General features: G+C 65.2%; 97 protein-coding genes, 3 tRNA genes, 1 other RNA gene and 4 pseudogenes (2 of these 105 only partly in view). 69 read left to right on the forward strand and 36 right to left on the reverse strand.

Annotation, left to right across the window (positions count from 1 at the left end):
- The 4 genes and pseudogenes from OKW29_RS24430 to trxA all read right to left on the reverse strand — a co-directional run.
- Positions 1–687, reverse strand: the 5' portion of a protein-coding gene (locus tag OKW29_RS24430; RefSeq protein ID WP_429292925.1) for a zinc-dependent peptidase. 147 nt of this gene lie to the left of the window's left edge; the window shows 687 of its 834 coding nt (coding positions 1–687); its start codon is at positions 685–687; its stop codon lies off the left edge, out of view.
- A gap of 33 nt (positions 688–720) precedes the next feature.
- Positions 721–1,338, reverse strand: a pseudogene (locus OKW29_RS24435) (MFS transporter); the annotation flags it as partial.
- Positions 1,339–1,487: 149 nt separating this feature from the next.
- The gene (rho, locus tag OKW29_RS24440; protein WP_184028958.1) at positions 1,488–2,756 is read right to left on the reverse strand and encodes a transcription termination factor Rho; all 1,269 of its coding nucleotides are present in this window, start codon (positions 2,754–2,756) and stop codon (positions 1,488–1,490) included.
- Between the two features lie 281 nt (positions 2,757–3,037).
- On the reverse strand, positions 3,038–3,364 hold the full coding sequence (trxA, locus tag OKW29_RS24445) for a thioredoxin TrxA (protein ID WP_013089343.1): 327 nt from the start codon (positions 3,362–3,364) through the stop codon (positions 3,038–3,040).
- A gap of 509 nt (positions 3,365–3,873) precedes the next feature.
- Between trxA and ffs the strand changes: the two genes are divergently transcribed.
- From ffs to OKW29_RS24485, 8 genes are all read left to right on the forward strand, one after another.
- Positions 3,874–3,972: signal recognition particle sRNA small type (gene ffs / locus OKW29_RS24450), an RNA gene on the forward strand.
- Positions 3,973–4,154: 182 nt separating this feature from the next.
- The gene (locus OKW29_RS24455; RefSeq protein ID WP_429292926.1) at positions 4,155–6,713 is read left to right on the forward strand and encodes a DNA polymerase III subunit gamma/tau; all 2,559 of its coding nucleotides are present in this window, start codon (positions 4,155–4,157) and stop codon (positions 6,711–6,713) included.
- Positions 6,714–6,786: 73 nt separating this feature from the next.
- The gene (locus OKW29_RS24460; protein ID WP_008923976.1) at positions 6,787–7,113 is read left to right on the forward strand and encodes a YbaB/EbfC family nucleoid-associated protein; all 327 of its coding nucleotides are present in this window, start codon (positions 6,787–6,789) and stop codon (positions 7,111–7,113) included.
- 227 nt (positions 7,114–7,340) lie between these two features.
- Positions 7,341–7,937: a recombination mediator RecR gene (gene recR / locus OKW29_RS24465; protein ID WP_018418135.1), complete on the forward strand. Its 597-nt coding sequence runs from the start codon at positions 7,341–7,343 to the stop codon at positions 7,935–7,937.
- A 108-nt stretch (positions 7,938–8,045) separates the two neighbouring features.
- Positions 8,046–9,287: a CaiB/BaiF CoA transferase family protein gene (locus OKW29_RS24470; protein ID WP_429292927.1), complete on the forward strand. Its 1,242-nt coding sequence runs from the start codon at positions 8,046–8,048 to the stop codon at positions 9,285–9,287.
- 160 nt (positions 9,288–9,447) lie between these two features.
- Positions 9,448–10,485 (forward strand): ABC transporter substrate-binding protein, encoded by a 1,038-nt coding sequence (locus tag OKW29_RS24475; RefSeq protein ID WP_429292928.1) that lies wholly within the window; start codon positions 9,448–9,450, stop codon positions 10,483–10,485.
- Positions 10,486–10,612: 127 nt separating this feature from the next.
- Positions 10,613–11,425, forward strand: a complete 813-nt coding sequence (locus tag OKW29_RS24480; protein WP_184003433.1) for an ABC transporter ATP-binding protein — start codon at positions 10,613–10,615, stop codon at positions 11,423–11,425.
- A gap of 71 nt (positions 11,426–11,496) precedes the next feature.
- Positions 11,497–12,321, forward strand: coding sequence for an ABC transporter permease (locus OKW29_RS24485; protein ID WP_090804632.1), 825 nt, complete (start codon positions 11,497–11,499; stop codon positions 12,319–12,321).
- A 78-nt stretch (positions 12,322–12,399) separates the two neighbouring features.
- On the opposite strand, the gene OKW29_RS24490 is transcribed toward OKW29_RS24485, so the two are convergent.
- Positions 12,400–13,374, reverse strand: coding sequence for an NADPH:quinone oxidoreductase family protein (locus OKW29_RS24490; protein WP_429292929.1), 975 nt, complete (start codon positions 13,372–13,374; stop codon positions 12,400–12,402).
- 344 nt (positions 13,375–13,718) lie between these two features.
- On the opposite strand from OKW29_RS24490, the gene surE reads away from it, so the two are divergent.
- The 6 genes from surE (at position 13,719) to rlmD (ending at position 20,078) form a co-directional block, all read left to right on the forward strand.
- Complete coding sequence (gene surE, locus OKW29_RS24495; RefSeq protein ID WP_184063695.1) at positions 13,719–14,477, forward strand: 5'/3'-nucleotidase SurE; 759 nt, start codon at positions 13,719–13,721, stop codon at positions 14,475–14,477.
- Positions 14,474–15,661, forward strand: a complete 1,188-nt coding sequence (locus OKW29_RS24500; RefSeq protein ID WP_184063692.1) for a protein-L-isoaspartate(D-aspartate) O-methyltransferase — start codon at positions 14,474–14,476, stop codon at positions 15,659–15,661. Before surE ends, OKW29_RS24500 begins: the two co-directional genes overlap by 4 nt.
- A gap of 5 nt (positions 15,662–15,666) precedes the next feature.
- On the forward strand, positions 15,667–16,617 hold the full coding sequence (locus tag OKW29_RS24505; RefSeq protein ID WP_184028933.1) for a peptidoglycan DD-metalloendopeptidase family protein: 951 nt from the start codon (positions 15,667–15,669) through the stop codon (positions 16,615–16,617).
- A gap of 11 nt (positions 16,618–16,628) precedes the next feature.
- Positions 16,629–17,717 (forward strand): RNA polymerase sigma factor RpoS, encoded by a 1,089-nt coding sequence (rpoS, locus tag OKW29_RS24510; RefSeq protein ID WP_018418126.1) that lies wholly within the window; start codon positions 16,629–16,631, stop codon positions 17,715–17,717.
- A gap of 4 nt (positions 17,718–17,721) precedes the next feature.
- On the forward strand, positions 17,722–18,498 hold the full coding sequence (locus OKW29_RS24515) for a 3'-5' exonuclease (RefSeq protein WP_184028919.1): 777 nt from the start codon (positions 17,722–17,724) through the stop codon (positions 18,496–18,498).
- A 149-nt stretch (positions 18,499–18,647) separates the two neighbouring features.
- Positions 18,648–20,078 carry a 23S rRNA (uracil(1939)-C(5))-methyltransferase RlmD gene (gene rlmD / locus OKW29_RS24520; RefSeq protein WP_429292930.1) on the forward strand — a complete coding sequence of 477 codons (1,431 nt, stop codon included), beginning with the start codon at positions 18,648–18,650 and terminating at the stop codon, positions 20,076–20,078.
- A 93-nt stretch (positions 20,079–20,171) separates the two neighbouring features.
- Here the strand turns inward: rlmD and OKW29_RS24525 are convergent, their stop codons facing one another.
- Entirely contained in the window at positions 20,172–21,032 is an 861-nt protein-coding gene (locus OKW29_RS24525) for an outer membrane protein assembly factor BamD (protein ID WP_090804648.1), read from the reverse strand.
- A 38-nt stretch (positions 21,033–21,070) separates the two neighbouring features.
- On the opposite strand from OKW29_RS24525, the gene OKW29_RS24530 reads away from it, so the two are divergent.
- The 15 genes from OKW29_RS24530 (at position 21,071) to OKW29_RS24600 (ending at position 36,548) form a co-directional block, all read left to right on the forward strand.
- On the forward strand, positions 21,071–22,321 hold the full coding sequence (locus tag OKW29_RS24530) for an RluA family pseudouridine synthase (protein WP_429292931.1): 1,251 nt from the start codon (positions 21,071–21,073) through the stop codon (positions 22,319–22,321).
- A complete protein-coding gene (gene pgeF / locus OKW29_RS24535; RefSeq protein WP_429292932.1) occupies positions 22,318–23,181 on the forward strand; it encodes a peptidoglycan editing factor PgeF in 864 nt (287 codons plus the stop codon). Before OKW29_RS24530 ends, pgeF begins: the two co-directional genes overlap by 4 nt.
- Before the next feature lie 606 nt (positions 23,182–23,787).
- A complete protein-coding gene (gene phaC, locus OKW29_RS24540; protein ID WP_429294926.1) occupies positions 23,788–25,602 on the forward strand; it encodes a class I poly(R)-hydroxyalkanoic acid synthase in 1,815 nt (604 codons plus the stop codon).
- A 196-nt stretch (positions 25,603–25,798) separates the two neighbouring features.
- Entirely contained in the window at positions 25,799–26,980 is a 1,182-nt protein-coding gene (locus OKW29_RS24545) for an acetyl-CoA C-acetyltransferase (protein WP_429292933.1), read from the forward strand.
- 227 nt (positions 26,981–27,207) lie between these two features.
- The gene (locus OKW29_RS24550) at positions 27,208–27,948 is read left to right on the forward strand and encodes a 3-ketoacyl-ACP reductase (protein WP_090805746.1); all 741 of its coding nucleotides are present in this window, start codon (positions 27,208–27,210) and stop codon (positions 27,946–27,948) included.
- A gap of 137 nt (positions 27,949–28,085) precedes the next feature.
- Positions 28,086–28,712: a polyhydroxyalkanoate synthesis repressor PhaR gene (gene phaR / locus OKW29_RS24555; protein WP_429292934.1), complete on the forward strand. Its 627-nt coding sequence runs from the start codon at positions 28,086–28,088 to the stop codon at positions 28,710–28,712.
- Positions 28,713–28,985: 273 nt separating this feature from the next.
- A complete protein-coding gene (locus OKW29_RS24560; RefSeq protein ID WP_429292935.1) occupies positions 28,986–30,029 on the forward strand; it encodes a tRNA dihydrouridine synthase in 1,044 nt (347 codons plus the stop codon).
- Positions 30,030–30,110: 81 nt separating this feature from the next.
- Positions 30,111–31,505: a 30S ribosomal protein S12 methylthiotransferase RimO gene (rimO, locus tag OKW29_RS24565; protein WP_187618771.1), complete on the forward strand. Its 1,395-nt coding sequence runs from the start codon at positions 30,111–30,113 to the stop codon at positions 31,503–31,505.
- Positions 31,506–31,508: 3 nt separating this feature from the next.
- Positions 31,509–32,459: a sugar kinase gene (locus OKW29_RS24570; RefSeq protein WP_090804664.1), complete on the forward strand. Its 951-nt coding sequence runs from the start codon at positions 31,509–31,511 to the stop codon at positions 32,457–32,459.
- 87 nt (positions 32,460–32,546) lie between these two features.
- Positions 32,547–33,731 carry a beta-ketothiolase BktB gene (gene bktB, locus OKW29_RS24575; protein ID WP_184003465.1) on the forward strand — a complete coding sequence of 395 codons (1,185 nt, stop codon included), beginning with the start codon at positions 32,547–32,549 and terminating at the stop codon, positions 33,729–33,731.
- A gap of 63 nt (positions 33,732–33,794) precedes the next feature.
- Positions 33,795–34,463: a hypothetical protein gene (locus tag OKW29_RS24580; RefSeq protein WP_429292936.1), complete on the forward strand. Its 669-nt coding sequence runs from the start codon at positions 33,795–33,797 to the stop codon at positions 34,461–34,463.
- Between the two features lie 84 nt (positions 34,464–34,547).
- A complete protein-coding gene (locus OKW29_RS24585; protein WP_429292937.1) occupies positions 34,548–35,732 on the forward strand; it encodes a cystathionine beta-lyase in 1,185 nt (394 codons plus the stop codon).
- A 114-nt stretch (positions 35,733–35,846) separates the two neighbouring features.
- Positions 35,847–36,002, forward strand: a complete 156-nt coding sequence (locus OKW29_RS24590) for a hypothetical protein (RefSeq protein ID WP_429292938.1) — start codon at positions 35,847–35,849, stop codon at positions 36,000–36,002.
- A gap of 21 nt (positions 36,003–36,023) precedes the next feature.
- Complete coding sequence (locus tag OKW29_RS24595; RefSeq protein WP_429292939.1) at positions 36,024–36,365, forward strand: hypothetical protein; 342 nt, start codon at positions 36,024–36,026, stop codon at positions 36,363–36,365.
- Between the two features lie 51 nt (positions 36,366–36,416).
- Positions 36,417–36,548 carry a hypothetical protein gene (locus OKW29_RS24600; protein WP_260321381.1) on the forward strand — a complete coding sequence of 44 codons (132 nt, stop codon included), beginning with the start codon at positions 36,417–36,419 and terminating at the stop codon, positions 36,546–36,548.
- A gap of 78 nt (positions 36,549–36,626) precedes the next feature.
- Here OKW29_RS24600 and serB read toward each other — a convergent pair whose 3' ends face one another.
- Positions 36,627–37,466, reverse strand: coding sequence for a phosphoserine phosphatase SerB (gene serB / locus OKW29_RS24605; RefSeq protein WP_429292940.1), 840 nt, complete (start codon positions 37,464–37,466; stop codon positions 36,627–36,629).
- A gap of 281 nt (positions 37,467–37,747) precedes the next feature.
- Here serB and OKW29_RS24610 point away from each other — a divergent pair, with 281 nt between their 5' ends.
- The 4 genes from OKW29_RS24610 (at position 37,748) to OKW29_RS24625 (ending at position 43,450) form a co-directional block, all read left to right on the forward strand.
- Positions 37,748–38,983 carry a cytochrome P450 gene (locus OKW29_RS24610; RefSeq protein WP_429292941.1) on the forward strand — a complete coding sequence of 412 codons (1,236 nt, stop codon included), beginning with the start codon at positions 37,748–37,750 and terminating at the stop codon, positions 38,981–38,983.
- Positions 38,984–39,184: 201 nt separating this feature from the next.
- A complete protein-coding gene (locus OKW29_RS24615) occupies positions 39,185–40,195 on the forward strand; it encodes a Ku protein (RefSeq protein ID WP_429292942.1) in 1,011 nt (336 codons plus the stop codon).
- Positions 40,196–40,243: 48 nt separating this feature from the next.
- The gene (gene ligD / locus OKW29_RS24620) at positions 40,244–43,060 is read left to right on the forward strand and encodes a DNA ligase D (RefSeq protein ID WP_429292943.1); all 2,817 of its coding nucleotides are present in this window, start codon (positions 40,244–40,246) and stop codon (positions 43,058–43,060) included.
- An 87-nt stretch (positions 43,061–43,147) separates the two neighbouring features.
- Positions 43,148–43,450 (forward strand): hypothetical protein, encoded by a 303-nt coding sequence (locus OKW29_RS24625; RefSeq protein WP_184063655.1) that lies wholly within the window; start codon positions 43,148–43,150, stop codon positions 43,448–43,450.
- A 22-nt stretch (positions 43,451–43,472) separates the two neighbouring features.
- Here OKW29_RS24625 and OKW29_RS24630 read toward each other — a convergent pair whose 3' ends face one another.
- Positions 43,473–44,441 carry a LysR substrate-binding domain-containing protein gene (locus OKW29_RS24630; protein WP_429292944.1) on the reverse strand — a complete coding sequence of 323 codons (969 nt, stop codon included), beginning with the start codon at positions 44,439–44,441 and terminating at the stop codon, positions 43,473–43,475.
- A gap of 112 nt (positions 44,442–44,553) precedes the next feature.
- On the opposite strand from OKW29_RS24630, the gene OKW29_RS24635 reads away from it, so the two are divergent.
- Together OKW29_RS24635 and OKW29_RS24640 are read left to right on the forward strand one after the other, a co-directional pair.
- Complete coding sequence (locus OKW29_RS24635) at positions 44,554–45,570, forward strand: zinc-binding alcohol dehydrogenase family protein (protein WP_429292945.1); 1,017 nt, start codon at positions 44,554–44,556, stop codon at positions 45,568–45,570.
- A gap of 233 nt (positions 45,571–45,803) precedes the next feature.
- Entirely contained in the window at positions 45,804–46,352 is a 549-nt protein-coding gene (locus OKW29_RS24640) for a DUF6013 family protein (protein WP_429292946.1), read from the forward strand.
- 69 nt (positions 46,353–46,421) lie between these two features.
- On the opposite strand, the gene OKW29_RS24645 is transcribed toward OKW29_RS24640, so the two are convergent.
- The gene (locus tag OKW29_RS24645) at positions 46,422–47,228 is read right to left on the reverse strand and encodes an ABC transporter permease (RefSeq protein WP_429292947.1); all 807 of its coding nucleotides are present in this window, start codon (positions 47,226–47,228) and stop codon (positions 46,422–46,424) included.
- Complete coding sequence (locus tag OKW29_RS24650) at positions 47,225–47,965, reverse strand: ABC transporter ATP-binding protein (RefSeq protein WP_429292948.1); 741 nt, start codon at positions 47,963–47,965, stop codon at positions 47,225–47,227. The genes OKW29_RS24645 and OKW29_RS24650 overlap by 4 nt, the downstream gene beginning before the upstream one ends.
- Positions 47,966–48,135: 170 nt before the next feature.
- Between OKW29_RS24650 and OKW29_RS24655 the strand changes: the two genes are divergently transcribed.
- Complete coding sequence (locus tag OKW29_RS24655; protein WP_429292949.1) at positions 48,136–50,619, forward strand: AsmA family protein; 2,484 nt, start codon at positions 48,136–48,138, stop codon at positions 50,617–50,619.
- 149 nt (positions 50,620–50,768) lie between these two features.
- Here OKW29_RS24655 and OKW29_RS24660 read toward each other — a convergent pair whose 3' ends face one another.
- Positions 50,769–51,260, reverse strand: coding sequence for a hypothetical protein (locus OKW29_RS24660; RefSeq protein WP_184063633.1), 492 nt, complete (start codon positions 51,258–51,260; stop codon positions 50,769–50,771).
- 68 nt (positions 51,261–51,328) lie between these two features.
- On the opposite strand from OKW29_RS24660, the gene OKW29_RS24665 reads away from it, so the two are divergent.
- The 4 genes from OKW29_RS24665 to OKW29_RS24680 all read left to right on the forward strand — a co-directional run bounded on the left by OKW29_RS24665 (position 51,329) and on the right by OKW29_RS24680 (position 55,863).
- Entirely contained in the window at positions 51,329–51,619 is a 291-nt protein-coding gene (locus OKW29_RS24665; RefSeq protein WP_187628285.1) for a hypothetical protein, read from the forward strand.
- A gap of 28 nt (positions 51,620–51,647) precedes the next feature.
- Positions 51,648–53,258, forward strand: coding sequence for a sensor histidine kinase (locus OKW29_RS24670; protein WP_429292950.1), 1,611 nt, complete (start codon positions 51,648–51,650; stop codon positions 53,256–53,258).
- A gap of 80 nt (positions 53,259–53,338) precedes the next feature.
- Positions 53,339–53,830 (forward strand): response regulator, encoded by a 492-nt coding sequence (locus OKW29_RS24675; protein WP_184065000.1) that lies wholly within the window; start codon positions 53,339–53,341, stop codon positions 53,828–53,830.
- A 59-nt stretch (positions 53,831–53,889) separates the two neighbouring features.
- A complete protein-coding gene (locus OKW29_RS24680) occupies positions 53,890–55,863 on the forward strand; it encodes a response regulator (protein ID WP_429292951.1) in 1,974 nt (657 codons plus the stop codon).
- 123 nt (positions 55,864–55,986) lie between these two features.
- On the opposite strand, the gene mscL is transcribed toward OKW29_RS24680, so the two are convergent.
- The 4 genes from mscL to mfd form a co-directional block, all read right to left on the reverse strand.
- On the reverse strand, positions 55,987–56,433 hold the full coding sequence (mscL, locus tag OKW29_RS24685) for a large conductance mechanosensitive channel protein MscL (protein ID WP_429292952.1): 447 nt from the start codon (positions 56,431–56,433) through the stop codon (positions 55,987–55,989).
- 99 nt (positions 56,434–56,532) lie between these two features.
- A complete protein-coding gene (locus OKW29_RS24690) occupies positions 56,533–57,567 on the reverse strand; it encodes a threonine ammonia-lyase (RefSeq protein WP_429292953.1) in 1,035 nt (344 codons plus the stop codon).
- Positions 57,568–57,656: 89 nt separating this feature from the next.
- Complete coding sequence (gene argE / locus OKW29_RS24695) at positions 57,657–58,889, reverse strand: acetylornithine deacetylase (protein ID WP_429292954.1); 1,233 nt, start codon at positions 58,887–58,889, stop codon at positions 57,657–57,659.
- Positions 58,890–59,058: 169 nt separating this feature from the next.
- A complete protein-coding gene (mfd, locus tag OKW29_RS24700) occupies positions 59,059–62,538 on the reverse strand; it encodes a transcription-repair coupling factor (RefSeq protein ID WP_429292955.1) in 3,480 nt (1,159 codons plus the stop codon).
- 122 nt (positions 62,539–62,660) lie between these two features.
- Here mfd and ispD point away from each other — a divergent pair, with 122 nt between their 5' ends.
- Positions 62,661–63,374 carry a 2-C-methyl-D-erythritol 4-phosphate cytidylyltransferase gene (ispD, locus tag OKW29_RS24705; RefSeq protein WP_429292956.1) on the forward strand — a complete coding sequence of 238 codons (714 nt, stop codon included), beginning with the start codon at positions 62,661–62,663 and terminating at the stop codon, positions 63,372–63,374.
- Positions 63,375–63,456: 82 nt separating this feature from the next.
- On the forward strand, positions 63,457–63,936 hold the full coding sequence (gene ispF, locus OKW29_RS24710) for a 2-C-methyl-D-erythritol 2,4-cyclodiphosphate synthase (RefSeq protein WP_018432029.1): 480 nt from the start codon (positions 63,457–63,459) through the stop codon (positions 63,934–63,936).
- 34 nt (positions 63,937–63,970) lie between these two features.
- Here ispF and OKW29_RS24715 read toward each other — a convergent pair whose 3' ends face one another.
- From OKW29_RS24715 to ompR, 3 genes are all read right to left on the reverse strand, one after another.
- Positions 63,971–64,519, reverse strand: a complete 549-nt coding sequence (locus tag OKW29_RS24715) for a peroxiredoxin (protein ID WP_429292957.1) — start codon at positions 64,517–64,519, stop codon at positions 63,971–63,973.
- A gap of 76 nt (positions 64,520–64,595) precedes the next feature.
- Positions 64,596–65,945, reverse strand: coding sequence for an ATP-binding protein (locus OKW29_RS24720; RefSeq protein WP_184033441.1), 1,350 nt, complete (start codon positions 65,943–65,945; stop codon positions 64,596–64,598).
- Between the two features lie 43 nt (positions 65,946–65,988).
- Complete coding sequence (ompR, locus tag OKW29_RS24725) at positions 65,989–66,723, reverse strand: two-component system response regulator OmpR (protein ID WP_006048917.1); 735 nt, start codon at positions 66,721–66,723, stop codon at positions 65,989–65,991.
- Between the two features lie 227 nt (positions 66,724–66,950).
- Between ompR and OKW29_RS24730 the strand changes: the two genes are divergently transcribed.
- From OKW29_RS24730 to OKW29_RS24740, 3 genes and pseudogenes are all read left to right on the forward strand, one after another.
- Entirely contained in the window at positions 66,951–67,277 is a 327-nt protein-coding gene (locus tag OKW29_RS24730) for a hypothetical protein (protein ID WP_429292958.1), read from the forward strand.
- A gap of 142 nt (positions 67,278–67,419) precedes the next feature.
- Positions 67,420–67,735, forward strand: a pseudogene (locus tag OKW29_RS24735) (DUF1800 family protein); the annotation flags it as partial.
- A pseudogene (locus OKW29_RS24740) lies at positions 67,723–68,657 on the forward strand (DUF1501 domain-containing protein); the annotation flags it as partial. The pseudogenes OKW29_RS24735 and OKW29_RS24740, both read left to right, overlap by 13 nt.
- Before the next feature lie 42 nt (positions 68,658–68,699).
- Here the strand turns inward: OKW29_RS24740 and OKW29_RS24745 are convergent.
- A complete protein-coding gene (locus OKW29_RS24745; protein ID WP_429292959.1) occupies positions 68,700–69,536 on the reverse strand; it encodes a squalene/phytoene synthase family protein in 837 nt (278 codons plus the stop codon).
- Between the two features lie 230 nt (positions 69,537–69,766).
- On the opposite strand from OKW29_RS24745, the gene OKW29_RS24750 reads away from it, so the two are divergent.
- Positions 69,767–69,853: transfer RNA gene (locus OKW29_RS24750), tRNA-Leu, on the forward strand.
- Between the two features lie 120 nt (positions 69,854–69,973).
- Here OKW29_RS24750 and OKW29_RS24755 read toward each other — a convergent pair.
- The 3 genes from OKW29_RS24755 to OKW29_RS24765 form a co-directional block, all read right to left on the reverse strand.
- A complete protein-coding gene (locus OKW29_RS24755) occupies positions 69,974–70,270 on the reverse strand; it encodes a hypothetical protein (protein WP_429292960.1) in 297 nt (98 codons plus the stop codon).
- A gap of 119 nt (positions 70,271–70,389) precedes the next feature.
- Complete coding sequence (locus tag OKW29_RS24760; protein WP_184043817.1) at positions 70,390–70,839, reverse strand: MarR family winged helix-turn-helix transcriptional regulator; 450 nt, start codon at positions 70,837–70,839, stop codon at positions 70,390–70,392.
- Between the two features lie 63 nt (positions 70,840–70,902).
- Positions 70,903–72,048, reverse strand: coding sequence for a glycerate kinase (locus OKW29_RS24765; protein WP_429292961.1), 1,146 nt, complete (start codon positions 72,046–72,048; stop codon positions 70,903–70,905).
- A 542-nt stretch (positions 72,049–72,590) separates the two neighbouring features.
- Between OKW29_RS24765 and tig the strand changes: the two genes are divergently transcribed.
- From tig to OKW29_RS24805, 8 genes are all read left to right on the forward strand, one after another.
- Positions 72,591–73,937 (forward strand): trigger factor, encoded by a 1,347-nt coding sequence (gene tig, locus OKW29_RS24770; protein ID WP_184063592.1) that lies wholly within the window; start codon positions 72,591–72,593, stop codon positions 73,935–73,937.
- A gap of 194 nt (positions 73,938–74,131) precedes the next feature.
- On the forward strand, positions 74,132–74,785 hold the full coding sequence (gene clpP, locus OKW29_RS24775) for an ATP-dependent Clp endopeptidase proteolytic subunit ClpP (protein WP_013089401.1): 654 nt from the start codon (positions 74,132–74,134) through the stop codon (positions 74,783–74,785).
- A gap of 196 nt (positions 74,786–74,981) precedes the next feature.
- The gene (clpX, locus tag OKW29_RS24780) at positions 74,982–76,253 is read left to right on the forward strand and encodes an ATP-dependent Clp protease ATP-binding subunit ClpX (protein ID WP_013089402.1); all 1,272 of its coding nucleotides are present in this window, start codon (positions 74,982–74,984) and stop codon (positions 76,251–76,253) included.
- A gap of 201 nt (positions 76,254–76,454) precedes the next feature.
- On the forward strand, positions 76,455–78,875 hold the full coding sequence (gene lon / locus OKW29_RS24785) for an endopeptidase La (protein ID WP_018418078.1): 2,421 nt from the start codon (positions 76,455–76,457) through the stop codon (positions 78,873–78,875).
- Between the two features lie 319 nt (positions 78,876–79,194).
- A complete protein-coding gene (locus tag OKW29_RS24790) occupies positions 79,195–79,467 on the forward strand; it encodes an HU family DNA-binding protein (protein WP_018418077.1) in 273 nt (90 codons plus the stop codon).
- A gap of 101 nt (positions 79,468–79,568) precedes the next feature.
- A tRNA-Val gene (locus OKW29_RS24795) sits at positions 79,569–79,644 on the forward strand.
- A gap of 47 nt (positions 79,645–79,691) precedes the next feature.
- Positions 79,692–79,768 (forward strand) — tRNA-Asp (locus tag OKW29_RS24800).
- An 86-nt stretch (positions 79,769–79,854) separates the two neighbouring features.
- On the forward strand, positions 79,855–81,786 hold the full coding sequence (locus OKW29_RS24805) for a SurA N-terminal domain-containing protein (RefSeq protein ID WP_429292962.1): 1,932 nt from the start codon (positions 79,855–79,857) through the stop codon (positions 81,784–81,786).
- A gap of 84 nt (positions 81,787–81,870) precedes the next feature.
- Here the strand turns inward: OKW29_RS24805 and OKW29_RS24810 are convergent, their stop codons facing one another.
- Positions 81,871–82,212 carry a hypothetical protein gene (locus OKW29_RS24810; RefSeq protein WP_184063586.1) on the reverse strand — a complete coding sequence of 114 codons (342 nt, stop codon included), beginning with the start codon at positions 82,210–82,212 and terminating at the stop codon, positions 81,871–81,873.
- Between the two features lie 116 nt (positions 82,213–82,328).
- Complete coding sequence (locus OKW29_RS24815) at positions 82,329–83,033, reverse strand: arylesterase (protein WP_429292963.1); 705 nt, start codon at positions 83,031–83,033, stop codon at positions 82,329–82,331.
- On the opposite strand from OKW29_RS24815, the gene OKW29_RS24820 reads away from it, so the two are divergent.
- The gene (locus tag OKW29_RS24820) at positions 83,032–83,718 is read left to right on the forward strand and encodes an ABC transporter ATP-binding protein (protein WP_026225394.1); all 687 of its coding nucleotides are present in this window, start codon (positions 83,032–83,034) and stop codon (positions 83,716–83,718) included. The two genes, OKW29_RS24815 and OKW29_RS24820, sit on opposite strands and share 2 nt — an antisense overlap.
- A gap of 136 nt (positions 83,719–83,854) precedes the next feature.
- Here OKW29_RS24820 and pgi read toward each other — a convergent pair whose 3' ends face one another.
- The 3 genes from pgi to OKW29_RS24835 form a co-directional block, all read right to left on the reverse strand.
- Positions 83,855–85,477, reverse strand: a complete 1,623-nt coding sequence (gene pgi / locus OKW29_RS24825; RefSeq protein WP_429292964.1) for a glucose-6-phosphate isomerase — start codon at positions 85,475–85,477, stop codon at positions 83,855–83,857.
- A gap of 347 nt (positions 85,478–85,824) precedes the next feature.
- Positions 85,825–87,465 carry an NAD(P)H-hydrate dehydratase gene (locus OKW29_RS24830; protein WP_429292965.1) on the reverse strand — a complete coding sequence of 547 codons (1,641 nt, stop codon included), beginning with the start codon at positions 87,463–87,465 and terminating at the stop codon, positions 85,825–85,827.
- 178 nt (positions 87,466–87,643) lie between these two features.
- Positions 87,644–88,939 carry an FAD-dependent oxidoreductase gene (locus OKW29_RS24835; protein ID WP_429292966.1) on the reverse strand — a complete coding sequence of 432 codons (1,296 nt, stop codon included), beginning with the start codon at positions 88,937–88,939 and terminating at the stop codon, positions 87,644–87,646.
- 313 nt (positions 88,940–89,252) lie between these two features.
- On the opposite strand from OKW29_RS24835, the gene purL reads away from it, so the two are divergent.
- Entirely contained in the window at positions 89,253–93,389 is a 4,137-nt protein-coding gene (gene purL, locus OKW29_RS24840; protein WP_429292967.1) for a phosphoribosylformylglycinamidine synthase, read from the forward strand.
- A gap of 165 nt (positions 93,390–93,554) precedes the next feature.
- Here the strand turns inward: purL and OKW29_RS24845 are convergent, their stop codons facing one another.
- The 5 genes from OKW29_RS24845 to OKW29_RS24865 form a co-directional block, all read right to left on the reverse strand.
- The gene (locus OKW29_RS24845; protein ID WP_429292968.1) at positions 93,555–94,334 is read right to left on the reverse strand and encodes a peptidylprolyl isomerase; all 780 of its coding nucleotides are present in this window, start codon (positions 94,332–94,334) and stop codon (positions 93,555–93,557) included.
- A 10-nt stretch (positions 94,335–94,344) separates the two neighbouring features.
- Positions 94,345–94,656: a BolA family protein gene (locus OKW29_RS24850; RefSeq protein ID WP_429292969.1), complete on the reverse strand. Its 312-nt coding sequence runs from the start codon at positions 94,654–94,656 to the stop codon at positions 94,345–94,347.
- A gap of 1 nt (position 94,657) precedes the next feature.
- A complete protein-coding gene (locus tag OKW29_RS24855) occupies positions 94,658–95,188 on the reverse strand; it encodes a septation protein A (protein WP_085481354.1) in 531 nt (176 codons plus the stop codon).
- Positions 95,189–95,350: 162 nt separating this feature from the next.
- Entirely contained in the window at positions 95,351–95,773 is a 423-nt protein-coding gene (msrB, locus tag OKW29_RS24860; RefSeq protein ID WP_184033490.1) for a peptide-methionine (R)-S-oxide reductase MsrB, read from the reverse strand.
- Between the two features lie 75 nt (positions 95,774–95,848).
- Entirely contained in the window at positions 95,849–97,405 is a 1,557-nt protein-coding gene (locus OKW29_RS24865) for a protein adenylyltransferase SelO (protein ID WP_429292970.1), read from the reverse strand.
- A 155-nt stretch (positions 97,406–97,560) separates the two neighbouring features.
- On the opposite strand from OKW29_RS24865, the gene OKW29_RS24870 reads away from it, so the two are divergent.
- From OKW29_RS24870 to OKW29_RS24880, 3 genes are all read left to right on the forward strand, one after another.
- Positions 97,561–99,258, forward strand: coding sequence for a 3-(methylthio)propionyl-CoA ligase (locus OKW29_RS24870; RefSeq protein WP_429292971.1), 1,698 nt, complete (start codon positions 97,561–97,563; stop codon positions 99,256–99,258).
- 142 nt (positions 99,259–99,400) lie between these two features.
- A complete protein-coding gene (locus tag OKW29_RS24875; RefSeq protein ID WP_429292972.1) occupies positions 99,401–101,491 on the forward strand; it encodes a 3-hydroxyacyl-CoA dehydrogenase NAD-binding domain-containing protein in 2,091 nt (696 codons plus the stop codon).
- A gap of 147 nt (positions 101,492–101,638) precedes the next feature.
- Positions 101,639–102,817 (forward strand): acetyl-CoA C-acyltransferase, encoded by a 1,179-nt coding sequence (locus OKW29_RS24880; protein WP_429292973.1) that lies wholly within the window; start codon positions 101,639–101,641, stop codon positions 102,815–102,817.
- A 20-nt stretch (positions 102,818–102,837) separates the two neighbouring features.
- Here the strand turns inward: OKW29_RS24880 and OKW29_RS24885 are convergent, their stop codons facing one another.
- On the reverse strand, positions 102,838–103,347 hold the full coding sequence (locus tag OKW29_RS24885; RefSeq protein WP_429292974.1) for an LEA type 2 family protein: 510 nt from the start codon (positions 103,345–103,347) through the stop codon (positions 102,838–102,840).
- Between the two features lie 69 nt (positions 103,348–103,416).
- On the reverse strand, positions 103,417–103,809 hold the full coding sequence (locus tag OKW29_RS24890) for a hypothetical protein (RefSeq protein ID WP_429292975.1): 393 nt from the start codon (positions 103,807–103,809) through the stop codon (positions 103,417–103,419).
- A 178-nt stretch (positions 103,810–103,987) separates the two neighbouring features.
- On the opposite strand from OKW29_RS24890, the gene OKW29_RS24895 reads away from it, so the two are divergent.
- The 5 genes and pseudogenes from OKW29_RS24895 to OKW29_RS24915 all read left to right on the forward strand — a co-directional run bounded on the left by OKW29_RS24895 (position 103,988) and on the right by OKW29_RS24915 (position 109,057).
- Positions 103,988–105,493, forward strand: a complete 1,506-nt coding sequence (locus OKW29_RS24895; RefSeq protein ID WP_429292976.1) for a PLP-dependent aminotransferase family protein — start codon at positions 103,988–103,990, stop codon at positions 105,491–105,493.
- A 64-nt stretch (positions 105,494–105,557) separates the two neighbouring features.
- On the forward strand, positions 105,558–106,043 hold the full coding sequence (locus tag OKW29_RS24900) for a PaaI family thioesterase (RefSeq protein WP_026225390.1): 486 nt from the start codon (positions 105,558–105,560) through the stop codon (positions 106,041–106,043).
- A 28-nt stretch (positions 106,044–106,071) separates the two neighbouring features.
- Complete coding sequence (locus OKW29_RS24905; RefSeq protein WP_429292977.1) at positions 106,072–107,070, forward strand: NADP-dependent oxidoreductase; 999 nt, start codon at positions 106,072–106,074, stop codon at positions 107,068–107,070.
- A 52-nt stretch (positions 107,071–107,122) separates the two neighbouring features.
- Complete coding sequence (locus OKW29_RS24910; protein WP_429292978.1) at positions 107,123–108,004, forward strand: SDR family oxidoreductase; 882 nt, start codon at positions 107,123–107,125, stop codon at positions 108,002–108,004.
- Positions 108,005–108,096: 92 nt separating this feature from the next.
- Positions 108,097–109,057, forward strand: a pseudogene (locus OKW29_RS24915) (alpha/beta hydrolase).
- A gap of 17 nt (positions 109,058–109,074) precedes the next feature.
- Here the strand turns inward: OKW29_RS24915 and OKW29_RS24920 are convergent.
- Together OKW29_RS24920 and OKW29_RS24925 are read right to left on the reverse strand one after the other, a co-directional pair.
- Positions 109,075–109,941: an NRDE family protein gene (locus OKW29_RS24920; protein WP_184033520.1), complete on the reverse strand. Its 867-nt coding sequence runs from the start codon at positions 109,939–109,941 to the stop codon at positions 109,075–109,077.
- Positions 109,942–110,086: 145 nt separating this feature from the next.
- The gene (locus tag OKW29_RS24925; RefSeq protein WP_429292979.1) at positions 110,087–111,154 is read right to left on the reverse strand and encodes a YgfZ/GcvT domain-containing protein; all 1,068 of its coding nucleotides are present in this window, start codon (positions 111,152–111,154) and stop codon (positions 110,087–110,089) included.
- Between the two features lie 567 nt (positions 111,155–111,721).
- Between OKW29_RS24925 and mltG the strand changes: the two genes are divergently transcribed.
- The 5 genes from mltG to OKW29_RS24950 all read left to right on the forward strand — a co-directional run.
- Positions 111,722–112,732, forward strand: coding sequence for an endolytic transglycosylase MltG (mltG, locus tag OKW29_RS24930; protein WP_184063529.1), 1,011 nt, complete (start codon positions 111,722–111,724; stop codon positions 112,730–112,732).
- Entirely contained in the window at positions 112,732–113,352 is a 621-nt protein-coding gene (tmk, locus tag OKW29_RS24935) for a dTMP kinase (protein ID WP_184063526.1), read from the forward strand. Before mltG ends, tmk begins: the two co-directional genes overlap by 1 nt.
- A 95-nt stretch (positions 113,353–113,447) precedes the next feature.
- Positions 113,448–114,491, forward strand: coding sequence for a DNA polymerase III subunit delta' (locus OKW29_RS24940; protein WP_429292980.1), 1,044 nt, complete (start codon positions 113,448–113,450; stop codon positions 114,489–114,491).
- A 48-nt stretch (positions 114,492–114,539) separates the two neighbouring features.
- The gene (locus OKW29_RS24945; RefSeq protein WP_429292981.1) at positions 114,540–115,055 is read left to right on the forward strand and encodes an N-acetyltransferase family protein; all 516 of its coding nucleotides are present in this window, start codon (positions 114,540–114,542) and stop codon (positions 115,053–115,055) included.
- 93 nt (positions 115,056–115,148) lie between these two features.
- On the forward strand, positions 115,149–115,343 hold the 5' end (the start) of the coding sequence (locus tag OKW29_RS24950) for a TatD family hydrolase (RefSeq protein WP_429292982.1). 597 nt of this gene lie beyond the right edge of the window; the window shows 195 of its 792 coding nt (coding positions 1–195); it begins with the start codon at positions 115,149–115,151; the stop codon falls past the right edge of the window.

Raw genomic sequence — 115,343 nt, forward strand, 5'->3', positions numbered from 1 at the left:
ATGGTCCGCCGCATACGGATCGATCAGCGACTCGCGTTCGAAACGCGTCCAGCGTCGCTCGGGCACCGCGTCGACTTTCGCACAGAAGTGATCGTATGCATGGTCGAACACATCGGCCCATGCCTGCGCATCGAGCGGCGCGTGCCAGCGGCGCATCAGCGGCGGGTGGCCATCCGCTTCGCCGTTGAGCATGTCGATCTTGTGCGCGAACTCGTGGATCACGACGTTGTATGCGTCGCTGCCATCGGTCATCTGCGCGTCTTCCCACGACAGCACCACCGGGCCGCCTTCCCACGCCTCGCCGCTGGCGTCGTGTTCGATCTCGTGCACGACGCCATCTTCGTCCTCAACGGTCTTGCGGATCACGAACTCGCCCGGATAGACGATCACGCCGACCCAGCCGCGATACAGATCGAGGCTCAGATTCAGCACCGGCAGGCACGCCTGCGCGGCGATGCCGACCGTCATCGCATCGGTCAGCTCGAGCTCGTGCGCGGTCGAGAACTCCTTCTGCGCGAGGAAGAGACTCGTCATCTCGCGCAGTCGCGCGAGATCGGGCGCTTCCAGATGCGTGAGAAAGGGTAGGCCGGCGAGTGTCGCCTGCCACAAGGAATCGTCGATCGCGTAGTCGCGCAGCGCGCGCTCGCGACGCCGTGCGCCCAGCCAGTTCGTGAGTTTCGACAGCATGCTTGGAGCCCACCTTCAGTCGATCTGTTTTTGCTACGCGGCGAACGGGCCGCCGCATATCGCGACGCCGATCAGAAAATAGAAACCGTCGAGCGACGCGAGCAAACTGGCCTGCTGCCCAATCGACCGGCTGATCGACGCGATCGCGTGCGCTTCGCTCGCCGCATGACCGGCGGCGGAGCCGCGCGCCGGCGTCGCGAGCGTGTTCTGGTAGACCGGATTGTACGGATTCACGGACTCCGCGAGGCGACTTTGATGCAGCGCGAGCCGGTGCTGCTCGACGATGATCACCGAGGCGGTCGCGAAGGAGATGGTCAACTGCCGGACGATGTTTTTCAGCCGGTAGCCGTGCGTGAACCCCTCCTCGATCAAGAAGATGCGGCACGTCAGATTCGCGACCGGCGGCACGATGAACAGCAACAGCAGGCCGCGCAGCAGCAGCGGCAGGGCGAGCGCCGCCTCGCCGACGTCCGGTGACATGCGTGTCGTCCACCCGGCGGCGAACGCGGCCACCCCGAAGCCCGGCACGATGATCCACTTCTTGCGCGGCAGCAGCTTCGCAAAACGCAGATAGACGAACAGCGCGCTCGCCGAAATCAGCGACGTGGCGCCGACGAGCCGCCCGGTGTTCTCGACGGGATAGCCGAGGCCCCTCCGAGAAACCGCGTGTACGTTCACGCTGATGTTGAGGCGGCGCATTGTCTCTGCGGACGATGGACGAAAAAAACCGCTCGCAGCTTGCGAGCGGTTTTTCATGCGTTGCAGTTGCCGACTAATACGGCCAGCACGAACGTCGCACGTTAGCTGCCGCCGCCACGACGCATCATGTCGAAGAACTCGGAATTGCTCTTCGTCTGGCGGATCTTGTCGAGCAGGAATTCCATCGACTCGACTTCGTCCATGTCGTGAATGAACTTGCGCAGTACCCAGATCTTCTGCAGCGCTTCGGGCTTGATCAGCAGCTCTTCGCGGCGCGTGCCCGACTTGTTCAGGTTGATTGACGGGTACACGCGCTTCTCGGCGAGACGGCGCTCGAGGTGCACTTCCATGTTGCCGGTGCCCTTGAACTCTTCGTAGATCACATCATCCATGCGGCTGCCGGTTTCGATCAGCGCCGTGCCGATGATGGTCAGCGATCCGCCTTCCTCGATGTTGCGCGCCGCGCCGAAGAACCGCTTCGGGCGCTGCAGCGCGTTCGCGTCGACACCGCCCGTCAGCACCTTGCCCGAGGCCGGGACCACCGTGTTGTAAGCGCGCGCGAGACGCGTGATCGAGTCGAGCAGAATCACGACGTCGTTCTTCATTTCGACGAGGCGCTTGGCCTTCTCGATCACCATTTCGGCGACCTGCACGTGACGCGCGGCGGGTTCGTCGAACGTTGAGGCGATCACTTCGCCGGCCACCGAACGCTGCATTTCCGTCACTTCCTCCGGACGCTCGTCGATCAGCAGCACGAACAGCACGACGTCGGGATGGTTCTGCTTGATCGCGTGCGCGATGTGCTGAAGCATCACGGTCTTGCCCGACTTCGGCGACGCGACGAGCAGGCCGCGCTGGCCCTTGCCGATCGGCGCGATCATGTCGATGATGCGGCCGGTCACGTTCTCTTCGCCACGCATTTCACGTTCGAGCAGCAGCACCTTGTTCGGGTGCAGCGGCGTCAGGTTTTCGAACATGATCTTGTGCTTCGAGGCCTCCGGCGGCTGGCCGTTGACCTTGTCCACCTTCACCAGCGCGAAATAGCGCTCGCCGTCTTTCGGCGTGCGCACTTCGCCTTCGATCGTGTCGCCCGTATGCAGGTTGAAGCGGCGGATTTGCGACGGGCTGATGTAGATGTCATCCGTGCTGGCGAGGTAGGAGGTTTCCGGCGAACGCAGGAAGCCGAAACCGTCCGGCAGCACTTCGAGGGTGCCGTCGCCGAAGATCGTGTCGCCCGCTCTGGCTCGTTTTTTTAGAATGGCGAACATCAATTCCTGCTTGCGCAGGCGGTTCGCGCTTTCGATCTCGAGGCCATTGGCCATCTCGATCAATTGGGACACGTGTAGAGTCTTAAGCTCGGATAAATGCATACGGAGAACCCGCAGGAGAAGGTGCGACGAAATGAAATCTGGGAGGAGGGTGAGCGGAACCGCTCAAAGACTTACACGTCTTTTCGACGTTTTGTGGATTCTAGCATAGCACACGCCAATTTAAGCCAGTGCGGCAGCGTGGCATCTTTGTTGCAAAGCGTGTTGCCGGCTGACAACACGCTTGACCGGCGGGCGCGGCGGTTTGCTCACCCGATGCGCCCGTTTCTCCAACTGCCTGCGGCGCGCGATGGACCCGCGAGCGCCGCGGCGTACTGCTTGCTTTACAGGTTGCCGTCGAGGAACGCGGTGAGTTGCGACTTCGACAAAGCTCCGACCTTCTGAGCGGCAACGGCACCGTTCTTGAACAGGATCAATGTGGGGATGCCGCGCACGCCAAACTTGACCGGCGTGGACTGATGCTCGTCGACATTGATCTTCGCGACTTGCAGGCGATCGGCGTAATCCTTCGCGACTTCATCGAGGATCGGCGCGATCATCTTGCACGGACCGCACCATTCGGCCCAGAAATCGAGCAGCACGGGTTTATCGGATTTCACGACGTCCTGTTCGAACGATGCGTCGCTAATATGCTTGATTTGTTCGCTCATTTATGAATACCTCTGTCGGTTCGAGGCCCGCCTGAATTGCTCGCCACGATACGTCAAAAACTGGGAATACTTCCGTTCGCTTTGCCGCATCCAGAGCCTCGCCGCGCATGCCTGTGAAAATCAGAAGAACCGTCTGAAAAAACGCCGGATTTTCATGGAATGCGCGGAAAGAGTCGCGTATGCGGGTCTTTCAATTGGCAGTGTAGCTTAATTCGCTATGCGTTGCCGATGGCGATAGTACTCATCAACGCAGTGGGGCTAATAGGCCGCCGCCGCAGCGTCGGCCGGTTTCTGCGGCTCACGGCGACCGCGTTGCAATCTAAATGGTGTCGCGCGCGGCGAACTCAAGTGCCGCGCATGGCGGGCGTCGCCGCGGTGGCCGGGAGGGTGCCTGGCGGCGTGCAGAAAGCGGCCGCAAACCGCGCGAAGCCGTTCGAAGCGGAGCGTCGTTGGCGTTTTGCTCGTGTCAACAGTCGCACAATGCGCGCGGCAATGATAGAATCCTTCGTGACGGGCCTCCTCGCATGGAGGGATGGTCAACCTGGTCAGGTCGGGAACGAAGCAGCCACAGCCGTTTTCCACCAGTGCCGAGGGTCGGGCTCGTCACCTTTCCTTGCTTTTTTCTCCGCGGCCGTTTTCACGGCTTCTGCGCAGTTTCTCCTCAGTCATTCCGAGCTTTTGTATTGATCGTTCGCCGTCTTCGGATGGAGCGTCGTCGTGGCCGTTTCGCGCATTTCACGCGTCTTCCCGAATCGGTTTTGCGCGCCATTGTTACTGATACAATTTCCGGATGACCTATCAAGTTCTCGCACGCAAATGGCGGCCGAAGGATTTCGCTTCGCTCGTCGGACAGGAGCACGTGGTGCGCGCGCTCACCCATGCGCTCGACGGCGGCCGTCTGCACCATGCCTATTTGTTTACAGGTACGCGCGGCGTCGGCAAGACCACGCTGTCGCGCATCTTCGCGAAGGCGCTCAATTGCGAGACCGGCGTGACGTCGACGCCGTGCGGCGTATGCCGTGCATGTCGCGAGATCGACGAAGGGCGCTTTGTCGATTACGTCGAAATGGACGCGGCGAGTAATCGGGGCGTCGATGAAATGGCCGCGCTGCTCGAGCGCGCGGTGTACGCGCCCGTCGATGCGCGCTTCAAGGTCTACATGATCGACGAAGTGCACATGCTGACGAACCACGCGTTCAACGCGATGCTGAAGACGCTCGAAGAGCCGCCGCCGCACGTCAAGTTCATCCTCGCGACCACCGATCCGCAGAAGATTCCGGTCACCGTGCTGTCGCGCTGTCTGCAGTTCAATCTGAAGCAGATGCCGGCCGGCCATATCGTGTCGCATCTCGAACGCATTCTCGGCGAAGAGAACGTGCCTCACGAGGCGCAGGCGTTGCGCCTGCTCGCGCGCGCGGCCGACGGTTCGATGCGCGACGCGCTATCGCTGACCGATCAGGCGATCGCCTATTCGGCGAACCAGGTCAGTGAAGACGCGGTGCGCGGCATGCTCGGCGCGCTCGACCAAAGCTATCTGATCCGCCTGCTCGACGCGCTCGCGCAGGGCGACGGCGCGGCGGTGCTGGCGGTCGCCGACGAGATGGCCTTGCGCAGCCTGTCGTTCTCGACGGCGCTGCAAGACCTGGCGAGCCTGCTGCATCGGATCGCGTGGGCGCAGTTCGCGCCTTCGTCGGTGCTCGACGAATGGCCGGAGGCGGCCGACTTGCGCCGTTTCGCCGACGCGTTGAGCGCCGAGCAGGTGCAACTGTTCTATCAGATCGCGACGATCGGCCGAAGCGAACTGGGCCTCGCGCCCGACGAATACGCGGGCTTCACGATGACGCTGCTGCGCATGCTCGCGTTCGAGCCGGCGCCGACAGGCGGCGGTGGCGGAGCGGCGGGAGCCGCTGGCACGCAGAGCGGTGCGGGCGGAGCCGGCGCCGGTGCGCAGCGCTCGGGTGCACCGACGGTTGCCGCGCTGCGCGCGCTGTCACCGTCGTCCGCGACGGCCATGGCAACTGCTGCGCCCGTTCGCGGACCTCAGGTAGGCGTTGCCGGCGAGGAGCAGGGCGACGCGATGAAATCGACCGCGCCGACTGCAAAGCCGATCGCGAAGCCCGCAGCCGACTTCGCGCAATCTGAAGAAGCACCGCAATCGCCCAACGCCGAAGTCGCCCGCGTGACAGAAGCGCCTGCCATTACGGCACCCCCGCTGGCGCCGTGGGAAGACGCGCCCGCGAATGCCGTCGCCACGATCGCCAGCTCGAGCGCGCCGGTCTCGAATGAAGTTTCCGACATCGCAACTTCGTCCGCACCGAGCGCGCTTGCAACTGCCGCGCCTGGTCGCGCGGAAGAGGCCACGTCACCGGAACCGGAAGCGCGGCCGGAATTGGCGGCGCCCGCTTCAACGGCGGCACCGGCGGCCGCAGCCGACTCCGTGCCGCGCCGCGCGGGCGGCGCCAGCGCCGCGCTCGACGTGCTGCGCAGCGCCGGCATGAAAGTATCGTCCGACCGTGGCCGTGCTAACACGGACGTGTCCGGGAAGCCGGCCGCACTCGCCACACCGAAGCCGGCCGCACCGAAACCCGCCGCGCCGCGTGTGGTCGTGCCGGTGCCGACGCCCGGTGCGTCACGCCGCGTGTCGCAGGACACCGCCTCGCAGGCTGCGCCCGCTCGCGACGCAAACAGCGGCGCGAGCAGCAATGCGCAGCAGAACAGCCCGTCGATCCCACCATGCGACGACATGCCGCCCGACGACTACCTGCCGTTGTCGGCCGCGGACGACGCGTACTTCATTCCGCCAGAAGACAACTTCGTGCCGGTGTTCGACCGCGGCCCCGACGACGTCCGCATGGACGGCGCGGCCGCGCAGGCCGCCGCGCCGGCGCCGGTCGCCGATACGCGCCCGCTGCCGCCTGCCGTGCCGCTCGATCCGCTAGGTTTCACCGGCGACTGGCCGGCGCTCGCCGTCGATCTGCCGCTGAAGGGCATCTCGTATCAGCTTGCGTTCAACAGCGAACTGATGGCGCTCGACGGCAGCACGCTGAAGCTCAACGTGCCGGTGCCACAATACGCAGAAGCGTCGCAGGTCGCTAAACTGAAGGCAGCGCTCGTCGAGCGGCTCGGCCAGAACGTCGACGTGCAGGTCGAAGTCGGCCCGGCGCGCCGTACCGCCGCCGCGCACGACGCGAAGCTGCGCGCGCAGCGCCAGCAGGAAGCCGAGCGCGAGATCAGCGCCGATCCGTTTGTGCAGTCGCTGATTCGCGAGTTCGGCGCGAGCATCGTGCCGGGCTCGATCCGCCCGATTACCCCGGACGCCGCCCCGAACGGCGCGTCGCCGGCCCACTGATCCATCGTTCGCGGCGTCGTCGCGGCGCGGCGCCGGAATGCCAGATTCCACGCTATCTAGAAGGAGCACGTCCATGATGAAAGGCCAACTCGCCGGGCTGATGAAGCAAGCCCAGCAGATGCAGGAAAACATGAAGAAGATGCAGGAGCAACTCGCGCAGATCGAAGTCGAGGGGCAGTCGGGTGCCGGTCTCGTCAAGGTGACGATGACCTGCAAGAACGACGTGCGCCGCGTGTCGATCGACCCGAGCCTGCTCGCCGACGACAAGGACATGCTGGAAGATCTCGTCGCCGCCGCTTTCAACGACGCCGTGCGCAAGGCCGAGGCGACCGCGCAGGAAAAGATGGGCGGCATGACCGCCGGCCTGCCGCTGCCGCCGGGTTTCAAGCTGCCGTTCTGAACCTGCTCTGATTGAGAACGGGCTGAAGCGGGTGAGCGCCGCGGCGGTTCATTGCCGCGGTGCGAACGCAGACGCTCGCCGCCGCGCGCCGCGTGCAGGCTGGAAACATCGAACCTACAGCCGTGCGTGAAAGCGTCGTCGCGGCGTGAAAGCGCGGCCCGGTTCGAGCAACACCCCCGCATCCCAATTCGCCCACCCGAGCACCTCCCACGTCGACGCCGATCCGCATGAAACAACCTTCCGCCCTGTCGGCGCTCGTCGAAGCGCTGCGCGCGCTGCCCGGTGTCGGGCCGAAGTCCGCGCAGCGCATGGCGTATCACCTGATGCAGCACGATCGCGAAGGCGCCGAAAAGCTCGGGCGCTCGCTGTTGTTCGCGACCGAGCATCTGCGTCACTGCGAAAAGTGCAACACATTTACCGAAGCGCAGATCTGCGAGGTCTGCCTCGATGAGGAGCGCGATCCGTCGCTGCTGTGCGTCGTCGAAACGCCGGCCGACCAGATCATGCTCGAACAGACGATGACCTATCGCGGCCTCTATTTCGTGCTGATGGGGCGGTTGAGTCCGCTCGACGGCATCGGCCCGAAGGAAATCCATTTCGACCGGCTCGTGAAGCGCGCGTCGGATGGCGTCGTCAAGGAAGTCGTGCTGGCCACCAATTTCACCAACGAGGGTGAGGCCACCGCGCATTACCTCGGACAGACGCTGAAGGCGCGCGGCCTTGCCGTGACGCGTCTCGCGCGCGGCGTGCCGGTGGGCGGCGAGCTCGAGTATGTCGACGCGGGCACGATCGCGCGCGCGATGCTCGACCGTCGTTCGATGTAGCCACGCGGCTTTCGTTGGCCGCCGCCATATCCGTCCAGGCACGCATCGTCGCAAGTCGTTGCAAACCAGACAGACCGGGTACACAACGATGCAGAACCAAGGAGACTCATGAGCGCCACCCCCGAATCAGGCGCGAGCGCCGCACCGCATGACGCGTGCGGTCCGCTCGCCGGCGTCAAGGTGCTGGAACTCGGCACGCTGATTGCCGGGCCGTTCGCCGCGCGTTTTCTCGGCGAATTCGGCGCCGACGTCGTCAAGATCGAAGACCCCAAAGGCGGCGACCCGCTGCGCAAATGGCGCAAGCTGTACCCGGAAGTCGGCGGTACGTCACTGTGGTGGGCCGTGCAGGCGCGCAACAAGAAGTCCGTCACGATCAACCTGAAAGCCGAAGAGGGCAAGGAGATCGTGCGGCGCCTCGCGAAAGAGGCCGATATCGTCGTCGAGAATTTCCGGCCCGGTCTGCTCGAAAAGCTCGGGCTCGGCTACGACGTGCTGTCCGCCGAGAACCCCGGCCTCGTGATGGTGCGACTGTCGGGCTACGGCCAGACGGGCCCGTATCGCGACCGGCCCGGCTTCGGCGCGATCGCCGAGTCGATGGGCGGTCTGCGCCATATCACCGGCTATCCGGATCTGCCGCCGCCGCGCATCGGCATTTCGATCGGCGATTCGATCGCCGCGCTGCACGGTGTGATCGGCGCGCTGATGGCGCTGCATCACAAGCAGATGAACGGCGGCAAGGGGCAGGTCGTCGACGTCGCGCTGTACGAGGCCGTCTTCAACATGATGGAAAGCGTGGTGCCCGAATACGGCGTCTACGGCATGGTGCGCGAGCGTACCGGCGCGTCGCTGCCGGGCATCGTGCCGTCGAATACGTATCCGTGCCGCGACGGCAGCATCGTGATCGGCGGCAATAGCGATCCGATCTTCAGGCGCCTGATGATCGCGATCGAACGCGACGATCTCGCCAACGATCCGGCGCTCGCGCATAACGATGGCCGCGTGCTGCGCACGCAGGAAATCGACGCCGCGATCGGCGCGTGGCTGTCCACGCGCACGATCGACGAAGCGCTCGCGGTGCTGAACGCGGCCGACGTGCCGGTGGGCCGCATCTACAGCGTCGCCGATATGTTCACCGATCCGCAGTTCATGGCGCGGCAGATGATCCAGCGGTTCAAGTGGCAGGACGGCAAGGAAATCACGCTGCCCACGGTTACGCCGAAGCTGTCGGCGACGCCCGGTGAGACGCGCTGGCTGGGGCCAGAACTGGGTGAACATACCGATGAAGTCCTGCAATCGCTAGGTTATGATGCTGACGGCATCGCGCGGTTGCGGGCGCAACAGATCGTCTGATGCGCACAGCGCAACGCATAGAGAAAGGCGCGCAAAGCGCGGCGCTGACGCACGATTCGCGCCTTGCGACTGGCAGCCCCACACCGTGGCCAAGCGCTTGCGCAACGCGCACACGGGCGGTCAAAAAGCCGGACGACAAAAAATCTGGAGACAACGGACCATGCAACGCAGAACCTTCCTCGCCGGCGGTGCGGCGCTCGCGGGCGCCTCGCTCGCGGCCACGCCGTTCGCTTTCGCGCAGGGCAAGCCCGAGACCACCAAGGTCGCCATCGCGGTCGGCGGCAAGAACCTGTTCTACTACCTGCCGCTGACGATCGCCGAGCGCCGCAACTACTTCAAGGACGAGGGGCTCGAAGTCGAGATTTCCGACTTCGCGGGCGGCTCGCAGGCGTTGAAGGCGGCAGTCGGCGGAAGCGCCGACGTGGTCTCCGGCGCGTTCGAACACACGCTGCTGTTGCAGGCGCAAAAGCAGATGTTCCGCGAATTCGTGCTGCAGGGCCGCGCGCCGCAGATCGTGCTCGCGGTGTCGAAGAAGACGATGTCGAACTACAAGTCGATCGCCGATCTGAAGGGCAAGAAGATTGGCGTGACCGCACCGGGTTCGTCGACGGCGATCATGGCGAGCTTCGTCCTCGCGAAAGCGGGGCTCAGTCCGAAGGACGTCGCGTTCATCGGCGTGGGCGCCGGTGCCGGCGCGATCGCCGCGCTGCAGTCCGGGCAGATCGACGCGATCGCCAATCTCGATCCGGTCGTCACGCGCCTCGAGCGCGCCGGCGACGTGCGCGTCGTGTCGGATACCCGCACGCTCACCGATACGCACATCGTGTTCGGCGGCGACATGCCGGCGGGCTGCCTGTACGCATCGCAGTCGTTCATCACGAAGAACCCGAACACCACGCAGGCGCTGACCAATGCGATGGTGCGCGCGCTCAAGTGGCTGCAGAACGCGAGCGGCAGCGAACTGATCAACACGGTGCCGGAGAGCTATCTGCTCGGCGACCGCGCGCTCTATCTCGACGCGTGGCAGCACGTGCGCGAAGCGATGTCGCCCGACGGCCTGATGCCCGCCGACGGTCCCGCGACGTCGCTGAAGACGCTGAAAGCGTTCGATCCGGTGATCCAGAACGCGCAGATCGATCTGTCGAAGACGTGGACCAACGACTTCGTGAAGAAGGCGCTCGCGACCGTCAAGGCATAAACGACGCGGCGCGCGCACAGGCGCATCGAATGGGACGTGGACAGGGCGATTCGCCGCGTCCACAGCCGTCGCCCCAGCGTCGCCGCGACAACTCCCCGCTAACCCGATTCCCGAAGCGAGCCGTACGATGACCGTTGCTGCCCTGGCGCTCGAAAACATCACCTGCACGTTCGCCGCGCGTGACAACCGCGCACAGCGCTACACAGCAGTTAAGGACACGACGCTGCGTATCGAGCCCGGCGAGTTCGTGTCGGTCGTCGGGCCGACTGGCTGCGGCAAGTCCACGCTGCTGAACATCGGCGCGGGGCTGCTCCAGCCGTCGACGGGCGGCGTCAGCGTGTTCGGCGAAAAGCTCAGCGGCCTGAATCGCCGAGCGGGCTATATGTTCCAGGCAGATGCGCTGATGCCGTGGCGCTCGGCGCTCGACAACGTGATGGCCGGCCTGTCGTTTCACCGCGTGCCGGCCTCGGAAGCGCGCGCGAAGGCCGAAGAGTGGTTGAAGCGTGTCGGTCTCGGCGGCTTCGGCGACCGCTATCCGCATCAGCTGTCGGGCGGCATGCGCAAGCGCGTCGCGATGGCGCAGACGCTAATCCTCGACCCCGACATCATCCTCATGGACGAGCCGTTTTCCGCGCTGGATATTCAAACGCGGCAGCTGATGGAAAACGAGTTGCTCGATCTCTGGGCCGCGAAGCGCAAGGCCGTGCTGTTCATTACGCACGATCTCGACGAAGCGATCGCGATGTCGGACCGCGTGGTGGTACTGTCGGCCGGGCCTGCGACGCATCCGATCGGCGAGTTCCGGATCGATCTGCCGCGGCCGCGCGATGTCGCCGAAATCCGTTCGCATCCGCGCTTCGTCGAGTTGCATGCGCAGCTCTGGGGTGTGCTGCGCGATGAGGTGCTCAAGGGTTATCAACAGCAACTGACCGCTGTTTAAATGTGCCGCGCATCCCCGCCTGCGCATCGAAAAGAAGACGTGTCCAATAATCGTCCAAGGCAAACCAAGTCATGTGGAAGACGTTGCGCCCGAGCCGGGCGAATCTGGTGATCTGGCAGTGGCTGCTGCTCGTGCTGTGCTTCGTGCTGTGGTACGTGCTGACGAGCCCGACGCTGATACCGCCGTTCTATTTCGACGATCCGAACAAGGCGGCGTTTTTCTTTGGCGAGCCGCAGAAAGTACTGCAGCGGATCTGGGAATGGTTCACGGGCGGCGAGATCTATCTGCATCTGTGGATCACGCTCGTCGAGACCGTGCTCGCGTTCGTCTTTGGCACCACGATCGGGCTCGGCGTCGGCCTGTGGCTCGCGCTCGCGCCGACCGCGAGCGCGCTGTTCGATCCGTACGTGAAGGCCGCGAACTCGATGCCGCGCGTGATTCTCGCGCCGATCTTCGGCGTGTGGTTCGGCCTCGGCATCTGGTCGAAGGTCGCACTCGGCGTCACGCTGGTGTTCTTCATCGTGTTCTTCAACGTCTACCAGGGCGTGAAGGAAGTGAGCCCGGTCGTGCTCGCGAACGCGCGCATGCTCGGCGCGAACCGCAAACAGCTGCTGCGTTTCGTCTATCTGCCGAGCGCGATGAGCTGGGTGTTTTCGAGCCTGCATACGTCGGTGGGGCTTGCGTTCGTCGGCTCGGTGGTGGGCGAGTATCTGGGCTCGGCGCGCGGCGTCGGCTATCTGATCCTGCAGGCCGAGGGCACCTTCGATATCAACACGGTGTTCGCGGGGATTCTGGTGTTGACCGCGTTCGCGCTGATTCTCGATGCGATCGTCGGGACCGCGGAGCGGCGTTTGATGAAGTGGCAGCCGCGCACCGGGGATACCGAGAAGTTGTGAACGTGGATCGCAAGCGGCGCGGCGGCCGAAATCGCAGTCGGCCGCCGCGCCGTTTTTGATGCTGCTTTATTGGTTGTGCTACGGCGTGATGACCACCTTGCCGATCACGCGGCGCTCGGCCATGTCGCGCAACGCGCGGCCGGTGTCGTCGAGCGAGTAGCGGGCCGACACGTAGGGCTTGAGCTTGCCTTCACGAATCCAGCCGGTCATCTGCTCGAATGCCGCGCGATTGCGCTGCGGCTCACGCTTTGCGAAGTCGCCCCAGAACACGCCGACCACGCTTGCGCCCTTCAGCAACATCAGGTTCAGCGGCAGCCTTGGAATCTCGCCATTCGCAAAGCCGACCACCAGATAACGCCCCCTCCAGCCGATGCTGCGAAACGCCGGCTCCGCAAACACGCCGCCGACCGGGTCGTAGATCACGTCCGGACCTTTGCCGTCGGTGAGCGCCTTGATGCGCTCGCGCAGATCCTCGGTGTTGTAGTTGATCGTCGCGTCCGCGCCGTGCTTCACGCAGGTCGCGAGCTTTTCGTCGCTCGATGCCGCCGCGATCACGCGCGCGCCGAGCGCCTTGCCGATTTCGACCGCCGCCAGCCCGACGCCGCCGGCCGCGCCGAGCACGAGCATCGTCTCGCCCGGCTGCAGCGCGCCGCGATCGACCACCGCGTGATGCGAGGTGCCATACGCGAGCGTGAACGCGGCCGCGAGTTCGAACGACACGTCGTCGTCGAGCGGCACGCAGGCCGCGGCGGGCGCAAGCGCCTGCTCGGCAAAACCGCCGGAGCCGGTGAACGCGGCCACGCGCGAACCAGGCTTGAACTGCGTGACGCCTTCGCCCACCGCGCGCACGATGCCCGCGGCTTCCGAACCGGGCGTGAACGGCAGCGGCGGCTTGAACTGGTATTTGTTCTCGATGATCAGCACGTCGGGAAAATTGACGGCCGCGGCCTTCACGTCGATCACGACGTGGCCAGGCGGCGCTTCGAGATCCGCCAGGTTGTCGACGACCAGGCTCTCGGGCGGCCCGTACTGCTTGCAGCGAATCGCGCGCATCGTGTCTCCGTATCGTTCAGGGTTGGCACTGTTTTCGAGTGTAAAGCAAAGCGCACGACCGTGCGATTTATTGCGCTGTGGGTTACAACGCGCAGCGCGCTTTTGATGCGTCGCGCGCGCTTCTCGCGCAAGCCGTATTGCATTGCACAGCGCGAAGTACGCACAGGATGCCGATTCATCGACGTGCGCGCACGGCCGCGCCTTCAGTGCGAAGCAGCATCTTTGCGTTCGATACAAGCATCCGCGCACCTGGAAAATACTGGCTCGCACGACGCTTGTGCACGCCACGCGGACACGCCGTCCATGTCGTTCGCGTGCCATCTTTCCTCGGTTACAATCGGCGCATGCGAATCCTACTCAGCAACGACGACGGTTATCTGGCGCCGGGCCTCGCCGCGCTTTACGAAGCGCTGAAGCCGATCGCCAACGTCACCGTGATGGCTCCCGAACAGAACTGCAGCGCCGCGTCGAATTCCCTGACGCTGTGGCGGCCGCTGTCGGTTCTGCGTTCGGCGAACGGTTTCTACTACGTGAACGGCACGCCGACCGACTCGGTGCACATCGCACTGACCGGCATGCTCGACCATACACCGGACCTCGTCGTGTCGGGTATCAACAACGGCCAGAACATGGGCGACGACACGCTGTATTCCGGCACCGTCGCAGCCGCCACCGAAGGCATCATGTTCGGGGTGCCGGCCATCGCGTTCTCGCTCGTCGACAAGGACTGGGCGCATCTCGAAGACGCGGCCCGCGTTGCCGCCGAAATCGTCGCGCATTATCTCGCGCGGCCGTTGCCGGGACATCCGCTGCTGAACGTCAATATTCCTAACCTGCCGTATGACGAACTGCGCGGCTGGCAGATCACGCGACTCGGCAAACGTCATCCGTCGCAGCCGGTGATCCGCCAGACCAATCCGCGCGGCGAACCGATCTATTGGATCGGCGCCTCGGGCCAGGCGCGCGACGCGAGCGAAGGCACGGACTTCCATGCGGTGGCCAACGGCGCCGTGTCGATCACGCCGCTGCAGCTCGATCTGACCTACACGCAAATGCTGCCTGCGGCGCGCGACTGGCTGCGCGCCGGGAGCGGCAGTTCATGACCGGCGAGCGCGCGAAGCGCTTTCCGTTAGGTCTCGAGGACCTGGTGCGCGAACCGCGCCGGCCCGAGGGACGTCCGGGTGAGATGCGCGCGGCGGCGCTCGCGGCGAGCGCGGCGTTGAACGCACGGCAGCAGTCGGCGAAACCGACGCAGGGCGGCGCGGCCGCACGGGCGCAAGCGAGGACCTCAGCTGCTGCGCAATCTACGCCGGCGACGCGACCCCAGGTGATTCCCCAGGCGAAGACGCAAAGCGCTTCGTTCGGTACGTCAACGGCGGCGACCGGTGCAATGCCGCCAAAGCCGCAGGCCGCGCCAGTCGCAAAGACAACGGCGAACTCGTTGGCCGGTGCATTGGCGGGGCAGCCTGTCAAGCAAGCACCAAAGTCGTCGGTCAAGCCAGGCAAAAACTCGACGCATGCGTCTGGCCACAGCGCACGCGCGACGCCATCGCCACTCCAGTCGCAACTGCAGCAAAGCGCGAAACCCGCGCCGAACGCCGCGTTGGCCGGTGCAATGAGCGGCGCGATGAACAACGCCTTGGCGCTGACCTCGGAACGGGTTCGCGAACGCATGGTCGAACGCGTGCGAGCCAATGGCGTCAGCGATCAGCGTGTGCTGAACGCGATGGCGGCGGTGCCGCGCCACATGTTCGTCGATCCGGGTCTTGCGGCCCAGGCGTACGAAGATGCCGCGCTGCCGATCGGTCATCACCAGACTATCTCGAAGCCGTCGGTGGTTGCGCGAATGATCGAACTCGCGGCGGCCGGGCGCGCGCTGAACACGGTGCTCGAAATCGGCACCGGTTGCGGCTATCAGGCGGCGGTGCTGAGCCAGGTCGCGCGCGAGGTTTATTCGATCGAACGCATCAAGCCGCTGTCCGAGCGCGCGAAGACGAATCTGCGTCCGCTGCGCATTCCGAATATCCGGCTGCATTACGGCGACGGGCGGCTCGGTTTGCCGTCGGCGGCCCCGTTCGACGCGATCGTGATCGCGGCGGCCGGGCTCGACGTGCCGCAGGCGTTGCTCGAGCAGCTTGCGATCGGCGGACGTCTGGTTGCGCCGGTCGGCTCGCAGGAAGGACAGAGCCAGGTGCTGACGCTGATCGAGCGCCTCGGCCCCGCGCAATGGCGCGAGTCGCGGCTTGATCGCGTTTTCTTTGTACCCTTAAAATCCGGAGTGATTTGACACCGATGAGTATGTTGCGCGCGATGCAGAGAACCACCCCGAATACCCCCCTGACCGTAACCCAGCGCAGCGTGTGCGTGCTCGCCTTGTCCCTGTTGATGACGGCCTGTGCATCCCGGCTCGACCAGGCGCCCGTCGTCGACCGCTCCGGCGGCGGCACGCTCGCCACCGCGCAGGGCGCGGCGCAACCGGCGGTGCCGCTCGGCCCGCCGCCGCCCGGCTACTATCGCGTGAAGCCGGGCGATACGCTGTACCGCATTGCGCTCGAAAACGGCCAGAATTACCGCGACATCTCGACGTGGAACAACCTGACCAACCCGAATCAGATCGAAGTCGACCAGCTGCTGCGCGTCGTGCCGCCGGGCGCGAATACCGCGGCCATGACGCCGGGCGTGTCGACCGCGCCGATCGGCAGCACGGGCGCGGTGCAAAGCGCACCGCTGAACAACAACGCGCCGGCCGTGGTCGGCGCCGCGATGCCGCCGCTCTACGGCGGCGCGACGAACGGTACGCCCGCGAATGGTGCGGTAGCTGCGCCTCCGGCCAATCCCTCTGCGGCGAGCGCCGACATCGGCAGCGCCGCGGCAGGCAACGTAGCATTTGCATGGCCGGTGCGCGGTCCGCTGCTCAACACGTTCAACGACTCGACCAACAAGGGCGTCAATATCGGCGGCTCCGCGGGCGAGCCGGTTAAAGCGTCAGCCGATGGTCGCGTCGTCTATGCCGGAAATGGGCTGCGTGGTTACGGCAATCTCATTATCATCAAGCATGATGCAACTTATCTCACTGCGTATGCACACAACCGCGCTTTGATGGTAAAAGAGGGGGACGCGGTTACGAAGGGGCAGAAGATCGCAGAGATGGGCAATAGCGATTCCGACCGTGTGATGTTGCATTTCGAAGTTCGCCGACAGGGTAAACCAGTCGACCCACTGAAGTATTTGCCGCCGCAATAAGCGATACGACCATGCCGAAATCGAAGCGCCGCCCGCCCCAAGCCGAGTCTGAGACGATCAGCGAAGTCACGTCTGCCGCAGTGGACGAAAGCGGCGCTTCGGAAGTGGAAGAAGAGGTCGCGGAGGAGCGCGATCTCGACGAACGCCAGAGCGGCCTCGACGACAGCGAGAGCGCTGACGCGCGCGAAACCACCGGCGAGGCGCCGCCCGACGCCGACGATTTCCGCGCACTGCTGCAGGCCGAGCTCACGGCCGACACGATCCAGCATTATCTGAATCGCATCAGCGTGAAGCCGTTGCTCACCGTCGAGGAAGAGCAGAAATATTCGCGCCTTGCCAAGGCCGGCGAGTTCGAAGCGCGGCAGGTGATGATCGAGCGCAATCTGCGGCTGGTCGTCAGCATTGCCAAGGGTTATCTGAATCGCGGCGTGCCGCTGCTCGATCTGATCGAGGAGGGCAACCTCGGCCTCATGCACGCAATCGAAAAATTCGATCCGACGCGCGGCTTCCGTTTCTCGACCTACGCGACGTGGTGGATCCGCCAGAGCATCGAGCGCGCGATCATGAACCAGGCGCGTACGGTGCGATTGCCCGTCCATGTGATTCGTGAGCTCAACCAGGTGTTGCGCGCGAAGCGCCATCTGGAAAAGAACTCGATGAATTCGGGGGAGGCGGCCGAGCGCCGCGACGCGAGCATCGACGACATCGCTTATCTGACCGGCAAGACCACGGACGAAGTCACCGACATCCTCGCGCTGAACGAGCACACCGCCTCGCTCGATGCGCCGCTCGATCTCGATCCGGCGAGCAGCCTGCTCGATCTGCTGTCGGACGACCAGAGCCAGTCGCCAGACGCCGAAGTGCAGCATCGCGAGCTCGAAACACTGACACGCGCATGGCTCGCGCGTTTGTCGGACAAGCACCGCCATGTGATCGAGCGGCGCTTCGGTCTGAATCACATCGAGCCCGCCACGCTCGAGGAGCTGGCCGACGAAATGGGCCTCACGCGCGAGCGTGTGCGCCAGATCCAACAGGAAGCGCTGGTGCGACTGAAGCGCTTCTTTGCCTCAAACGGTGTCCGCAAAGACGCCGTTCTCTGACCTGATGACACCGATTCTTGTTTTCGACATCGAGACGATTCCCGATGTCGCCGGCATCCGCCGGCTTGAAGATTTGCCCGCGTCGATGAGCGACGCCGACGTCGCCGAGCACGCGTTCGCCGCACGCCGCGAAAAAACGGGCAGCGATTTTCTGCCGCATCACCTCCAGCGGGTCGCGGCGATTTCCTGCGTGTTCCGTGACAACAACGGTTTTCGCGTGCGCTCGCTCGGTACGCCCGAGGACGGCGAGGCGACGCTCGTGCAGTCGTTCTATCGCGTGATCGAAAAGTACACGCCGCAACTCGTGTCGTGGAACGGCGGCGGTTTCGATCTGCCGGTGCTCAACTACCGCGCGCTCGTCAACGGCATCCCCGCCTACCGGTTCTGGGATCTCGGCGAGGACGACCGCGACTTCAAGTGGAACAACTACATCAGCCGCTACCACGCGCGACACACCGATCTGATGGACGTGCTCGCGATGTACCAGGCGCGCGCGAACGCGCCGCTCGACGCGCTCGCGAAGATGTGCGGCTTTCCGGGCAAGATGGGCATGGACGGCAGTCAGGTGTGGCAGGCGTTCCAGCAAGGGCGTATCGAGGAAATCCGCAATTACTGCGAGACCGACGTCGTCAATACGTACCTGCTGTATTGCCGCTTCCAACTGATGCGCGGTGGCTTTTCGCCGTCGGAGTATGCTGACGAGATCAACCTCGTGAAGAACGCGCTCGCGCTGGAAAGCGCGCCGCAGTGGGCCGAGTATCTGGCGGCGTTCGTGCAGTAAGCGCGCGCGAGCAGAGCCTCCGCCGGGGAGCCGCAATCCGGGCCGCGATCCGCACTCGCTCCGCGTGTGGTCCGCACCGCATCGCAGGCAAGCCCGGCGCTTCGTCTACAATCTCGCCTTTCCCCCATAGTTTGTCAGGAAGTCCGCAGGTGTCCCGAACTGCCCCCCCACGTCGCTCGCCGCGGCGCTCATCGAAGCATGCCAGGGCGCACGCCCCGGCGCCGGCGCCCGTCATTACCGGCAACGAACCGCTCATCGAAATCGTTTCGCTCGATATGGAAGCGCGCGGCGTGGGCCGCACCACGAGCGAAGACGGCACGCCAGGCAAGGTCGTGTTCGTCGAAGGCGCGCTGCCGGGTGAACTCGTCAGTTATTCGACGCATCGCAGCAAGCCGAAATTCGAGCAGGCCGAAGTCGTTCAGGTGTTCCGCGAAAGCGTGATCCGCACGACGCCGAAATGCACGTACTTCAACATCTGCGGCGGCTGCTCGATGCAGCATCTCGACATGCGCGCGCAGGTGGCGGTCAAGCAGCGCGTGCTCGAGGACAGCCTGCAGCATCTGGCGAAGCTGCGCCCCGAAACGGTGTTCCGGCCGATTCACGGGCCGTCCTGGGGTTATCGCTATCGCGCGCGGCTCGCGGTGCGCTACCTGCCGGAGCGCGGCGGTATGCGCATCGGCTTTCACGAGAAGAAGAGCAGCTATATCGCCGACATGAAGACCTGCGAGGTGCTGCCGCCGCATGTGTCGGCGATGCTGATGCCGCTGCGTTTCATGGTCCGCAAGCTGTCTATCTACGACCGCATGCCGCAGCTCGAGCTCGCGGTCGGCTCGTCGGTCACGGCGCTCGTCGTGCGCAACCTCGAACCGCTGACGGCCGCGGACGAGCAGGTGCTGCGCGAGTTCGCGGACGAGCACAAGGTGCAGTTCTGGATCCAGCCGGGCGGTCCCGACACGGTCACGCCGCTTTATCCTCTCGACGTGCAGCTCGACTACACGCTGCCCGAATACGGCATCCGTATGCCATTCAAGCCAACTGATTTCACCCAGGTCAATCAAGCGATCAACCGCGTGCTGGTGAGCCGCGCGCTGCGCCTGCTGGCGCCGGCACGCACCGACCGCGTGCTCGACCTGTTCTGCGGGATCGGCAACTTCACGCTGCCGCTCGCGCGAATCTCGCGGGAAGTGGTCGGCATCGAGGGTAGCGAAGTGCTGACCCAGCGCGCGCTCGCGAATGCGGAGCTGAATGGCGTCGCCGGGCATACGTCGTTCGCGTGCCGCAACCTGTTCGAAGTCACCGCCGACGACTTGCGCGCGCTCGGCCACTTCGACAAGTTCCTCGTCGATCCGCCGCGCGAAGGCGCGCTCGCGATCGCGAAGGCGCTCGCGGAGATCGCGCAGAGCGGCAACGGGCCGCTGCCGACGCGCATCGTCTATGTGTCGTGCGCGCCGGCCACGCTCGCGCGCGATGCCGGGCTGCTCGTGCATGAGGCCGGCTATCGGCTGGTGGGCGCGGGCGTCGTCAATATGTTCCCGCATACGTCGCACGTGGAATCGATTGCGCTGTTCGAGCGCGATTGAGTCTCGCGGCGCGCATAAACGAAAACGCCACGACCGAGGTCGTGGCGTTTTCGTTTTCAGACGAAGGTCAGTGTGCCGTCGGCGCGTGAGGGCTCAGAACTGCCACCACGACTTCGCCGTGCCGGGCCGTGCGTGGCCGGTCACGTACGGGCTGTCGGGGAAGGTGCCGGCCAGCACGCGACGAGTGTCGTCGGCGAGTTGCTGGTTGTTGAGCTTCTCGTACGACAGGATCATGATGTGCAGCGCGTCTTCGATGGCCGGCGCGTTCTTGTACTCGCGCAATGCGAGCTGCGCACGGTTGATGGCGGCGACATAGGCGCCGCGGCGATAGTAGTAGTCCGCGGCGTGGACTTCGTGCGATGCAAGCGCATTCACGATGTAGCGCATGCGCTGCGCGGCGTCCGCCGCGTACTTGCTGTTCGGGAAGCGGTCCACCACGACCTTGAACGCGTCATACGACTCGCGCAGCGACTTCGGATCGCGCTCGCTCATATCCTGGCCCGAGAAGCGGCCGAACAGACCGAGGTCGTCGTTGAAGTGGATCATGCCCTTCAGGTAATACGCGTAGGCGATGTCCGGATGATCCGGGTGCAGCTGGATGAAGCGGTCGATGGCCTGGTCGGCGGCGGCGTTTTCGTTGTCTTTCCAGTTGCAGTACGCGACGTTGATCTGCGCCTGCTGGGCGAAGTGGCCGAACGGGTCGCGGCCCTCGAGCAGCTCGAAATACTTCGCGCACTTGCCCCAGTCACCACCGGTCAGGGCGTCGTTCGCCTCCGTATATAATTTGTTGTTGTTCCACGCTGCCGTTTCGTCGGTCTTCTCCGGCAGGCCGTGGCAAGCCGCAACAGCGACGACGGCCGCGGCGCACGCAATGTATCCGGCCACTTTCCGGGCCGCCTTCTTGATGGCCGCCAAATTGATCGCCGCTTCAGTGATGGTGTTCAAGGCTCGCATTTTCCAGTCTAGCTTTACGTCCAGGTGACCCAGATTCAATGACCCGCTCAAATACTCCAGGCGCCGCAGGCGCCGGGAATAGCAACGAAGATTATAGCGTAAGCGCCGACCCGGCCGACGCGTTGGGCGTCGATTCCCTCGACGACGATTTCTCCAGCGACGCGCTCGCCGCAAGCAGCCCGCAAGGCTCTGCGGCCGCGGCGGCACCCGTGCCCGTGCGCGCGGCCGCCGAAGCGCCGCGCAGCGTCGTGGTACCCGACGAACTGGCCGGCGAGCGCCTCGACAAGGTGCTCGCCAAAGTATTCCCGGAGTTCTCGCGCAGCCGTCTGCAAAGCTGGATCGAGGCGCAACGGGTGCGCGTCGACGGCAAGGCGGCGAAGATCCGCCAGCCGGTGCCGCTTGGCGCGACGATCGAGCTCGAGCCCGATCTGCTGCCCGAGCAGCTCGCCTTCACGCCCGAGCCGGTGCCGCTCGACATCGTCTACGAGGACGACACGCTCGTCGTCATCAACAAGCCGGCCGGCATGGTCGTGCATCCGGCGGCTGGCAACTGGAGCGGCACCGTGCTGAACGGGCTGCTCTACCGCTATGGCGAGTCCGCGGCGGGTCTGCCGCGCGCGGGCATCGTGCATCGGCTCGACAAGGAGACCTCGGGGCTGATGGTGGTCGCGCGCACGCTCGAGGCGCAGACCGACCTCGTGCGCCAGTTGCAGGCGCGCACGGTCAAGCGCCGCTACCTCGCGCTCGTGTGGGGCAACCTGCCCGAAGAAGGCACGATCGACGCGCCGATCGGCCGCGATCCGCGCGAGCGCACGCGCATGGCCGTGGTGACGGGCGCGGCCGGCAAGCCGGCGCGCACGCATTTCCGGCGCGTGGCCTCGGCGATCTGGCAGCGTCAGCCGGTCACGGCGATTCACTGCGATCTGGAGACGGGGCGCACGCATCAGATTCGCGTGCATTGCGCGCACATCGGTCATCCGTTGCTCGGCGATCCCGTGTACGGACGCGCGCGCGGCAAGCGCTCGGTCACGCCGCTGCCAGACGGCTTCGCGCGCCAGGCGCTGCACGCGTGGCGGCTCGGCCTGATTCATCCGAAGACCGGCCGCTCGATGCAATGGCGCGCCGAGGTGCCGGCCGACATCGAGGCGTTGTCGGCCGCGCTCGGTCTGGGTCGCGACGACGCGGGCGAGTTCGACGATGCGTATGGCGAGGATGAGGACTACGATGCATCGGTCGACGACGGCGCGTACGATGAAGACAGCGACCACGACGAGGACGATCACGCATGAGCACCAATCTCCCGGAGCTGGGTTTTGCCGATGTCGTGCAACCCGCATGGAACGTGTCGCCGCGCGTGCGCGCGCTCGTGACCACCCGCGACGGCGGCGTCAGCGACGCGCCGTTCGGCCGCTGGCGCGACGGCGCCGACCAGCCCGGCGGGCTGAATCTGGGCATGAAGACCGGCGACGATCCCGCCGCGGTCGCGAGCAATCGCGCACGGCTCGTCGCGCTTGCCGGTGTTCGCGAGGCCGCGTGGCTCGAACAGATCCATGGCGCCGGCATCGTCCGCGCCGAGGATGCGATCGCGCACGCGCGCGAGCATGGTGCGCCGGCGCGCGCCGACGCGAGCGTCACCGATGGCGCGGGCATCGCGTGCGTCGTCATGGTCGCCGATTGCATGCCGGTGCTGTTGTGCGACGAAGCGGGGCGCGCGGTCGGCGCCGCGCATGCCGGGTGGCGCGGACTCGCGGCGGGCATCGTCGAGCAGACCGCCGCGCGGGTCGCGGCGCTGGCGGGTGTGCGGGCGAGCGAGCTGCATGCGTACCTCGGGCCGTCGATCGGGCCCACCGCATTCGAAGTCGGCGCAGACGTGCGTGACGCCTTCATGACCGGTGCCGACGATGCACAACGCGACGCGACCGCGCAGGCGTTCGTCGCGCATCCCGCGAATGCCGGCAAATATCTCGCCGATCTGCCGGCGCTGGCGCGCCTGCGCCTGCAGCGGCTCGGCCTTACACGCATCAGCGGCGGCGATCTGTGCACGGTCACGTTGCGCGAGCGTTTTTATTCGTATCGCCGTGATCGCGAGACCGGTCGCATGGCCGCGTTGATCTGGATCGACGAACAGGCGCAATCAATTGCCGATTAATTCGGGATGGCGCGCGGGCGCATCTTGTCATACTTTTAAAATCGAGCCGTGGTTTTATTTCGCGTGAATGCGCACCGGGTCGTTATTCGCGAATCCCACTGCCGACCCCTCGCTGACGGCCCGTTCCCCGGGCTTCACACGCATTTTTTGTTGCGCTGCCGGAAGGCCCGCCGATAGCGCGAATCGCCCGCCGGCTGTGTGGGCGACCGAACGAATAAATATGCTTAAGTGCCATGCGCCCTAGGAGTTTTTCGGATTTACCCGCGGCAGGCCTCATTTGATTCGTTAAAGCGCGATTTGCCATACAGGGAAAACGATAATTAAAAAACTATCGCACTGCGGCAAAATCGGGAGCAAGCATTGACATGCCTTGTGATGGGGAGCAAGAATGTTCCTTCTAAGCTCCTCGTCGTTCATGGGACAGGGCGTGACGAAGTCGCGAGCAATCGCCACGTGCGCACGGACCTGCCTCTCAACCCGTCCGCAAGGACTTACCGGTCAAAAGCAGGTATGGCAGCATCTCATTCCTCAGCTTCCCCCAGCACCGACTCCTCGAAGGAGCAGACGCAGCAGGCCGGTACGAGCGGTGCATCGTCAGCCGCAGGCATGCAGCAATTTCTCGACGCCTGGATGAACGCCTGGCGTTCGTTCGGCGCGCAGCCCAGTGGCACGGCATTTCAGATGCCCTCAATGCCGCAGATGCCGGACCTTGCACAGATAACGGCGGGCTTCCCGCAAATACCGGCGTTTCCCGGCATGCCCGACTTCAGCAAGCTGGCCGCCGGTGCGTTGCCGTCGTTGCCGGGGCTGAGCATTCCCACCGCCGCGATTCCGCCCGAGCGTTTGCAGAAGCTGCAGACCGACTATTCGCGCGAGGCGATGGAGCTGATCCAGCAGGCCACCACGTCGGCGATCAAGGCGCCCGAGCTCAAGGACCGGCGCTTTAGCGCAGACGCCTGGAGCGCGGCGCCCGCCTACGCGTTCACCGCCGCGTGGTATCTGCTGAACGCGCGCTATCTGCAGCAGCTGGTCGACGCGCTCGACACCCAGCCGAAAACCCGCGAGCGCATTCGCTTCGCGGTCCAGCAGTGGACCGCGGCGGCCTCGCCGAGCAACTTCTTCGCGCTGAATCCCGAAGCGCAGAAAACGCTGCTCGACAGCAAAGGCGAGAGCTTGCGCCAGGGCGTGATGAACCTGCTCGCCGACATGCAGCGCGGCAAGATTTCCCAAACCGACGAATCGCGTTTCGCGGTCGGCGAGAACCTCGCGAACACCGAAGGCTCGGTCGTGTTCGAGAACGATCTGCTGCAGCTGATCCAGTACAAGCCGCGCACGGCGACCGTGCGCGAGCGGCCGCTCCTGATCGTGCCGCCGTGCATCAACAAGTACTACATTCTCGACCTGCAGCCCGAAAACTCGCTCGTCGCGCACGGGCTTGATTCGGGCCATCAGGTGTTCCTGATTTCGTGGCGCAACGCGGATCAGTCCATCGCGCACAAGACGTGGGACGACTACATCGGCGAGGGTGTGCTCACCTCGATCGACACCGTGCGCAAGATCAGCGGCCGCGAGCAGATCAATACGCTCGGCTTTTGCGTCGGCGGCACGATGCTCGCCACCGCGCTCGCGGTGGCTGCGGCGCGCGGCGAACATCCGGCCGCGTCGATGACGCTGCTCACCGCAATGCTCGACTTCTCCGACACGGGCGTGCTCGACGTGTTTGTCGACGAGGCGCACGTGCAGATGCGCGAGCAGAGCATCGGCGGCAAGAACGGCGCGCCGCCGGGACTGATGCGCGGCGTCGAGTTCGCGAACACGTTCTCGTTCCTGCGCCCGAACGACCTCGTATGGAACTACGTCGTCGACAGTTACCTGAAGGGCCGCACGCCGGTACCGTTCGACCTGCTGTACTGGAACAGCGACTCGACCAGTCTGCCTGGGCCGATGTACGTCTGGTATCTGCGCAACACGTATCTCGAGAACAAGCTGCGCGAGCCCGGTGCGCTGACCACCTGCGGCGAGCCGATCGATCTGTCGAAGATCGACGTGCCGACCTTCATCTACGGTTCGCGCGAAGACCATATCGTGCCGTGGCAAACCGCATATGCGTCGGCGCGGCTGCTCACCGGGCCGCTAAAGTTCGTGCTCGGCGCGTCGGGCCATATCGCCGGCGTGATCAATCCGCCCGCGAAGAAAAAGCGCAGCTTCTGGAAGCTCGATACCGACGCGAACACGCTGCCCGAAAGCGCGGACGAATGGTTCGACGCGGCGACCGAAGTGCCCGGCAGCTGGTGGCCGGAATGGACCGACTGGCTCGATCAGTACGGCGGTAAGAAAGTGAAGCCGCGCGCCAATTTGGGCTCCGAGGAATTCCCGGTCATCGAGCCGGCGCCGGGCCGCTACGTGCGGCAACGGGAGTAGGTTCACGCACAGGCTCGACGCGCGCGGACGGCATTGCTGTTGACGTCGGCATAGTGCGCAGTCGGCCGGTGCATAGGTGTTTGGCAGGTGAATGAGCGTCTGGTTGATGAAGGCGTGAGAGCAACGCAAGTTGCAACGCAATTTTTAACGTAACGGGCTGTGGCGCAGTTGGCCGGGATGCCCGGAGGATATGGAAATGACTGATGTTGTGATCGTATCGGCCGCTCGTACTGCAGTGGGCAAATTTGGTGGGTCGCTGGCGAAGATTGCCGCACCTGAACTCGGCGCGGTCGCGGTGCGCGCCGTGCTCGAACGGGCAGGCGTGAAGCCGGAACAGGTGAGCGAAGTTATTCTGGGCCAGGTGCTGACGGCGGGCTCCGGTCAGAACCCCGCGCGCCAGGCGCTGATCAAGGCGGGTTTGCCGGCGGCCGTGCCGGGCATGACGATCAACAAGGTCTGCGGCTCAGGTCTGAAGGCCGTGATGCTCGCGGCCAACGCGATCATCGCCGGTGACGCGGACATCGTCGTGGCAGGCGGCCAGGAAAACATGAGCGCCGCGCCGCACGTGCTGCCGGGTTCGCGCGACGGTTTCCGCATGGGCGACGCGAAGCTGATCGACTCGATGATCGTCGACGGCCTGTGGGACGTCTACAACCAGTACCACATGGGCGTGACGGCCGAGAACGTCGCGAAGGAGCACGGCATCACGCGCGAACAGCAGGACGCGTTCGCGGCGCTGTCGCAGAACAAGGCGGAAGCCGCGCAGAAGGCGGGGCGCTTCAACGACGAAATCGTGCCGGTCGAGATTCCGCAACGCAAGGGCGAGCCGCTGCGCTTCACCACCGACGAATTCGTGCGTCATGGCGTGACGGCCGAATCGCTCGCGAGCCTGAAGCCGGCGTTCTCGAAGGAAGGCACGGTCACGGCGGCCAACGCATCGGGTCTGAACGACGGCGCAGCCGCGGTGCTCGTGATGTCGCTGAAAAAAGCGGAAGCGCTCGGCCTCACACCGCTCGCGCGCATCAAGGCATACGCGAACGCGGGTGTCGATCCGAAGGTGATGGGCATGGGCCCGGTACCGGCTTCGCGCCGTTGCCTCGAGCGCGCGGGTTGGACGCCGGCCGACCTCGACCTGATGGAAATCAACGAAGCGTTTGCCGCGCAGGCGCTCGCCGTGCACAAGCAGATGGGCTGGGACACGTCGAAGATCAACGTGAACGGCGGCGCGATCGCGATCGGCCACCCGATCGGCGCGTCCGGTTGCCGGATTCTCGTCACGCTGCTGCACGAAATGCAGAAGCGCGATGCGAAGAAGGGTCTGGCGTCGCTGTGTATCGGCGGCGGCATGGGTGTCGCGCTCGCGGTCGAGCGCGTTTAAAGTACGCTGGGTACGCCGCGCGCATTCACGACCGGTCGCGCGCGGTCTTCGCCAGCACAGGCATCTGGCCGCGCGGCACGCCAACTGGCGGTGCCGCGCGTTGGAACAGGTGACTCGTGCGGGCAGTGCGCGTTGCCAGACGGTCGCCCGGCGGCAACGCGAACCAGCATCAGGCGAGGCACGAGGCCGCCGGCAGGCGCCTCGACAACGATAACGGAGTGTGGTTTATGACACAGCGAATTGCGTACGTAACGGGCGGCATGGGCGGCATCGGCACCAGCATCTGCCAGCGTCTGCACAAGGAAGGCTTCAGGGTGATCGCCGGCTGCGGCCCGAATTCGCCGCGCCGTGCGAAGTGGCTCGACGAGCAGAAGGTACTCGGCTACGACTTCGTCGCCTCCGAGGGTAACGTCGGTGACTGGCAATCGACCAAGGACGCATTCGACAAGGTCAAGGCCGAAGTCGGCGAGATCGACGTGCTGGTCAACAATGCCGGCATCACGCGCGACGTCGTGTTCCGCAAGATGACGCACGAAGACTGGACGGCGGTGATCGACACCAATCTGACCAGCCTGTTCAACGTCACCAAGCAGGTGATCGACGGCATGGTCGAGCGTGGCTTTGGCCGGGTGATCAACATTTCGTCGGTGAACGGCCAGAAGGGCCAGTTCGGCCAGACCAATTATTCGACCGCGAAGGCCGGCATTCATGGCTTTACGATGTCGCTCGCGCAGGAAGTGGCGACCAAGGGCGTGACGGTCAACACCGTGTCGCCGGGCTACATCGGCACCGACATGGTCAAGGCGATCCGCCCGGACGTGCTGGAAAAAATCGTCGCGACGATTCCGGTGCGCCGCCTCGGTCAGCCGGACGAAATCGGCTCGATCGTCGCGTGGCTTGCGTCGGAAGAATCGGGCTTCGCCACGGGCGCCGATTTTTCGCTGAACGGCGGCTTGCATATGGGCTGAGCCATCGGCGCGCCGGACCGGAAGGCGGCGCGCTTCGGCTCAGATGGTTTCGCCGGCGTCCCGGCTGCGCAATGGATTCCGTTGCACAGCCCGGACGCCGTTTCCGCGTTTGCTTAACTCGAGCTTAAAGGCGTTACATGACTACTACTACAAAGAAAACGGCCGAACGACTGATCAAGAAATATCCGAATCGTCGGCTCTACGACACCGAGACGAGTACCTACATCACGCTGACTGATGTGAAGCAACTCGTGCTCGATCAGGAAGATTTCAAGGTGATCGATGCCAAAAGCAACGAGGACCTGACGCGCTCGATCCTGCTGCAGATCATTCTCGAAGAAGAGAGCGGCGGCCTGCCGATGTTCTCGTCGTCGATGCTGTCGCAGATCATCCGGTTCTACGGTCATGCGATGCAAGGCATGATGGGCACGTATCTGGAAAAGAACATCCAGGCCTTCATCGACATTCAGGCGAAGCTTGCCGACCAGTCGAAGAATCTCTATGAAGGCAAGGCGATGAACCCCGAAGTCTGGTCGCAGTTCATGAACATGCAGGCGCCGATGATGCAGGGCATGATGACCAGCTACATCGAGCAATCGAAGAACATGTTCGTGCAGATGCAGGAGCAGATGCAGAATCAGGCGAAGACCATGTTCGCCACGTTCCCGTTTACGCCGGGCGGCACGGTCAACGCGAGCAATGCGAGCAATGCGAGCAATGCGCCGGCCACGCCGCAGGCCAATCCGGAGACGGAGAAGAAGTGAAGGAGTGAATGGCGGCGAGCTCGCGGGAGTGCAGCCGCCGACGCGCTACAATGGCGGCCCGCGCGGGGGGACGCTGTTCCGTCGGAACCGGATTCCGGCCGCGGCTCGATGTCCGTTGCGTCCACTGCCGGCACACCGCTGCTTGCGCCGTTACCGTTTCTTCCGCTGGACCCGTCCTATGTTTCAGACCGTCTCCCTGATCGCGTCAGCGTCTTCCGTTGCGAAGGCCGCGCGGATCATTCTGCTCTGACTCGCCGTTCACCCACACCGCTCATGAGCCGGCTGTTTCTCGCCCCGATGGAAGGGCTCGCTGACTATGTGCTGCGCGACGTGCTGACGAGCGCGGGCGCTTTCGACGGCTGCGTGTCCGAGTTCATCCGCATCACAGGCTCGCTGCTGCCAACCCGCGTCTACGAGCGCGAGGCGCCCGAAATCCTGCACGCGAGCGTGACCGCCAGCGGCACGCCGATGGTGATCCAGCTGCTCGGCAGCGATCCCGAGTGGATGGCACGCAATGCCGCGTACGCGGCCATGCTGTCGCCCTACGGTATCGACCTGAACTTCGGCTGTCCCGCCAAAGTCGTCAATCAGCATGGCGGCGGCGCGATGCTGCTCGCGAACCCGAAGTTGCTGAACCGGATCGTCTCGGCCGTGCGCGCCGCGGTGCCTGCCGATATCGCTGTGACGGCAAAAATGCGCCTCGGCGTGTCCGACACGTCGCGGGCGATCGAATGCGCGCAGGCGCTCGCGGACGGCGGCGCGGCCTCGCTCGTCGTGCATGCGCGCACGCGCGACGACCGCTATCGGCCGCCTGCGCACTGGGAGTGGATCGCGCGCATCGACGACGCCGTCGACGTGCCCGTCATCGCGAACGGCGAAGTCTGGACGGTGGGGGACTGGCAGCGTTGCCGTTCGGTCAGCGGCTGCGCGGACGTGATGATCGGGCGCGGCGCCGTGTCGGATCCGTTCCTCGCGCAGCGAATCCGCGGGCTCCTCGACCCGTGTCCATCTGCCGACGAATGGCAGCAGGTGCTGGGTTCGATCGTCGGCTACATGAACAAGCTGCGGGCGCATGGCACGCTGACCCATGAGCACGGCCGCGTCAAGAAGTGGCTCAGCTACCTGCAGCGGACCTGGCCGCAAGCCGCCGACCTGCATGCGGCGATCCGGCGAGTGCAGGACTCTGACGAAATTCTTACGGTAATCGGCCAGGCGCTGGCGGCCGGAGCCGCGTCGGCGCCGACGCGTCAGCACGTTTCCAGCGACGAAAATAGCGAGCTGAATCAACCCGATCCTGCCGAACCCATCCCCGTTTGAAGACTAGAATTCAAAGACTTACGAGCGGTGGCGGTGGCGAACCGCTACAATTCAGGGTTTAACGTCTTCAAGCGGTTCCCCATGTCTTCCAGCCCCTCGAACGCTCCGGCCGTGCCGGGCGCCACGCCGAAAGTCGGCTTCGTCTCTCTCGGCTGCCCCAAGGCCCTCGTCGATTCCGAGCAGATCATCACCCAGTTGCGCGCCGAAGGCTACGAAATCTCCGGCACCTATGACGGCGCGGACCTCGTGGTCGTCAACACCTGCGGCTTCATCGACGAAGCCGTGCAGGAAAGCCTCGACGCGATCGGCGAAGCGCTCAATGAAAACGGCAAGGTGATCGTCACCGGTTGCCTCGGTGCGAAGAAGAGTGCGAGCGGCTCGGGACTGATCGAGGAAGTGCATCCGAAGGTGCTCGCGGTGACCGGCCCGCACGCACTCGGCGAGGTGATGCAGGCGGTGCACAGCCATCTGCCGAAGCCGCATGATCCGTTCGTCGATCTGGTGCCCGCCGCGGGCGTCAAGCTCACGCCGCGCCACTACGCGTACCTGAAGATTTCCGAAGGCTGCAATCACCGCTGCACGTTCTGCATCATCCCGTCGATGCGCGGCGATCTGGTGTCGCGCCCGGTCGCGGAAGTGATGCTCGAAGCGGAGAACCTGTTCAAGTCCGGCGTGAAGGAACTGCTCGTGATCTCGCAGGACACGAGCGCATATGGCGTCGACGTCAAATACCGCACCGGTTTCTGGAACGGCAAGCCGATCAAGACGCGCATGACGGATCTGGTCGCCGCGCTCGGCGAACTCGCCGCGCAGTATGGTGCGTGGGTGCGCCTGCATTACGTGTATCCGTATCCGAGCGTCGACGAAGTGATTCCGATGATGGCCGAGGGTCCGTACAAGGGCCATGTGCTGCCGTATCTCGACGTGCCGTTCCAGCACGCGCATCCGGAAGTGCTGAAGCGCATGAAGCGCCCGGCCAACGCCGGGAAGGTGATGGAGCGCGTCAAGGCCTGGCGCGAGATCTGCCCCGATCTGACGATCCGCAGCACGTTCATCGCCGGCTTTCCGGGCGAGACCGAAGAGCAGTTCGAGACGCTGCTCGATTTCATCCGCGAGGCGGAGCTCGATCGCGTCGGCTGTTTCGCGTATTCGCCGGTCGAAGGCGCGAGCGCGAATGAACTCGACGGCGCGCTGCCCGATGAAGTGCGTGAGGAACGTCGCGCGCGCTTCATGGAAGTGGCCGAACAGGTGTCGGCCAAGCGCATCGCGAGGAAGGTCGGCAAGACGCTGAAGGTGCTCGTCGACGAAATCAACGCGGACGGCGGCATCGGCCGCACCGCGGCGGATGCGCCGGAGATCGACGGCGTCGTCTATATCGCGCCGTCCGCCAAGGCGTCGAAGCGCTACAAGGTCGGCGATTTCGTGTCGGTGAAGATCACCGGCGCGGACGGCCACGATTTGTGGGGCGAGGTCTAAGCGATGACGCACAGCGCGGCCGCACAGCCTGAAGCTCACACACCGGACATCCTCGCGCTCGGCGAGGCGATGATCGAATTCAACCAGTCGGCGAAGGATCAACCGAACTACCTGCAAGGCTTCGGCGGCGACACGTCGAACTTCTGCATCGCGGCCGCGCGCCAGGGTGCGAGGACCGGCTTCGTGTCGGCGGTCGGCGCCGATCATTTCGGACGCCTGCTGGTCGATCTGTGGGAGCGCGAGCAGGTCGACACGTCGTTCGTGCGCATCGATGCGCAGGCGTCGACCGGCGTCTACTTCGTGTCTCACGGCCCCAACGGCCACGCGTTCGACTATCTGCGCGCGGGCTCGGCGGCGAGCCGCTATGCACCCGCCGATCTGCCGCGCGACGCGCTCGCGGCGGCGAAGGTCGTCCATCTGTCCGGCATCAGTCTCGCGATCAGCGTCAGCGCCTGCGACGCCGCGCTCGAAGCGATCGCGCATGCGCGCGCGAATGGCGCGCGCGTGAGCTTCGACACCAATCTGCGTCTTAAGCTGTGGCCGCTGGCGCGGGCGCGCGCGGTGATGCTCGAGGCGATCCGCCAGACTGACATCTGCCTGCCGAGCTGGGACGATGTGACCGAACTGACGGGGCTGACCGGCCGTGACGAGATCGTCGATTTTCTGCTGTCGCATGGGCCGGGCGTGGTCGCGCTGAAGCTCGGCAAGGACGGCTCGTATATCGCGACGCCGAACGAGCGGCGCGTCGTGCCGGGCCATGTCGTCGACGCGGTCGATGCAACCGGCGCCGGCGACTGTTTCGGCGGCGCCTTCATCGCGCGCATCGTCGCGGGCGACGATCCATTTGCCGCCGCGCGCTACGCGAACGTTGCCGCCGCGCTGTCCACGCAAGGTTATGGCGCGGTCGCGCCGATTCCGTCGCGCGAGACCGTCGAGCGGCGGCTGGCGAACTAGGTTTTACGTAAGCCGCGCGCGGCGCAGCATGGCCCGCGCTGGTGCAATCATCCAGGCAGACTGGAGAGACAACAGGAGGGACAAGCGATGCAACGGGACGTAGTGGTGGTAAGTGGTGTGCGCACGGCAATCGGCACGTTCGGCGGCAGCCTGAAGGATTTCGCGCCGACCGATCTCGGCGCGCGCGTGGTGCGCGAAGTGCTCGAGCGCGCGAGCGTGTCGGGCGACGAAGTCGGACACGTCGTGTTCGGCAACGTCGTGCACACCGAGCCGAAAGACATGTATCTCGCGCGCGTCGCCGCGATCAACGGCGGGGTCGCGCAGCATACGCCCGCGCTGACCGTGAACCGGCTGTGCGGCTCGGGCTTGCAGGCCATCGTCTCGGCCGCGCAAAGCGTGCTGCTCGGCGATGCCGATATCGCGATCGGCGGCGGCGCTGAAAACATGAGCCGCGCGCCTTACTCGATGCCGGCCGCGCGCTTCGGACAGCGCATGGGCGACGCGCGTCTGGTCGACATGATGGTCGGCGCGCTCAACGATCCGTTCCAGTCGATCCACATGGGCGTGACCGCCGAGAACGTCGCGCGCAAGTACGAGATCTCGCGCGACGCGCAGGACGCGCTCGCGCTCGAGTCGCATCGTCGCGCGGCCCACGCGATCACGAGCGGCTACTTCAAGGAACAGATTCTGCCGATCACGATTGCGTCGAAGAAGGGCGACGTCGTGTTCGACACGGACGAGCACGCGAGGCTGAACGCAACGGCGGACGACTTCGCGAAGTTGAAGCCGGTGTTCGCGAAGGAAAACGGCACGGTGACGGCGGGCAACGCCTCGGGCATCAACGACGCGGCCGCGGCCGTCGTACTGATGGAGCGTAGCGTCGCCGAGCGGCGCGGCGTGAAGCCGTTGGCGCGGCTCGTGTCGTACGCGCATGCGGGCGTCGATCCGGCGTATATGGGCATCGGCCCGGTGCCGGCGAGCCGCAAGGCGCTCGAGCGGGCGGGTCTCACGGTCGCCGATCTCGACGTGATCGAGGCCAACGAGGCATTCGCCGCGCAGGCCTGCGCGGTCAGCAAGGAGCTCGGCTTCGATCCGGCCAAGGTCAATCCGAACGGCTCGGGCATTTCGCTCGGCCATCCGATCGGCGCGACCGGCGCGCTGATCACCGTGAAGGCGCTGTACGAGCTGCAGCGCATCGGCGGGCGCTATGCGCTCGTCACGATGTGCATCGGCGGCGGGCAGGGGATCGCGGCGGTTTTCGAGCGTCTGTGAGCGCGCACGGCAGGCCGGCGCGACATGGGTAGCGAGCAGGGACCAGTAACAAGGATCGACGGGATGCAGGAAGCGAAAAAAGTGACGAAGGGTTCGGCAACGCGCGCCTTGCGCCGGCGCGCCGGCGTGGTGGTGAGTGCCGCCGCGCTGTTGTGCACGGGCACGGTGCTGTGGATGCCGTCGCAGGCGTGGGCGGAAAGCGATGCGGTCAAGGCACTGGCCGCGCCGCCGCCGATCCAGCTGCCGCTGAAACCGAGCCCCGAGTTCGCGAAGTTTCCGCGCTACGTGGGCACGCTCGGCGCGCGGCCGATCGTGCTGCGGCTCGGGCCCAAGACCGACGATCCATCTGGCGTGCACGGCGAGTATCAGTACACCGATAGCGGCGAGGTGATTCTGATCGCCGGCGATCGCGACGGCGATACGCTCGAAGTCGAGGAATCGAACGACGGCACGCATATCACCGGCAACTGGGTCGGCAAGTTCGCGGCGGACGGCTCGCTCGAAGGCGACCGCATGAACGTCGACGATTCGAACCCTCAGGAATTCAACCTGAAGCCGCTGGCGGCAGGGCAGGCGGTGCCGTTGGCCGGTTCGGCCGGCGGTGCGGCGACGAGGCCTGCAGCCCTCTCACCGCAACCGGCCGGGGCCAACGGCGCGGCGGCTCCCGTGCCGGCACCCGCTGCCGGCGGGCACCCAGTGGGCGGCGTCAGCAACCTGCAAACGGGCTACTGATGCGCGCGCGCGCCGGGCATCCGGAATCGCGCAGCGCGGCCGTTGCTTCAGGCTCGCTTCACTATGTTTTTCACCGAGCTTCACATGACTGAATCCAAATTCAAACATGGCCTGCAGACCCGCATCGTGCGTGCCGAGGACCAGATCACGCCGGGCTTCGAATCGTTCTCGACGCCCGTCACGCGCGCGTCGACGGTGGTGTTTCCCGACCTCGCCGCGATGCGCGCGCTCGACTGGAAAAACGACGCGCAATGGCGCTACGGCCTGCATGCGACGCCGACGCAGATCGCGCTCGCTCAGCGCCTCGCCGCGATCGAGGGCGGCAATCATGCGCTGCTGCAGCCGTCGGGGCTGTCGTCGATCTCGAACGTCTACTTCGGCCTCATGAAGGCCGGCGACGACGTGCTGATTCCCGATAACGTGTACTCGCCGAACCGCGACCACGGCGACTGGCTCGCGCGCGATTTCGGTATCACGGCGCGCTACTACGATCCGCTGATCGGCGCGGGCATCGCCAGTCTGATCCAGCCGAACACGCGCCTGATCTGGATCGAGGCGCCCGGCTCGGTGACGATGGAAGTGCCCGACGTACCGGCCATCACGGCGGCGGCGCGCGCGCGCAAGGTCGTCACCGCGATCGACAATACGTGGTCCGCGGGCCTCGCGTTCCGGCCGTTCGACCACGGCGTCGACATCTCGGTGCAGGCGCTGACCAAATACCAGTCGGGCGGCGGCGACGTGCTGATGGGCGCGACGATCACGGTCGACCGCGACGTGCATGTGAAGCTGAAGGCGGCGCGCATGCGCATGGGCATCGGCGTGTCCTCGGACGACTGCTCGCTGATCCTGCGCAGCCTGCCGAGCATGCAGTTGCGTTTCGCGCAGCACGATCGCGTGGCGCTGTCGCTCGCGACGTGGTTGAAGAGCCGGCCGGAAATCGTCGCGGTGTTGCATCCGGCGCTCGGTGACTGTCCGGGGCACGAAGTGTACAAGCGCGATTTCAGCGGCGCGGGCGGACTGTTCTCGGTGGTGTTCGACGAACGGTACAGCGCGGCGCGGATCGACACGTTTTGCGAGTCGCTCGAACTGTTTTCGCTCGGCTGGAGCTGGGGCGGCGCGCATAGCCTCGCGATGCCGTACGACATCGCGTCGATGCGCACTGCGGCGCAGTGGCCGCGTCGCGGCACGTTGGTGCGCTTCTATATCGGTCTGGAAGACGAGGCGGACCTGCGTGCGGATATCGAGCAGAGCCTGGCCAAGCTGGCTTAACGCGCGTTAGCCCTGTTCGACACGTTGTTCGAGAAGGCCGCCGGGATGTGTTCCCGGCGGCCTTTTTTGTTGCCCTGAGTATCAGGCAGACCCGACCGTTCGGCCGAATGTTCGATGCCGCGGCGCGACGCTACGATCGTGTGCTTGCCGGATAACGTTGCGGCGCTCGGGGGAGGGGCTTGGATGAATCTTTTCTTCTGGCTGTTGCTGAACCTTGCGGTGCCGATTGCCAAGCCGATCTTTACGCTCGCGCTCGTCGCGCCCGCGTAGGGCTGGCGCGTTGCCAGGACGATGATTGCGGCGTCGGTCGAGGACGGGCAACTGTTCTGGTGTGCGATCGGACTTTGCGCCGCCGCGATTTATGAGGCGGTGATGGCCTTGGAGCAGGGCAGCGGGGAGACGTCGATGCTTGCGTTGGGGATCGTTGGGTTCTGCGGGTTGGCGTTCGCCTGTTCCATAGCCGTGATGGCGCGCTTACTCAAGGTGCGGCGGGACGGCTTCGGCACCGTTATCGATCACCGGCAGACCGAGTCCGTGGTTGGCGCGCTATCACGTGGGGCGATAGGCACGTCAATTTTCATGACCTGCCTGGCGGCGCTTCTATCCGCGGCCCTGCACATTTACCTCAATTAGTTTTATTGGATAGTGCAGCTCTTATACTTGTTCTGTCTTGTGGAGGAGCTTATGAAACAATTTATCCTGTCATTGGAAATAGGCAAAAATCACGATCGCATCATGAAGGGCGTGTTGATCTTCAGCATCCTGATTTCCATCGGCATGTTCGCGCTGTTCCTGCCGGCCATTTTCAACAGATAACGCAACGGTTCGCGCGGCTCGCTAGCGCGTCGGTCGTTGTGCCGACGCGAGCGATAACGGATCCCTCGAGCGCCAGCCTCAAACCAACCGCAGCAAACCGTCCAGTCCAACGAAATTGAACGACACGCTGGCTGCTTCCCGCACCACCGGCTTCGCCCGGAATGCAACCGAGAGTCCCGCTTCGGCCATCATTTTCAGGTCGTTCGAGCCGTCGCCCATCGCAATTGCGCGCGACGGTTCGATGCCGAGCGTCGCGCAGGTTTCGCGCAGCGTGCGCGCTTTCACGTCGGCATTGACGATCTCGCCCATCACATTGCCGGTCAGCTTGCCGTCGATGATTTCAAGCGTGTTCGCGCGCGTGAAATCGAGCCCAAGGCGCGTCTTCAGCTTCGCGGTGAAGAACGTGAAGCCGCCCGACACGAGCAGCGTTTTCAGGCCCGCCTGTTTCGCGCCGGCCAGCATGCGTTCGGCGCCCGGCGACAACCGCAGCCGCTCCTCGTACACGCGCTCGAGCGCGCTGGCGTCGAGCCCTTTCAGCAGCGCGACCCGACGAATCAGGCTCTCGTTGAAGTCCTTGATCTCGCCGCGCATCGCAGCCTCGGTGATCGCCGCGACTTCGGCTTTGAGCCCGCAGAAATCGGCGATTTCGTCGATGCACTCGATCGTGATCAGCGTCGAATCCATGTCCATCGCGACGAGGCCGAAGTCGCTCAACTGGCGGCCGGTTTCGACAAACGCGTAGTCGAGTCGATGCGCATAGCAATACGCTTCGACGTCGGCGCGTTGCGCGAGGTTCGCGCCGGCGATGCGAATCGCGTGCTCGTCGATGACGGCGGCGTGCGAGCCGCGTGCGAGCGCGACGAGCGTTTTGTGGTGGTCGGCGGAAAGGGGGGCGACGCTTTGAATGACGAGGTTCATGGACGACCGGTGACGCGGGAAGAAAGAGGCGCGTGGCGCGCGGAAAATCCCGCTATTGTATCGGTTCTGTGCGTTGGCCCGTCGCAGGCGGCTGCGCCGGGCTTGCCGTGCGCTCCGGCGGCGTGCGGTTCATACTGGCGCATCGAATCATGTGATGCAGTCGTCGCGTTGGCTGAAGCCGGCGATCGGCGCATCGCCGTAACGGAACAGGCCGAACGAATACGGTCACACGAACCCACCACCCCACACGGGCGCAACAAGACGCCCCACGGAGACAACGCATGACCCCGGCAACCGCCAGCGAGGCATCCTCCCTTGCCCGCGACTTCGATCTGCGTCATCTGAGCCCGGCGTTCTACGCCGATCCCTATCCGGTCTATCACGCACTGCGCAGCTATGAGCCAATCCGGCGCATGCCCGACGGCTCGCTGTTCCTGACGCGCTTTCGCGACGTGCAGGCGGTCTACCGCGACCCCAAGACCTTCAGCTCCGACAAGACCGTCGAGTTCCGCCCGAAATACGGCGACTCTCTCCTCTACGCGCATCACACCACGAGTCTCGTGTTCAACGATCCACCGCGCCATACGCGGGTGCGCAAGCTGATCGCCGGCGCGCTGACCGCGCGCGCGATCGCGGCGATGGAGCCCGCGCTGATCCGGCTCGTCGACGGCCTGCTCGATGCGGCCGCGCAGCGCGGACGTATCGATCTGATCGGCGCATTCGCGGCGGCGATTCCGGTCGAGGTCATCGGCAATCTGCTCGACGTGCCGCACGATGAACGCGCGCCGCTGCGCGACTGGTCGCTCGCGATACTGGGCGCGCTCGAGCCGTCGCTGACCGACGCGCAGTTCGAGCGCGGCAATCGCGCGGTCAGCGAATTCGTCGACTATCTGCGCGGCCTCGTCGCACGACGCCGCCGCGAGCCGGGCGATCCGCAGCACGACGTGCTGACGCGGCTGATCCAGGGGGAGGGGCCGGACGAGCAGCTATCTGAAGCCGAACTGCTGCAGAACTGCATTTTCATCCTGAACGCCGGGCATGAAACGACCACCAACCTGATCGGCAACGGGCTCGTCACGCTGAGCGAGTGGCCTGACCAGCGTGCCGCGCTGCTGCGCGAGCCGGAGTTGATCGGCACCGCGCTCGAGGAGTGCTTGCGCTTCGAGAGTTCGAACCAGCTCGGCAATCGCATGGCCACCGTCGATACCGAGATCGGCGGCGTCGCGCTCGCGCGCGGCACGCCGGTCACGCTGTGCATCGGCGCGGCCAATCGCGATCCCGAGCAGTTTGCCGAGCCGGACCGCTTCGATATCCGCCGCGACCCGAACCGGCATCTCGCGTTCGGGTTCGGGATTCATCAGTGCGCGGGTCTGTCGCTGGCGCGGCTGGAGGCGCGGATTGCGATCGGGCGCTTCGTGCAGCGCTTCCCGGCGTATCGCGTCGATGGTGAGCTGACGCGGGGCGGTCGCGTGCGGTTTCGCGGGTTTGCGTCGGTACCGGTCCTGCTCGAGCCTTGATGCGGGCGCCGCGTAGACCGCGCGCACCAGGAAAACCGTAGGTTTTGCCGCCTCGTCGCAAGACTTACAACCCCATGACAGCACGCCGCCGAGCCGACCCGCTCCTGCTTTACGCGTGGCAGCAGTGTCGAGCGCGCCCAAACGCGGGCACGCTTGCTGCTTCGCCTGATATCTCAGGGCCATGGGACAGGGGAGCGCGCGATGGCACACATGATCTGGAAGGGCGCAATCAGTTTCGGGCTCGTCCACGTACCGGTGCAGCTTTATCCGGCGACGCAGTCGGAGAAGGTCGGCTTCAATCTGCTCGACAAGCGCACGATCGATCCGATCGGCTACAAGCAGTTCAACAAGCGGACCGGCAAGGACGTGACCCGCGACAACATCGTGCGCGGCTTCGAGTACGAGAAGGATCGCTACGTCGTGTTGTCGGACGACGAAATCCGTTCGGCGAACCCCGAGTCGACGCAGACGGTCGACATCCTCGCGTTCGTCGACGCCCCCGACATCTCGTTTCTCTATCTCGATACGCCGTATTTCCTGACGCCCGACCGCAAGGGTGAAAAGGTCTATGCGCTGTTGCGCGAGGCGATGACGGCGTCGGGCAAGATCGGCGTCGCGAGTGTCGTGCTGCACAACAAGCAGCATCTGGCGGCGCTGATTCCGCTCGGTCCGATGCTCGCGCTGAACACACTGCGCTGGGCCGACGAGGTGCGCAATTTCGACGAATTCAACGTGCCGCCCGAAGGCATGAAGGCCGCCGGCGTGTCGGCGAAAGAACTCGACATGGCGAAAAAGCTGATCGACGACATGAGCGAGACGTGGGACCCGATGCAGTATCACGATACGTTTCGCGACGACATCATGGCGCTCGTCGAGCGCAAGATCCAGGCGGGCAAGACCGAGGAGGTCGTCGAGGTCGAAACGCCGCACGAGTCGCGCAAGTCCGCCGACATTCTCGACCTGTCCGATCTGCTGCGCCGCAGTCTTGGCCGCGGCAAGGGCAAGCAGGCCACCACGGGCCGCAAGCGCGCCGCCGACGAGGACGAGGATCAGAGCGATAGCGAGGCCGAGTCCGATGAAGAGGCGGCCGCGCCCGCGCGCAAAAAGCCGCGCGCGGCGAGCACGGCGCGCAGTCGCAGCGGTAGCGGCGGCAGCGGGCGCGCGACGTCGAAAACCACCACAACGTCCCGCAAACGGCGCGCGGCGGCCTGAGCGCGCGGCCGAGCCGTCTATGGCACCAAACGCACCGGAGTCATCGCCATGAACGACCGACTCGACCACTATCATCGCAAGCGCCGCTTCGAGGATACGCCGGAGCCGGCCGGCGCGACGACCCGCGAGCGCGCCGCGAGCAAGACCGGCAAGCGCGCGACGCGTGCCGCGCCCGATACGCTCTCCTACGTGATCCAGGAGCACGACGCGCGGCGTCTGCACTACGACTTCCGGCTCGAACTGAACGGCGCGCTGCTGTCGTGGGCGGTTCCGAAGGGGCCGAGCCTCGACCCGTCGGTCAAGCGGCTCGCGGTGCACGTCGAGGACCATCCGGTCGAATACGGTACCTTCGAGGGCGAGATTCCGCCCGGCAACTACGGCGCGGGAACCGTGATCGTGTGGGATCGCGGCACGTGGGAGCCGGCGGGCGGCGCGGCCGAAGCCGCGCGGTCGTACGCGGCCGGCAAGCTCAAGTTTCATTTGCACGGCGAGAAGCTGCATGGCGGCTGGACGCTCGTACGGAGCCACATGCGCGGCAGCGGCGACAAGGAGCAATGGCTGCTGATCAAGGAGCGCGACGAGGAAGCACGCGACGAAAGCGACTACGACGTGCTGAAGAAGCTGCCGGGCAGCGTGCTGGCCGACGGGGCTTCGAAAGGCAGGAAAACGAAGCAATCGAAAGCGCAGACGAAAACCTCGCGCGACGGCAAGGCCACGAGCGCGGGCAAGCCGGCGAAATCCGCATCCTCGCGCCGCGCAGCCGATCCCAAACGCCCCGACATCGTCGCGACGCGCAGCGCGCAGTCGCTACGCGAACTCGCCGCATCGCCGTCGATCGAAGGCGCGGTCAAAGCCGCCTTGCCCGCGAGCCTGAAGCCGGAGCTGGCGACGCTCGTCGACAGCGCGCCGTCAGGCGATGACTGGCTCTACGAAATCAAGTTCGACGGCTACCGCGTGCTCGCGCGCATCGACCACGCGTCGAAAGCGAAGGGCGGTGCCGTCAGCGTTTTCACGCGCAACGGTAACGATTGGACCGCAAAGTTCAGCAAGCAGATCGAGGCTCTCGCGGCACTCGATGTGCAAAGCGCGTGGCTCGACGGCGAAGCGGTCGTGCTCGATGAACGCGACGTGCCGAACTTCCAGTTGCTGCAAAACGCGTTCGATGCGCATCGCCCGCAGGACATCGTGATCTATCTGTTCGATCTGCCGTTTCTGAACGGCTACGACCTGCGCGACGCGCCGCTCGAACAGCGCCGCGCGATTTTGCGCGCGCTGCTCGAAGGCGTCGACGATCGCGTGCTGCGCTTTTCGAACGACTTCGCGTTCAGCGCCGACGAGCTGCTCAAGAGCGCGTGCGACATGGCGCTCGAAGGCATCATCGGCAAGCGGCGTGACAGCAGCTATGTGTCGGGCCGCTCGCCGTCGTGGATCAAGCTGAAGTGCCGGCGCCGCCAGGAGTTCGTGATCGGCGGCTATTCGGAGCCGGGCGGCAGCCGCTCGGCGTTCGGCGCGCTGCTGCTCGGCGTCTACGACGCCGATGGCCGGCTGCAGTACGCAGGCCGCGTCGGCACCGGCTTCGACGCCGCGCTGCTGCGCTCGGTCAAACAGGCGCTCGACGCGCACGCGAGCAAGCGCATGCCGTTCGCGAGCACACCGCGCGAGCGCAGCCGCACGGCCGTGCATTGGGTCGAGCCGGTGCTCGTTGCCGAATGCAACTTCGCCGAATGGACGGGCGACGGCATCGTGCGCCAGGCGTCGTTCGTCAGCCTGCGCGACGACAAGCCGGCCCGCCAGATCGTCAGGGAAACCGCCCGACAAGGAGCCGACGTGCAACAGCAAACCGAAACCGCCACCGCCGATACGCCGCAAACAGGTGCGCCGAAAAAGCGCGCAACCAGCAAGACCGCCAGTGCCGCCAGGCCCGCCGCCAAGGAAAGCGCGCCCGCCCGAACCACGGCAACACGCTCGCGTGCACAGAGCGAAATCGCCGGCGTGCGCATCTCGCATCCCGATCGCGTGATCGACAAGAGCAGCGGCGCAAGCAAGCTCGAACTGGTGCAGTACTACGAATCAATCGCCGAATGGATGCTGCCGCATCTGCGCGAGCGGCCCGTCGCGCTGGTGCGCGCGCCCGAGGATATCGGCGGTGAGCTGTTCTTCCAGAAGCACAGCCAGAAGCTGTCGATTCCGCACGTCACGCAGCACGAGGGACTCGATCCGGGCCATCCTCCGCTGATCACGATCGACACGCTTGCCGCGCTGGTCGGCGCCGCGCAGATGGGCACCGTCGAGTTTCATACGTGGAATGCGGTCGCGTCGAATATCGAAAAGCCCGATCGCATGGTGTTCGATCTCGACCCGGACCCGTCGCTCGGCTGGGAACGCATGGTCGAGGCCGCGCAACTGACCCGCTCGCTGCTCGACGAACTGGGCCTGAAGTCGTTCTGCAAGACGAGCGGCGGCAAGGGCTTGCACGTGGTCGTGCCGCTTGCGAAGCAGGCCGGCTGGGACGAAGTGAAGGATTTCTCGCAGGCGGTCGCGCAGCACATGGCGACGACGCTGCCGCAGTACTTCAGCGCCAAGATGGGCGCGCAGAATCGCAAGAAAAAGATTTTCATCGACTATCTGCGCAACAACCGTGGCTCGAGCACGGTGGCCGCATTCTCGGCGCGCGCGCGACCGGGGCTCGGGGTGTCGGTGCCGCTCGCGTGGGACGAACTGGAGAGCACGACGAGCGGCGATCAATGGGGCATCCGCAACGTCCACGAGCGCGTGGACGGCCTCAGAAACGACCCGTGGGCCGACTACGCAAAGACGCGTCAGCGCATCACCGCGGCGATGAAAAAGCGTCTGGGCGTCGCGTGATGAGCGCTCGTCCGGGGGGCTGAATCCCACCCGCGAATTCGCCGTGCGTACTTGGCGCGCGAACGCGCTTCGCGAAGGAGCAATGCAATGAAGACCCAGCCGCAATCGACCGATGGCGACCCGCAAGCCGACCCGCACGCGAACAAGGATCCGAAGTCGTTGCAGGAAGCCGCGGCGCCGCTGCCGCATGAAGCCGACCAGCATCCCGAGTCGCAGCACGAGGACGAGCCGCGCCATGTCGGCAAGCAGGCGCATGACGACATCGAGCATGGGCAGCAGGATACCGACCGCCGCGGCGGCGGCGAGTATCAGCAACGCACGCAGAACGACGCACATGCCGATGTGAACTCGGATCGCAAGCAGGGCGGCGCAAAGGGCGGCAAGCGCTGACGCGGCGTAGCGGGCATCGCGTCTACGCGCCCGCCAGGCCAACCGGCTCGCGATCCCAGTACGGCGGATCGCCGAAATGCGCGGCGACGAAGTCGATGAAGGCGAGCGTCTTCGGCGGCACGAACGCGCGGCTTGGGTACACGGCCCAGATCGCAACGTCGTCCGCGAGACGATAGCTGTCGAGCACGCTGACGAGTTTGCCGCTGCGCAGATAGGGCGCCACGTCCCATGTCGATTTCAGCGCGATGCCGAAGCCCGCGAGCAGCGCGTCGCGAATCACCTCGCCGTTGTCGGTGACGAGGCGGCCGCTCACGCGCACGTCGAGGGGACCGGCGGGCGTCACGAAGCGCCAGTCGCGCTGCTCCGACAGGATGATGCACTCGTGCCGCGCGAGATCCGACGGATGATGCGGCGTGCCGCGCGCGGCCAGATAGGCGGGGGCCGCGCACAGCACGCGGCGGTTGACCGCGAGCCGCCGCGCGACCAGCGACGAATCCTTCAGCACGCCGACGCGAATCGCAACATCGATTCCCGCGTCGACCAGATCGACCACCTGATCGGTCAGGCGCAGATCGACGCTGACCCCCGGATAGCGGCGCAGAAACTCGCTGATCACCGGCGACACATGCTGACGCCCGAACGACGACGGCATCGACACGCGCAGCCGCCCCTGCGGCTCGGCCTGCGCGCGGCCGACCGATGCGCGCGCGGCGGCGGCCGCGTCGAGCAGCGCCTCGGCGCGCGTCATGAACACTTCACCGTCCTGGGTGAGGCTGATGCGGCGCGTGGTCCGATGCAACAAACGCGCGCCGAGGATCTTTTCGAGTTGTGCGATCCGCGCGCTCGCGACCGCCGCCGACAAACCGAACTCGCGCCCGGCCGCCGACACGTTGGCGAGCAGCGCGGCACGCACGAACAACGCGACGTCGAGCAGATCGAGCCGTTCGCGTTCGCTGGGCACGGACCGGCCGGCCGGGCTTGAATCGTCCATTATTCTGAAATACCAAAAAATGATTCAGTGATTATGGCTGTTTTATCAGAATAAGAACGATCCTACGATACGAGTCATGCGTGCACATCAACCGAACCCACAAGGAGCAGCCATGAAAGCCGTCGGACTCTACCGTTATCTGCCCATCGATCACGCCGAAGCGCTCGTCGACGTCGAGATCCCGAAACCCGAAGCGACCGGCCGCGATCTGCTGGTCAAGGTCGAAGCCATTTCCGTGAACCCGGTCGACACCAAGGTGCGCGCGCCGAAAGACACGCTCGAGAAGACGCCGCGCGTGCTCGGCTGGGATGCGGCAGGCACCGTCGTCGCGGCCGGGCCCGAGGTCACGCTGTTCAAGGTCGGCGATCCGGTGTTCTATGCGGGCAGCATTACGCGGCCGGGGGCCAACAGCGAGTTTCATCTGGTGGACGAACGGATCGTCGGGCACAAGCCGGCGTCGCTCGATTTCACGCACGCGGCCGCGCTGCCACTGACCGCGATCACTGCGTGGGAAGCATTGTTCGATCGCCTCGGCGTATCGCCGCAGGGCGCCGACGCAGGCCGTACGGTGCTGATTTTCGGCGGCGCGGGCGGGGTCGGCTCGATCGGCATCCAGCTCGCGAAGCAGCTCGGCAAGCTGCAGGTGATCGCGACCGCGTCGCGGCCCGAATCGGCGAAATGGGCACGGGAGCTCGGCGCGGATCACGTCGTCGATCACTTCGGCGATGTGCCCGCGCAGATGAAGGAGATCGGCATCGAGCAGGTCGACTACGTGCTGATCTTCAACGACACCGACCGTAATTTCCCGGCCGCCGCGCAACTGATCAAGCCGCAAGGCGGCGTCTGCACGATCGTCGAGAACAGCGCGGCCGTGCCCGTCGAATTGCTGAAGGCGAAGAGCGCCGCGTTTCACTGGGAGTTCATGTTCACCCGCTCGATGTTCGGCACGACCGACATGATCGAGCAGCACAAGCTGCTGACCGAGGTCGCGCGGCTCGTCGATGCCGGCACGTTGCGCACGACGCTCGGCCAGGACCTCGGCCGCATCAACGCGGAGAATCTGCGTCGCGCGCATGGGTTGCTCGAAGCGGGACGCGCGATCGGCAAGCTGGTGCTGACCGGCTTCTGAGATGAAATCGACGCGCAGAAAGCGCGTCGCCGCAAGCGGGTTAACACCCGGGCCGACACGACACGCGCGGCAGCGCGCTTGGCGTTAGACTGACGACGCAGCATGCCAAAACGGTTGCGTGTCTTGCGGCGAGGCCAGCCGGTATGAACCGGCCGGCCCTCGGCAGTGCGTGAACAGTGCACAAGCAGTCGCGTCGACGCGAGCGCGCAGCGGCACAACAAGGAGGTGACAGTATGAGCTTCAGCTTCAAACTCTCCGCCGTTTCCGTTGTCGCTTCTCTCGCCTGCGCGCTCGTGCCGGCTGCTCGCGCAGCCACGCCGATCACGGTGACCAACAAGGCCGCGCTCGACGGTCCGATCCGCTACACCGTTCGCGTCACGTCGAAACAGTTCGGCAATTCCCAAGAGACCCGCACGATCCGCTCGGGCGAATCGGACGACTTCACGTGGAAGACCGTGCCGCCCGGCGGTCCGGTGGCCGCGACGGACGCATGCCCGGACTATGCGTCGCTACCGGTCGACGAGAATGGCGCGATGATCCGCCAGACGCAGATCCGCTTCGCGCCGGTGGTGGCGAGCGACGGCACCGCGGCCGTCCAGCTGAGCTTCCAGGCGCAGACGCCGCATGGCGTCAAAACCGTGACGAGCGGCGGCAAGACGCTCAAGTGTCCGAACGATATGCGCGTGAGTCAGATCGTGCGTTTCACGATGCCGGTCAACGGCACGACGAAAACGCTGACACTGACCGACGGCACGGAGATCGCCGTCACCGCGAAGCGTTGAAGGTTCGAGCGTGCGGCGTGATGGCCGCGTGCGCGACCGTAGCACGCGCTAGCGCGTCATCCTTGTGCGTCATCCTTTGCGTGCCTCACGCTCGCCGAGCCGCGCCGGCAAGAACTGATGCTCGGCCGAAAAGAGCCGCCGGTACGTGAGCAGCACCGCGCCCACGGTCCCCAGCGCCGCCGCCGCCGCGATCAGAAACATGATGACGATCTGATAGCGCACCGCCTGCAATGGCGACTGCCCGGCCAGCACCTGACCGGTCATCATGCCCGGCAAACTGACGACGCCGACCACCGCCATCTGGTTCAACGTCGGCATCATGCCGGCGCGCACCGCCTGGCGCGCCGGCGCCTGGGCGGCTTCCCAGCGTGTCGCGCCGAGCGCGAGCGCCATGTCGACGCGGTCGCGCCGCGCGGTCAGCTCCTCGGTCATCCGCTCGATGCCGAGCGATACACCGGTCAGCGTGTTGCCGAGGATCATGCCGAGAATCGGAATCGCATATTGCGGCGCGTACCACGGATGGATGCGGATCACGACGAACAGTCCCACCGCGGCCACGAGCCACGAGCTGACCCAGATCGACAGCACGCTGTCGGCGCGTTGTCCGGCATAGGTGTGGCTGCCGCGCTGCGCGCCGGCGAAACCGGCGATCAGCGTCATCACGATCATCAGCGGCAGCACCACGTACCAGCGAGCGAAACTGAACACCCAGCCGAGCACATAGCCGATCGCGAGCAACTGGAACACGGTGCGCACCGCCGCCCATGCGAGCTTGCGCTCGAGATCGAGCTTCAGCGCGACCGACACCGCGCCATTCACGACGATCAGCAGCGTCGCGATCGCGACGTCCCATAAGCTCAGATTCTGCAGGCTCATTGGCGGGGCTCCCGACGCTGGTCCGCGGGAGCGCGTTGGTCCGCATCGCGCCGCACGGAAGTGTGTTCGGCCAGTACGCCGGCGCGCATCGTCAGATGCCGTTCGCTCATGCGTGTCGCCTGCTCGACATCGTGCGACACCCACATCGATGCGTGAGCGCCCGGCGCGGCATCGAACCACGCCTGCACGAGCGCTTCGATCGCGCGCGACGACGCCGGGTCGAGCGATGCGGTCGGCTCGTCGAGCAACAGCACTTCGGGCGCGAGTTGCAGCACGCGGATCAGCGCGGCGATCTGCGCTTCGCCACCCGATAATTCGCTTGCGCGCTTGCCGAGAAAGTCCTCGCCGCGGCCGGCCTGCATCGCAAGACTGGCCGCGCGCGCGCGATCGAAGCGCGCGTCGCGATATGCCCGCAGCTCAAACGGATAGCGCAGATTGTCTTCGACGCTGCCGTCGATCAGCGCGGGCCGCTGCCGGATATACGCGATTGCGCGCCGGTAGCGCGGAATCCGCGCACGCTCGAGCGGCGCGCCATGCCACAGGATGCGCCCCGCATCGACCGGATCGAGCAGCGCGAGCGCGCGCAGAAACACGCTCTTGCCGGAGCCGGACGGTCCGGTAATCGCGACGCGCTCGCCGGCGCGCAGGGCGAAGGTGGTCGGCTGCAACAGCGTCTGGCCGCGCTGCGCATCGCGCCGCACAATGCCGTCGGCGAGGACGAAGGGAACATCGGTCATGGTTGGAACGTCGTGGGGAGGGTGTGCCGGTGGGGCTGTCGGCAAAGCGTGCGCCATGATAAAACGACGAGGCGCAACAGCGCACGACCGACGCGTCGATTCATGCTCGCGCGCCAGGTACGATAACTGCTGCACGGTGCACAACGTAGAACAATGCGCGGAGCTTTTCAATGGCAGGGTCGAGCAGCACCGGACGACGGGTCGGAAAAATCTTTGCATGGCTGCTGGCGGCGCTCGTGATCCTGATCGTCGCGCTCGTCATCTTCATCCTGAGCTTCGACTGGAACCGCGCGCGGCCTTACATCGACGACAAGGTCAGCCAGGCGATCGGCCGGCCGTTTGCGATCAACGGCGACCTGAAAGTGGGCTGGCGTCATGCGGTCGGCGAGACCGGCTGGCGCGGCTGGGTGCCCTGGCCGCGCTTTTCGGCGGCCAACATCACGATCGGCAATCCCGACTGGACCAAACAGCCGCAGTTCGCGACGCTCGACGAAATCGACTTCGAGGTCGAGGTGCTGCCGCTGCTCGCGCACGACATCGTGATTCCGGCGATCAACCTCGTGAATCCGTCGGTCGATCTGGAACGTCTTGTCGACGGGCGCAATAACTGGACCTTCAAGCTGCCGTCGTCGAGCGGACCCACCGAGTGGAAGCTCGATCTGCACGATATCGCGTTCGCGAAGGGCAACATCGCGCTGTCGGATCAGCAGAAGAAGGTCGAGGTGCAGATGGTCGTCGATACGCTCGGGCGGCCGATCCCGATCGGCGACGCGCTGAAGCAGCAGGAAGCGGCCTCGCGCAGCGCGTCGGCTCAGGCCGTCGGCCGGGCGGGCGCGCGCCAACTCGCCGCGCAGGCCGAGGCACAGGCGGCCTCGGAGGCGAAGGCGGCTTCCGCAGCGGCGGCTTATGAAGCGGCGGCGCAGGCGTCGGGCGCATCGGGCGCGTCCGCAACGTCGGGCGTGGCCGCGAGTTCCGGCGCGCTCGCGACGAGCGGCGCCGCCGCACCAGCCGAAACCACCAGCGGGAGCGCCAGCCCGGCCGCGGCTGTCTCGGGGGCGAGCGGCAGCGCACCTGGCGCCAGGCGCGCGACGCCGCTTTATGCGATCGGCTGGACCGTCAAGGGCACCTACAACCGCACGCCGGTGTCGGGCAACGGCAAGCTCGGCGGCGTGCTCGCGTTGCAAGACGCGAACCGGCCGTTCCCGGTGCAGGCCGATGTCAAAGCCGGCGATCTGCATATCGCCTTCGTCGGCACGATCACCGATCCGGCGCATCTCGGGGCGCTCGATCTGCGTCTCTGGCTGCAGGGCAACAGCATGGCGCGCCTGTATTCGCTGACCGGCGTGACCTTGCCCGAGACCCCGCCGTACGCGACCGAAGGCCATTTGATCGGTCAGTTCAAATCGAGCGGCAACGTGTTCACGTATGAAAACTTTACAGGCCGGGTCGGCGGCAGCGATCTGAACGGTTCGTTGACCTATACCGGGCGCGAGCCACGTCCGCTGCTGCAGGGCGAACTCGAGTCGCATCTGTTGCAGTTCTCGGATCTCGCGCCGGTGATCGGCGCCGATTCGAACGCGAGCAAGGCGAGGCGCGGCGACGCGGCCGCGCAGCCGGGCAACCGCGCGCTGCCGGTCGAGGAGTTCCGCACCGAGCGCTGGAAGGCGATCGACGCCGACGTCAAGTTCACCGGCCGGCGCATCATCAAGAACTCGAACCTGCCGATCACGGATCTGTACACGCACGTCGTGATGACCGACGGCGTGCTGTCGCTCGAGCCGCTGAAGTTCGGCGTCGCGGGCGGCTCGCTCGCGTCGGACATTCATCTCGATGGCAGCGCGGCGCCGCTGAAGGGCCGCTTCGCGATGTCGGCGCGGCACGTCAAGCTGAAGCAATTGTTCCCGAGCTTCAAGACGATGCAGAACGCGCTCGGCGAGATCAACGGCGATGCGTCGCTGTCCGCGACCGGTAATTCGCCGGCGGCGCTCGCGGCGACTTCGAACGGCGAGTTGAAGGCGCTCGTGACCGACGGCACCGTGAGCCGTCTGCTGATGGAGGCGGCCGGGCTCAACGTCGCGAACGTCGTCTATGAAAAGCTGTTCGGCACTAGCAACGTGAAGATCAATTGCGCGGCCGCCGATTTCGTCGCGACCGACGGCGTGCTCGAAGCGCGCGTGTTCGCGCTCGACACCGGCGACGCGGTGATCAACATCGACGGTCACGTGAATCTGCGCGACGAGACGATGGACCTGGGCGTGCATCCGCATACGAAGGGCTTCCGGGTCTTTTCGCTGCGCTCGCCGCTGTACGTGAAGGGCACCTTCAAGGATCCGCACGTCGGCGTCAATGCGGCCGCGCTCGCGTTGCGCGGCGGCGCGGCGGTCGGGCTCGGGCTGATCAATCCGTTCGCGGCGCTGATCCCGCTGCTTGCGCCGAGCAACAACAAGCCGCTGCCGTGCGCGCAATTGCTCGCGCAAGTGCGGCAGATGCCGAAGGCGCCGCCGCCGGGCGTCAAGCAGCAGCCGAAGGCGCCGATATCGCTCGAGGGCGCTCCGGTCAACAAGTCTTCGGGCGGCGCGTCGCCGCCAGCCGCGGTGGATCGTAAGCCAGCGACGTCGTCGCCGGCGAGCGCGGCCGAATACAAGGGCAGCTGAGGCGCGGCGAGCGCGTCGATGATGCGATCGCCGAATCAACGGCATGATGCCGCGTGAGGAGCTGCGCGCGGTTGCCGTCGAGCCAGGGTTTCGATGAAGCGAAGAGAACGACCTGTCGGCAGCCCTGAACTTCAGGGTGCCCGATTGGCCTATCTGAGCGAACGTGGTGTTGCATCGCCCGACGCATCCTGGCGACGCACGCCGCGCCGGGTACCGATTCGTGTCGCGCCGAACTCCATCAGAATCTTGCCGCGCGCACGGCTCGCGAACACGAGGAAGCCGAAGCCGTCGGCCTCGTACCAGTAGCCGCCGTTCTCGAGACCATCGAGCGGCTGCTCCAGCGCGTTGGTAATGGATTCGAGGCAGCGCCGCCGCAATTCGGCTGGTGCGGGGTAGGGCGGCTGTGCGCCGCGCACACTGCATAGAAGCACGTCGAGTCCGGGCAGCACGTGTGCATAGAGCACCGGTTCGTCCTGCGCGCGAGCCCGCGCAATCTTGGTGTCGAGTTGACCGAACGGCTTGAAATGCCGCAGAACCGCGAGGAACGACTCGTCGCCGTCCACCTTCGCGCGTCTACGCTTTTTCGGGAAGGACATAAAAATTCGCCTGAAAAAGAATTGCAAGAATCGCTGCGTCCTCATGCGACCACTCCCGGCTTTCGCGCGCCGCACGTCGATGTTTTATAGCATACGACAAGGCCGGATTCACGATGATTCGACGCTACCGCATCGCCCCACCGCCTCCCGCACGAATCATGCCGAACCGCCTCGCCGCGCGCATTCGCATCCCAGCACACCTTGTCTCCATCATAGACGCAGGCGGCGCGGAAAAAACATCCCATCCCAATAAAAAAGTCATCTTTGTGTGGTCGAGCGCTTGCTGGCGCGTCGTTGAAATATCACTGATTCACGTCGATAATGGCCCGTCCAGCCGCGCGGCGCCCGCCTTGCAGGGCGCGACGGGTGCGCGCGCGAGCCCCGCCGTTCGAGTGACAGCCTGAACCACAGCCTGAATGCCCTGACGGGACCATGAAACTATTCACCAAAGGTCTGCTGCTGATCGCGATACCGAGCGTGGTCGAACTCGCGCTGCTCGGGGTCGTCTTCGATACCCAGGAGCGGACCGCGCAGGCCGCGCGATGGGTCGACAACAGCAAGCAGATCCTCTACGAGTCGTCGGCCATCGTCGATCCGCTGCTGCGTCAGGCCGCGCGCGTGCGCACGGCGATGGTGACGGGCAGCGCCTCGCTGATCGACCGCCATGCGGTGTGGGTCGACCTGAATGACCGGCTCGCGAAGCTCGATGCGCTCGTCGCCGAAACGCCGGCCCAGGCCGAGCGCGTGCGCAGCATGCGGCGCGCGATCGACGCGTATCGCGAACAGAGTGTCGCGATCTCGCAGGCGTTGCACGAGGGGCGCAGTCTACGCCGCTATATCGCGCTCGAAACCGGCGAGTTGCCGGAGCAGATCGCCGTGTTCCGCGACGAGTTGGCCCAGTTCGGCGCGGCGGCGTCGGAGCTCGACGTCGAGCGCTCGAGCGCGCTCCGCGAGCGGCGCGAGCTTCAGCAGCGCGTGCTGATCGCCGCGGTGTTCGGCTCGATGTTGATCTGGGCGGTCACCGCCTTCGTGTTCGCGCGCGGCATCGGCCAACGCCTCGAAGTGCTGACCGATAACGCCGAGCGGCTCGGCAGCGGCCGGCCGCTCGCGGCGCCGTTGTCGGGCAGCGACGAAATCGCCGCGCTCGACACGGTGCTGCATCAGACCGATGCGCGTCTGCGCGAGGCGGAAGCCGGGCAGGAGGCGCTGAAGACGGAACTCGAAGCACGCGCGCGCGAACTGGCGGCCGTCAATGAGGAATTGCGCCAGGAAACGCAGGACAACGAGATGTTCATCTACAGCGTGTCGCACGATCTGCGCTCGCCGCTCGTCAATCTGCAGGGGTTTTCGAAAGAGCTGCACGTGTCGTGCGACGAACTCGACGTGCTCGTCGGACAGGCTCGTCTGCCGGAGAACGAAGCACGGCGCATGACGCAGATCCTCAATGGCGACGTGCGCGAGTCGTTGCACTATTTGCGGACCGCGGTCGCGCGCGCGGCGGCGATCATCGACGCGCTGTTGCGCATCTCGCGCGCGGGACGGCTCGAATATCAGTGGCAGCGGGTCAGCGTCGAGCGCGCGGTGGCGCGAGTCGTCGATGGACTGCAAGGCACGATCGACCACCGCGTCGCGAGCGTCACGGTGCGCGAGCTGCCGCCCGCATGGGGCGATCCCGCGGCGGTCGAGCAGATCTTCGGCAACCTGATCGGCAATGCGCTGACTTTCCTCGACCCGGCGCGCCGCGGGCGCATCGAGGTCGGCGCGCTCGCGCCCGAACCCGTCGACGAAAGCGAGCCGCGCGCGGTCCGTATGCGCACCTATTACGTCCGCGATAATGGGCTCGGCATTCCGGCCGTGTATCTGTCGAAGGTGTTTCGCGCGTTCCAGCGTCTGCACGGGGACGCCGCAAGCGGCGAGGGGATCGGCCTCGCGGTGGTGCGGCGCGCGGTCGAGCGGCACGGCGGGCGCGTCTGGGTCGAATCGGCCGAAGGCGCCGGATCGACCTTTTTCGTGGTGCTGCCCGAGCAGCCGGCGCGCCTCTGAGCGCGGCGCACGCCGGCGCGGGCACTGCCGCTGCCCTTCTCCCGGCGGCATGGATGACGAATCGTTGGCACGGAGAGCCTATGAATCACGCGCAAGCGGTCAGCATCGTTCTGATCGAAGACGACGACGGCCACGCGACGCTCGTCGAGAGGAATCTGCGCCGCGCCGGCATTTCGAACGGCTTCGTGCGCTTTCGCGACGGCCAGCAGGCGCTCGATTACTTCTTCGGCCCCGCGGCCGCTGAGCCGTTGACCGACGCCGACGGCCATCCCTATCCGCCGCGCGAGAATCTGGCGAATTTCGTCGTGCTGCTCGATCTGAAGATGCCGCGCGTCGACGGCTTCGAGGTGTTGCGACGTCTGAAGGAAGCCCCCGAGACCGCCGCCGTGCCCGTGATCGTGCTGACCACGACCGACGATCCGCGCGAAATCGCGCGCTGCTACGAACTCGGTTGCAACGTCTATCTCTGCAAGCCGGTCGAATACGATGCGTTCATCGAGGCCGTGCGTCGGCTCGGCTTTTTCCTGCAAGTGGTCAAACTGCCGCCGGGGCATCGGCTCGCGCCGCCCTGAAGCTGTCCGAAAGCCGTTCATGACAAGATGAGCACCGTATCGAGCCGGAGAGCACCTGCATGATCGAAGAAGTGTCCACGCCGCACGCCGCCTATGTGCTCGTCGTCGATGACGACGAGGGCATCTTGCGGCTCGCGCGCAAGTCGCTCGAACGCGCCGGCTGCCGGGTGACGATCTGCGCCGGCGTCGAGGCGGCCCGCGAGCGGCTCGCGAGCCGCGCCCCCGATCTGCTCGTGCTCGATTATCAGCTGAGCGGACCGGAGACCGGGCTCGATTTCTTCCGGCGTCTGCGCGCGGAAGGCGTGCGCATTCCGGCGATCCTCGTGACCGGCTTCACCGACGAGTCGCGCGTGATCGAAGCGCTGCGCGCGGGCGTGTCCGACGTGGTGCCGAAGTCCGGCGACTATCTCGACTATCTGCCAGAGGCCGTGGAGCGCGTGTTGTCGCAGGTGCGGCTGCAACGCGCGTCCGACGAAGCGCTGCTGCTGCGCGATCGCGAGCTGCATTACCGCACGCTGTCGGAGACGTTACCGCATCTCGTGCTGACCTGCGACGCGGCCGGCGATTGCGACTTCCTGTCGAAGCAGTGGTACGACTACACCGGCTTGCCCGAACATGGCTCGCATGGTCTCGCATGGCTCGACGCCGTGCATCCCGACGATCGCGAGCAGATCCGGCAAAGCTGGCTGAAGGCCGTCGCGAGCCGCAGCGGCGACTATCGGCACGAGCTGCGGATTCGCCGCCACGACGGCGAGTACCGCTGGTTCGACGTGCGCGTGGTCGCGATGCGCGATGCCGATGGCAACGTCAGCAAATGGTTCGGTAGCTGCACCGACATCCACTCGCAGCGCGAGGCGATCGAGGAGCGCGAGCGACTGCTCGAGTCCGAGCAGGCCGCGCGCCAGGCGGCCGAACAAGCGAATCGCGCGAAGGACCGTTTTCTCGCGATGCTGTCGCACGAATTGCGCACACCGCTCACGCCGGTGCTCGCGGGCGCGAGCGTGCTCGAGATGATCCCGGAACTGCCGGAGCAGGCGCGTGCGAGCGTGCGCATGATCCGCCGCAACGTCGAACTGGAGGCGCGGCTGATCGACGATCTGCTCGATCTGACGCGCGTCGCGAACGGCAAGCTGCGGCTGTCGCTGGAGACCGTCGACGTACACGACGTGATCGACAGCGTGCTCGAACTCTTTCGCAGCGAAATCCAGGTCAAGCAGCAGGACGTGCATGTCGAGAAGCACGCGACGCATCACTACGTGCTCGCCGATCGCGCGCGGCTGCAACAGATGCTGTGGAACCTGATTCGCAATGCCGCGAAGTTCACGCCGGACGGCGGCCATATCTATGTGCGCACACGCGACGAACGCATGCAGGTGCAGATCTCGGTCGAAGACACCGGCATCGGCATCGAGCCGGAGCAGATCGGCAAGCTGTTCAATGCGTTCGAGCAGGGCGACCAAAGCATGACGCGGCAGTTCGGCGGCCTAGGTCTCGGTCTCGCGATCACGAAGGCTTTGACGGACGTGCACGGCGGCACTGTGACCGCGCAGAGTCCCGGACCGCATTGCGGCGCGACCTTCACGATCACGCTGCCGACCGCCGCCGCGCCGGCCCCCGCGCCGCCGGTCATCGTGCCGAGCAACGTGCAGCCGGCGAGTTCGCTGTCCGTGCTGCTGATCGAGGACCATGCCGACACCGCCGACGTGATGGCCCAATTGATGCGCGCTTTGGGTCATCAGGTGATGGTGGTCGGGCGCGTCGACGATGCGCTTGCCGCGACGCAGTTGCACAGGTTCGATCTGGTTGTCAGCGATGTCGGATTGCCCGATGGCACCGGTCTCGATTTCGTCAAGGCGTTTCGCGAACATTCCGACGTGCCAGCCGTCGCGCTGACCGGCTTCGGCACCGACGAGGACGTGCGCCGCTGTTTGAGCGCGGGCTTTACATCGCATTTGACGAAGCCGGTCAATTTCGGCCAGCTCGAAGCGATGATCGAAAATGCCGCGCAATTGAAGCGGCGAAAGGATGAGTAAGGTTCGATAAGGGGCAACGCGCTGAAGGCAGCGTGAAAACACAAAGGCCTGTTGCGACGCCGATCGCAACAGGCCTTTTAATTTCACTGGCTCAGGCCGTCCAACCCGAGCTTGATTCGACGATTAACGCTGCTGGTTCGTCAGCGAATCGCGGATCTCGCGCAGCAGCAACACGTCTTCCGGCGGCGGCGGCGGCTCCGCCGGTGCGGCTTGCGGCTCCTTGCGCAGTTTGTTGATGAACTTGACCATCAGAAAGATGATGAACGCGAGAATGATGAAGTTGATCGTCGCGGTAATGAACGAACCGTAACCGAACACCGCCACGCCACCCGTTTGCAGGTCTTTATACGATTCGGGGTTGCCTTTGTAAGTGGCCGGAATATGGCCCAGGCGAACGAACAGATTGGAGAAATCGAGGCCGCCGGTAGCGACCCCGACAACCGGCATGATCAGGTCTTTAACCACGGAATTGACAATGGTGGAAAATGCGCCGCCGATAATCACACCGACCGCCAGATCCATCACGTTGCCTTTGAGGGCAAATTCTTTAAATTCCTGGATCATGCTCATACCTACACCTCCCTGATGTGAATAGCCGAATCATACCAACCTGAAGCGGATAGGCTAGTGCTTTAGCCGCAAGGCAACAAGCGCATCTGCTGCGCGTCGCTATTGAGGAAACTGTGACTCGCTATGGCGCGCGCGCTCCAGATGCGCGGCAAAACTGACCGGGTCGATATTGGCGCCGCACAGCAGCACGCCCACGCGTTTGCCCTGCAACTGTTCGCGCAGCGGTCCGAGCAATCCGGCCGTGGCGGCCGCGCAAGCCGGCTCGACCGCGAGCTTCAGCTGATTGAACAGGATCAGCATCGCCTCGCGCAACTGGTCGTCGGACACGGTGACGATCCGATCGACATGGCGGCGGCACAGCTCGTAGCTGTATTGCTCGGTATGCGGCGACATCAGCGAATCGGCGATGCTGTGCATGTGGCCCATTCTGACCGTATGGTTGGCGGCAAAACTCTTGCTCATCACGTCCGAGCCTTCGGGTTCGACGCCGTACACGTGCACGTTCGGATTCGCGAGCCGCAGCGCGGTGGAGACCCCGGCCGCGAGTCCGCCACCGCCGATCGGCACGATCACCGCTTCGAGGTCGGGCGTTTGCGTGGCCCATTCGTAGCCGAGCGTCGCCGAGCCGAGCACCGTGCGATAGCCGTTGAACGGATGCACGAAATAGCGGCCTTCCTCGGCCTCGACGCGGCGCACCAGTTCGAACGCTTCGGCGAGATCTTCCGCATAGACGATGTCGGCGCCGTACTCGCGGCACAACGCGACGCGGGCCGGATTCGCTGCGCTGAACAGCACGACCTTAGCACTGACGCCGAGCCGCATCGCCGCATAGGCGACCGCCACCGCGTGATTGCCGCCCGACACGCAGGTGACACCCGCGCTCTTCTGCGCGTCGTCGAGCGCGAGCAGGTTCGTGAAGGCGCCGCGTGCCTTGAAGCTGCCGCCCGCCTGCAGCAGCTCGAACTTGAAATTGACGACGGTGCCGCGCAGCGACGAGAAGTCGAGCCGGTCGAACACCGGCGTGCGCGCGACCCAGGGCGTCAACACGAAGTGCTGCGCGGCGATGTCGTCGAGCGTGGGGATCGGCTCACCGTCGATCGTGTGATCCGTGTGCTGCGGCATGGCGCTGGACATGGCGGTCGCTCCGGAGTCGTCGATGTCGCTGAGGCCCGTGGCTCGGCGCGCAGGTTCACTGCGGCTGCGCGCCGCTGCAACGAAACGGGCTAAGCGGCCTCGACCGACATGCTGTGGATGAACTTGCGCAAGAAGCGCTCGCACGCGACGAGCTGCTCGAGCTCGACGAATTCGTTCGCCTTATGCGCCTGCTGGATGTCGCCGGGGCCGCAGACGATGCTCGGAATCCCCGCGTTCGAAAACAGGCCGGCCTCGGTGCCGTATGCGACCTTGCGCTTGTCCTGGTCGGCCGTCAGCGCGCGGACGAGCTGCGTGATCGCGGCCTGTTCGGACGAATCGAGTCCGGGCGCCGCGGCGATCTTCGTGATCTCGATCGCGGCCGAGGGATGCTCGCGCAGCATTTTCGGCAGCAGCGTTTCGCGCGCGTAGCTGTCGATGCGCGCGAAGATCTGCTCGGGATCGAGAGTCGGCAGATTGCGGAACTCGAACTGGAACTGGCATTCGGCCGGCACCGTGTTGATTGCGTTGCCGCCCGTGATCGTGCTGGTCTGCGCGGTGCTGAACGGCACGTCGTACAGTTCGTCGAAGGGGCCTTGCGCGCGGAACTGGTCGGCCATGTCGCGGATGTAGCAGATCAGGCGAGCCGCGTACTCGATCGCGTTCAAGCCCTTCGGCGTCAGCGACGAATGCGCGGCCTGGCCGCGTACGCAGCACTGATACGCGTTGATGCCCTTGTGCGCGATGATCGGGCGCATGCTGGTCGGCTCGCCGACGATGCAGCCGTCCGGCTTTACGCCGCGCTTCATCAGATCGGCGATCAGAAGCGGCGCGCCGACGCAGCCCACTTCCTCGTCGAACGACAGCGCGAAGTGGATCGGCTTCGCGAGCTTCGTGCGCTGCATGTCCGGCACGAGCGCGAGCGCCGCGCCGATGAAGCCCTTCATGTCGCAGGTGCCGCGGCCATAGAGCTTGTCACCGCGAATCTCCGGCTTGAACGGATCGCTGTCCCATTGCTGGCCGTCCACCGGCACGACGTCGGTGTGGCCCGACAGCACGACGCCGCCGTTCGTTTCGCCGTCGTGCGCGGGAATGGTCGCGAACAGGTTCGCCCATTTGCCGCCCTTGCCGTGCGTCAGCGTCGCGTCGATACCGACCGCGCGCAGTTCGTCGCGCACAGTTTCGATCAGGCCGAGGTTTGGATTGCGGCTCACCGTGTCCATCGACACGAGACGGGTGACCCAGGGCAGAGATATTGGAGAAGCGGGGGACGTGGAGGAGGCGGACGACTGCAACGATTGCGCCGTTTCAGCGACGTGAGACATGACATGACTCCAGCGTTTTGTGTCTATCGATCATATCCCAAATTGCATTTTCGTAAGGATGTCCAAAAACCGGGCTCGCGTTGGCGCAGCGCAGCATCGATGCAAAAAACGGGGGACGTCCCCCCGTTTTCTGCGGTTTTCACGAGCCTGTGCGCGCAGCGTGCCGCGCTCAGCGAGCAGGCGCCGCCGCCGTGCCGCGGCTCGGCGAACCGAGCGCGCGCAAGGTCTCCTTGACGGTCGCGACGCGCACCGCGAGATCCGGGCTGCGCGTTTCGATACGCAGCTTGTCCTGACCCGCGAGCTTGATGTGCTTGTGCTTCTGCACCATCTCGATGATCCGCATCGCGTCGACGGGCGGATTGGGGATGAACTGCAGGCCGATCACCGCTTCACCGGCATCGATCTTCGAAATGCCGAGCGGCTTCGCGGCGAGCCGCAGTCGATGCGTCTCCACCAGCGCATGCGCCTGCGGCGGCAGCTTGCCGAAGCGGTCGATCAGCTCTTCCTGGATGCCGTCGATCGAATCGTTGTGTTCGCAGTTCGCGAGGCGCTTGTACAGCGACAGACGTTCCTGCACGTCGCCGCAATAGTCCGACGGCAGGATCGCCGGCGAATGCAGGTTGATCTCGGTGGTCGCGGCGAGCGGCGCGGTGAGGTCTGGCTCCTTGCCGTTCTTGAGCGCCCTCACTGCGTCATTGAGCATGTCGGTATAAAGCTGGAAGCCGATCTCGTGAATCTCGCCCGACTGCTTGTCACCGAGCACCTCGCCGGTGCCACGAATTTCGAGGTCGTGCATCGCGAGATAGAAGCCCGAGCCGAGTTCCTCCATCTGCTGGATCGCTTCGAGCCGCCGTTGCGCCTGCTTGGTGAGCCCCTGTGGATCGTGCACGAGCAGATACGAGTACGCCTGGTGATGCGAGCGGCCGACGCGGCCACGCAGCTGATGCAATTGCGCGAGGCCGAACTTGTCGGAGCGGTGGATCAGGATCGTGTTCGCGCTCGGCACGTCGATGCCGGTTTCGATGATCGTCGTGCACAGCAGCACGTTCGCGCGTTGCGCGACGAAGTCGCGCATCACCCGCTCCAGTTCCCGCTCGTGCATCTGTCCATGCGCGACCGCGATGCGCGCTTCGGGCACCAGCTCTTCGAGCATTTGCCGGCGATTCTGGATCGTCTCGACTTCGTTGTGCAGGAAGTAGACCTGGCCGCCGCGCTTCAACTCGCGCAGCATTGCTTCGCGAATCACGCTGTCTTCCTCGCGCCGCACGAAGGTCTTGATCGCGAGGCGCTTTTGCGGCGCCGTTGCGATCACCGAAAAATCGCGCAGGCCTTCGAGCGCCATGCCGAGCGTACGGGGAATGGGCGTCGCGGTCAGCGTCAGCACGTCGACTTCCGCGCGCAGCGCCTTCAGCGCCTCCTTCTGACGCACGCCGAAGCGGTGCTCCTCGTCGATGACCACGAGCCCGAGCCGTTTGAACTGCACATCGGACGACAGCAGCTTGTGCGTGCCGATCACGATGTCGACCGCGCCTTCGTTGATCTGCCGGATCGCCGCGTTCACTTCCTTGGTCGACTTGAAGCGCGACAGCTCGGCGATGCGCACGGGCCAGTCGGAGAAGCGGTCGCTGAAGGTTTGCGTGTGCTGCTCGGCGAGCAGCGTGGTCGGCGACAGCAGCGCGACCTGCTTGCCGCCCATCACCGCGATGAACGCCGCGCGCAATGCGACCTCGGTCTTGCCGAAGCCGACGTCGCCGCACACGAGCCGGTCCATCGGCTTGCCGCTCGTCATGTCGCCGATCACGGCCGCGATCGCGGCGGCCTGGTCCGGCGTTTCCTCGAAACCGAAGCTCTCGGCGAACTTCACGTAGTCCTTCGGTTCGAGCGTGAACGCGTGGCCCTCGCGGGCGGCACGGCGGGCGTACAGGTTGAGCAGCTCGGCGGCGGTGTCGCGGATCTGCTGCGCGGCCTTGCGCTTGGCCTTTTCCCACTGGCCCGAGCCGAGCGAATGCAGCGGCGCGCTGTCCGGATCGGCGCCGCTATAGCGCGAGATCACGTGCAATTGCGCGACCGGCACGTAGAGCTTGCTGTCGCCCGCGTATTCGAGGTGCAGGAACTCGGTTTCGCCTTCGCCGAGATCCATCGTCACGAGACCCATGTAGCGGCCGATACCGTGCTGCGAATGCACGACCGGGTCGCCGAGCTTCAGTTCGGACAGATCGCGCACCATCGAATCGACGTTGCTCGCCTGTTCCTGGCGGCGGCGTCCCGAGCGGCGCGCGAGCGGCCCGTACAGCTCGGTTTCGGTGATGATCGCGATGCCGTCGCCCGGCAGCGCGAAGCCGTTCGCGAGCGGCGCGACGCCGAGCGAGAAACGCGCGTCGCTCTTGAGCCAGTCGGCGAAGCTGTCGGCCGAGGCGGGCTTCAACTGGTTGTCGGCGAGCAGTTGCAGCAGCGTCTCGCGGCGGCCCGCCGATTCGGCGGCGAACAGCACCCGGTTCGGCGTCGTGCTCAGATACGCGCGCAGCGCCGAGACGGGATCGTCGGCGTGACGATCGATCGCGAGGTTCGGCAGCGCGATCGACCAGGCGCCGTCGCCGTTGGTGGGCAGCACGAGCCGTGCGAACGGTTTCGCGAACGTGAAGAAATCCTCGTCCGACAGGAACAGCTTCTGCGGTTCGAGAATCGGCCGGTCGCGGTCGTGCGACAGGAAATTGAAGCGCTGCTTCGTGTCGTTGGTGAAGCGCCGGATCGCCGCGTCCAGATCGCCGACGAACCCGAGTTGCGAACCGTCGGGCAGGTAATGGAAGAGGGTGGCCGTCTCCTCGAAGAACAGCGGCAGATAGTATTCGATACCCGCCGACGGCACGCCGTTGCCGATGTCTTTATAGATCGACGCGCGGCTCGGATCGCCCTCGAAAGTCTCGCGCCAGCGGCTGCGGAATGCGGTGCGCGCGGCCTCGTCGAACGGGAATTCGCGGCCCGGCAGCAGGCGCACGTCCTTGACCGGATAGAGGCTGCGCTGCGTGTCGGGGTCGAACGCGCGGATCGAGTCGACCTGGTCGTCGAACAGGTCGATCCGGTAGGGCAGCGGCGAGCCCATCGGGAACAGATCGAGCAGCGAGCCGCGCACGCAATATTCGCCGGGACGCACCACCTGGCTCACGTGCTCGTAGCCGGCGAGCGTCAGCTGCGCCTTCAGCTTCGCTTCGTCGAGCCGCTCGCCTTGCGAGAACGAGAACGTGTAGGCGGCCAGAAACGACGCAGGCGGCATTCGGTACAAGGCCGTCGTGGCCGGCACGAGCAGGATGTCGCAGCGGCCTTCGCCGAGGTCGTGCAGCGTCGCGAGACGCTCTGAGACGAGGTCCTGGTGCGGCGAAAACGTGTCGTAAGGCAGCGTCTCCCAGTCGGGCAGGAGGCGCACGCGCGCGTCCGGCGCGAAGAAGCCGATTTCCTGCGACAGCCGCTGCGCGTCGACCGCGCTTTCGCAGACCACCGCAAGCAGCGGCATCTTCTCGCGATACGCGAGATGGTAGCGGGCGATCAGCAGCGCGTCGGACGAACCGCGCGTGCCGTCGAAGGCGAAACGCTGGCCGGCCTTGACGAGCGCGACGGGCGGGGAGGACTGCGAGGATGCGGCGATGTCTGGCATAAAGGAGAAAAAGGGGCGGCTCGGGGCTCACGCGACGGCCAAGTTTACGCGTGTACGGGCGTGGATGCGAAGGACCTATTATAAAATCCGTCCTTTACTTTGACCTGGCGGCATCCGCACTCGTGACTTCCCGTCTCTTTGCCCTGATCCCGTGCGCAGGCACCGGCAGCCGTTCCGGCGCCGCGATGCCCAAGCAATACCGCACTGTCGCCGGCCGCGACATGCTGCATTACTCGCTCGCCGCGTTCGACGCGTGCAGCGAATTCACGCAGACGCTCGTCGTCATCGCGCCCGACGACCAGCACTTCGACGCCCGCCGCTTCGGCAATCTGCGCTTCGCGGTGCGTCGCGTGGGCGGCGCGTCGCGCCAGGCGTCGGTGCTCAACGGTCTGCACGCGCTCGCCGAGTTCGGCGCCCACGACGCCGACTGGGTGCTCGTGCACGACGCGGCCCGGCCGGGCATCACGCCGGCGCTGATCCGCACGCTGATCGGTTCGCTCAAGGACGATGCGGTCGGCGGCATCATGGCGTTGCCGGTCGCCGATACCTTGAAGCGTATCGACCGCGCGTCGGCCGATGGCCGCATCGCCCATACCGAAGCGCGTGACGGCTTGTGGCAGGCGCAGACGCCGCAGATGTTCCGCATCGGCATGCTGCGCGAGGCGATCCTGCGCGCGCAGGCCGACGGCCACGAACTGACCGACGAGGCGAGCGCGATCGAATGGTCGGGCCACGCGCCGAAGCTCGTGCAAGGCAGCCTGCGTAACTTCAAGGTCACGTATCCGGAAGATTTCGATCTGGCCGAGGCGATTCTGAGCCGCCCCGCCGGTTCGTGAGACCGCGCCTGGGCACATTGGAAAGATTTAGAAAGGCTTTAAAGAAGCTTTAAAAGCTTCAGCACTTGAGGACGTGACGCACATGGATTTCAGAATTGGGCAAGGCTACGACGTGCATGCGCTGGTGCCGGGACGCGCGTTGATCATCGGCGGCGTGACGATTCCGTACGAGCGCGGGCTGCTCGGTCACTCGGACGCGGATGTGCTGCTGCACGCGATCACCGACGCGCTGTTCGGCGCGGCCGCGTTGGGCGATATCGGCCGCCACTTCTCCGATACCGACGCGAAGTTCGCCGGCGCCGACAGCCGCGTGCTGCTGCGCGAATGCGTGGCGCGCGTGAAGGCGGCCGGCTTTGCGATCGGCAACGTCGACAGCAGCGTGATCGCGCAGGCGCCGAAGCTCGCACCGCATATCGAAGGGATGCGCGCCAATATCGCGGCGGACCTCGGTCTGCCGATCGAGCGCGTGAACGTCAAGGCAAAGACGAACGAGAAGCTCGGTTATCTCGGCCGCGGCGAGGGCATCGAGGCGCAGGCCGCGGTGTTGTTGGTCAGGAGCTGAACGGGATTTTTGTTTGGGTGACGGGCGGTGCCGCTTACAGCGTCGCGCCGCCAATCGTCCGATTGCTCGGACACAGCTCGTCCGTTTGCAGGCCGTCGAGGATGCGCAGCACTTCTTCGGGATTACGGCCCACGTACAGATTGTTGACCGACACGTGCTGGATCGTGTTGTCCGGATCGACGATAAAGGTCGCGCGCAGCGCGACGCCCGCTTCCTTGTCGCGCACGCCGAGCTGGTCGATCAGCTCGCCTTTCACGTCGCCGAACGAGTAGTGGTTGAGCCTGTCGAGCTCCTTGTACTCGCGGCGCCATGCGAGCTTCACGTATTCATTGTCGACGCTGCCGCCGAGCAGCACGGCCTCGCGGTCCTCGAACTCCTTGACGAGCTTGCTGAATTCGACGATTTCCGTCGGGCAGACCAACGAAAAATCCTTCGGATAGAAGTAAATGATTTTCCATTTGCCTCGAAACGACTGCTCGGTGATGTATTCGAACGCCGAGACGCCGTGTTCTTCGTGATGGTTGAAGCCCGGCTTGGCAGCAATGACGGTGAACGCTTCGAGTTTATCGCCAACGGTTTTCATGCAAAGGCTCCTTCGGAAGTCGCAACAAGCGGCGTGTTTCGAATGGCGACGGCGCGCGGTGCCGCGCGTCGTCGGCTCACGCGCTTCTCGCGAGCGGAAACTCGATCGTCACTTCAAGCCCGGGTCCGGGCGAGCGGTTGCGCAGCCGCAGCGCGCCGCGATAACGGGCGACGAGCCGCTGCACGATCGCCATGCCGAGGCCCGTGCCGTTGGCCTGGGTGCGCGCCGAATTCACGCGATAGAACGGCCGCGTGACGAGCGCGAGCTGGTCTTCGGGAATGCCGGGGCCTTCGTCGACCACCGAGAGTTCGACGCGCGAGTGCGACACGCGCGTTTCGAGAATTACGTGCGGCACACCGTCGCCGTCGCTGAGGCCATATTTGCGCGCGTTCTCGAGCAGATTGCCGACCACGCGACGCATGTCGGTTTCATCGGCCTCGATCACCGCCGACGGAGCGAGCCGCGTGATCAGCCGCATGCTGTCCTCGCTTTGCATGCGTGCGGCGAGTTCGCTCGCGATCACCGAGAGGTCCACCGGTTCCGGCACACGCTGAACGGGACGCGCGTAGTCGAGGAAGCGGCCGATGATCATGTCCATTTGCTCGATGTCGTCGACCATCGCGTCCTTGGTGGCCTGATCGGACGGGCTCATTTCGGTCTCGAGCCGCAGCCGCGCGAGCGGCGTGCGCAGATCGTGCGAGATGCCCGCGAGCATCAGCGCGCGGTCCGCCTCGAGCTGTTCGAGGTCGCGCACCATCTGGTTGAAGCTTCGATTGGTTTCGGCGGCCACACCCATGCCGCGCTCGGGCAGCGGCTCGGGCGATTGCCCCGAGCCGACCCGGCGCGCGGCCATCGCCAGACGCGCGAACGGCCGGTTCACCAGACTCGTGATGAATGCCGCGCCGAACAGCGACAGCGCGAGCGCGAACACGCCCCAGCCGGCCCATTGCAGGCCGGTGGCGTTGTCGAGCTGATCGCGGTCGAGCGCGACCCAGTAATCGTCGTCGTCGATCTTGAAGCTGATCCATACGCCGTTGATATCGTTGACGCTCTGCGCGATTATGGTGTCGTCGCCGAGACGGCCGCGGATGTCGTGCTCGATCAGGCGATTCAACGATTCGTCGGGCTGGAGTTTGTATTTGTCGGTGGCTTCGCGCGGGTACACGCGCACCCCTTCGTTGCTCTCCAGATCCTGCAGCAGCGCGCGCCGCAGGTCGGGATCGGAATAGAGGAGTGCGGTGCGCGTGAGCTTGACGATCGCGACGAGTTGCAGAGCCACGCGCTGCGCGCGCGGCTCCCGTTCGATCACGCGAAAGCTCTGGAACCACGCGGCGAGACTGACTGCGATCAACAGCGCGATCAGCAGAAAGGTCCGCCAGAAAAGGCCGCCGAACGCGAGCGTCAGGAGGCGCCGGTCGATCCGCATGGGCCCTTCTTATGTGACACAGAAACGAAAACGGAGCACAAACTCAGGCTGCACCGTCGGGGATGAAGACGTAGCCGAGGCCCCACACGGTCTGAATGAAGCGCGGGCTGCCCGGATCCGGCTCGATCAGCTTGCGCAGACGCGAGATCTGCACGTCGAGGCTGCGGTCGAAGACCTCGTATTCGCGCCCGCGTGCGAGTTCCATCAGCTTTTCGCGCGACAGCGGCTGACGCGGATGACGCGCGAATACCTTCAGCACCGAGAATTCACCGGTGGTGAGCGGAATTTCCTGGCCGGCCTTGGTCAGCGTGCGGGTGGCGAGATTCAGCGCGAACTCGCCGAACTCGAAGACCTCGGTGGTCTCGGACGGCGCACCCGGCAACTCGGACGGCGACTGGCGACGCAGCACCGCGTGAATGCGCGCGACCAGTTCGCGCGGATTGAACGGCTTGGGCAGATAGTCGTCGGCACCCATCTCGAGGCCGACGATGCGATCGACATCCTCACCCTTGGCCGTCAGCATGATGATCGGCGTGCGGTCGTTGCTGCCGCGCAGTCGCCGGCAGATCGACAGGCCGTCCTCACCGGGCAGCATCAGATCGAGCACCAGCAGATCGAAGCGCTCGCGCACCCAGAGCTTGTTCATTGACGGCGCATTTTCGGCGACGTAGACGTTGAAGCCTTGTTCGCCGAGGTAGCGGCGCAGAAGATCGCGCAGGCGTGGATCGTCGTCGACGACGAGGATTTTCGAAGGGTTTTTGGTTTCCATGGTCGGCATCTTAGCGCGATTAGAAAGTGGTGCGCGGTTACACCATTTCTGGGGTTACAGTCGGTTACAAAATTTACCCGCGGTGTGGCGCGACGTAAAGTATGCGCGTTTAGACTGCTTTACTGAATGCGGCTGTTCGGTGGATACTTCACTCGACAAAACTCTCGCACCCGGCTGTTACCGGGGTTTGTATACGCATCTGAGGTAGCCGGTTGCCGCGCCACGAAGGGAACAACATGAAGGGAGGGGTTTGGCCAAACGTGCGCCTGAGCGTGATTGCGCTGGCGGTTGCCGGTACGCTGGCAGGCACACTGGGCCCGACGCTCGCTCATGCGCAGCCGTCCGCGGATAGAGCGGCGAGCGAGCATGCGCCCCGCTCGGGCAATGGCAGAACCAGCCGCCACAACCCGAGCATCGATCGCCCTGCCTCTGACGCGATGCTGCGCACCGCGGTTCCCCCCGATCTCGATCAACATCGCCGCGACGGGCATATGACGCCCGAGGAGCGTCGGCTGTTGCGTCAGCACATCGAAGACGCCGTGCGCGAGTTGTACAAGCGTTAATCCCAGCGCGCGCATTGCCGCGTGAAAAATCCCGTTGCACTCACGAGCGCGCGCCGCGAAGCGATATCGCGACCTCCCGACTGTATTCGAGCCGATCCCAACGCGCGCCGAGCGCAACGCATGGACGCCGGATCAGCGTCACATCTCCGACACGCCGGACCCGGCACGCGTCGAGCCGATCGCCATGCAGTTTCGCGCGAGCGGTTATGACATCGAGGTGACGCTACGCGCGCTCTTTTCTCAGCGATGCGTTCTGGAGCGATGGCAATCGCGGGGTGCTGGTGAAGTCGCCGGTCGAGTTCGTGATCGGCGCGCTGCGCGCATTCGCTGTCGGCTACGACGACACGGCGCCGTTCGCCGCGCAGATACGCGCGCTCGGCGAGAACCTGTTCTATCCGCCGAACGTCAAAGGATGGCCGGGCGGCGCGTCCTGGATCAACAGTTCGACGCTGAAGGCGGCAGCGACGGTTTGAACACCGTGATCCCGTTTGCCGATCCTGCGTACCTCGTGCTGCGCAAAAACATCGGCATCAAACGCGAACAGATGATCCAGCTCGACGAGCGCACCGCGCTGCATCCCGCGTTGGAGCCGCCGATGCCGCTCTGGCGCAGCCGGCAGCTCGCGATCGTGCAGGGCGTCAGCTATGCGCAGCCGAACCTGTCGCATTTCCGTTCGATCGACATCTGGGACACCGCGTCACGCTCCGACCAATATCTGCGCGACGGCTGGCTCACGCGCGGGTTCGCGATGAGGCCGGTGCCCATCGGTTTCGCGGCCGACGGCGTCGTGATCGACAGCGCCGAAATGGGGCCGCTCGCAAACGGCGCGCGCGCGATCGCGCTGGTCAATCCCGCGCAGTTCGTCAGGGCCTCTCGATTCGCGACGCCAGTGTCCTTGCACGAGCGCAATCCCGCGCTCGCGCCTATTCTCGACGTCGAAAACGACATCGTGAAACCGGCCGGTCGTCTGCGTGCGACGCAAGGGCAGCCTCAGTTGAAGACCGCGTTTCCGGGCGGCGCGTTCGGCAGTTCGATCAAAACGGCAATGCAGGTGCTGGCCGCTTGGGACACGCTGAATAGGGCCGGTGGAACGATACGCTCGTGATGACATACGCGGAATTCGGGCGCCGTCCGCGCGAGAACCAGAGCAACGGCACCGATCACGGCACGGTGGCGCCGCACTTCGTGACGGGCGGTCGCGTGCAGGGAGGTTTGTTTGGCGTGCCGCCGATGCTTGCGCGGCTCGAGGGGAATGGCAACCTGCCGGTCGGCGTGGATTTTCGCCAGCTTTATGCGACGGTGCTCGGGCCCTGGTGGGGGTTGGACGCGCCTGCGACTCTGCAGCAGCGGTTCGAGCCGCTGCCGTTGCTGCGGGCGTGAGCGCTGGGCGCTGGGCGCGAATCGACGCGCCCGGCTGTCAGGCTACTTCGCGCGCCACGCGATCCATAGCTTGCGGATCGGCGTCAACGCGATGCGTTGATGCAGCACGTGATAACCGTCGCGCTCGATTTCATCGAGCAACGCCAACGCGAGCGCTGCGAGCGCGAGCAGCGTGCGCTGCGCGCGCCGCGCGCTGGCGGGCACCGCGGCGAGCGCGGTCTGCACCGCGTCGCGCGCGCGATTCGTTTCGAACCGCATCAGCTCGGTGAAAGCGTCGGTGTATTTGCGGTTGATCAGATCGGCGGCGGTGACGTTGTAGCGTTGCATCTCGTCGATCGGAACGTAGATGCGGCCATGCCGGGCATCGTTGCCGGTTTCGGCGACGAACTGCGCGAGCATCAGCGCCTCGCCGAGCGGAGCGGCCCACGCCGACCCATGCGCGGCATTGTCGGCCGATCCGGTTGCAGCCGCGCGCGACACCAGCGACGCAAAATTGCCACCGACACCATGCACATAGCGCCGCAGGTTCGGATAGTCGAGATAGCGTGCCTGGTCGAGATCCATCTCGAAGCCCGCGAGCAGTTCCTGCAGAGCCGGATATTCGGCCTGCGCGTCGGGCAGATAGGCCGCGAGTGCCTTGGACACCGGATGCGACGGCGAGCCGGCGGCCAGCGCGGCGATTTCTTTCTGCCACCACGCGAGCTTCGTGCGGCCGACCGCCGGATCGCTCGTCTCCTTGACCGTTTCCTCGAACTCGCGACGCAATGCGAAGAGCGCCGTCAACAGCGGCTGACTGGCGGCGCGCGCCTGGCGAAGCGCATAGTAGGTGCTCGATCCTGGGGGCGCCGCTTTCTGCTGGCAATAGTCGTCGAAATTCACGGGATGAGAGTGTGGGGAAGGACTGGCGAGAAGGGCGCCGACGTCCGTCGCGGCGCCCGTCTCGACGAGCCGAAAATTGTAGCATCGGCGTCGCGCGCGCAGATACCGCCGGGTGCAGACAAGCGCGAATCAATCGGTTAGAATCTCGCGCTTACGCTTTCGGGCACGTGTTCAGCGCGCTTGGAAGTGCACAGGACAATCGGGCGCGACGCATTGCGGCGTACCCGGCTGCGAGGGTGGCGAAATTGGTAGACGCACCAGGTTTAGGTCCTGACGCCCGCAAGGGTGTAGGGGTTCGAGTCCCCTCCCTCGCACCACTTATTGGTAGTCGAGAAAAACCCCGTCAAGTTTTTGGACCGACGGGGTTTTTTCTTTTTTGCGCGGTCTTCTGAAAGGCCTCAGTGTTGCTCCGCTGCCTTTCATCGCGACCGCGCGACTCAGGCACCCGGCGTTCCCGGCGTTCCCGGCGCTTCCTGCGAGCCCGGCAATTCCGCTTGCGCGGCGCCTTCGAGGAAACGGCGCGTCGACTCGAACGCCTGCAGCATCTGGTCCGGCCACGGCGTTTGCAGCATCACCGCCTGATGATTTTCAAATGCCGACGACAGCAGTTTCGCCAGTTCCGGCGAACGAAGATGACGCAGCACGACGCTGACCGCGATCGCGGTCGCCTGGCTCGCGCCGGCGGTCTGGAGTTCCGACGCGGTGAGTGCCGCGACCTGTTTGTTGATGTCCACTGAAACGTCCCTGGATGAAAAAGAGGGTGAAGGCGCGTTGACCGAGGCTCAATTTTGACACGCGCCGCCAAATGCCGTGAAACGGCGCTTTTCAAACACGGCCGGTTCGCCGCGCGCTATCACTCCCGCGCGTTCATGGCACGGATCACCTTGTCGAGCGCCGCGCCGAACGCGGCCCTTTCCTCCTCGTCGAGGCAGTCGAACATATCGCCGTTCCACTTGCGCGCGATCGGCATCACTTTGCGATACAGCGCGCGGCCTTCCTGCGTCAGCGAGACCAGCACGACGCGGCCGTCCGCGGCGCTCGCTTCGCGCTGCACGAGTCCCTGCCGGATCAGCGCTTCGGCCGCGCGACTCGCCTGGCTTTTGTCGAGATTGGCATGGCGTGCCAACTCCATGATCGAGAACGGTCCGAACGATCCCACCGTCGCAATCACCCGCGCTTCGGGCAGCGTCACGTCGAGCTTCGCCGCGTAGCGCGCGCTGATGCCGCGCTCGGCCAGTTTGTTCAGTACATGCAGACGATACGTGAGGAACTGCTCGAGCCCGGCTTTGGCGGAGTCCTTCATGGTCACCCCGTGATGAGTGGAACGGTCGTGGCGCTGTGATTGTTGCGGCAACCGTTTCGCGGGTCAACGCACGCCGTATTTCAGGCGCGTCAGCTGCTCGGCTTCGTTGGCGAGCAGGCGCGCCGCGTCGCGAATCGCGACGTCGAGCGTGATCGGCCCCGGCGCCGGAGAAAAGCAGCCGCCGAAGTATTCTGCAAGACGCGGCAGCGCGGCGGGGTCGATCGCGCCGGACAGCAGCGTGGCGGGCACGCCCGCGGCACGCGCATGCGCGCAGGCGATGAACGGCGCCTTGCCGTGCAGCGTCTGTACGTCGGAACGGCCTTCACCGGTGATCAGCCAGTTGGCGCCCGTGAGCGCGGCGTCGAGGCCGATTTGCCGCGCGACGGTTTCCGCGCCCGGCTCGAACTGCGCGCCGAGCATGTGCAATGCGAAGCCGAGGCCGCCCGCCGCGCCCGCGCCCGGCAGGTCACGCGCCGTGCGGCCGAGCGCGGCTTCGAGCAGATCGGCGAAGCGCGCGAGCGCCGCGTCGATCGGCGCGACCTGTTCTGGCTTCACGCCTTTTTGCGGACCGAAGATCGCGGTCGCGCCGTGCGCGCCGGTCAACGGATTGTCGACGTCCGACATGCCGACGAACTGCGTGTCGGCAAGCCGCGCGTCGAGCAGCGACGCATCGACCCGCGCCACGCGCGCAAGCTGCTCGGGTGTGCCTTCGAGTACGTTGCCTTGCGCGTCGAACAGTTGCAAGCCGAGGCCGGTCAGCAGGCCGGCGCCGCCGTCGTTCGTGCTGCTGCCGCCGAGCGCGACGAAAAAGCGCCGCACGCCGGCATCAAGCAGCGCGCGAATCGCTTCGCCCATGCCGCGCGTGCTGCGCGCCTCGACCGGCACGCCCATGCCGACGAGGTCCGTAATGCCGACGATTTCCGCCGTTTCGATGATGGCGCCGCCGTCCGTGAGCAGGCCCGTCAGCGCTGCGCGCGTCGGACCGGCCGCGCCGCGCACGCTAAGCGTGCGGCGCTCGCCGCCGCTCGTGAGCATTGCGTCGAGCGTGCCTTCGCCGCCGTCGGCCATCGGACAGATGCGCACGCTCGCGTCGGGGCGTGCGCGCTGGACGCCGGATGCGATCGCCTGCGCGACCTGTTCCGCGCTGAGCGAGCCTTTGAATGAATCGGGAGCGATGACGACGACAGGCGAGGACGACGAATTCGGCATGGTGTCTCTGAGAGGTTTGAGTCGTTGTAAGCGGTTGCTGGAGCGGATGAAGCGACCGGCTGCTGGTGACCGGCGGTGGCGGCCCGACCGAGTGCGTTAGCTTATCAGCATGGGGGCGTCGGCTGAATATGTCGAAAGGCATAGGCGGGATCGCCGCCACGACGCGTCGGCCGCGAGCGGGTGCGAGCGTCCACGCGAACGTTCTGTTGCATGACGAAAGAGCGCCGAGGAACGCACGACGCTAACCGGATAGCGATGCCAGCGGCAAATCGCGCTCACTGTGTCAAAACTAATCGAAAATGGCCCTCAAAACGCCCGGAATGCAGGGAAAACTCGATGCAATCATCGAATCCCGGCTAGGCGCGCAAATAGTTTGCTAAAATATTGGGCTCTTTGGACTCAACCGTGCTGCCGACGGCCTGCAAGCCCGCGGCGCAGGTGCGTGATCGATGCAATCGGCGCAAATCGATGCGAAGCGACATCGACGGGCAGCACGGAGAAGATAACTGATTCGCTCGAATAATTTTAGGACGATTGAAGCCATGGCTAACGTTGTTGAAAACCTCGGCAAGCTCGAACGCCGCGTGACGATTTCCCTGCCGAAGGATGCCGTGCAGAAGGAAGTGGATTCGCGTATCCGTCAACTCGCGAAGAACGTGCGCATGCCGGGTTTCCGCCCGGGCAAGGTGCCGCTCAAGATGGTGACGCAACAGTATTCGGGCCAGGTGGAAGCCGAAGTGCTGAGCGACAAGGTCGGCAAGGAATTTTTCGACATCAGCCGCACCGAAAACCTGCGTGTCGCGGGTCAGCCGAGCTTCGCGCCGAAGACCGACGCTGGTGAAGGCAGCTACGCGTTCGACGCGACCTTCGAGGTGTATCCGGAAGTGAAGCTGGGCGACGTCGCCACGGCTGAAATCGAGCGCACCATGACCAGCATCAGCGAAGCGGAAATCGACCGCACGCTGGACATCCTGCGCAAACAGCGCGTGCACTTCCACGCTCGCGGCGAGGCAGGCGAGCACGGCGACGGCGGCGCGGACACGGCCGCCAAAGACGGCGACCGCGTGACGGTCGACTTCGTCGGCAAGATCGACGGTGAAGCATTCCAGGGCGGTAGCGCCGAAGACTTCGGCTTCATCCTCGGCGAAGGCCGCATGCTGCCGGAATTCGAAAAAGCGGCGCTCGGCTTGAAGGTCGGCGAAGCGAAGGAATTTGACCTGAAGTTCCCGGACGACTACCACGGCAAGGAAGTGGCGGGCAAGACGGCGCAATTCACGATCACGATGAAGAAGATCGAATGGCCGCATTTGCCGGAAGTCGACGGCGAATTCGCGAAATCGCTCGGCATCGAAGACGGCGATCTGACCAAGATGCGCGCTGAAATCAAGGACAACCTCGAGCGCGAAGCGAAGCGGCGCACGCAAGCCATCGTCAAGAACCAGGTGATGGACGCACTGCTGAAAATCTCGGAGCTCGACGTCCCGAACGCGCTGATCGAGCAGGATCAGGAGCGCCTCGTCGCGATGGCTCGCCAGGATCTGGAACAGCGCGGCGTGCCGAACGCGAAGGACGCGCCGATCCCGGCCGCGATGTTCAAGGAGCAGGCCGAGCGCCGCGTCAAGCTGGGTCTCGTGCTGGCCGAACTGGTGAAGGCGAACGAACTGCAGGCGAAGCCCGAGCAGATCCGTGCCGAAGTCGATGAATTCGCGAAAAGCTATGAAGACCCGAAGGAAGTCGTCCGCTGGTATTATTCCAACCAGCAACGTCTTGCTGAAATGGAAGCGTATGTCGTTGAAGCCAACGTCGTCGACTTCGTCCTCAGCAAGGCCAAGGTGACGGACAAGGAAGTGAGCTTCGAGGAACTGGCAAGCGCAACGGCGCAAGCGTAAGCGTCGCTGCAACGGCGTGCCGGCTGTCGGAGCGACCGACGGCCCGCACGCCGTTTTTTTGTGCCATGAATCTGTGTGACGTACCGGATCCGGTCGTGCGGCGCACACGAAGACGGCACTTGAATACGGGCTCGTCGCACCAACCTGTGTCCAGCAGCTAATATTCAGAATATTTCCAGACAAGGATCCATTGCATGACCTTTCGCGCCCAAATGCTGGACACGTTGACCTCCCAGTCGTCCCGGGATCTCGAAGCGCAGGCACTCGGTCTGGTGCCGATCGTCGTGGAAACGAGCGGCCGGGGCGAGCGCTCGTATGATATTTATTCGCGTCTGCTGAAGGAACGCATCGTGTTCCTCGTGGGCGAAGTGAACGACCAGACGGCCAATCTGGTGGTTGCGCAGATGCTGTTTCTCGAAAGCGAGAATCCGGACAAGGACATCTACTTCTACATCAACAGTCCGGGCGGCTCCGTGTCTGCCGGTATGGCGATCTACGATACGATGCAGTTCATCAAGCCGGACGTCTCGACGCTGTGCATGGGGCTTGCGGCGAGCATGGGCGCGTTCCTGCTCGCGGCCGGTGCTAAGGGCAAGCGTTTCGCGCTGCCGAATTCGCGCGTGATGATTCATCAGCCGCTCGGCGGCGCGCGCGGCCAGGCATCGGACATTGAAATCCAGGCGCGTGAAATCCTGTACCTGAAGGATCGGCTGAATCATCTGCTCGCGCACCACACCGGTCAGCCGGTCGAACGTATCGCGCGTGACACCGACCGTGACAATTTCATGTCCGGCGATGACGCGCAGGCGTACGGCCTCGTCGACCAGGTGGCGCACAAGCGTCCCTGATCTGGTACGGTTTTGCCATGCTGTTTTGCCCACTGTTGCGGCAAAACCGTCATCGGGTCGGTTGTGAATGTTCAACTTCCGTCCGGGCGTCTGCGGCAAGCGCCGTTATCGTGCTCACTAGCCCTGCCGCGCCCAAACTGCGTGGCGGGGGCAAACGGCGTATTATCTAATCCGGTGTCCGGAGGCTCACACATCTATGGCGGACAAGAAAGGTTCTAACAGCGAAAAGCTGTTGTATTGCTCGTTTTGCGGCAAGAGCCAGCATGAGGTCAAGAAACTGATTGCTGGCCCGTCGGTATTCATCTGCGACGAATGTATCGATCTGTGCAACGAAATCATTCGTGACGAGGCTGCAGGCGCGGGCATCGAGGCCGGCTTGTCCAAGTCCGATCTGCCGACCCCGCAGGAAATCCGCGAAATTCTCGACCAGTACGTGATCGGTCAGGAGCGCGCGAAAAAGATCCTCGCGGTCGCGGTCTACAACCACTACAAGCGCCTCAAGCATCTCGACAAGAAGGATGAAATCGAGCTGTCCAAGAGCAACATCCTGCTGATCGGCCCGACCGGCTCCGGCAAGACGCTGCTTGCGCAGACGCTCGCGCGCCTTCTGAACGTGCCATTCGTGATCGCCGACGCGACCACGCTGACGGAAGCCGGCTATGTCGGCGAAGACGTCGAGAACATCATTCAGAAGCTGCTGCAGAATTGTAATTACGAGGTGGACAAGGCTCAGCGCGGCATCGTCTACATCGACGAAATCGACAAGATCAGTCGCAAGTCCGACAACCCGTCCATCACGCGCGACGTGTCGGGCGAGGGTGTGCAGCAGGCTCTGCTGAAGCTGGTCGAAGGCACGATGGCGTCGGTGCCGCCGCAAGGTGGCCGTAAGCATCCGAACCAGGACTTCATCCAGGTCGATACGACGAACATCCTGTTCATCTGCGGCGGTGCGTTCGACGGCCTCGAGAAGGTCATCGTCGATCGCACCGAGAAGACCGGCATCGGTTTCGGCGCGAGCGTGAAGAGCAAGCAGGACCGCGACGCCGGCGAAGTGCTGCGCGAAGTGGAGCCGGAAGATCTGATCAAATTCGGCCTGATTCCGGAGCTGATCGGCCGTCTGCCGGTGGTCGCCACGCTCGGCAAGCTCGACGAAGCGGCGCTGATGAAGATTCTCGTCGAACCGAAGAATGCGCTGGTCAAGCAGTATCACAAGCTGTTCAGCATGGAGCGCGTCGAGCTCGAAATCCGTCCGGCCGCGTTGCAGGCCGTCGCGCGCAAGGCGATCCGCCGCAAGACGGGCGCGCGGGGCCTGCGTTCGATTCTGGAACAGGCGTTGCTTGATGTCATGTACGACCTTCCGCAAATGAAAGGTGTCAGCAAGGTCATCATCGACGACAACGTTATCGACGGCGACGGCAAACCGCTGCTGATCTACGAAGACGCGCCGAAGGTCGCGGGTTCGAACTGATCGGCTTTCGAGTTCTGCAAAAAGGCCGTTCATGGCGACGTGAACGGCTTTTTCGTTTATCGTGTGGTCAGGCTGGTTGTTCTCAACTATGGAGTCACTGAACCTTCGGAGTCACTGAACTTTTCCCACACGCGGAGGCTTGCAAAATTTTCTGCTGGCCTCACCTATCGAACGAACTGATTCCACTCATGGGGAAATGAAATGTCAGGAACCCAACTCCTCCCGCCGGAACGCATTACGCTGCCGCTGCTCCCGCTGCGCGACGTAGTCGTTTTCCCGCACATGGTGATTCCGCTCTTCGTAGGCCGCCCGAAGTCGATCAAGGCTCTCGAAGCAGCGATGGAAGGCGGCAAGCACATCATGCTCGTCGCCCAGAAGACGGCTGCGAAAGATGAGCCGACCGAAAAGGACATGTACGAAGTAGGGTGTATCGCCAACATCCTGCAGATGCTGAAGCTGCCCGACGGTACCGTGAAGGTGCTCGTCGAAGGCTTGCAGCGCGCGAAGACGCTTTCCATCGAAGAACAGGAAACGCAGTTCTCGTGCGAAGTCATGCCGCTCGAACCTGACCACGCCGACAGCGCTGAAACCGAAGCGCTGCGTCGCGCGATCGTGTCGCAGTTCGACCAGTATGTGAAGCTGAACAAGAAGATCCCGCCGGAGATCCTGACCTCGCTGTCGGGTATCGACGAGGCAGGGCGTCTCGCCGACACGATCGCGGCGCATTTGCCGCTCAAGCTCGACCAGAAGCAACACATCCTCGAGATGTTCCCGGTGATCGAGCGGCTCGAGCATCTGCTCGCGCAACTCGAAGCCGAGATCGACATCCTGCAGGTCGAAAAGCGTATCCGCGGGCGCGTGAAGCGTCAGATGGAGAAGAGTCAGCGCGAGTACTACCTGAACGAACAGGTCAAGGCGATCCAGAAGGAACTCGGCGAAGGCGAAGAAGGTGCGGATCTCGAAGAACTCGAGAAGCGCATCACGGCCGCCCGCATGCCGAAGGAAGCGAAGAAGAAGGCCGACGCCGAGCTGAAGAAGCTCAAGCTGATGTCACCGATGTCGGCGGAAGCGACGGTCGTGCGCAACTACATCGACACGCTGATCGGCTTGCCGTGGCGCAAGAAGAGCAAGGTCAACAACGACCTGTCGAATGCGGAGCGCGTGCTCGACGAAGACCACTTCGGTCTCGAGAAAGTGAAGGAACGCATTCTCGAGTATCTCGCGGTCCAGCAACGTGTCGACAAGGTCAAGGCGCCGATCCTGTGCCTCGTGGGGCCTCCGGGCGTCGGTAAGACTTCGCTCGGTCAGTCGATCGCGCGCGCGACGAACCGCAAGTTCGTGCGCATGGCATTGGGCGGCGTGCGTGACGAAGCCGAGATTCGTGGCCACCGTCGCACGTACATCGGTTCGATGCCGGGCAAGATCCTGCAAAGCCTGACCAAGGTCGGCGTGCGCAATCCGCTCTTCCTGCTCGACGAAGTCGACAAGATGGGTCAGGATTTCCGCGGCGATCCGTCGTCGGCCCTGCTGGAAGTGCTCGATCCGGAACAGAACCACACGTTCGCCGACCACTACGTCGAAGTCGACTTCGATCTGTCGGACGTGATGTTCGTGGCGACGTCGAACTCGCTGAACATTCCGCCGCCGCTGCTCGACCGGATGGAAGTGATTCGTCTGTCTGGTTATACGGAAGACGAGAAGGTCAGCATCGCGCAGCGTTATCTGCTGCCGAAGCAGAAGAAGAACAACGGCCTCAAGGATGGCGAGGTCGATGTGACGGAAACTGCGATCCGCGACATCATTCGTTACTACACGCGCGAAGCGGGCGTTCGCTCGCTCGAGCGTGAAATTTCGAAGATCTGCCGCAAGGTCGTGAAGATGCTTCTGCTGAAGAAGGCGGAAGGCGCGGTGAAGGTCGACGGCAGCAACCTCGACACGTTCCTCGGCGTGCGCAAGTACGACTTCGGTCTGGCCGCGAAGGAAAATCAGGTGGGCCAGGTCACGGGTCTCGCGTGGACGGAAGTGGGCGGCGATCTACTGACCATCGAAGCCGCGGTGATGCCGGGCAAGGGCAATGTGATCCGCACGGGTTCGCTCGGCGACGTGATGAAGGAATCCGTCGAAGCGGCGCGCTCGGTCGTGCGTTCGCGTTCGCGTCGTCTTGGCATCAAGGACGAAGCGTTCGAGAAGCAGGACATTCACATCCACGTGCCGGAAGGCGCAACGCCGAAAGATGGTCCTTCGGCTGGTATCGCGATGACGACCGCGCTGGTGTCGGTGTTGACCGGTATTCCGGTGCGCGCCGATGTCGCGATGACGGGCGAAATCACGCTGCGTGGCGAAGTTCTGCCGATCGGCGGCCTGAAGGAAAAGCTGCTGGCGGCGCATCGCGGTGGCATCAAGCTGGTGCTGATTCCGGAAGAAAACGTCAAGGACTTGACGGAGATTCCGGACAACGTGAAGAACGCGATCGAAATCGTGCCGGTCCGCTGGATCGACAAGGTGCTCGAACTTGCGCTCGAGCGTGTACCGCAGGCGTTACCGGAAGAAGAACCGAAGCCCTCGGCGCCGGTTGGGGCTGAGCCGGGCAAGGATGCCGCGACGGACGTCGTCAAGCACTAAGGTTCGATGCGCATCAGAATGCGCTGACGCCAAAGCATTCTGCAGCGGTGTCGTTCGCTGAAGCAGAAAACCCGCGGTCAAGAGCCGCGGGTTTTTTTTGCCCGCGCGGCTTCGTCGCCAGGCCGCATCGTCAGCCTTTCCGCTGCAACATACTGTGACAAAAGCGCCCCTCTAAAATAACGCCGATCAGGCTCAACCCCGGTTGACACAAGGGTTTCGGCCGCTTCTAATGAGGCGGCCTGGCGTTCGCGCCGGCCGCGTGGCGGGAGGTGCTGGAAAGCACTGTCACGATTGCCAATAAACATTCACGGGGGTTTGAATGAACAAGACGGAATTGATCGATCACATCGCACAGCAAGCCGACATTTCGAAGGCCGCGGCGGGCCGTGCGCTCGATGCAGTCATCGCGGGCGTCAAAAACACGTTGAAGAAGGGCGGATCTGTGACGTTGGTCGGCTTTGGCACGTTCGCGGTCGGCAAGCGCACCGCGCGCACCGGACGCAATCCGCGCACGGGCGCCGCGATCAAAATCAAGGCAGCAAAAGTTCCTAAATTTAGGCCTGGCAAAGCTCTGAAGGATGCGCTAAACTAGTGCGCTTGTTGCTTGAGGAATTGCTTAACCCGACTGCATGAACGATTCACGGGGAGGGCAGCGGCAAGGCAGAAAACACATCAAGCACTGAATCAGGAAACGGGTGCTTAGCTCAGTTGGTAGAGCGGCGCCCTTACAAGGCGTAGGTCGGGAGTTCGAGCCTCTCAGCACCCACCAGTTTCAGATTCGGCTGCAGTGTTTCCAGTCGCAAAAGTGCAGTATAAGGAGTGGTAGTTCAGTCGGTTAGAATACCGGCCTGTCACGCCGGGGGTCGCGGGTTCGAGTCCCGTCCACTCCGCCAGTATCCACGAAAGGCGAACTCCGGTTCGCCTTTTTTGTTGCCCGCTGTTGTAAGATCGGGCGTTCTGTTTTTGGCACCCCTCACGCATGCTCGATTTTTTCCGCAATCACCAACGCCTGATGATGCTCATGCTCATCCTCGTCATTTTGCCGGGGTTGGGTTTCGTGGGTATTCAGGGTTTCCGCGGCTTCTTTGACGAAAGTGCAAACGTCGCGAGTGTCAACGGTCACAAGATCACCCGTGTCGAATACGACGACGCGATGCGCCAGCAGATCGACCGCGGGCGTCAGATGCTCGGCGCGAAGTTCGACATGAAGTCGTTCGACACGCCGGAGCGCCGTCGCCAGATGCTCGACGGCATGATCGAGCAGCGTGTGCTTGCCGACGAAACGCAGCGTCTGCATCTGAGCGCATCGGACGAAGCGGTGCGCCGCGCGCTGCTGTCCGATCCGGTGATCTCGTCGCTGAAGAATCCCGACGGGTCGATCGACCTCGACCGCTACAAGCAACTGCTCGCGATGCAGGGCATGACGCCCGATCAGTACGACGAGCGCGTGCGCTACAACCTCGCTATGCAACAACTGCCCGCGAGCATCGAGGCGAGCGCGTTCACGTCGAAGACGCTCGCGCAGCACTTGACCGAGCTCGCGCAGCAGCAGCGTGAAGTGCAGGGCATCGCGTTCCATCCGCACGATTACGCGGCGAAGATCCAGCCGACCGATGCGCAACTGCAAGCGTACTACGACGCGCATCGCAACGACTTCGCGACGCCCGCTACGGCGACGATCCAGTACCTGGTGATGTCGCCGGCCGCGCTGAGCGCATCGGTGCAGCCGAGCGACGCGGACCTGAAGAAGTACTACGACGACAACATCGCCCACTTCCGCACCGAAGGCGAAGTGCGCGCGAGCCATATCCTGATCGCGGCACCGAAGGACGCGAGCGCGGCCGACAAGGCCAAAGCGAAGCAGAAGGCCGAGGAGTTGCTCGCGCAGCTCAAGGCGCATCCGGACCAGTTCGCGCAGATCGCGCAGCGGAACTCGCAGGATCCGGGTTCGGCATCGAAGGGTGGCGATCTCGGTTACTTCGGCCGCGGCATGATCGCGGGCGGCCAGGCGTTCGACGACGCGGTGTTCGCTCTGAAGAAGGACGAAATCAGCGGCATCGTCCAGACCGACTTCGGTTTCCACATCATCAAGGTCACCGATATAAAGCCGGCGGTCACGAAGTCGTTCGACGAAGTGAAGGACCAGATCGCCAGGGAGCTGAAGACGCAACTGGCGAGCAAGGCGTTCACCGACAGCTCGGAAGGTTTCACGTCGCTCGTCTATGAAAAGGCCAAGAGCCTGCAGCCGGCCGCTGACAAATTCAAGCTGCAGATCCAGACCGCGACGGTCACGCCGCAGCCGGATCCGAAGCTGCCGCCCGACAGCCCGCTGAACAACCCGAAGTTCCTCGCAGCCGTGTTCGCGAACGACTCGGTATCGGCGCACAACAATACGCAGGCCATCGACGTCGGCAACAACACGCTGATCGCCGCGCGCGTGACCGACTACAAGCCCGCTGCCGTGCCCGCATTCGACGCGGTGAAGGACGCGGTGCGTCAGAAGGTGATCGCCGTGCAGGCGAACGAAGCAGCGCACAAGGACGGCGTCGCAAAGCTGGCCGAGTTCGAGAAGTCGAAGGCGACCGCCGGTTTCTCGTCGCCGCTGAAGGTGTCGCGCAATGACGCGCAGGGCGTGCCGCCTGCCGCACTGAGCGCAATCTACAAGGTCGATGCGCAAAAGTTGCCGGCCTACGTCGGTGTCGATCTCGGCGACGACGGCTATGCGATCTATCGCGTGAACCAGATCGTGCAGCCCGCGGCCACCGACGCGCAGCATCTCGCTGTCGCGCAGCAGCAGATCGCGCAGGTGGACGCGCAGTCGCAGACCGAAGCCTATCTGAAAGCGCTGCGCGAGCGCTCGAAGGTGAAGTTCTACGGTACGCTCGACAGCGCCGCCCAGCCGGCCGATTAGTAAGCCGCAGTAAGCATTACCTGCTCGTCCAGAAGCAAGCCCCGCATTTGCGGGGCTTTTTTTATCTACAGCCAGGTGGCAGCTTTACAGACAGCCGCTGATCGCGCCGGTGGCGTTGCCACCGCCAGCGCCGCCGGCGCGAAAGCCGACCCACGTGCCCTTGCCGCTATACGAAGGACGGACCACCGCGGCCGCGCCGTTGGGCGGCTGCTGGCCCGGGACGTAGACGTCCATGGCCTGATCGTTGGCGAGGATGGTTTGCGAGACCACCTGTTGTTGCGAACTATCCGCCCATTTCTGCGCGATGCAGGTTGCGACGGCGCGAGGCGGCTGCTGGCTTTGACCCACCGACTGAACGCCGGCCGGCGGTTGAGCCGCGCAGGCCGAGATGGCAATGGTCAAAGCGATTAACGGTAAATATTTCAACGTTATCTCCTCAGAAGTCGCTCAAGAATGAGCCGGGTCGCAGGGATTGCCCATATGTCGAACGGCTCGGCGATCCGTGTTCCCCAGGTTCCGGAAACAAGTCGTTAGCAGGTCTTTCAGTGCGGCGAACTTGTGCGAAGAAGTGGCTTGACAGCGGGCCACACGTTGTTGAGTAGCAGCGGCTGTGCCTGCTGCGTCGGGTGGAGCTGATCGGCCTGGAACATGTCCGGTTTATCCGCGATGCCGGCGAGAAGAAACGGCACGAGCGGCACATGGAACTCCTTCGACAGCTGGCCGTAGAGGTCGTGGAACTTTTGCGTATAGTCGGGGCCGTAATTGGGCGGCACGTACATGCCGACGAGCACGACCTTCGCGTGGCCTTGCTGCGCCTGTTCGATGATCGTGCGCAGGTTGTCCTCGGTCGTCGAGAGCGGCACGCCGCGCAACGCGTCGTTGGCGCCGAGCTCGACGATCACGATGCTCGGCTTGAGCCGTTCCATCAGCGCGGGCAGACGCGCGCGTCCGCCGCTCGTCGTGTCGCCGCTGATGCTCGCATTGGCGACGCTATAATCGATGCGCTCTTCGGCCAGACGCTGACGCATCAACGCGACCCAGCCCGTATCGCGGGGCAGCCCGTACTCAGCGGAGATGCTGTCGCCGAGCACGACGATCACCGGCTTCGCGGGTTCGGGCGTATTCGCCGCGTGAGCCCGCAACGGTAACGAAACCAGCGCGGCGGCCATCATGGTCGCGCCGAATGCCGCAGACAGCGCCGCGGCGCGAGGGGCGATGGCGCGCACTTTCAACCTACGCTTCACCATGCCAAACAGAACTGATCCAGTCATTGAAGTGCGGGGTTTGTGCAAGAGGGTTAAGGATGCTGCGGGCGAACTGACGATTCTCGATGACATCGATCTTGCCATCGATGCCGGCAGCAGCGTCGCGATCGTCGGTGCATCCGGGTCGGGCAAGTCTACGCTGCTCGGCTTGCTCGCGGGATTGGACAGTGCTAGCGCGGGCTCGGTTCGGCTGCTCGGGCGCGAACTCGGCGAGCTCGACGAAGACGGCCGCGCCGCGTTGCGAAGCGGCGCGGTCGGCTTCGTGTTCCAGTCGTTTCAGTTGATGCCGCATCTGACCGCGCTCGAAAACGTCACGTTGCCGCTCGAACTGCAAGGCGGCATCGGCACACGCGAGGCCGCCGCGCGTGCGCGTGAACTGCTCGAACAGGTTGGGCTCGGGCAGCGTACCGGTCATTATCCGAAGCTGCTGTCGGGCGGCGAGCAGCAGCGCGTCGCGCTCGCGCGCGCGTTCGTCACGCGCCCGGCGATCCTGTTCGCCGACGAACCCACCGGCAGTCTCGACGCGGCCACCGGCCACGCGGTGATCGATCTGATGTTCGAGATGAATCGCGCGCACGGCGCGACGCTCGTGCTCGTGACACACGACATCGAACTCGCGCGGCGTTGCGATACGACGGTGACGATCGAAGCGGGGCGGCTCGCTTGATGGTCCGGCGGATCGCGGGCTTGCGCTCGCGTACCTCGGGCATGTCGTCGTCGAAGCAAAAACAAAGCGGGCCGTAGCCCGCTTCGTTCTGTTTGTGGCGCGTTATCGCCCGCTATCGTGCGCTCCAGACTTCCATTCAGCGCTTCAACGCAGCCCGGGCCCGCGCGATCAGCGCCGACGTCGACGAGTCATGCTTCTTCACGTCGGCACTCGCCGCGCCCAGATCGGCCTCGACCACCTTGCCGAGGATCTTGCCGAGTTCGACGCCCCACTGATCGAACGGATTGATGTTCCACACCGACGCCTGCACCAGCACCTTGTGCTCATAAAGCGCGATCAGCGCGCCGAGCGTGCGCGCGGTCAATGCGTCGAGCAGCAGTGTCGCGGTGGGGCGGTTGCCGGGGAACGTCAGGTGCGGCGCGAGTTCCGGCTTGTCGGGGCCGGCCACTTTCTTCGCTTCCTCGAGCGTGCGACCCAGCATCAACGCTTCGCTCTGCGCGAAGCAGTTCGCGAGCAGCTTCGGATGATGGCTCGCGAGCGGATGCTCGGGCGTCAGCAGCGCGATGAAATCGATCGGCACGATCGTCGGGCCCTGGTGCAGCATCTGGAAAAACGCGTGCTGACCGTTCGTGCCCGGCTCGCCCCACGTGACTGCGGAAGTCGCATAGTCGACGAACGCGGCGTCGAGACGCGCGGACTTGCCGTTGCTCTCCATTTCGAGCTGCTGCAGATACGACGGCAGGAAATGCAGCGCCTGCGAATACGGCGCGACCAGATAGCTCTGCGAGCCGAAGAAGTTGCGATACCAGATGCCGATCATGCCGAGCAGCACCGGCAGGTTCCTGTCGAGCGGCGCGGTGCGGAAGTGCTGGTCCATCTCGTTGGCGCCGGCGAGCAGCTCGTCGAACTGTTGCGGACCTACCGCGATCATGATCGACAGACCGACGGCCGACCACAGCGAGTAGCGTCCGCCGACCCAGTCCCACATCGAGAACACGTTCTCTTGCGCGATGCCGAACTTGACGACTTCGGCGGTATTGGCCGACACACCGACGAAGTGCTTCGCCAGCGCGCTTTCCCGGCAGCCTTTCTGGATGAAAAAGTCGCGCAGCGAGCGCGCGTTGGTCATCGTCTCCAGCGTCGTGAAAGTCTTCGACACGATGATCGCGAGCGTCTCTTCGGGATCGATCTGCTGCATCACGTCGTACAGATCGGCGCCGTCCACGTTCGACACGAAGTGCGTCGAGATCTCGGGCGTCGCGAGATGATGCAACGCGTGCACGACCATCTTCGGCCCGAGATCCGAGCCGCCGATGCCGATGTTCACGACATGACGGATCCGCTTGCCGGTGTAGCCGGTCCATGCGCCGCTGCGGACCTGCTCGGCGAACGCGGCCATTTTCTTGCGCTCGGCCTGCACTTCGGCGAAGAACGGCGCCTTCGGGTCGGTTGCGCGCAAGGCCGTGTGCAGCGCGGCGCGGCCTTCGGTCGGGTTGACGACCTCGCCCGCGAACATCGCGTCGCGGCGCTTTTCGACGCCGGCTTCGCGGGCGAGTTGCACGAGCAGTTGCAGGGTTTCGTCGGTGATGCGGTGCTTCGAGAAATCGGCTGAGAGACCGCCGCCCGCGAACGTGAAGCGTTCGGCGCGCGTGGGAGCGGGATCGTTCTCGGGGGCGAACCAGTCGCGCAGATGCGCATCGCGAATCGTGTCGTAATGCGTCTGCAGCGAGGACCAGGAGGGGAGCGAGTTCTGGGTCATAGCGTCCGTCTAACCAAGGGGCACGAAGGAAGGCGCGCGCATGAAGCGCGGCCGAGAATGATGCGGCGATGCAGTCAGAGCGATGCCACGCGGCCCGGAGCGGGACAGGTGCCGACGATACTTCGCGAAGCGGGTGAACTTCGCGAAAAGGCGAGGCGGCGCTCGCGCCCGCTGGAGTATCGCCGCGACCCGCGATCGATCCGACGCGCGGCGCAGGCAATCAGTATAGCGGGGATGCGCGACGGGCAGCAGTGCGTTGCGCGCGCTCGCGATGATTGGGATCGCGATGTTTCAACGGTGTGAACGAGCGCCGCGAACGCGATTCGAATTCAGAGTAATCGCGCGCGTCAAGCAAGCGGCGCCGAATAGAACAGCCGGTTCAACAAGGTACGCACCATCGGTGCCAGCTCGCCGGCCGTCAGCCCAGCGGGGCCGTGGCCCTGCGCGGTCAGCGTATCGGCGGCGAGGCCGTGCAGATAGACGCCCGCGAGCGCCGCCTCGAAGCGTGGCAGATGCTGCGCGAGCAGCGCGCCGATGATGCCGCCGAGCACGTCGCCGGTGCCGCCCGTCGCGAGCGCGGCGTTGCCGGTCGGGTTCAGCGCGAGGCGGCCGTCGGGCGCGGCGATGATCGTGCCGACGCCCTTCAGCACGACGACGCTCGCAAAACGCGCCGCGAGCGCGCGTGCGGCCGCGAGACGGTCGCGTTGCACGCTCGCCGCATCGCTGCCAAGCAGGCGCGCCGCTTCGAGCGGATGCGGAGTGAAAATGCACGGATCGCCTTGCACGCCGCGCGCGGTGACTTCCGCGGCGAGCGCGGGATCGTTGGCGACCAGGTTCAGCGCGTCGGCATCGAACAGCTTGGGCACGTCGAGTTGCAGCACGTCGTGCAGTACCCGCGTCGCGCGTTCGCCGTGCCCCATGCCGCAGCCGATCGCGAGTGCGTCCATCGAATCGAGCGGCAGCGTGTCGATCGGATGCAGCATCAGTTCGGGGTGCGGCGGATCGTAGGGCGGGGCGCCTTCGCCGAGCAGCGCGACGTGGACCTTGCCCGCGCCGGTGTAGAGCGCCGCGCGTGCCGCGAGAATCGGCGCGCCGCACATGCCGGTGTCGCCGCCGACCACCGCGAGGCTGCCGAAGGTGCCCTTGTTGGTCGCGAAGTTGCGTGGGGGCATGAAGGGGCCGAAGAGATCGGACGCGCTGAGCTGGATCGCCGCACGTGAGGCGCTGGTGGCAGCGTCCTGGCTGCCCCCGCCGTTGATCCCTGCCACGAGCCCGATCGGTGCGACCGTCACTCGCCCGGCGAGATCGCGGCCTTGCGCGGTGAAAAGCCCCGGCTTCGCGCCGATGAACGTGATCGTGTGCGTCGCATGGACCGCCGCCGCGCCGTTGCCGCCGATCACCGCGCCGGTGTCGCTGTCGAGCCCGCTGGGCACATCGAGCGCGAGCACGGCGCCTTGTGTCGGGCGCGCCTTCGTGCGCTGCGACACCTGCCGCGCGAGCGTCGCGAAGACGCCGTCGAGCGGCCGCGCGAGCCCGATGCCGAACATACCGTCGACGAGCCAGCCATAGCCGTCGAGCGAGGCGGGCGGCGCCGCGTCGATCGGCACGCCGGCGGCGCGCGCGGCGTCGAGCGCCCAGCGCGCGTCGGCGGGCTTCACTTCAACCGGCATACAGACTTCGACTGCGATGCCGGCCTTGTGCAGTTCCGTCGCGACGACCAGCGCGTCGCCGCCGTTGTTGCCGGGGCCGGCGACCAGCCACGCGCGCTGCTGCGACTTCGTCACCGACGTATCCGCGGCGATCCGTTCGAGCAGCCAGCGCGCGGCCGCGTGACCGGCGCGCGCCATCAGCGTGTGCTCGGGCAGGGCCGCGGCGGCCTGGGATTCGGCGATCCGCAAGTCGGTCAGCGTCAGCAGTGGCAGCGCAAGCGGCTGCGAGTCGGTCAGCGGATCGAAAAGGGAGAGCAGCGAGTTTTCTGCGTCTGTCATGGCGAAACCTGGCGGTGCGCCCGCGGCGCGGCGGGCAGACTTTGGAATCGCTATGTTAGTGCCGATAGGCGCACGGCGTGCGGCTGTTTCGGTGCGTGCGGCGGAAGCGGCGCGATGAACGCGGGGTATCGACAGCGGGCTGTCAGCCCGCCATACCCGCCTGGAACCGCACGAAACCTTACTGGAACCGCTCCGGCCTCAATGCAGCGAGCGTGTCTTGCGGCAACGTCGGCGTCTGTCCCGACATCAGCTGTGCAACGAGCTTGCCCGCGCCGCAGGCGAGGCCCCAGCCGGCCGGGCCATGCCCGACGTTGATGAACAGCCGCGGATGCAGCGCGTTGCCGATCACCGGCAAGCCATCGGGCGACAGCAGTTTCAAGCCTTCCCACGGCAGCGCCGCCGAAATGCGCGCGGCGCCCGGAATCCAGTCGTGCGTCGCCTGGCCGAGCAACGCGAGCGCCTCCTTGGTCAGCGCTTCGCCGAGCGGCTTGTCGATCTGGCTCGCGCTTTGCAGCACCGCGCCGCCCGCGATCCGCAGCCGATGGTTCATGCGGCTGATGCCGATGCGCTTGACCGCATCGACGATCGCGACGTGCGGCGCGCATTCCTCGTGCGCGATCGGCGCGACCAGCGAATGCAGTCGCAGCGGATGCAGCGGCAGCTTGAGCCCCGCGCGTTCGAGCAGCGCGAGGCTGCCGTAACCGGCGGCGACCACGACGGCGTCGGCCTGGACCACGTCGATCTCGCGCGAGCGGGGCGCGCCGTCGCGCGGCGCCAGTTCGACCGCCGCGCGCTGACTTTCGAGACGAATGCCGGTCACCTCGCAGTTCGGCATGAACTGCACGCCGCCTTGGGTATCGAGCACCTGTTTGACGAGCTTGGTAAAAAGCGGACAGTTCGCGGTGCGCTCGTGCTCGAACAGCACGCCGCCGGCGAATTCAGGATCTGTGGGGACCGCATGCTCGAACGCCGCGCATTCGGCCGGGCTCAGCACGTGATGCGGCACCTCGAACCGGTGCAGCAGATCGAGCGCGGCGGCGTTCAGCTCCCATTCGTGGGCGCTGCGCACGAGGTACAGCAGACCGCTCGCCTGTTCGAATTCGAGGCCGAAGCGGGCTTCGACGTCGGCCATCGCATCGCGCGAGGATTCGATCAGCGGCCGCAGCAGCGCGTACTGGCGCGCGAACGCCTCGGGCTCCTGCCATGCTCCGAGCTGCTTGATGAACTGCCGCGCGGCGCCGTTGAAGCCAGTCTTGCTGATCACGCCATTTTTCGCGTTGTAGCGGCTCGCCATGAAGGTCGGGCCGAACCAGACGTCGAGCGGCGTCGGCAGCACGTTGCCGCCTTGTCCGTAGGTGGCGCCTTGCGCGACGGTCGCGTGACGCTCGACGACGCATACCCGGTGGCCGGCCGCGCGCAGGTGATAAGCGGTGGCGACGCCCGCTACCCCGCCGCCAATGACGATGACATCCATGCTCTGATTCGATGTGCCGACGGGCGGCTCGCGCGCGTTCCCGCTGGCTGTGACATGCGGCGCGCCGCCGGGTGAAACCCGGGCCACGTGCGCCGATCTGGTGAAACGCGAATGATAGCAGTCAAAACACCCGCGCGGCGACGCGACGGGCACCGCGGCGACGCCTCGCGCGGGCAGGCGCGGCCCGCCGCCCACGCACCCCGGAGCCCGCTGGAAGCCCGTTCCCGGGGTATAATCTGCGACTTCCTTTCCGCCTCACGTCGCCTGCATGCGCGGCTCCCCGGCATCAATGAGCGACGCAACGTCAAGTCCCATGGCCCACTTCTCGTGTTTCCCCGGCGCTTCGGCCCTCTCCGATTTCCGTCAAACCCGCCTGCTCGACACGCTCACGCGCATCGACCCGAATATCACCGGCGTGCGCGGGCAGTATCTGCACTTCGTGAATGCCCAGACCGAACTGTCCGCTGAAGATAGCGCGAAGATCGAGGCGCTGATGCACTACGGCGATCCGTTCGAAGAAGGCAAGGAGCGTGGCACGGTCGAGACCGTCCTCGTCGTGCCGCGCTTTGGCACCGTGTCGCCGTGGGCCAGCAAGGCAACCGACATCGCGCATCTGTGCGGGCTCACTCAGGTGCGCCGCATCGAGCGCGGCGTCGAGTACTCGGTGACGCTGAAAAGCGGCCTGCTCGGCGGCAAGAAGACGCTGTCGGACGAAGCGCGCGCGGCCGTCGCCGCCGCGCTGCACGACCGCATGACCGAGAGCGTCGCGCCGTCGCGCAACCACGCGTTGCATCTGTTCGACGAATTGCCGGCCAAGCCGCTGCAAACCGTCGATGTGCTCGCGAGCGGCCGCGCCGCGCTCGAAACCGCCAACGCGGAACTGGGCCTCGCGCTCGCCGACGACGAAATCGACTATCTGGTCGACGCATTCACGAAGCTCGGCCGCAATCCGACCGACGTCGAGCTGATGATGTTCGCGCAGGCCAACAGCGAGCACTGCCGCCACAAGATCTTCAACGCGGACTGGACGATCGACGGCGAGAAGCAGGACATGTCGCTGTTCAACATGATCCGCAACACCGAGAAGCTGAACCCGCAGGGCACGATCGTCGCGTATTCGGACAACTCGGCGATCATGGTCGGCGGCATGGCCGAGCGCTGGTTCCCGCGCACGCCGGCCGACCTCGGCGCGAGCGAATTGCCCGAGCACTATGGCCGCAGCGTCGAGCTCACGCACACGCTGATGAAGGTGGAAACGCACAACCACCCGACGGCGATCTCGCCGTTCCCGGGCGCCGCGACCGGCGCAGGTGGCGAAATCCGCGACGAAGGCGCGACCGGACGCGGCGCGCGTCCGAAGGCGGGCCTCGCGGGCTTCACGGTATCGAACCTCGAACTGCCGGATGGCGTCGAGGCGTGGGAAAACGCCCGCGACACCGCTCAGCCGCTCGCGCAGCGCAATCCGGCCGACCAGCACGAAGCGTACGGCCGCCCGGACCGCATCGCCTCGCCGCTGCAGATCATGATGGACGGCCCGCTCGGCGCCGCCGCGTTCAACAACGAATTCGGCCGGCCGAACCTCGGCGGCTACTTCCGCACCTACGAGCAGAACGTCGCGGGTCTCGTGCGCGGCTATCACAAGCCGATCATGATCGCGGGCGGCATCGGCAATATCTCCGACCAGCACACGCACAAGCACGATCTGCCGGAAGGCTCGCTGCTGATCCAGATCGGCGGCCCGGGCATGCGCATCGGCATGGGGGGCGGCGCCGCGAGCTCGATGGCGACCGGCACCAACACGGCCGAGCTCGACTTCGACTCGGTGCAGCGCGGCAACCCGGAAATCGAGCGACGCGCGCAGGAAGTGATCAACGCGTGCTGGCAACTCGGCGACAAGAACCCGATCCTCAGTATTCACGACGTCGGCGCGGGCGGTCTGTCGAACGCGTTCCCCGAAGTGGTGGACGGTGCGGGCAAGGGCGCACTGTTCGAACTGCGCAAGATCCAGCTCGAAGAAAGCGGTCTGTCGCCGCGCGAAATCTGGTCGAACGAAGCGCAGGAGCGCTACGTGCTGGCGATCGCGCCGGCCGATCTGCCGGTGTTCGAGGCAATGTGCAAGCGAGAGCGCTGCCCGTTCGCCGTGATCGGCACGGCCACCGCCGAGCGTCAGCTGAAGCTCATTGATTCCGAACAGCAGGAAGGCGCGCACCAGCCAGTCGATATGCCGATGGAAGTGCTGCTCGGCAAGGTGCCGCGTATGCACCGCGACGTAAAGCGTGCCGAGCGCAGGCTCGAACCGGTCGACGTGACCGGCCTCGCGCTGCAGGACGTCGCGCAGAGCGTGCTGCGTCATCCGACGGTCGCGAGCAAGTCGTTTCTGATCACGATCGGCGACCGCTCGGTCGGCGGCACGACCGCGCGCGATCAGATGGTCGGTCCGTGGCAGGTGCCGGTGGCCGACGTCGCGATCACGACGATGGATTACGCAGGCTTCAGCGGCGAAGCGATGACGATGTCCGAGCGCACGCCGCTCGCCGTCATCAACGCACCGGCCTCCGGCCGTATGGCAGTCGGCGAGGCGATCACCAACATCGCGGCGGCGCCGATCGCGTCGCTCGACAAACTCAAGCTGTCGGCCAACTGGATGGCCGCGTGCGGCGCGCCTGGCGAAGACGCCGCGCTCTACGACACGGTCAAGGCGATCGGTATGGAACTGTGCCCGGCGCTCGGTATCGGCATTCCGGTCGGCAAGGATTCGCTGTCGATGCGCACCCGCTGGGAAGAGAGCGGCGTCGCGAAGGAAGTGGTCGCGCCGGTGTCGCTGATCATCTCCGCGTTCGCGCCGGTTGAAGACGTCCGCAAGCATCTGACGCCGCAACTACAGCGCGTGAGCGAAGTCGGCGAGTCGGTGCTGATTGCGATCGATCTCGGCCGCGGCAAGCAGCGTCTGGGCGGCAGTATTCTCGCGCAGGTCACGCAGCAGGTCGGCGACACGGTGCCGGACGTCGACGATCCGGAAGATCTGAAGCGCTTTTTCAACGCGATCCAGGCGCTCAATAGCGACGGCAAGCTGCTCGCGTACCACGACCGCTCGGACGGCGGCCTGTGGGCGACGATTTGCGAAATGGCGTTCGCGGGTCACGCGGGCGTGTCGCTGAACGTCGACATGCTCGTGCTCGACGCGCACCACGAATCCGATTACGGCGACGCGAAGGACTGGGCGAAGCAGACCAGCGGCCGCCGCGAAGACCGCACGCTGCGCGCACTCTTCAACGAAGAGCTCGGCGCCGTCGTGCAAGTGCGCGCGGCCGATCGCGACGCGGTGCTCGCCGCGCTGCGCGAGCACGGTCTGTCGGCCTGCTCGCACGTGATCGGCAAGACCAACGAGCGCGACGTGATCGAGATCTATCGCGACGCGAAGAAGCTCTACGAGGCGCCGCGTGCCGAACTGCATCGCACGTGGAGCGAAGTGAGCTGGCGCATCGCGCGTCTGCGCGACAACCCGGCTTGCGCCGACGGCGAATACGACGCGCTGCTCGACGCGGCGGACCCTGGCATCACGCCGGTGCTGAGCTTCGATCCGGCCGACGATGTCGCTGCGCCCTTCGTCCCCCAAGGGGACTTCCTTCGGGGCGTCCCCCAAGGGGACTTCCTTCGGGGCGTGGGCAAGGGCGCGCGTCCGCGCGTCGCGATCCTGCGCGAGCAGGGCGTGAACTCGCATCTGGAGACGGCCTATGCATTCGATCGCGCCGGCTTCGACGCGCACGACGTGCACATGAGCGACCTGCTCGCGGGCCGCGCGAACCTCGCCGATTTCGCGGGCGCGGTCGCGTGCGGCGGCTTCTCGTACGGCGATACGCTGGGCGCCGGCGAAGGCTGGGCCAAGACGATCCGCTTCAACGCGCAACTGGCCGACATGTTCGCCGCGTTCTTCAGTCGTGGCGACACGTTCGCGCTCGGCATCTGCAACGGCTGCCAGATGATGAGCAGCCTCGCGTCGATGATCCCCGGCGCCGAAGCATGGCCGAAGTTCACGCGCAACAAGTCGGAGCAATTCGAGGCACGCTTCTCGCTCGTCGAGGTGCAGGCATCGCCGTCGCTCTTTTTCGCCGGCATGGAAGGCTCGCGCATTCCGGTCGCGGTCGCGCACGGCGAAGGCTTTGCGGACTTCTCGCAGCAGGGCGACCAGTCGAAGGTCGCGGTCGCGATGCGCTATGTCGATCACCGTGGTCAGGCGACCGAGCAGTATCCGTTCAACCCGAACGGTTCGCCCGAGGGCATCACCTCGGTCACGACGGCCGACGGCCGCTTCACGGTGCTGATGCCGCACATGGAGCGCGTGCATCGCGCGGTGCAGATGAGCTGGCATCCGCAGGGCTGGGGCGAGATCGGCACGGACGCGAGCCCGTGGCTGCGCGTGTTCCAGAACGCGCGTCGCTGGCTCGGTTGATGAGTCAGGGGGCTGCCGCCCGCGTGCGGCGGCTCCTGTTGGCGGCAACCACGCACGCCGCCGCTGCAAATCTTGCAGCAACAAAAAAGCCGCCCACGGGCGGCTTTATCGCATTCAGGCTTCAGAGCCAGGCGGACTATCCGAAGACAATCTGCCCGCCGACCCTTACTGAATCTTCGCGTTCTTGCGCAGATTCTCTTCGAACGCCTGCAGCTTTTCCTGCTGGATCTGCTGCACGATCTGCGCGCGCACCTGCTCGAGCGGCGGCGGCGTGACGGCGCGGATGCCGTCGACACGGATGATGTGCCAGCCGAATTGCGTATGCACCGGCGTGTCGGTCATCTGGCCTTTCTGCAGATGCATGGCCGCGTCCGCGAATTCAGGCACGTAGGCCTTCGGGTCCGACCAGTCGAGATCGCCGCCGTTCTTGCCCGATCCCGGATCCTTCGAGTACTGCTTGGCCAGGGCCTCGAAGCTCGCGCCGGCCTTGATCTTCGCGATCAGGTCCTTCGCCTGTTGCTCGTTGTCGACGAGGATATGGTGCAGGTGATATTCCTTGCCGCCCGCATCCTTGACGAGCGCGTTGTAGCGCGCGGTGATTTCGGCGTCGGTCGGCTGATTGTTCTTTACGAAGTCTTCGATCAGCGCGCGCAGCACGACAGTTTGCTGCGCGACCGCGATTTGCGCCTTGACGTCCGGACGGTTCGGCAGCCCGCGACGCAGCGCTTCCTGCATCAGGATTTCGCGATTCACGAGCTCTTCGCGCACGGCCTGCTGCAGTTGCGGCGTGTCCTGCTGTCCCTGGTGAACCAGTTGCTGGATCAATGCATCGGCGCGCGACTTCGGAATCGGCGTACCGTTCACCACGGCGATGTTCTGTGCGAATGCAGGTGCGGCCGCGAACGCAGCCAGCAATACCCAGAGGCGGGTTTTCTTCAAGGTCATCGAAAGGTTCCTAGCGGGGCAACAAAGCAAATTCTTCGGGCGTATACGCCGTGATGGCAAGGGCATGAATGCCGCGCTGCATGGCATCGGCCAGCGCATCATACACCATGCGATGCCGCGCCACGCGGGGCTTGCCGGCAAACGCGACGGCCACGATCGTGACACTGAAATGACCGCCGGCGGCGGCACCAGCGTGGCCCGCGTGCTGTGCGCTGTCGTCGGTGATGTGGATCGATTCGACGGGCGCGAGCGCGGCCGCGAGGCGCGCCTCGATGAGCGCGGCGCGCTCGGCGGTGGTGGCGTGCATGAACAGGTTGCTCATGTCATTCCTCCTTCATGTACTTAGACAGCCACAGGCTCTGTCCGACGATGAACACGAGCAGGCAGCCCGTCGCGCCGAACAGCTTGAAATTGACCCACTGATCGGTCGTGTAGTGATACGCGACGAACAGGTTCAGCAGACCGAGCAGCACGAAAAACACCGCCCAGATCAGGTTCAGCTTGCCCCAGATCGCGTGCGGCAGCGTGATCTGCTTGCCCATCATCGCTTCGATCAGGTTCTTGTTGAAGCCGAGCTGCGACACGATCAGCGCGACGGAAAACGCCCAGTACAGCACGGTCGGCTTCCATTTGATAAAGGTGTCGTTGTGCAGCACGAGCGTCGCGCCGCCAAATACGACGACGACGCCGAGGCTCACCCACAGCATCGGGTCAACCTTGCGGTGGCGGAACGCCACCCACGCGATCTGCACCAGCGTGGCGACGATCGCCACTGCCGTCGCCGTGAAAATGCCCCAGATCTTGAAGGCGACGAAGAACAGGATGATCGGGAACAGATCGAACAGGAATTTCATTATCTGATCGGGAAGTCGGAGAGTGAGTCGAACGTTGAAGCGCGCCCGCCTGGCGTGCAAGGTGCGCGGTGCCCGCTGGCGAGCGGGACTGCCGCATTGGAAGGGCGCCGCGCGCACTTCCAATGCGGCGCCGAAGGCGGGCAGGGATGCTGCCGCGCCGCGTTACTTGGGCTCGAATTGTAACGCAGCCGAATTGATGCAGTAACGCAGACCGGTCGGCGCCGGTCCGTCCTCGAACACGTGGCCCAGATGCGCGCCGCAGTTCTTGCACTGCACCTCGATGCGCAGCATGCCGTGTGAGCGGTCGGTCTTCTCGGCGATCACCTCGCCGTTGATGGGGCGGAAATAGCTCGGCCAGCCGCAGCCGGCGTCGAACTTGGTGTCCGATTCGAACAGCGGCGTGCCGCAGCACACGCAGTCGTAGACGCCGCGTTCCCAGTGATCGTCGTAGCGGCCCGTGAACGGGCGCTCGGTGGCCGCATGGCGCGTCACCTGGTATTCCATGTCGGTCAGCTGCTTGCGCCACTCGGCGTCGCTTTTCTGTACGGCTGGGGCGTCATGCTTGAGATCGTCGGGGTTGTTCATGGTCGGGTTCCTGTCTCGGGTTTGCCTCGGTGCTTTCTCGTGGGGCGGCCGTGGCGATTCAACCGCGCCGGCGCGTCATGACGAACAGCTCACTTCCAGTGAGTTCGCCCAGTCGGGCGGCAGGCCTGCATACGACGCGTATTCGGGCTGCTCGTCGAACGGGTGACGCAACACGGCCGCGAGCCGTTCCACCTCGGAGAAATCCTTCTCCTTCGCGCGTTGGATCGCCGTCTCCGCAAGATGGTTGCGAAGTACGAATCTGGGGTTCACGCGATTCATTGCAATGGCGCGCGCAACGTCGTCGCGTGACTCTTCGGCGAGCCGCGCGCGATAGTCGTTCGCCCATGCGTCGAAGGCGACGCGATCGAGGAACAGGTCGCGCACCGGCGTGTCGCCGCTCGCATCGTGTTTCGACAGGCGCGCGAGATTGCGGAACGTCAGCGTGAAATCGGCGCGGTTCGCGTGCATCACTTCGAACAGCCGGTTGACCAGCGCGTCGTCGCCGTCGCGCGCCTGTTCGAGGCCGAGCTTCGCGCGCATGCGGTTTTCGAGCGCCGGCGCGAAACGGTCCTTGAAGCCGGCGAGCACGTGCTGCGCATCTTCGACCGCCTTGTCGGCGCGCACGCTTTCGTCGTGCTTCTCGCCGAACAACGGCAGCAGTCCCTGCGCGAGGCAGAACAGGTTCCAGTACGCGATTTGCGGCTGCAGCCGGTAGGCGTAGCGGCCCTGCGTATCGGAGTGATTGCAGATGTGGCCGGCATCGAAGCCATCCATGAAACCGAACGGGCCGTAGTCGATCGTCAGGCCCAGGATCGACATGTTGTCGGTATTCATCACGCCGTGACAGAAACCGACCGCCTGCCAGTCGACCATCAGATCCGCGGTGGAGCGCACCGCCTCGGCGAGCAGCGCCAGATACGGATCGTCGGCCTCCTTGCAATGCGGATAGAAGCGCTCGATGACGTGATCGGCGAGCGCGCGCAACGCGTCGACACGATCGTTCGCGTAGAAGTGCTCGAAGTGGCCGAAGCGCACGAAGCTCGGCGCGACGCGCGTGACCACCGCGGCGGTTTCGATCGTCTCGCGCCGCACCGGCTGGTCGGAGCCGATCACGCACAATGCGCGCGTGGTCGGAATGCCGAGATGATGCATCGCCTCCGAGCACAGATATTCGCGGATCGACGAGCGCAGCACCGCGCGGCCGTCGCCCATGCGCGAATAGGGCGTGCGGCCCGCGCCTTTGAGCTGCAGTTCGTTGCGCTCGCCGTCGTGTTCGAGCTCGCCCAGACCGAGCGCGCGGCCGTCGCCGAGCTGGCCGGCCCACACGCCGAACTGATGCCCCGAGTACACCGACGCATAAGGCAGCGTGTCGGCCGGCCAGTCGCGCGTCGCATTGCCGCAGAACAGCTCGATAAAGCCCGGATCGCGCTCGATGCCCTCGGGCATCCCGAGCCGCGCGGCGGTCTCGGCCGAGAAGCCGACGAGATAGGGTGCGTCGAGCGGCGCGGCGGGCAGGCGCGTGAGGAACGTGCCGCCGAGCCGCGCGAACGCGTTGGCTGGGGGAGTGGCGAGTGTGTTGGAAAGATCCGTCAAAGCTGCGGATAGCCCTGCAAAGCTTGGGGAAAACGACATGTTGAGCGCCTCTGGATTAGCCGATATTGTAAGTCCGCGCCCGCGGCGCTGCTGGGCGGCCGCCTTCATCGTTCGGACCATGCTGCTGCGCTCGACGCCGCCACGATCTTGCGCCAACCCATCGACCCACTAACAAGCCGAGGAGACCCCGCCTTATGACGACGCCGCTGCTGGGCCAGATGATGGACGTGCCGCTCACCGTGTCATCGTTGCTCGCGCATGCCGCGCGGCATTTCGGCAGCACCGGGATCGTGTCGCGGCGCATCGAAGGCGACCTGCATCGCTACACCTATCGCGATTGCGAGCAGCGCGCGAAGCAGCTCGCGCAGGCGCTCATCGCGCTCGGTGTCGAACCGGGCGAACGCGTCGCGACGCTCGCGTGGAACGGCTACCGGCATCTCGAAGCGTATTACGGCACCACCGGGTTCGGCGCCGTGTGTCACACGATCAACCCGCGGCTTTTCCCCGACCAGATCGCCTACATCGTCAATCATGCCGACGACGCGTACGTGCTGTTCGACACGACGTTCGCCGCGCTGGTCGACACGCTCGCGCCGCAGTGCCCGCGCGTGCGCGGCTGGATCGCACTATGCGATGAAGCGCATCGGCCGCCGATGCAAACGTCGGTGCTGTGCTACGAAACGCTGATGGACGGGCAGGACGGCCGCTTCGACTGGCCCGCGCTCGACGAGCGCCAGGCGTCGTATCTCTGCTATACGTCGGGCACGACCGGCAATCCGAAAGGCGCGCTGTATAGCCATCGCTCGACGGTGCTGCACGCGTTCGGCGCGGCGTTGCCCGACGCAATGAACCTGTCGGCGCGCGACTCGGTGCTGCCCATCGTGCCGATGTTCCATGTCAACGCATGGGGCCTCGCGCACGCGGGGCCGCTGACCGGCGCAAAGCTGGTGTTCCCCGGCAAGGATCTCGACGGCAAGTCGCTGTACGAACTGATGGAGAGCGAACGCGTCACGTTCTCGGCCGGCGTGCCGACCGTGTGGCTCGGTCTGCTGAACCACCTGCGCGAAACGGGCGCGAGGTTTTCGTCGCTCGAGCGCACGGTGATCGGCGGTTCCGCCTGTCCGCCCGCGATGTTGCGGATACTCGAGGACGACTACGGCGTGCAGGTGATCCATGCATGGGGCATGACGGAGATGTCGCCGCTCGGTACCTTGTCGAAGCTGACCTGGGAGCAGAGCCAGCGGCCGCTCGCCGATCAGCGCAAACTGCTCGAAAAGCAGGGTCATGCGATCTACGGCGTCGACATGAAGATCGTCGGCGAGGATGGCCGCGAGCTGCCTTGGGACGGTGTCGCGTTCGGCGATCTGCACGTGCGCGGGCCGTGGGTCATCGACCGGTATTTCCGCAAGGAAGACTCGCCGCTCATCGACGGCTGGTTCCCGACCGGCGACGTCGCGACGATCGACCCCGACAGCTTCCTGCACATCACCGATCGCTCGAAGGACGTGATCAAGTCGGGCGGCGAATGGATCAGCTCGATCGACGTCGAGAACGTCGCAATCGCGCATCCGGCGGTCGCGGAAGCCGCGTGCATCGCGTGCGCGCATCCGAAGTGGACCGAGCGCCCGTTGCTCGTCGTCGTCAAACGCGCGGGGCAAGACGTCACCCGCGACGAACTGCTCGCGCACTACGACGGCAAGGTCGCGAAGTGGTGGATCCCCGACGACGTCGTGTTCGTCGACGACCTGCCGCACACGGCGACCGGCAAGCTGCAGAAGCTGAAGCTGCGCGATCTGTTCCGCGACCACGTGCTGCCGTCCGCGCTCGAAGACGGCCGCAGCTGTCCGCTGACCCCCGAGTCCCAGGGGAAACCCCACTCGGGAATAAATTGAACGTTCGTTCTTTTTTGGTGTATCGTGCCTGCTGACCCCGGAACCGTCGCTTGAAAAAGTCTGACCATAAGCAGGCTCGATGAACCGGACGGGCGGCGCATCATGCGCCGCCTCAATGCATGGATCGCACGGAGGCACGCAGATGGCAGTGGACTACATAACTCGTGACGGCGTGGCCGTCCTCACGCTGAACAATCCGCCCGTCAATGGGCTCGGTCTGTCGACGCGCGCGGGTATCGTCGAAGGGCTCGAGCGCGCGCAGAACGATCCGGCCATCGAGGCCGTCGTGCTGACGGGCGCGGGCAAGGCCTTTTCGGGCGGCGCCGACATCACCGAATTCAATACGCCGAAGGCGACCCAGGAGCCGACGCTCGCGACCGTCATCAAGGCCGTCGAAGGCAGCGCGAAGCCGGTCGTCGCGGCGATCCACAGCGTCGCGATGGGCGGCGGCCTCGAACTTGCCCTCGGCGCGCATTACCGCGTCGCCGCGGCCGGCGCGCAGATCGCGCTGCCCGAAGTGAAGCTCGGCATCCTGCCGGGCGCGGGCGGCACGCAGCGTCTGCCGCGCGCCATCGGTCTGGAAGCGTCGCTGAACATGATCGTGTCGGGCGCGCCGGTGCTCTCGGAAAAGCTCGCCGATTCGGGGCTGTTCGACGAAGTCGTCGCGAATCCCGCCGAACTGGCCGAAGCCGCGCTCGCGTTCGCGCGCAAGGTCGGCGCCGAGGCCGGCCCGCATCCGAAGGTGCGCGAGCGCAAGATCGAACATCCGAATGCGGCCGGTTTCATCCAGTTCGCGCGCAATAGCGTCGCGGCACTCGCGAAGAACTTCCCGGCGCCGCATAAATGCATCGACGCGGTCGAAGCCGGTGTGAAGGACGGCTTCGACAAGGGCCTCGCATTCGAGCGCGAATGCTTCATCGCGCTCGTGCAGACACCGGAGAGCCGCGCGCTGCGTCACGCGTTCTTCGGTGAGCGGGCGGCGAGCAAGATTCCCGACGTGCCGTCAGATACTTCGGTGCGCGACATCGAGCGGGTGGCCGTGATCGGCGCCGGCACGATGGGCGGCGGCATCGCGATGAACTTCCTGAACGCGGGCATTCCGGTCACGCTGCTGGAAACGAAGCAGGAGGCGCTCGACCGCGGTCTCGCGACGATCCGCATGAACTACGAGGCGACCGTCAGGAAAGGCAAGCTGAAGCCCGAGGTGATGGAACAGCGCCTCGCGCTGCTGAGCCCGACGCTGTCCTACGACGACCTGAAGCACGCCGACATGATCGTCGAAGCCGTGTTCGAAGAGCTGGGCGTGAAGGAGCAGGTGTTCCGCCGGCTCGATGAAGTCGCGAAGCCCGGTGCGATCCTCGCGTCGAACACGTCGACGCTCGACGTCGACAAGATCGCCGCGTTCACGAAACGTCCGCAGGATGTGGTCGGCATGCACTTCTTCAGCCCGGCCAACGTGATGAAGCTGCTCGAAGTCGTGCGTGGCAAGGAGACCGCGAAGGACGTGCTCGCCACCGTGATGAAGCTCGCGAAGAAGATCAGGAAGACCGCGGTGGTGTCGGGCGTGTGCGACGGCTTTATCGGCAACCGGATGATCGAGCAATACGTTCGTCAGGCGCTCTTCATGCTCGAAGAGGGCGCGCTGCCAGCGCAGGTAGACAAGGCCATCGAGAAGTTCGGCTTCGCGATGGGTCCGTTCCGCATGAGTGACCTCGCCGGCAACGACATCGGCTGGGCGATCCGCAAGCGCCGCTATCTCGAACACCCCGACATGCACTACTCGAAGATCGCCGACCGTCTGTGCGAGATGGGCCGCTTCGGCCAGAAGACCGGCGGCGGCTGGTACGACTACGAGGCGGGCGATCGCACCGCATACCCTTCGGGCGTGGTCAACGAAATGATCGGCGAGTACTCGAAGGAAACCCGCTCTGAGCGCCGCAAGATCAGCGACGAGGAAATCGTCGAGCGTCTGGTGTTCGCGCTCGTCAACGAAGGCGCGAAGATTCTCGAGGAAGGCATCGCGTCGAAGGCGTCGGATATCGACATGGTCTATCTGACCGGCTACGGCTTCCCGTTACATCGCGGCGGCCCGATGCTGTACGCGGACACGGTGGGGCTCTACAACGTCGAGCGCGCGATTCGCCGCTATGCGGCGCGGCCGAACGGCGACGCGTGGAAGCTCGCGCCGAGCATCGCGAAGCTCGCGGCCGAAGGTCGCGGGTTCAACGGCTGAGCGCGGCTGGCTTCAGCCCACGAATTGAGCGGTGCGGGTTCCCTCCGCATCGCTCGCGTCAAACGACAGAGGCGGCGCGGTGATGCGCTTTTGAACGCACGGCAGTGAGCCGGCGCGCCACTTTTGACACTGCAATTGGAGACATGCATGACTGACGCCGTAATCGTATCCACCGCCCGCACGGGTCTCGCCAAATCGTGGCGCGGCGGTTTCAACATGACGCACGGCGCGACGCTCGGCGGCCACGTGACGCAGGCCGCGGTCGAGCGCGCGAAGCTCGATCCGGCGCGCGTCGAGGACGTGATCATGGGTTGCGCGAATCCGGAAGGCGCGACGGGCGGCAATATCGCGCGGCAGATCGCATTGCGCGCGGGCTTGCCGGTCAGCGTGCCGGGCATGACCGTGAACCGTTTCTGCTCGTCGGGATTGCAGACGATCGCGCTTGCGTCGCAACGCGTGATCGCCGGCGAGGGCGACGTGTATGTCGCGGGTGGCGTCGAGTCGATCTCGTGCGTGCAGAACGAGATGAACCGCCACATGATGACCGACGGCTGGCTCACCGAGCACAAGCCGGAAATCTACTGGTCGATGCTGCAGACCGCCGAGAACGTCGCGAAGCGCTACTCGATCTCGAAGGAACGCCAGGACGAATACGGCGTGCGCTCGCAGCAACGCGCGGCGGCCGCGCTCGAAGCCGGTAAATTCAAGGACGAAATCGTGCCGTTGACGGTGCTCGCCGGCGTCGCCGACAAGGCGAGCGGCCGTCTCTACACGAAGGAAGTGACCGTCAGCAGCGACGAAGGCATCCGCGCCGACACGACGCTCGAAGGCGTGTCGAAGATCCGCACCGCGCAGCCGGGCGGCGTGATCACCGCGGGCAATGCGAGCCAGTTCTCGGACGGCGCATCCGCTTGCGTCGTGATGAACGCGACGCTGGCCGAACGCGAAGGGCTGCAACCGCTCGGCATCTTCCGCGGTTTCGCGGTGGCCGGCTGCGAGCCCGACGAGATGGGCATCGGGCCGGTGTTCGCGGTGCCGAAGCTGTTGAAGAAAGCCGGCCTCAAGGTCGAGGACATCGGCCTGTGGGAGCTGAACGAAGCGTTCGCGGTGCAGGTGCTCTATTGCGCCGACCAGCTCGGCATTGCGCACGACCGCCTGAACGTGAACGGCGGCGCGATCGCGGTGGGCCATCCGTACGGCGTGTCGGGAGCGCGGCTCGTCGGCCATGCGCTGATCGAAGGCAAGCGGCGCGGTGTGAAGTTCGTCGCCGTGACGATGTGCATCGGCGGCGGGCAGGGCGCGGCGGGTTTGTTCGAAGTGGTTTGAGCGGGCGTGGGCCGGCGTCATTACGAGCCCGTGTCCGACGACGGCAGGCTCAGCGTCCCCTGATCGGTGAATCGCGTCGTACCGGTCACGCCACCCGCGAGCTTGCCGCGCAGAACGTACGGAACCTGTCCCGACTGCGCGGCGCCGGCTAGCGCAAAGGCTTGACGAACCGCGGCGAAAGCCGGCACGGTCAGCGGCACGGTGACGACGGTTTCACCGAAGCGCGGCACGGTGCCGCTCTGGTCGCTGACGCCGCTGGCGAACGGCTTGCCGTTCAGTTCCAGATCGAGCGACACGCCGTCGAAGCTGACCGCGGAGTCGTTGGGATTCTGCACGCGCAGCTTGACGTTGAAGCGCATCTCCATGCCCTGGCCAGCGATCGGCTCGATGCCCGCCACATTGACGCGCAACGGGTCGGCGCCGAACAGGCCCGCGCAGCCAGCGAGTGTCAGCGTGACAGCGACGACGGCGGCGAACAGGCGCCACACCCGTGAGACCAGGCCCGGCTGCAGCGCGCGAAAGAATGACATGACCTGCACCTCGAACGAAGCGGGTTGGTCATGCATTGTAACGGGCCACGTGGCGCGCGCAGCGACGTTTCAGGCGGCGCGCCGCCACCGTGTGCGCATGACGCAAGCGAGACGCCTAGCGGCTTGCAGAACGAAACCGCGTGCGCTGTGTTCAGCGTGTGCAGGCAGCACGATGAATGCAGCGCGATCGGCCTGCGTCGCGCGGATCGACACGACGCCACGTTGCGAGGTCACAAACCGCTCGCCTTCGTGCAACGTGAGCGACGTGAGCGGGGCGTCGTTGCCGAGCCAGGTCAGCGAATGATCGCGGAAGACGAGTTGCAATGCACCTTCGACCGCGATGATCGAACTGCGCGCGCGCAAGTCGTGCAGGGCCATCTGACCGGCGGCAAGATGCGACGCCGCGGTGCAATCCACTTCTGCACCGGGTAACAAGCGATCGTGGTATGGACGCACAGGCATGACCGATTCCTTTAAACCGTCTTCGTGTCACACAGCTTAGGGAATCCGTCCGGATGAAAACAGGCGCAGCTGTCGACGATCTGAACCGGTACAGTGGTGCGTTTCGTCAGGCTGTATCGGTCCGAATCACGTCGATGTGTATCTGTCGCGGCGCGCGGACTATCCGCACCATCGGTTCATGAGCGAACCCCTCTTCACACCGCAAGGTCCCTCGACGGACCGGCCAGCCGAGCGCCAGCCGCTTTACCGGCAACTGGCCGACCAATACCGCCGCGCGATCGGCAACGGCGCGCTGCGCCCGGGCGAGCGCATGCCGTCGATGCGCGCGTTCATGCGGCGCCACGGCGTGAGCCTCGCGACGGCGACCGAGAGCTATCGCGAACTGGAACGCGCCGCGCTGATCGACGCGCGGCCGCGCGCCGGCTATTTCGTGCGCGTGCCGCCGACGGCTGCGTTGCCCTGCGCCGCCGAGCCCGATCTCGCGATGCAGCCCGGCGCCGCCGCGCAGTTCGTCGGCATTCACTCGGAGATTTCGGCGCTCGTGTCGAAATTTCAGCGCTATCCGCACGCGCTGAATCTCGGCGGCGCGACCGCGTCGCCCGATCTCTATCCGACCGATGCGTTGCAAAAGGCCGCGGTGCGCGCGTTGCGCCGGCGGCCCACCTTGCTGACCGCCGTCGGGCCCGATCAGGGTGATCCGGCGTTGCGCGCGATCATCGCCCGGCGCGCGCTCGAGGCCGGCATCCAGATCGGCGCGGACGACATCATCATGACGCACGGCGGCGTCGAAGCGATGAACCTCGCGTTGCGCGCGGTGACGCAGCCGGGCGACACGGTCGCGGTCGAATCGCCGTGCTTCTTCGGTTTGCTGCAGGCGCTCGAAAGTCTCGGTCTGCGCGCGCTCGAAATTCCGACCAGCCCGAGCACTGGCCTCGCGATCGAGGCGCTGGCGTTCGCGCTACACACGCATCCCGACATCAAGGCGGTCGTGGTGGTGCCGAATCTGCAAAACCCGCTCGGCAGCGTGATGCCCGACGCGCACAAGGCGAGCCTCGTCGAACTGTGTGCGCGCGCCGGCATCGCGCTGATCGAGGACGATCCCTACCGCGAGCTCGTCGATGCCGCGCCGCCGCCCCGCTCGCTGAAGGCGTGGGACACCGATGGCACCGTGATCCATTGCACATCGTTCAACAAGACGCTGGCGCCTGGCATGCGCGTCGGCTGGATCAACGGTGGCCGGTGGCATCCGCGCATCGGCATGCTGAAGTTCGCGCAGTCGCGCCACAACGAGCAGTTGTCGCAAGTCGTGCTCGCCGGGTTCCTGGAGACGAGTGCGTACGAGCGCCATTTGCGGCGTTTGCGCGAGAGCTTGCAGCTGCGGCGCGAGCGGATGGCCGCGGCGGTGGCGGCATCGTTTCCCGACGGCACGCGGTTCACGCCGCCGCGCGGCGGGATGTTTTTCTGGATCGAATTGCCGCGTCACGTATCTTCGTCGGCTTTATTCGACGCCGCGTTGCATGACGGTATTCGCATCATGCCGGGCACGGTATTTTCGAACGCCGGGCGTTTCGATCACTTCATTCGGCTCAGCTGTCCGAGTGCGGATCTGGATCTAACCGACGAAGCGGTGCGCAGACTGGGGCGCCTCGCGGCACGGATGGCAGCTCATGCGCCAACGCGATAGCGGGTATCATTTCCCGCCGAAGGCTCGACACGCGCCGTCGGCTACGAAATCAGATATCTGAGCCATGACCGATCCATCCACCTCATCCAGAACGGGCCATGCATCGTTGCCCGAAAGCCCCTTCATCGACCGTCTCGGCGCACAGTTGTTGTCGGCCGCCGACGGCGTCAGCGAAGTCGTGCTGCCGTTGCAACGCGATCATATGAACACGTGGGACGTCGCGCATGGCGGCGTCACGATGACGCTCGCCGACGTCGCGCTCGCGATGGCCGCGCGCAGTCTCGCCGGCGACGGCGTCGGCGTCGTCACCGTCGAGATGAAGGTCAACTTCATGCAGCCGGGACGCGGCGAGTTGCGCGCGACCGGCCGCGTGCTGCATCGCTCGACGACGATGGCCTATTGCGAAGGCGAGATCCGCGACAGCGAAGGCCACTTCGTCGCGAAAGCGCTCGGCACCTTCAAATACATGCGCCGCCTCGCGGTGGGCCGCGACGTCACGCGGCAGCGTCTGCGCAGCGACCCGGCGGCGAAGCCCGGTCCGAGCGACTGAGCACCCCATAACCCAAGGAGACGACCGCATGGCCCAGATCAATCGCCAATTGCTGCTGGTTTCGCGCCCCCAAGGCGAAGCCACGCCCGATAACTTCAAGCTCGTCGAAACGCCGCTCGCGCCGCTCGCGGACGGCGAAGTACGGGTGCGCAACCACTACCTGTCGCTCGATCCGTATATGCGGGGACGCATGAACGACAGCAAGTCATACGCGGCGCCGCAGCCGCTGAACGAAGTGATGATCGGCGGCACGGTCGGCGAGGTCGTCGAGACGAGGAATCCGAAGTTCGCGGTCGGCGACAAGGTCGTCGCGATGTTCGGCTGGCAGGAGTACGGCACCTCCAACGGCACGGGCATGCAGAAGGTCGACGACACGCATGTGCCGCTGTCGGCGTATCTCGGGCCGGTCGGCATGCCGGGCGTCACCGCATGGTACGGGCTGAACCGCATCATCGCGCCGAAGGCCGGCGAGACGGTGGTCGTCAGCGCGGCGAGCGGCGCGGTGGGCAGCGTGGTCGGTCAGCTCGCGAAGGCGGCGGGCGCGCGCGCGGTCGGCATCGCGGGCGGCGCGGACAAGTGCCGCTATGTGGTCGAGACGCTCGGCTTCGACGCGTGCGTCGACTACAAGGCCGGTAACCTGTACCAGGACCTGGAGGCCGTCACGCCCGACGGTGTCGACGGCTGCTTCGAGAATGTCGGCGGCGACGGGCTCGACGCGACGCTCGCGCGCATGAACGCGTTCGGGCGCATCGCGTTGTGCGGCTTCATCGCGGGCTATGCCGGCCAGCCGCTGCCGCTCAAGCATCCGTCGCTGATGCTGACGCAGCGGCTGCTCGTGCAGGGCTTCATCGTCAGCGAACACATGGAGGTGTGGCCCGAGGCGCTCAAGCAGCTCGGCACGCTCGTCGCGCAAAAGAAGCTGCACTATCGCGAGACGATCGCGCAAGGGCTCGAAGCCGCGCCCGAGGCATTCATCGGCTTGCTGAAGGGCCGTAACTTCGGCAAGCAACTGGTCAAGCTGATCTGAGCGCGACGTGATCATGCAACGGCAAGCCGCCGCTCAACCAGGGAGTCACAGAATGTTCGAATTCGCGGGCAAGGTGGCGGTGATCACCGGCGCGGGCAGCGGCTTTGGCCGCGCGTTCGCGCACAAGGGCGCGGCGCTCGGCATGAAGCTCGTACTCGCGGACGTCAACGCGGACCAGCTCGCGCAAACCGTCGACGCCTTGCGCGAAACCGGCGCCGAGGCGATCGGCGTGCCGACCGACGTGTCGAACGCCGCGCAGGTCGAGGCGCTCGCGCAGGCGGCGCTCGCCGCGTTCGGCAAGGTCCACGTGCTGTTCAACAACGCGGGCGTCGGCACCGGCGGCTTCCTGTGGGAAAGCTCGGCGAACGACTGGTCGTGGGTGTTCGGCGTCAACGTGATGGGTGTCGCGCACGGCGTGCGCGCGTTCGCGCCGATCATGCTCGCGCAGAAGGAGCCCGCGCATATCGTCAATACGGCGTCGGTGGCGGGGCTGCTGGCGCCGCCGGCAATGGGCATCTACAACGCGTCGAAGCATGCGGTGGTGGCGCTGTCCGAGACGCTGTATCACGACCTGAAGCTCGCGCAGGCCGGCACGGGCGGCGAGGTCGGCTGTTCGCTGCTGTGTCCCGCCTTCGTGCCGACCGGCATCGCGGAGGCCGAGCGCGCGCGTCCCGACGAGTTGCGCAACGCGGACCGGCCGACGCGCTCGCAGATCGCGGCCGGCAAGCAGTTGCAGCGCGCGGTGCAGTCGGGCAAGCTCACCGCCGACGATGTCGCCGACATCGCGTTCGAGGCGATCGCCGCGCGGCGTTTCTATATCATCACGCATCCGGGCATCATGGCGACCGTGAAGCTGCGTCACGAGGATATCGAGCAGTTGCGCGAGCCATCCGATCCGATGTCGCTGAAGCCCGAGGTGAAGAGCGCGCAGTAGCGGCCGGCTGCGCGGCCGGTGCGCCTGCTTTTGTCAACCCTTGGCGCACTGCGCGCCGCCCGATGCGCGACGCGCACCGCGTTGCCGAAACCATGCCGCTGAATCCCACGATCGAGCAGGTGCTCGACATGATCGCGCGGGCCAAACGCCCGCAGTACCACCAGATGAGCGCGCAAGCGGCGCGCGCGTCGTACGAGAAAAGCGCGCCGATCCTCGAGATCGCGAGCGCGCCGATGTTCTCCGTCGAAGATCTGCGCGTGCCGACGCGCGACGGCGCGACGATCCGCGCGCGCCTGTACTGTCCGGTCGAGCCGGGCTGGGCCGAGCCGCTGCCGGCGTTCGTGTACTACCACGGCGGCGGCTTTACGGTTGGCAGCGTCGATACGCACGATGCGCTGTGCCGGATGTTCGCGCGCGACGGCCAGTGCGCGGTGCTGTCGGTCGATTACCGGCTCGCGCCCGAGCACAAGTTTCCGACCGCTGTCGACGATGCCTTCGACGCCCTCAGCTGGCTGCACGCGCACGCGGCCGAATTCGGCATCGACGGCACGCGGCTCGCGGTGGGCGGCGATAGCGCGGGCGGCACACTCGCGACGGTTTGCGCGGTGCTCGCGCGCGACGCCGGCCTCGTGCTCGCGCTGCAATTGCTGATTTATCCGGGCACGACCGGCCATCAGCAGACCGACTCGCACTCGCGCCTCGCCGACGGCTTCCTGCTGTCGGGCGACACGATCCAGTGGTTCTTCGAGCACTACGTGCGAGATAGCGGCGATCGGCGACGACTGGCGTTTCGCGCCGCTCGACGGCGAGCGCGGTGCGCCGGATTTTCGCGGCGTCGCGCCTGCGTGGATCGCGACCGCCGAATACGATCCGCTCAGCGACGAGGGCGATGCCTTTGCGGAGAAACTCCGTGCGCTCGGCAATCCGGTCACGCTCAAACGCTACGCCGGCATGATCCACGAGTTCTTCAAGATGGGCGGCTTCGTGCCCGAAGTCGCGCAGGCGCATGCGGACGCCGCGGCGGCGTTGCGCGCGGCATTCGGCATCGGGTGAGGGCGGTGCTCAAACGATCACGCCACGCTCATCCGGTCGCGCTCGACATTGAACGCGAAGCTGCGCTCGAAATCGCCGGGCCGCACGATCCGGTGCGAGCCGTTGTCGTCGCTGCGCTCGGCGACAGCGACGCCGATCACGTCGCCATAAGCGGCGACGCGCAGCGCGGTGGTGCTGCGCGTGCCATAGTCCGGCGATTCGATGAACGCCGCCGACAGCACGCGTTCGCGTTCGAGCGGAATACCGGTCGACGGCAATTCGTCGTCGCGCGCGAGGCGCGGATCGCGCATCAGATCGATCAGGCGTTCGAGCGGCGGCATCGGATCGCGCGCGAGCAGCGTGCCGAGCTCGCCGCGCTTTTTGACCAGCTTCGGCCACGCGGTATCGAGCACCGCGTTCGAGATGCCGTGCGTGCCTGGCGCGAGCAGCGCGGGACCGCTGTTTGCGTCGACGGCGCCGCGATTGCAGTACCACGCGAGCTCGCGACGCGTCCAGTCGCCGACCAGCAGATTGAAGCCGTTGTAGATGTCGCCGGATTGCGCGACGTGCCGCAGATACGCGAGCGGCGTCTCGTGCGGATTGCCGTCGGCGTCGCGCGCGGCGCTCGTGAGCCAGTCGCTGACGAGCGTGCCGCGGGTCGGCGCATCGGCGCGCATTTCGCCCGGCGCGCGGTAATTGGTCAGCGCGGCGAAGCGGCCGTCGCGCGATAACCCGAGCCACGTGCCGCCGCCCACGAGATCGCGGCCCCCCAGCACCTCCGGCGCGTCGCGCCACCAGCCGATCGGCTCGGCCGTGCGGCGGAAGAACTCGTCGCGATTCGCGGCGAGCGTGAACAGCGGACCATCGAGCGCATCAGGTCGCCAGTCGAAAACGATCAGGCACATCGGGGAGCATCTCCCGTTCAGAGCATGGGGCGGCCGCCTGATGCAGCGACACAGGCGGCAAACGAAAGCGGCAAAAAACAGACGAGAATAAAGCAGCCAATAAAAAACGGCGCCCGATTGCGCCGCTCTTTACCCTCTCCAACGATCAGACTTCGGCCGGCAGCCCGTAGGGCAGCGCCAGGAAGCGCAGCGCGGGGCCGTCGGCCGCGCCGACATGTACGCTGCCGCTGTCGAGCGCCGTGAGCTTGATCTCGACCAGCAGATCGACGCCGCCGCCTTGCGCCGATGCCGCGTTGACGATCATCCCGCACGGCTGGCCCGGATCGTCCGAGTGGAACAGCTCGGTGCCGGGCCGCACCGTGTCCAGCTCGCCGGCGACGTTGGCGAGCGACGTGCGCCGCTTGATCGTGCCGCGATACTGGCTGCGCGCGACCACTTCCTGACCCGGATAGCAGCCCTTGCGGAAATTGACCGCGCCGAGCACGTCGAAGTTGACCATTTGCGGCACGAACTGCTCGACGACCGGCTGCGTGATGCGCGGCTCGCCCGCGCGGATGTCGAGCCAGTCCCACACGGCCGGCGACACGCGCTTTAGCCTGCCGTCGAGCGACGGCAGCAGCGCTTCGATCTGCGCTTTCGGGCCGATCCACAGATAGCGCAGCCGCTCCAACGCATCGGGCACGCGGATCAGCGTGCCCGCTGTGCCGTCGACCTGCACGTGCACACCGTCGGGCAGCGCGTCGAACACGCCGGACAGCGCGCCGCGCACGTCGCCCGCGAGGCCGACCACCGCGATCTCGCCGCTCGCGTCGGCGAGCTTGGCCTTTGCGCGCAGCACGAACATCGACAACCGCTTTTGCACCGCGGCCTGCAGGTCTTTCGATACCAGCAGGCGGATCGTATCGCCGCTGCGCCAACTGAGGAACGACGCGAGCAACCGGCCCTTGGCCGAGCAGTAGCCGGAGAGGCGCGCGTTCGCGGCGTCGAGATGCTGGACGTCGTTGGTCAACTGGGCGTGCAGGAAGCTCGCCGCGTCGTCGCCGGTCGTGTCGATCACGCCGAACTGCGGTAGCAGCATGTACGCGCCATGCTCGAGCACGGCGGTGAATTCTTCGGCCGACGGGCGCGGCAGGATGGGCAGGGCGGCGGGCGCCGCCGTGGCGGGAGTGAGACCGGAAGCGTTACCTGAGGTGTTCACGAGCGGTGTGTTCATGGATTCCGGGAACAGTCAATTCTGACTTTGGCTAAGGCAAACAGTCATTATATTCAGTCCAGCCCTGTCGCGTTTCGCAAGTCCCTGGCGAATGAAGGCTTTCCAAGAGCCTTGCGCAGCAGGGGATTGCACGTTATCACCCTCCGGCTGTGCCCATGTTGTGACCATGTTGGGGTGTTCTGCCAGAGGGTCCGGCGCAAGATGGGCGGGCACCCGACGTCCTCGGGTCTTTCGCGGCGGCGTGCAGGTCGCCCCTGAACCATCGTTTGAAACTGTCAACAACGGCCAAAAGCGGCAGGAGCCGAAAAGGCGTTTGGTCGGGAATTGTCGAACCTTTGAAACTCTGACCTATGTTGTGACAGCGTACGACTCGAGTAGCATCAGACCGACGCCAGCGGATTTCATATTGTTTTTTCCGGCCGTGACCATCTGGTGCCCGCATCTATACAATACAGGTCGCAAAAGGCCGAAAGGGCTGCAAAACGGCACAGTCTCAATGTTGACCGACGCAAGACTTTCCCGTTAAAAATCAGTTCGTTGCCATCTAAACGCTAATTCTTTCCTGTCGTGTCCCTTCTGAAGAAATGTTTCGTCGCCGGCGCGCTCGTCGTTGTGCTGGCCGCGGCGGCCATCGCCGCTGGATACTACTGGGCCACCCGCCCGCTCGAATTGACCCCGGCGCAACTCGACGTCACCGTCAAGCCGCACAGCAGCCTGCGCAGCGTCGCGCTGCAGCTCAATCGCGGCGGCGTGCCGGTCGAACCCGAGCTGTTCATCGCGATGACGCGTTTGCTCGGGCTGCAAAGCGAGCTGAAGTCCGGCAATTACGAGTTCAAGAGCGGCATCACGCCCTACGAGGTGCTGCAGAAAATCGCGCGCGGCGACGTCAACGAATATGTGGCGACGGTCATCGAAGGCTGGACCTTCAAACATATGCGCGCTGAACTCGACGCCAATCCCGCGCTGAAGCACGACACGCTCGGCATGAGCGACGCCGATCTGATGAGCGCAATCGGCGCGCCCGAGGCGTCGATCGGCAACGGCGAAGGGCTGTTTTTCCCGGATACCTACCTGTTCGACAAAGGCACGAGCGACCTCGACATCTATCGCCGCGCGTACCGTCTGATGCGCGTGCGTCTCGACGAGGCGTGGCTCTCGCGCGCGCCGAACCTGCCGTACAAGTCCCCGTACGACGCGCTGACGATGGCGTCGATCGTGGAAAAGGAAACCGGCAAGGCGTCCGACCGGGCGCTCGTCGCCGCGGTGTTCGCCAACCGTCTGCGCGCCGGCATGCCGCTACAGACCGACCCGACCGTGATCTACGGAATGGGCGACAGCTACGCCGGCCACATCAGGAAGAAAGACCTGCAGACCGACACTCCATACAATACCTACACGCGGATGGGCCTACCGCCGACGCCGATCTCGCTGCCGAGCGTCGCGTCGCTGCAGGCGGCGATGAACCCGGCGCAAAGCAACGCGCTGTACTTCGTGTCGCGCGGCGACGGCAGCAGCATCTTTTCTGACACCCTCGGCGAACACAACAAGGCCGTGGACAAATACATTCGAGGGCAATGATGGCGCGCGGCAAATTCATTACGTTTGAAGGCATCGACGGCGCGGGCAAGACCACCCATCTGGGCTGGTTCCGCGAACGGCTCGAGGCGAAGCTCGCGCCGAGCGGCCGCTCGGTCGTGATGACACGCGAGCCGGGCGGCACGCCGCTCGGTGAGCAGATCCGCGATATCGTGCTGCATCAGAAGATGGATCTCGAAACCGAGGCGCTGTTGATGTTCGCGCTGCGCCGTCAGCATCTGGCCGAGGTGATCGAGCCGGCGCTCGCGCGCGGCGATTGGGTGCTGTCCGACCGTTTTACCGATGCCACTTTCGCCTACCAGGGCGGCGGCCGCGGCTTGCCGCGCGACAAGCTGGAGACGCTCGAGCGCTGGGTGCAGGGCGGTTTCCAGCCGGATTTGACCGTGCTGTTCGATTTGCCGCCCGCCGTCGCCAACGAGCGGCGCAGCGCGGCGCGCAATCCGGATCGTTTCGAGAGCGAGTCGGCGGCGTTTTTCGAGCGCACGCGCGCCGAATACGTGCGCCGCGCCGAAGAAGCGCCATACCGATTCGCTATCATCGACTCTTCGCAGAGCATCGTTCAGATTCAGAGGCAGCTTGAGGAGTTGATTGCAACCCTCTGATTCAAAATAGATATAACCACTTCTTATAATCTCGTGCGAAGTTCACTCGACACCTGAAGTAGCGCCTACAACCGATTGATTCAAAAAGACAAACGATGATCTATCCGTGGCAAGCCGATGACTGGAATCGCCTGCAGCAGCTGCACGGCCACTGGCCGCACGCATTGTTGCTGCACGGCCAGGCGGGCATCGGCAAGCTGCGTTTCGCGCAGCACCTCGCGCAGGGTCTGCTGTGCGAGGCGCCGCAACCGAACGGCGAGCCGTGCGGCGCGTGCGTGGCCTGCAACTGGTTCGCGCACGGCAATCATCCCGACTACCGCATCGTCGTGCCGGAGGCACTCGCCGCCGAAGCCGGCCTCGCGAACGCCGCGAACGGCGCCGACGACAAGGCCGAAAAAGCCGATGGCGACGAAGGCAAGAAGACCCGCACGCCGAGCAAGGAAATCAAGATCGAACAGATCCGCGGTCTGCTCGACTTCGTCGGCATCGGTTCGCATCGCGGCGGCGCGCGCGTCGTCGTGCTGTATCCGGCCGAGGCGCTCAACGTCGCGGCCGCCAACGCGTTGCTGAAGACGCTGGAAGAGCCGCCCGCGGGCGTCGTGTTCCTGATGGTGTCGGCGCGCCTCGACCGTTTGCTGCCGACCATCATTAGCCGCTGCCGTCAGTGGCCGATGAGCGTGCCCGCGCCGGACACCGCCGCGCAGTGGCTTGCCGCGCAAGGCGTCGACGACGCCCGCGCGCTGCTCGCCGAAGCGGGTGGCGCGCCGCTCGCCGCGCTCGCGCTCGCCAGCGACGAAAACCGTCCGCTGCGCGACTGGACGCTCAAGCAGCTCGCGGCCGGCGCCGGGTGCGACGCATTCGCGTGTGGCGAGGCGCTGCAGAAGCTCCCTGTGCCGCTCGTGCTCGGCTGGCTGCAGCGCTGGATGTACGATCTGCTCGCGCAGCGCACCGCCGGCGCGCCGCGCTATTTCCCGCAGGCGTCGGCCGCGCTCACCCGCTGCGCCACCCAGGCCGACGCCAATGCATTCGCGCGTTTTCTGCGCACCGTCACGCGCCAGCGCGCGGTCGAGAACCATCCGTTGAACGCGCGGCTCGTGTTCGAGGAACTGTTCATCGGCTATCGCGCGCTGTTTGCGTGAGCCCGCAGCCGGACAGCCTTCCGTCTTTTTTCATTCAAGCCAACCGCCATGAGCCTTTCCTACCGCGACGCCACGCTCGACGATTTGCCCGCGATCGTCGCCATCTACAATTCGACGATCCCGTCGCGCCAGGTCACCGCGGACCTCGAGCCGGTCAGCGTCGAGAGCCGGCATGGGTGGTTTCATGCGCACAGCCCGCAGAAGCGGCCGCTGTGGGTGGTCGAAGATCCGAAGCAGGCGGGCCGCGTGATCGCGTGGCTCAGCTTTTCCGATTTTTATGGCCGGCCGGCTTATCAGCGCACCGCCGAAGTCAGCATCTATCTCGACGAAAGCGCGCGCGGCGAGGGACTCGGCAAGCAACTGCTGGCGGCGTCGCTCGACGCGGCACCGGGTCTTGGCATCGATACGGTGCTCGGCTTCGTGTTCGGTCACAATGAAGCGAGCGTGCGGCTGTTCCGCGGCTTCGGCTTCGATGCATGGGGCACGCTACCGCGCGTCGCGGTGCTGGATGGCGTCGAGCGCGACCTGGTGATTCTTGGCAAGCGTCTTGCGCACGCCGGTTGAGCACGCTGCGTAAGCAGCGCCACCTGAGCTGTCCCAAGCGGCCCCGACCACGCCATCGCCCAGCCGCAAGCCCCTTTTTCGCAGGACCTGACCATGTTTGTCGATTCACACTGCCACATCAACTTCGAAGGACTCGCGGACCGTCTACCGCAAGTGCTCGAAAACATGCGCAGCCATTCGGTCTCGCACGCGTTGTGCGTGTCGGTGGATCTTGAAACGCTGCCGTCGGTGCTGGACATCGCCAGCCGCTATGACAACGTGTACGCGTCGGTCGGCGTGCATCCCGAT

The sequence above is a fragment of the Paraburkholderia sp. CI3 genome (assembly GCF_050436505.1).
Taxonomy (GTDB): domain Bacteria; phylum Pseudomonadota; class Gammaproteobacteria; order Burkholderiales; family Burkholderiaceae; genus Paraburkholderia; species Paraburkholderia tuberum.

Bases quoted from the DNA above. Each gene is read 5' to 3' on its own strand.
- serB (WP_429292940.1), bottom strand. From the start codon at position 37,466: ATGAACCTCGTCATTCAAAGCGTCGCCCCCCTTTCCGCCGACCACCAC.
- argE (WP_429292954.1), bottom strand. From the start codon at position 58,889: ATGTCTCACGTCGCTGAAACGGCGCAATCGTTGCAGTCGTCCGCCTCC.
- trxA (WP_013089343.1), bottom strand. From the start codon at position 3,364: ATGAGCGAACAAATCAAGCATATTAGCGACGCATCGTTCGAACAGGAC.
- OKW29_RS24615 (WP_429292942.1), top strand. From the start codon at position 39,185: ATGGCACACATGATCTGGAAGGGCGCAATCAGTTTCGGGCTCGTCCAC.
- OKW29_RS24820 (WP_026225394.1), top strand. From the start codon at position 83,032: ATGCCAAACAGAACTGATCCAGTCATTGAAGTGCGGGGTTTGTGCAAG.
- phaC (WP_429294926.1), top strand. From the start codon at position 23,788: ATGCAGCAATTTCTCGACGCCTGGATGAACGCCTGGCGTTCGTTCGGC.
- OKW29_RS24455 (WP_429292926.1), top strand. From the start codon at position 4,155: ATGACCTATCAAGTTCTCGCACGCAAATGGCGGCCGAAGGATTTCGCT.
- clpX (WP_013089402.1), top strand. From the start codon at position 74,982: ATGGCGGACAAGAAAGGTTCTAACAGCGAAAAGCTGTTGTATTGCTCG.
- OKW29_RS24905 (WP_429292977.1), top strand. From the start codon at position 106,072: ATGGCCCAGATCAATCGCCAATTGCTGCTGGTTTCGCGCCCCCAAGGC.
- ompR (WP_006048917.1), bottom strand. From the start codon at position 66,723: ATGCCGACCATGGAAACCAAAAACCCTTCGAAAATCCTCGTCGTCGAC.
- OKW29_RS24765 (WP_429292961.1), bottom strand. From the start codon at position 72,048: ATGCCGAATTCGTCGTCCTCGCCTGTCGTCGTCATCGCTCCCGATTCA.
- OKW29_RS24830 (WP_429292965.1), bottom strand. From the start codon at position 87,465: ATGACAGACGCAGAAAACTCGCTGCTCTCCCTTTTCGATCCGCTGACC.
- OKW29_RS24660 (WP_184063633.1), bottom strand. From the start codon at position 51,260: ATGAGGACGCAGCGATTCTTGCAATTCTTTTTCAGGCGAATTTTTATG.
- tmk (WP_184063526.1), top strand. From the start codon at position 112,732: ATGGCGCGCGGCAAATTCATTACGTTTGAAGGCATCGACGGCGCGGGC.
- ispF (WP_018432029.1), top strand. From the start codon at position 63,457: ATGGATTTCAGAATTGGGCAAGGCTACGACGTGCATGCGCTGGTGCCG.
- OKW29_RS24690 (WP_429292953.1), bottom strand. From the start codon at position 57,567: ATGTCCAGCGCCATGCCGCAGCACACGGATCACACGATCGACGGTGAG.
- OKW29_RS24585 (WP_429292937.1), top strand. From the start codon at position 34,548: ATGACTGAATCCAAATTCAAACATGGCCTGCAGACCCGCATCGTGCGT.
- mfd (WP_429292955.1), bottom strand. From the start codon at position 62,538: ATGCCAGACATCGCCGCATCCTCGCAGTCCTCCCCGCCCGTCGCGCTC.
- OKW29_RS24870 (WP_429292971.1), top strand. From the start codon at position 97,561: ATGACGACGCCGCTGCTGGGCCAGATGATGGACGTGCCGCTCACCGTG.
- OKW29_RS24645 (WP_429292947.1), bottom strand. From the start codon at position 47,228: ATGAGCCTGCAGAATCTGAGCTTATGGGACGTCGCGATCGCGACGCTG.
- pgeF (WP_429292932.1), top strand. From the start codon at position 22,318: ATGAGCACCAATCTCCCGGAGCTGGGTTTTGCCGATGTCGTGCAACCC.
- rimO (WP_187618771.1), top strand. From the start codon at position 30,111: ATGTCTTCCAGCCCCTCGAACGCTCCGGCCGTGCCGGGCGCCACGCCG.
- recR (WP_018418135.1), top strand. From the start codon at position 7,341: ATGAAACAACCTTCCGCCCTGTCGGCGCTCGTCGAAGCGCTGCGCGCG.
- OKW29_RS24940 (WP_429292980.1), top strand. From the start codon at position 113,448: ATGATCTATCCGTGGCAAGCCGATGACTGGAATCGCCTGCAGCAGCTG.
- bktB (WP_184003465.1), top strand. From the start codon at position 32,547: ATGCAACGGGACGTAGTGGTGGTAAGTGGTGTGCGCACGGCAATCGGC.
- OKW29_RS24815 (WP_429292963.1), bottom strand. From the start codon at position 83,033: ATGGTGAAGCGTAGGTTGAAAGTGCGCGCCATCGCCCCTCGCGCCGCG.
- tig (WP_184063592.1), top strand. From the start codon at position 72,591: ATGGCTAACGTTGTTGAAAACCTCGGCAAGCTCGAACGCCGCGTGACG.
- OKW29_RS24640 (WP_429292946.1), top strand. From the start codon at position 45,804: ATGAGCTTCAGCTTCAAACTCTCCGCCGTTTCCGTTGTCGCTTCTCTC.
- mscL (WP_429292952.1), bottom strand. From the start codon at position 56,433: ATGAGCATGATCCAGGAATTTAAAGAATTTGCCCTCAAAGGCAACGTG.
- OKW29_RS24880 (WP_429292973.1), top strand. From the start codon at position 101,639: ATGACTGACGCCGTAATCGTATCCACCGCCCGCACGGGTCTCGCCAAA.
- OKW29_RS24720 (WP_184033441.1), bottom strand. From the start codon at position 65,945: ATGCGGATCGACCGGCGCCTCCTGACGCTCGCGTTCGGCGGCCTTTTC.
- OKW29_RS24875 (WP_429292972.1), top strand. From the start codon at position 99,401: ATGGCAGTGGACTACATAACTCGTGACGGCGTGGCCGTCCTCACGCTG.
- OKW29_RS24600 (WP_260321381.1), top strand. From the start codon at position 36,417: ATGAAACAATTTATCCTGTCATTGGAAATAGGCAAAAATCACGATCGC.
- rho (WP_184028958.1), bottom strand. From the start codon at position 2,756: ATGCATTTATCCGAGCTTAAGACTCTACACGTGTCCCAATTGATCGAG.
- OKW29_RS24925 (WP_429292979.1), bottom strand. From the start codon at position 111,154: ATGAACACACCGCTCGTGAACACCTCAGGTAACGCTTCCGGTCTCACT.
- lon (WP_018418078.1), top strand. From the start codon at position 76,455: ATGTCAGGAACCCAACTCCTCCCGCCGGAACGCATTACGCTGCCGCTG.
- OKW29_RS24730 (WP_429292958.1), top strand. From the start codon at position 66,951: ATGAAGGGAGGGGTTTGGCCAAACGTGCGCCTGAGCGTGATTGCGCTG.
- OKW29_RS24530 (WP_429292931.1), top strand. From the start codon at position 21,071: ATGACCCGCTCAAATACTCCAGGCGCCGCAGGCGCCGGGAATAGCAAC.
- OKW29_RS24625 (WP_184063655.1), top strand. From the start codon at position 43,148: ATGAAGACCCAGCCGCAATCGACCGATGGCGACCCGCAAGCCGACCCG.
- OKW29_RS24650 (WP_429292948.1), bottom strand. From the start codon at position 47,965: ATGACCGATGTTCCCTTCGTCCTCGCCGACGGCATTGTGCGGCGCGAT.
- msrB (WP_184033490.1), bottom strand. From the start codon at position 95,773: ATGAACAACCCCGACGATCTCAAGCATGACGCCCCAGCCGTACAGAAA.
- pgi (WP_429292964.1), bottom strand. From the start codon at position 85,477: ATGACCCAGAACTCGCTCCCCTCCTGGTCCTCGCTGCAGACGCATTAC.
- OKW29_RS24590 (WP_429292938.1), top strand. From the start codon at position 35,847: ATGCCGCGGCGCGACGCTACGATCGTGTGCTTGCCGGATAACGTTGCG.
- OKW29_RS24895 (WP_429292976.1), top strand. From the start codon at position 103,988: ATGAGCGAACCCCTCTTCACACCGCAAGGTCCCTCGACGGACCGGCCA.
- OKW29_RS24715 (WP_429292957.1), bottom strand. From the start codon at position 64,519: ATGAAAACCGTTGGCGATAAACTCGAAGCGTTCACCGTCATTGCTGCC.
- OKW29_RS24835 (WP_429292966.1), bottom strand. From the start codon at position 88,939: ATGGATGTCATCGTCATTGGCGGCGGGGTAGCGGGCGTCGCCACCGCT.
- OKW29_RS24680 (WP_429292951.1), top strand. From the start codon at position 53,890: ATGATCGAAGAAGTGTCCACGCCGCACGCCGCCTATGTGCTCGTCGTC.
- OKW29_RS24805 (WP_429292962.1), top strand. From the start codon at position 79,855: ATGCTCGATTTTTTCCGCAATCACCAACGCCTGATGATGCTCATGCTC.
- OKW29_RS24890 (WP_429292975.1), bottom strand. From the start codon at position 103,809: ATGCCTGTGCGTCCATACCACGATCGCTTGTTACCCGGTGCAGAAGTG.
- OKW29_RS24580 (WP_429292936.1), top strand. From the start codon at position 33,795: ATGCAGGAAGCGAAAAAAGTGACGAAGGGTTCGGCAACGCGCGCCTTG.
- OKW29_RS24920 (WP_184033520.1), bottom strand. From the start codon at position 109,941: ATGTGCCTGATCGTTTTCGACTGGCGACCTGATGCGCTCGATGGTCCG.
- ligD (WP_429292943.1), top strand. From the start codon at position 40,244: ATGAACGACCGACTCGACCACTATCATCGCAAGCGCCGCTTCGAGGAT.
- clpP (WP_013089401.1), top strand. From the start codon at position 74,132: ATGACCTTTCGCGCCCAAATGCTGGACACGTTGACCTCCCAGTCGTCC.
- OKW29_RS24505 (WP_184028933.1), top strand. From the start codon at position 15,667: ATGAGTATGTTGCGCGCGATGCAGAGAACCACCCCGAATACCCCCCTG.
- OKW29_RS24480 (WP_184003433.1), top strand. From the start codon at position 10,613: ATGACCGTTGCTGCCCTGGCGCTCGAAAACATCACCTGCACGTTCGCC.
- OKW29_RS24545 (WP_429292933.1), top strand. From the start codon at position 25,799: ATGACTGATGTTGTGATCGTATCGGCCGCTCGTACTGCAGTGGGCAAA.
- OKW29_RS24760 (WP_184043817.1), bottom strand. From the start codon at position 70,839: ATGAAGGACTCCGCCAAAGCCGGGCTCGAGCAGTTCCTCACGTATCGT.
- OKW29_RS24560 (WP_429292935.1), top strand. From the start codon at position 28,986: ATGAGCCGGCTGTTTCTCGCCCCGATGGAAGGGCTCGCTGACTATGTG.
- OKW29_RS24670 (WP_429292950.1), top strand. From the start codon at position 51,648: ATGAAACTATTCACCAAAGGTCTGCTGCTGATCGCGATACCGAGCGTG.
- OKW29_RS24845 (WP_429292968.1), bottom strand. From the start codon at position 94,334: ATGACCTTGAAGAAAACCCGCCTCTGGGTATTGCTGGCTGCGTTCGCG.
- OKW29_RS24790 (WP_018418077.1), top strand. From the start codon at position 79,195: ATGAACAAGACGGAATTGATCGATCACATCGCACAGCAAGCCGACATT.
- OKW29_RS24675 (WP_184065000.1), top strand. From the start codon at position 53,339: ATGAATCACGCGCAAGCGGTCAGCATCGTTCTGATCGAAGACGACGAC.
- OKW29_RS24630 (WP_429292944.1), bottom strand. From the start codon at position 44,441: ATGGACGATTCAAGCCCGGCCGGCCGGTCCGTGCCCAGCGAACGCGAA.
- OKW29_RS24900 (WP_026225390.1), top strand. From the start codon at position 105,558: ATGACCGATCCATCCACCTCATCCAGAACGGGCCATGCATCGTTGCCC.
- surE (WP_184063695.1), top strand. From the start codon at position 13,719: ATGCGAATCCTACTCAGCAACGACGACGGTTATCTGGCGCCGGGCCTC.
- OKW29_RS24885 (WP_429292974.1), bottom strand. From the start codon at position 103,347: ATGTCATTCTTTCGCGCGCTGCAGCCGGGCCTGGTCTCACGGGTGTGG.
- OKW29_RS24945 (WP_429292981.1), top strand. From the start codon at position 114,540: ATGAGCCTTTCCTACCGCGACGCCACGCTCGACGATTTGCCCGCGATC.
- OKW29_RS24610 (WP_429292941.1), top strand. From the start codon at position 37,748: ATGACCCCGGCAACCGCCAGCGAGGCATCCTCCCTTGCCCGCGACTTC.
- OKW29_RS24855 (WP_085481354.1), bottom strand. From the start codon at position 95,188: ATGAAATTCCTGTTCGATCTGTTCCCGATCATCCTGTTCTTCGTCGCC.
- OKW29_RS24850 (WP_429292969.1), bottom strand. From the start codon at position 94,656: ATGAGCAACCTGTTCATGCACGCCACCACCGCCGAGCGCGCCGCGCTC.
- OKW29_RS24550 (WP_090805746.1), top strand. From the start codon at position 27,208: ATGACACAGCGAATTGCGTACGTAACGGGCGGCATGGGCGGCATCGGC.
- OKW29_RS24490 (WP_429292929.1), bottom strand. From the start codon at position 13,374: ATGCGCGCGATTCGCTGCAAGCAGTACGGGCCGCCCGAGAGCCTGGTC.
- OKW29_RS24655 (WP_429292949.1), top strand. From the start codon at position 48,136: ATGGCAGGGTCGAGCAGCACCGGACGACGGGTCGGAAAAATCTTTGCA.
- OKW29_RS24595 (WP_429292939.1), top strand. From the start codon at position 36,024: ATGATTGCGGCGTCGGTCGAGGACGGGCAACTGTTCTGGTGTGCGATC.
- rpoS (WP_018418126.1), top strand. From the start codon at position 16,629: ATGCCGAAATCGAAGCGCCGCCCGCCCCAAGCCGAGTCTGAGACGATC.
- OKW29_RS24470 (WP_429292927.1), top strand. From the start codon at position 8,046: ATGAGCGCCACCCCCGAATCAGGCGCGAGCGCCGCACCGCATGACGCG.
- OKW29_RS24475 (WP_429292928.1), top strand. From the start codon at position 9,448: ATGCAACGCAGAACCTTCCTCGCCGGCGGTGCGGCGCTCGCGGGCGCC.
- OKW29_RS24515 (WP_184028919.1), top strand. From the start codon at position 17,722: ATGACACCGATTCTTGTTTTCGACATCGAGACGATTCCCGATGTCGCC.
- OKW29_RS24665 (WP_187628285.1), top strand. From the start codon at position 51,329: ATGATTCGACGCTACCGCATCGCCCCACCGCCTCCCGCACGAATCATG.
- purL (WP_429292967.1), top strand. From the start codon at position 89,253: ATGGCCCACTTCTCGTGTTTCCCCGGCGCTTCGGCCCTCTCCGATTTC.
- OKW29_RS24460 (WP_008923976.1), top strand. From the start codon at position 6,787: ATGATGAAAGGCCAACTCGCCGGGCTGATGAAGCAAGCCCAGCAGATG.
- OKW29_RS24500 (WP_184063692.1), top strand. From the start codon at position 14,474: ATGACCGGCGAGCGCGCGAAGCGCTTTCCGTTAGGTCTCGAGGACCTG.
- OKW29_RS24865 (WP_429292970.1), bottom strand. From the start codon at position 97,405: ATGTCGTTTTCCCCAAGCTTTGCAGGGCTATCCGCAGCTTTGACGGAT.
- OKW29_RS24570 (WP_090804664.1), top strand. From the start codon at position 31,509: ATGACGCACAGCGCGGCCGCACAGCCTGAAGCTCACACACCGGACATC.
- OKW29_RS24635 (WP_429292945.1), top strand. From the start codon at position 44,554: ATGAAAGCCGTCGGACTCTACCGTTATCTGCCCATCGATCACGCCGAA.
- phaR (WP_429292934.1), top strand. From the start codon at position 28,086: ATGACTACTACTACAAAGAAAACGGCCGAACGACTGATCAAGAAATAT.
- OKW29_RS24525 (WP_090804648.1), bottom strand. From the start codon at position 21,032: ATGCGAGCCTTGAACACCATCACTGAAGCGGCGATCAATTTGGCGGCC.
- OKW29_RS24485 (WP_090804632.1), top strand. From the start codon at position 11,497: ATGTGGAAGACGTTGCGCCCGAGCCGGGCGAATCTGGTGATCTGGCAG.
- OKW29_RS24910 (WP_429292978.1), top strand. From the start codon at position 107,123: ATGTTCGAATTCGCGGGCAAGGTGGCGGTGATCACCGGCGCGGGCAGC.